Annotated in this window: 107 protein-coding genes and 1 tRNA gene (1 of these 108 cut by a window edge); 54 read left to right on the top strand and 54 right to left on the bottom strand. The window is 70.2% G+C overall.

Features of this window, described 5'->3' with window-relative positions:
* On the top strand, positions 1-506 hold the 3' portion of the coding sequence (locus AB0878_RS23720) for a hypothetical protein (protein WP_366582428.1). It extends 145 nt beyond the left edge of the window; the window shows 506 of its 651 coding nt (coding positions 146-651); its start codon lies off the left edge, out of view; its stop codon occupies positions 504-506.
* 1,573 nt (positions 507-2,079) lie between these two features.
* Here the strand turns inward: AB0878_RS23720 and AB0878_RS23715 are convergent.
* From AB0878_RS23715 to AB0878_RS23680, 8 genes are all read right to left on the bottom strand, one after another.
* Positions 2,080-4,842, bottom strand: coding sequence for a BTAD domain-containing putative transcriptional regulator (locus tag AB0878_RS23715; protein ID WP_366582427.1), 2,763 nt, complete (start codon positions 4,840-4,842; stop codon positions 2,080-2,082).
* 476 nt (positions 4,843-5,318) lie between these two features.
* Positions 5,319-6,221, bottom strand: a complete 903-nt coding sequence (thpD, locus tag AB0878_RS23710) for an ectoine hydroxylase (protein WP_366582426.1) — start codon at positions 6,219-6,221, stop codon at positions 5,319-5,321.
* Positions 6,222-6,287: 66 nt separating this feature from the next.
* Positions 6,288-6,683: an ectoine synthase gene (locus tag AB0878_RS23705; protein WP_364049755.1), complete on the bottom strand. Its 396-nt coding sequence runs from the start codon at positions 6,681-6,683 to the stop codon at positions 6,288-6,290.
* Between the two features lie 27 nt (positions 6,684-6,710).
* Positions 6,711-7,964, bottom strand: coding sequence for a diaminobutyrate--2-oxoglutarate transaminase (gene ectB / locus AB0878_RS23700; RefSeq protein ID WP_366582425.1), 1,254 nt, complete (start codon positions 7,962-7,964; stop codon positions 6,711-6,713).
* A 38-nt stretch (positions 7,965-8,002) separates the two neighbouring features.
* A complete protein-coding gene (ectA, locus tag AB0878_RS23695) occupies positions 8,003-8,506 on the bottom strand; it encodes a diaminobutyrate acetyltransferase (RefSeq protein WP_366582424.1) in 504 nt (167 codons plus the stop codon).
* A 256-nt stretch (positions 8,507-8,762) separates the two neighbouring features.
* Positions 8,763-12,407, bottom strand: coding sequence for a patatin-like protein (locus AB0878_RS23690; RefSeq protein ID WP_366582423.1), 3,645 nt, complete (start codon positions 12,405-12,407; stop codon positions 8,763-8,765).
* A gap of 49 nt (positions 12,408-12,456) precedes the next feature.
* Positions 12,457-13,701, bottom strand: a complete 1,245-nt coding sequence (locus AB0878_RS23685) for a DUF445 domain-containing protein (protein ID WP_366582422.1) — start codon at positions 13,699-13,701, stop codon at positions 12,457-12,459.
* A gap of 1 nt (position 13,702) precedes the next feature.
* Positions 13,703-14,494, bottom strand: a complete 792-nt coding sequence (locus AB0878_RS23680) for an Abi-alpha family protein (RefSeq protein WP_366582421.1) — start codon at positions 14,492-14,494, stop codon at positions 13,703-13,705.
* 76 nt (positions 14,495-14,570) lie between these two features.
* Here AB0878_RS23680 and AB0878_RS23675 point away from each other — a divergent pair, with 76 nt between their 5' ends.
* Entirely contained in the window at positions 14,571-15,419 is an 849-nt protein-coding gene (locus tag AB0878_RS23675) for a maleylpyruvate isomerase family mycothiol-dependent enzyme (RefSeq protein ID WP_366582420.1), read from the top strand.
* A gap of 54 nt (positions 15,420-15,473) precedes the next feature.
* Here the strand turns inward: AB0878_RS23675 and AB0878_RS23670 are convergent, their stop codons facing one another.
* The 4 genes from AB0878_RS23670 to AB0878_RS23655 all read right to left on the bottom strand — a co-directional run bounded on the left by AB0878_RS23670 (position 15,474) and on the right by AB0878_RS23655 (position 18,632).
* Entirely contained in the window at positions 15,474-15,839 is a 366-nt protein-coding gene (locus tag AB0878_RS23670; RefSeq protein WP_366582419.1) for a lipopolysaccharide assembly protein LapA domain-containing protein, read from the bottom strand.
* An 81-nt stretch (positions 15,840-15,920) separates the two neighbouring features.
* A complete protein-coding gene (locus AB0878_RS23665) occupies positions 15,921-17,054 on the bottom strand; it encodes a dipeptidase (RefSeq protein WP_366582418.1) in 1,134 nt (377 codons plus the stop codon).
* Positions 17,055-17,064: 10 nt separating this feature from the next.
* On the bottom strand, positions 17,065-17,670 hold the full coding sequence (locus tag AB0878_RS23660; protein WP_366582417.1) for an alpha/beta hydrolase: 606 nt from the start codon (positions 17,668-17,670) through the stop codon (positions 17,065-17,067).
* Positions 17,667-18,632: a ring-cleaving dioxygenase gene (locus AB0878_RS23655; protein WP_366582416.1), complete on the bottom strand. Its 966-nt coding sequence runs from the start codon at positions 18,630-18,632 to the stop codon at positions 17,667-17,669. The genes AB0878_RS23660 and AB0878_RS23655 overlap by 4 nt, the downstream gene beginning before the upstream one ends.
* Positions 18,633-18,726: 94 nt before the next feature.
* Here AB0878_RS23655 and AB0878_RS23650 point away from each other — a divergent pair, with 94 nt between their 5' ends.
* Together AB0878_RS23650 and AB0878_RS23645 are read left to right on the top strand one after the other, a co-directional pair.
* Complete coding sequence (locus AB0878_RS23650) at positions 18,727-19,179, top strand: MarR family transcriptional regulator (RefSeq protein ID WP_366582415.1); 453 nt, start codon at positions 18,727-18,729, stop codon at positions 19,177-19,179.
* A gap of 47 nt (positions 19,180-19,226) precedes the next feature.
* A complete protein-coding gene (locus tag AB0878_RS23645) occupies positions 19,227-19,607 on the top strand; it encodes a VOC family protein (RefSeq protein ID WP_366582414.1) in 381 nt (126 codons plus the stop codon).
* 14 nt (positions 19,608-19,621) lie between these two features.
* Here AB0878_RS23645 and AB0878_RS23640 read toward each other — a convergent pair whose 3' ends face one another.
* From AB0878_RS23640 to AB0878_RS23600, 9 genes are all read right to left on the bottom strand, one after another.
* Complete coding sequence (locus AB0878_RS23640; protein ID WP_366582413.1) at positions 19,622-20,122, bottom strand: sigma-70 family RNA polymerase sigma factor; 501 nt, start codon at positions 20,120-20,122, stop codon at positions 19,622-19,624.
* A gap of 122 nt (positions 20,123-20,244) precedes the next feature.
* Positions 20,245-21,099 carry an amidohydrolase family protein gene (locus tag AB0878_RS23635; protein WP_366582412.1) on the bottom strand — a complete coding sequence of 285 codons (855 nt, stop codon included), beginning with the start codon at positions 21,097-21,099 and terminating at the stop codon, positions 20,245-20,247.
* Positions 21,100-21,112: 13 nt separating this feature from the next.
* The gene (locus AB0878_RS23630) at positions 21,113-22,675 is read right to left on the bottom strand and encodes a benzoate-CoA ligase family protein (protein ID WP_366582411.1); all 1,563 of its coding nucleotides are present in this window, start codon (positions 22,673-22,675) and stop codon (positions 21,113-21,115) included.
* A 10-nt stretch (positions 22,676-22,685) separates the two neighbouring features.
* Positions 22,686-24,107, bottom strand: a complete 1,422-nt coding sequence (gene boxB / locus AB0878_RS23625; protein ID WP_366582410.1) for a benzoyl-CoA 2,3-epoxidase subunit BoxB — start codon at positions 24,105-24,107, stop codon at positions 22,686-22,688.
* A 4-nt stretch (positions 24,108-24,111) separates the two neighbouring features.
* Positions 24,112-25,767, bottom strand: a complete 1,656-nt coding sequence (boxC, locus tag AB0878_RS23620) for a 2,3-epoxybenzoyl-CoA dihydrolase (protein WP_366582409.1) — start codon at positions 25,765-25,767, stop codon at positions 24,112-24,114.
* A gap of 31 nt (positions 25,768-25,798) precedes the next feature.
* Positions 25,799-26,227: a hypothetical protein gene (locus tag AB0878_RS23615; protein ID WP_366582408.1), complete on the bottom strand. Its 429-nt coding sequence runs from the start codon at positions 26,225-26,227 to the stop codon at positions 25,799-25,801.
* Between the two features lie 65 nt (positions 26,228-26,292).
* On the bottom strand, positions 26,293-27,195 hold the full coding sequence (locus AB0878_RS23610; protein WP_366582407.1) for a GNAT family N-acetyltransferase: 903 nt from the start codon (positions 27,193-27,195) through the stop codon (positions 26,293-26,295).
* 164 nt (positions 27,196-27,359) lie between these two features.
* The gene (locus tag AB0878_RS23605) at positions 27,360-28,244 is read right to left on the bottom strand and encodes an aminoglycoside phosphotransferase family protein (RefSeq protein WP_366582406.1); all 885 of its coding nucleotides are present in this window, start codon (positions 28,242-28,244) and stop codon (positions 27,360-27,362) included.
* Entirely contained in the window at positions 28,241-28,678 is a 438-nt protein-coding gene (locus tag AB0878_RS23600; protein WP_366582405.1) for a MarR family transcriptional regulator, read from the bottom strand. The genes AB0878_RS23605 and AB0878_RS23600 overlap by 4 nt, the downstream gene beginning before the upstream one ends.
* Positions 28,679-28,724: 46 nt before the next feature.
* Here AB0878_RS23600 and AB0878_RS23595 point away from each other — a divergent pair, with 46 nt between their 5' ends.
* Positions 28,725-29,186: a DUF1579 family protein gene (locus AB0878_RS23595; protein ID WP_366582404.1), complete on the top strand. Its 462-nt coding sequence runs from the start codon at positions 28,725-28,727 to the stop codon at positions 29,184-29,186.
* A gap of 112 nt (positions 29,187-29,298) precedes the next feature.
* The gene (locus tag AB0878_RS23590; protein ID WP_366582403.1) at positions 29,299-30,159 is read left to right on the top strand and encodes an alpha/beta hydrolase; all 861 of its coding nucleotides are present in this window, start codon (positions 29,299-29,301) and stop codon (positions 30,157-30,159) included.
* Here the strand turns inward: AB0878_RS23590 and AB0878_RS23585 are convergent.
* Positions 30,149-30,547 (bottom strand): hypothetical protein, encoded by a 399-nt coding sequence (locus tag AB0878_RS23585; RefSeq protein WP_366582402.1) that lies wholly within the window; start codon positions 30,545-30,547, stop codon positions 30,149-30,151. The two genes, AB0878_RS23590 and AB0878_RS23585, sit on opposite strands and share 11 nt — an antisense overlap.
* An 8-nt stretch (positions 30,548-30,555) precedes the next feature.
* Positions 30,556-31,332, bottom strand: a complete 777-nt coding sequence (locus AB0878_RS23580; protein ID WP_366582542.1) for a 2-keto-4-pentenoate hydratase — start codon at positions 31,330-31,332, stop codon at positions 30,556-30,558.
* A gap of 161 nt (positions 31,333-31,493) precedes the next feature.
* Between AB0878_RS23580 and AB0878_RS23575 the strand changes: the two genes are divergently transcribed.
* The 3 genes from AB0878_RS23575 to AB0878_RS23565 all read left to right on the top strand — a co-directional run bounded on the left by AB0878_RS23575 (position 31,494) and on the right by AB0878_RS23565 (position 33,069).
* Positions 31,494-31,997, top strand: a complete 504-nt coding sequence (locus AB0878_RS23575) for a VOC family protein (RefSeq protein WP_366582401.1) — start codon at positions 31,494-31,496, stop codon at positions 31,995-31,997.
* Positions 31,998-32,034: 37 nt separating this feature from the next.
* Complete coding sequence (locus AB0878_RS23570; RefSeq protein WP_220244722.1) at positions 32,035-32,436, top strand: CoA-binding protein; 402 nt, start codon at positions 32,035-32,037, stop codon at positions 32,434-32,436.
* Positions 32,437-32,511: 75 nt separating this feature from the next.
* A complete protein-coding gene (locus tag AB0878_RS23565; protein ID WP_366582400.1) occupies positions 32,512-33,069 on the top strand; it encodes an NUDIX domain-containing protein in 558 nt (185 codons plus the stop codon).
* An 8-nt stretch (positions 33,070-33,077) separates the two neighbouring features.
* Here AB0878_RS23565 and AB0878_RS23560 read toward each other — a convergent pair whose 3' ends face one another.
* The 4 genes from AB0878_RS23560 to AB0878_RS23545 form a co-directional block, all read right to left on the bottom strand.
* Positions 33,078-34,478 (bottom strand): phosphocholine-specific phospholipase C, encoded by a 1,401-nt coding sequence (locus tag AB0878_RS23560; protein ID WP_366582399.1) that lies wholly within the window; start codon positions 34,476-34,478, stop codon positions 33,078-33,080.
* Entirely contained in the window at positions 34,475-35,617 is a 1,143-nt protein-coding gene (locus AB0878_RS23555; protein ID WP_366582398.1) for an NHL repeat-containing protein, read from the bottom strand. Before AB0878_RS23555 ends, AB0878_RS23560 begins: the two co-directional genes overlap by 4 nt.
* 68 nt (positions 35,618-35,685) lie before the next feature.
* A complete protein-coding gene (locus AB0878_RS23550) occupies positions 35,686-36,354 on the bottom strand; it encodes a response regulator transcription factor (RefSeq protein WP_364049809.1) in 669 nt (222 codons plus the stop codon).
* Between the two features lie 2 nt (positions 36,355-36,356).
* Positions 36,357-37,736: a HAMP domain-containing sensor histidine kinase gene (locus AB0878_RS23545; RefSeq protein WP_366582397.1), complete on the bottom strand. Its 1,380-nt coding sequence runs from the start codon at positions 37,734-37,736 to the stop codon at positions 36,357-36,359.
* Between the two features lie 313 nt (positions 37,737-38,049).
* On the opposite strand from AB0878_RS23545, the gene AB0878_RS23540 reads away from it, so the two are divergent.
* The 3 genes from AB0878_RS23540 to AB0878_RS23530 all read left to right on the top strand — a co-directional run bounded on the left by AB0878_RS23540 (position 38,050) and on the right by AB0878_RS23530 (position 41,738).
* A complete protein-coding gene (locus AB0878_RS23540) occupies positions 38,050-38,823 on the top strand; it encodes an IclR family transcriptional regulator (RefSeq protein ID WP_366582396.1) in 774 nt (257 codons plus the stop codon).
* Positions 38,824-39,072: 249 nt separating this feature from the next.
* Entirely contained in the window at positions 39,073-40,758 is a 1,686-nt protein-coding gene (locus tag AB0878_RS23535) for an L-lactate permease (protein WP_366582395.1), read from the top strand.
* 110 nt (positions 40,759-40,868) lie between these two features.
* Complete coding sequence (locus AB0878_RS23530; RefSeq protein ID WP_366582394.1) at positions 40,869-41,738, top strand: nuclease; 870 nt, start codon at positions 40,869-40,871, stop codon at positions 41,736-41,738.
* A gap of 7 nt (positions 41,739-41,745) precedes the next feature.
* Here the strand turns inward: AB0878_RS23530 and AB0878_RS23525 are convergent, their stop codons facing one another.
* Genes AB0878_RS23525 through AB0878_RS23515 form a run of 3 tightly spaced genes read right to left on the bottom strand, consistent with a single transcriptional unit; the run spans position 41,746 to position 43,830 of the window.
* Positions 41,746-43,005 (bottom strand): RNA polymerase sigma factor, encoded by a 1,260-nt coding sequence (locus tag AB0878_RS23525; protein ID WP_366582393.1) that lies wholly within the window; start codon positions 43,003-43,005, stop codon positions 41,746-41,748.
* A gap of 46 nt (positions 43,006-43,051) precedes the next feature.
* A complete protein-coding gene (locus AB0878_RS23520) occupies positions 43,052-43,402 on the bottom strand; it encodes a YciI family protein (protein WP_366582392.1) in 351 nt (116 codons plus the stop codon).
* On the bottom strand, positions 43,402-43,830 hold the full coding sequence (locus AB0878_RS23515) for a YciI family protein (RefSeq protein WP_366582391.1): 429 nt from the start codon (positions 43,828-43,830) through the stop codon (positions 43,402-43,404). Before AB0878_RS23515 ends, AB0878_RS23520 begins: the two co-directional genes overlap by 1 nt.
* Before the next feature lie 136 nt (positions 43,831-43,966).
* Between AB0878_RS23515 and AB0878_RS23510 the strand changes: the two genes are divergently transcribed.
* The 6 genes from AB0878_RS23510 to AB0878_RS23485 all read left to right on the top strand — a co-directional run bounded on the left by AB0878_RS23510 (position 43,967) and on the right by AB0878_RS23485 (position 49,393).
* The gene (locus AB0878_RS23510; protein ID WP_366582390.1) at positions 43,967-45,025 is read left to right on the top strand and encodes a small ribosomal subunit Rsm22 family protein; all 1,059 of its coding nucleotides are present in this window, start codon (positions 43,967-43,969) and stop codon (positions 45,023-45,025) included.
* A gap of 4 nt (positions 45,026-45,029) precedes the next feature.
* Positions 45,030-45,602: a dihydrofolate reductase family protein gene (locus tag AB0878_RS23505; RefSeq protein WP_366582389.1), complete on the top strand. Its 573-nt coding sequence runs from the start codon at positions 45,030-45,032 to the stop codon at positions 45,600-45,602.
* Positions 45,603-45,793: 191 nt separating this feature from the next.
* A complete protein-coding gene (locus AB0878_RS23500) occupies positions 45,794-46,645 on the top strand; it encodes an SDR family NAD(P)-dependent oxidoreductase (protein WP_366582388.1) in 852 nt (283 codons plus the stop codon).
* A gap of 66 nt (positions 46,646-46,711) precedes the next feature.
* On the top strand, positions 46,712-47,470 hold the full coding sequence (locus AB0878_RS23495) for a maleylpyruvate isomerase family mycothiol-dependent enzyme (protein WP_366582387.1): 759 nt from the start codon (positions 46,712-46,714) through the stop codon (positions 47,468-47,470).
* Positions 47,471-47,553: 83 nt separating this feature from the next.
* Positions 47,554-48,714: a histidine kinase gene (locus tag AB0878_RS23490; protein WP_366582386.1), complete on the top strand. Its 1,161-nt coding sequence runs from the start codon at positions 47,554-47,556 to the stop codon at positions 48,712-48,714.
* Between the two features lie 28 nt (positions 48,715-48,742).
* The gene (locus AB0878_RS23485; RefSeq protein ID WP_366582385.1) at positions 48,743-49,393 is read left to right on the top strand and encodes a response regulator transcription factor; all 651 of its coding nucleotides are present in this window, start codon (positions 48,743-48,745) and stop codon (positions 49,391-49,393) included.
* Here the strand turns inward: AB0878_RS23485 and AB0878_RS23480 are convergent.
* Positions 49,274-49,837 (bottom strand): RDD family protein, encoded by a 564-nt coding sequence (locus AB0878_RS23480; RefSeq protein WP_366582384.1) that lies wholly within the window; start codon positions 49,835-49,837, stop codon positions 49,274-49,276. The two genes, AB0878_RS23485 and AB0878_RS23480, sit on opposite strands and share 120 nt — an antisense overlap.
* 156 nt (positions 49,838-49,993) lie before the next feature.
* Here AB0878_RS23480 and AB0878_RS23475 point away from each other — a divergent pair, with 156 nt between their 5' ends.
* Together AB0878_RS23475 and AB0878_RS23470 are read left to right on the top strand one after the other, a co-directional pair.
* Positions 49,994-51,673, top strand: a complete 1,680-nt coding sequence (locus AB0878_RS23475; protein WP_366582383.1) for an alpha/beta fold hydrolase — start codon at positions 49,994-49,996, stop codon at positions 51,671-51,673.
* 2 nt (positions 51,674-51,675) lie between these two features.
* On the top strand, positions 51,676-51,876 hold the full coding sequence (locus AB0878_RS23470; RefSeq protein ID WP_366582382.1) for a hypothetical protein: 201 nt from the start codon (positions 51,676-51,678) through the stop codon (positions 51,874-51,876).
* Between the two features lie 12 nt (positions 51,877-51,888).
* Here AB0878_RS23470 and AB0878_RS23465 read toward each other — a convergent pair whose 3' ends face one another.
* Entirely contained in the window at positions 51,889-53,160 is a 1,272-nt protein-coding gene (locus AB0878_RS23465) for a cytochrome P450 (protein WP_366582381.1), read from the bottom strand.
* 48 nt (positions 53,161-53,208) lie between these two features.
* Here AB0878_RS23465 and AB0878_RS23460 point away from each other — a divergent pair, with 48 nt between their 5' ends.
* Both AB0878_RS23460 and AB0878_RS23455 read left to right on the top strand, forming a co-directional pair.
* Positions 53,209-53,946, top strand: coding sequence for an alpha/beta hydrolase (locus tag AB0878_RS23460; protein ID WP_366582380.1), 738 nt, complete (start codon positions 53,209-53,211; stop codon positions 53,944-53,946).
* A 20-nt stretch (positions 53,947-53,966) separates the two neighbouring features.
* On the top strand, positions 53,967-54,788 hold the full coding sequence (locus tag AB0878_RS23455; protein WP_366582379.1) for an acyl-CoA thioesterase II: 822 nt from the start codon (positions 53,967-53,969) through the stop codon (positions 54,786-54,788).
* Here AB0878_RS23455 and AB0878_RS23450 read toward each other — a convergent pair.
* Complete coding sequence (locus AB0878_RS23450) at positions 54,757-55,308, bottom strand: hypothetical protein (RefSeq protein ID WP_366582378.1); 552 nt, start codon at positions 55,306-55,308, stop codon at positions 54,757-54,759. The genes AB0878_RS23455 and AB0878_RS23450 overlap by 32 nt on opposite strands.
* A gap of 128 nt (positions 55,309-55,436) precedes the next feature.
* Here AB0878_RS23450 and AB0878_RS23445 point away from each other — a divergent pair, with 128 nt between their 5' ends.
* A complete protein-coding gene (locus tag AB0878_RS23445; protein WP_366582377.1) occupies positions 55,437-55,688 on the top strand; it encodes a hypothetical protein in 252 nt (83 codons plus the stop codon).
* Positions 55,689-56,353: 665 nt separating this feature from the next.
* Here the strand turns inward: AB0878_RS23445 and AB0878_RS23440 are convergent.
* A tRNA-Thr gene (locus tag AB0878_RS23440) sits at positions 56,354-56,426 on the bottom strand.
* A 121-nt stretch (positions 56,427-56,547) separates the two neighbouring features.
* Entirely contained in the window at positions 56,548-57,093 is a 546-nt protein-coding gene (locus AB0878_RS23435) for an NlpC/P60 family protein (protein ID WP_366582376.1), read from the bottom strand.
* 525 nt (positions 57,094-57,618) lie between these two features.
* Between AB0878_RS23435 and AB0878_RS23430 the strand changes: the two genes are divergently transcribed.
* The 6 genes from AB0878_RS23430 (at position 57,619) to AB0878_RS23405 (ending at position 65,733) form a co-directional block, all read left to right on the top strand.
* Complete coding sequence (locus tag AB0878_RS23430; protein WP_366582541.1) at positions 57,619-59,124, top strand: threonine/serine exporter family protein; 1,506 nt, start codon at positions 57,619-57,621, stop codon at positions 59,122-59,124.
* A gap of 83 nt (positions 59,125-59,207) precedes the next feature.
* Positions 59,208-60,650, top strand: coding sequence for a trehalose-6-phosphate synthase (locus AB0878_RS23425; protein ID WP_366582375.1), 1,443 nt, complete (start codon positions 59,208-59,210; stop codon positions 60,648-60,650).
* Positions 60,651-60,689: 39 nt separating this feature from the next.
* Positions 60,690-63,224 carry a trehalose-phosphatase gene (otsB, locus tag AB0878_RS23420; protein ID WP_366582374.1) on the top strand — a complete coding sequence of 845 codons (2,535 nt, stop codon included), beginning with the start codon at positions 60,690-60,692 and terminating at the stop codon, positions 63,222-63,224.
* Positions 63,225-63,376: 152 nt separating this feature from the next.
* Positions 63,377-63,907 (top strand): hypothetical protein, encoded by a 531-nt coding sequence (locus AB0878_RS23415; protein ID WP_366582373.1) that lies wholly within the window; start codon positions 63,377-63,379, stop codon positions 63,905-63,907.
* A gap of 60 nt (positions 63,908-63,967) precedes the next feature.
* Complete coding sequence (locus tag AB0878_RS23410; RefSeq protein ID WP_366582372.1) at positions 63,968-64,588, top strand: sigma-70 family RNA polymerase sigma factor; 621 nt, start codon at positions 63,968-63,970, stop codon at positions 64,586-64,588.
* Positions 64,585-65,733: a hypothetical protein gene (locus AB0878_RS23405; protein ID WP_366582371.1), complete on the top strand. Its 1,149-nt coding sequence runs from the start codon at positions 64,585-64,587 to the stop codon at positions 65,731-65,733. Before AB0878_RS23410 ends, AB0878_RS23405 begins: the two co-directional genes overlap by 4 nt.
* Here the strand turns inward: AB0878_RS23405 and radA are convergent, their stop codons facing one another.
* Together radA and AB0878_RS23395 are read right to left on the bottom strand one after the other, a co-directional pair.
* Entirely contained in the window at positions 65,734-67,095 is a 1,362-nt protein-coding gene (radA, locus tag AB0878_RS23400; RefSeq protein ID WP_366582370.1) for a DNA repair protein RadA, read from the bottom strand.
* 34 nt (positions 67,096-67,129) lie between these two features.
* A complete protein-coding gene (locus AB0878_RS23395; protein WP_366582369.1) occupies positions 67,130-67,768 on the bottom strand; it encodes a hypothetical protein in 639 nt (212 codons plus the stop codon).
* A 286-nt stretch (positions 67,769-68,054) separates the two neighbouring features.
* Between AB0878_RS23395 and AB0878_RS23390 the strand changes: the two genes are divergently transcribed.
* The 7 genes from AB0878_RS23390 (at position 68,055) to AB0878_RS23360 (ending at position 75,031) form a co-directional block, all read left to right on the top strand.
* The gene (locus tag AB0878_RS23390) at positions 68,055-68,546 is read left to right on the top strand and encodes a CarD family transcriptional regulator (protein ID WP_033294400.1); all 492 of its coding nucleotides are present in this window, start codon (positions 68,055-68,057) and stop codon (positions 68,544-68,546) included.
* A gap of 75 nt (positions 68,547-68,621) precedes the next feature.
* Complete coding sequence (locus AB0878_RS23385; RefSeq protein ID WP_366582368.1) at positions 68,622-69,281, top strand: 2-C-methyl-D-erythritol 4-phosphate cytidylyltransferase; 660 nt, start codon at positions 68,622-68,624, stop codon at positions 69,279-69,281.
* Positions 69,282-69,286: 5 nt separating this feature from the next.
* The gene (gene ispF / locus AB0878_RS23380) at positions 69,287-69,751 is read left to right on the top strand and encodes a 2-C-methyl-D-erythritol 2,4-cyclodiphosphate synthase (RefSeq protein ID WP_366582540.1); all 465 of its coding nucleotides are present in this window, start codon (positions 69,287-69,289) and stop codon (positions 69,749-69,751) included.
* 549 nt (positions 69,752-70,300) lie between these two features.
* Positions 70,301-70,987, top strand: a complete 687-nt coding sequence (locus AB0878_RS23375) for an HAD family hydrolase (RefSeq protein ID WP_366582367.1) — start codon at positions 70,301-70,303, stop codon at positions 70,985-70,987.
* A 42-nt stretch (positions 70,988-71,029) separates the two neighbouring features.
* A complete protein-coding gene (gene cysS, locus AB0878_RS23370) occupies positions 71,030-72,418 on the top strand; it encodes a cysteine--tRNA ligase (protein ID WP_366582366.1) in 1,389 nt (462 codons plus the stop codon).
* 37 nt (positions 72,419-72,455) lie between these two features.
* Entirely contained in the window at positions 72,456-73,415 is a 960-nt protein-coding gene (gene rlmB, locus AB0878_RS23365; protein ID WP_366582365.1) for a 23S rRNA (guanosine(2251)-2'-O)-methyltransferase RlmB, read from the top strand.
* A gap of 182 nt (positions 73,416-73,597) precedes the next feature.
* Positions 73,598-75,031 carry an MBOAT family protein gene (locus tag AB0878_RS23360; protein WP_366582364.1) on the top strand — a complete coding sequence of 478 codons (1,434 nt, stop codon included), beginning with the start codon at positions 73,598-73,600 and terminating at the stop codon, positions 75,029-75,031.
* A 718-nt stretch (positions 75,032-75,749) separates the two neighbouring features.
* On the opposite strand, the gene AB0878_RS23355 is transcribed toward AB0878_RS23360, so the two are convergent.
* Both AB0878_RS23355 and AB0878_RS23350 read right to left on the bottom strand, forming a co-directional pair.
* Positions 75,750-76,400, bottom strand: a complete 651-nt coding sequence (locus AB0878_RS23355; RefSeq protein WP_366582363.1) for a class II aldolase/adducin family protein — start codon at positions 76,398-76,400, stop codon at positions 75,750-75,752.
* A 121-nt stretch (positions 76,401-76,521) separates the two neighbouring features.
* Positions 76,522-77,667, bottom strand: coding sequence for a hypothetical protein (locus tag AB0878_RS23350; protein ID WP_366582362.1), 1,146 nt, complete (start codon positions 77,665-77,667; stop codon positions 76,522-76,524).
* Positions 77,668-78,051: 384 nt separating this feature from the next.
* Here AB0878_RS23350 and AB0878_RS23345 point away from each other — a divergent pair, with 384 nt between their 5' ends.
* The 4 genes from AB0878_RS23345 to AB0878_RS23330 are packed head-to-tail and all read left to right on the top strand — an operon-like array spanning position 78,052 to position 82,298.
* Positions 78,052-79,227, top strand: coding sequence for a DUF445 family protein (locus tag AB0878_RS23345; protein WP_366582539.1), 1,176 nt, complete (start codon positions 78,052-78,054; stop codon positions 79,225-79,227).
* 42 nt (positions 79,228-79,269) lie between these two features.
* Complete coding sequence (locus tag AB0878_RS23340; protein WP_366582361.1) at positions 79,270-80,493, top strand: DUF445 domain-containing protein; 1,224 nt, start codon at positions 79,270-79,272, stop codon at positions 80,491-80,493.
* Positions 80,494-80,545: 52 nt separating this feature from the next.
* Positions 80,546-81,865 (top strand): hypothetical protein, encoded by a 1,320-nt coding sequence (locus AB0878_RS23335; protein WP_366582360.1) that lies wholly within the window; start codon positions 80,546-80,548, stop codon positions 81,863-81,865.
* A 58-nt stretch (positions 81,866-81,923) separates the two neighbouring features.
* The gene (locus AB0878_RS23330; RefSeq protein ID WP_366582359.1) at positions 81,924-82,298 is read left to right on the top strand and encodes a hypothetical protein; all 375 of its coding nucleotides are present in this window, start codon (positions 81,924-81,926) and stop codon (positions 82,296-82,298) included.
* A 1-nt stretch (position 82,299) separates the two neighbouring features.
* Here the strand turns inward: AB0878_RS23330 and AB0878_RS23325 are convergent, their stop codons facing one another.
* From AB0878_RS23325 to AB0878_RS23315, 3 genes are read right to left on the bottom strand one after another with little or no spacing between them, the layout of a single operon-like run.
* On the bottom strand, positions 82,300-83,193 hold the full coding sequence (locus tag AB0878_RS23325) for a metal ABC transporter permease (RefSeq protein ID WP_366582358.1): 894 nt from the start codon (positions 83,191-83,193) through the stop codon (positions 82,300-82,302).
* Between the two features lie 3 nt (positions 83,194-83,196).
* Positions 83,197-84,033: a metal ABC transporter ATP-binding protein gene (locus AB0878_RS23320; RefSeq protein WP_220244774.1), complete on the bottom strand. Its 837-nt coding sequence runs from the start codon at positions 84,031-84,033 to the stop codon at positions 83,197-83,199.
* Positions 84,033-84,950, bottom strand: a complete 918-nt coding sequence (locus AB0878_RS23315; protein WP_366582538.1) for a zinc ABC transporter substrate-binding protein — start codon at positions 84,948-84,950, stop codon at positions 84,033-84,035. The genes AB0878_RS23320 and AB0878_RS23315 overlap by 1 nt, the downstream gene beginning before the upstream one ends.
* 196 nt (positions 84,951-85,146) lie before the next feature.
* On the opposite strand from AB0878_RS23315, the gene AB0878_RS23310 reads away from it, so the two are divergent.
* From AB0878_RS23310 to AB0878_RS23295, 4 genes are all read left to right on the top strand, one after another.
* Positions 85,147-86,247, top strand: coding sequence for a LacI family DNA-binding transcriptional regulator (locus AB0878_RS23310; RefSeq protein WP_364049900.1), 1,101 nt, complete (start codon positions 85,147-85,149; stop codon positions 86,245-86,247).
* Between the two features lie 132 nt (positions 86,248-86,379).
* Positions 86,380-86,871, top strand: a complete 492-nt coding sequence (locus tag AB0878_RS23305) for a carbonic anhydrase (protein ID WP_364049902.1) — start codon at positions 86,380-86,382, stop codon at positions 86,869-86,871.
* Positions 86,872-86,895: 24 nt separating this feature from the next.
* On the top strand, positions 86,896-87,771 hold the full coding sequence (locus AB0878_RS23300; protein WP_366582357.1) for an A/G-specific adenine glycosylase: 876 nt from the start codon (positions 86,896-86,898) through the stop codon (positions 87,769-87,771).
* A 115-nt stretch (positions 87,772-87,886) separates the two neighbouring features.
* On the top strand, positions 87,887-88,840 hold the full coding sequence (locus AB0878_RS23295) for an N-acetylmuramoyl-L-alanine amidase (RefSeq protein ID WP_366582356.1): 954 nt from the start codon (positions 87,887-87,889) through the stop codon (positions 88,838-88,840).
* Between the two features lie 53 nt (positions 88,841-88,893).
* On the opposite strand, the gene AB0878_RS23290 is transcribed toward AB0878_RS23295, so the two are convergent.
* Entirely contained in the window at positions 88,894-89,634 is a 741-nt protein-coding gene (locus AB0878_RS23290; RefSeq protein ID WP_366582537.1) for an alpha/beta hydrolase, read from the bottom strand.
* A 70-nt stretch (positions 89,635-89,704) separates the two neighbouring features.
* Here AB0878_RS23290 and AB0878_RS23285 point away from each other — a divergent pair, with 70 nt between their 5' ends.
* Positions 89,705-91,123: a M1 family metallopeptidase gene (locus tag AB0878_RS23285; protein ID WP_366582355.1), complete on the top strand. Its 1,419-nt coding sequence runs from the start codon at positions 89,705-89,707 to the stop codon at positions 91,121-91,123.
* Here AB0878_RS23285 and AB0878_RS23280 read toward each other — a convergent pair.
* From AB0878_RS23280 to AB0878_RS23270, 3 genes are read right to left on the bottom strand one after another with little or no spacing between them, the layout of a single operon-like run.
* On the bottom strand, positions 91,099-92,502 hold the full coding sequence (locus tag AB0878_RS23280) for an ATP-binding protein (protein WP_366582354.1): 1,404 nt from the start codon (positions 92,500-92,502) through the stop codon (positions 91,099-91,101). The two genes, AB0878_RS23285 and AB0878_RS23280, sit on opposite strands and share 25 nt — an antisense overlap.
* Before the next feature lie 28 nt (positions 92,503-92,530).
* Positions 92,531-93,109 (bottom strand): hypothetical protein, encoded by a 579-nt coding sequence (locus AB0878_RS23275; RefSeq protein WP_366582353.1) that lies wholly within the window; start codon positions 93,107-93,109, stop codon positions 92,531-92,533.
* The gene (locus AB0878_RS23270; protein WP_366582352.1) at positions 93,057-93,551 is read right to left on the bottom strand and encodes an FAD-dependent monooxygenase; all 495 of its coding nucleotides are present in this window, start codon (positions 93,549-93,551) and stop codon (positions 93,057-93,059) included. The genes AB0878_RS23275 and AB0878_RS23270 overlap by 53 nt, the downstream gene beginning before the upstream one ends.
* A gap of 100 nt (positions 93,552-93,651) precedes the next feature.
* On the opposite strand from AB0878_RS23270, the gene AB0878_RS23265 reads away from it, so the two are divergent.
* A complete protein-coding gene (locus AB0878_RS23265; RefSeq protein ID WP_366582351.1) occupies positions 93,652-93,960 on the top strand; it encodes an antibiotic biosynthesis monooxygenase in 309 nt (102 codons plus the stop codon).
* A complete protein-coding gene (locus AB0878_RS23260; RefSeq protein WP_366582350.1) occupies positions 93,953-94,756 on the top strand; it encodes a Sir2 family NAD-dependent protein deacetylase in 804 nt (267 codons plus the stop codon). The genes AB0878_RS23265 and AB0878_RS23260 overlap by 8 nt, the downstream gene beginning before the upstream one ends.
* Here AB0878_RS23260 and AB0878_RS23255 read toward each other — a convergent pair.
* The gene (locus AB0878_RS23255; protein ID WP_366582349.1) at positions 94,743-95,180 is read right to left on the bottom strand and encodes an acetyltransferase; all 438 of its coding nucleotides are present in this window, start codon (positions 95,178-95,180) and stop codon (positions 94,743-94,745) included. The two genes, AB0878_RS23260 and AB0878_RS23255, sit on opposite strands and share 14 nt — an antisense overlap.
* Positions 95,177-96,139 carry an endonuclease/exonuclease/phosphatase family protein gene (locus tag AB0878_RS23250; protein WP_366582348.1) on the bottom strand — a complete coding sequence of 321 codons (963 nt, stop codon included), beginning with the start codon at positions 96,137-96,139 and terminating at the stop codon, positions 95,177-95,179. Before AB0878_RS23250 ends, AB0878_RS23255 begins: the two co-directional genes overlap by 4 nt.
* Before the next feature lie 182 nt (positions 96,140-96,321).
* Between AB0878_RS23250 and AB0878_RS23245 the strand changes: the two genes are divergently transcribed.
* Positions 96,322-97,299: an ATP-binding cassette domain-containing protein gene (locus AB0878_RS23245; protein ID WP_366582347.1), complete on the top strand. Its 978-nt coding sequence runs from the start codon at positions 96,322-96,324 to the stop codon at positions 97,297-97,299.
* A complete protein-coding gene (locus AB0878_RS23240) occupies positions 97,296-98,093 on the top strand; it encodes an ABC transporter permease (RefSeq protein ID WP_366582346.1) in 798 nt (265 codons plus the stop codon). Before AB0878_RS23245 ends, AB0878_RS23240 begins: the two co-directional genes overlap by 4 nt.
* A gap of 121 nt (positions 98,094-98,214) precedes the next feature.
* On the opposite strand, the gene AB0878_RS23235 is transcribed toward AB0878_RS23240, so the two are convergent.
* Positions 98,215-101,382: a BTAD domain-containing putative transcriptional regulator gene (locus tag AB0878_RS23235; protein ID WP_366582345.1), complete on the bottom strand. Its 3,168-nt coding sequence runs from the start codon at positions 101,380-101,382 to the stop codon at positions 98,215-98,217.
* Between the two features lie 160 nt (positions 101,383-101,542).
* On the opposite strand from AB0878_RS23235, the gene AB0878_RS23230 reads away from it, so the two are divergent.
* Both AB0878_RS23230 and pcp read left to right on the top strand, forming a co-directional pair.
* Positions 101,543-102,985 carry a M1 family metallopeptidase gene (locus AB0878_RS23230; RefSeq protein ID WP_366582344.1) on the top strand — a complete coding sequence of 481 codons (1,443 nt, stop codon included), beginning with the start codon at positions 101,543-101,545 and terminating at the stop codon, positions 102,983-102,985.
* 149 nt (positions 102,986-103,134) lie between these two features.
* Positions 103,135-103,764, top strand: coding sequence for a pyroglutamyl-peptidase I (gene pcp / locus AB0878_RS23225; protein WP_366582343.1), 630 nt, complete (start codon positions 103,135-103,137; stop codon positions 103,762-103,764).
* Here the strand turns inward: pcp and AB0878_RS23220 are convergent.
* Entirely contained in the window at positions 103,757-104,740 is a 984-nt protein-coding gene (locus tag AB0878_RS23220; protein WP_366582342.1) for a serine/threonine-protein kinase, read from the bottom strand. The genes pcp and AB0878_RS23220 overlap by 8 nt on opposite strands.
* A 65-nt stretch (positions 104,741-104,805) precedes the next feature.
* Positions 104,806-107,352, bottom strand: coding sequence for an ATP-dependent Clp protease ATP-binding subunit (locus AB0878_RS23215; RefSeq protein ID WP_366582341.1), 2,547 nt, complete (start codon positions 107,350-107,352; stop codon positions 104,806-104,808).
* A gap of 368 nt (positions 107,353-107,720) precedes the next feature.
* On the opposite strand from AB0878_RS23215, the gene AB0878_RS23210 reads away from it, so the two are divergent.
* Positions 107,721-108,536, top strand: coding sequence for a (2Fe-2S)-binding protein (locus AB0878_RS23210; protein ID WP_366582340.1), 816 nt, complete (start codon positions 107,721-107,723; stop codon positions 108,534-108,536).
* A gap of 7 nt (positions 108,537-108,543) precedes the next feature.
* Here the strand turns inward: AB0878_RS23210 and AB0878_RS23205 are convergent, their stop codons facing one another.
* Positions 108,544-109,116, bottom strand: coding sequence for a TIGR03086 family metal-binding protein (locus AB0878_RS23205; protein WP_366582339.1), 573 nt, complete (start codon positions 109,114-109,116; stop codon positions 108,544-108,546).
* A 102-nt stretch (positions 109,117-109,218) separates the two neighbouring features.
* Here AB0878_RS23205 and AB0878_RS23200 point away from each other — a divergent pair, with 102 nt between their 5' ends.
* Positions 109,219-110,022 carry a helix-turn-helix domain-containing protein gene (locus AB0878_RS23200; RefSeq protein ID WP_366582338.1) on the top strand — a complete coding sequence of 268 codons (804 nt, stop codon included), beginning with the start codon at positions 109,219-109,221 and terminating at the stop codon, positions 110,020-110,022.
* A 96-nt stretch (positions 110,023-110,118) separates the two neighbouring features.
* On the opposite strand, the gene AB0878_RS23195 is transcribed toward AB0878_RS23200, so the two are convergent.
* Both AB0878_RS23195 and lysS read right to left on the bottom strand, forming a co-directional pair.
* On the bottom strand, positions 110,119-110,472 hold the full coding sequence (locus AB0878_RS23195; protein WP_285971935.1) for an Lsr2 family protein: 354 nt from the start codon (positions 110,470-110,472) through the stop codon (positions 110,119-110,121).
* 150 nt (positions 110,473-110,622) lie between these two features.
* Positions 110,623-112,131: a lysine--tRNA ligase gene (gene lysS / locus AB0878_RS23190; RefSeq protein ID WP_366582536.1), complete on the bottom strand. Its 1,509-nt coding sequence runs from the start codon at positions 112,129-112,131 to the stop codon at positions 110,623-110,625.
* 94 nt (positions 112,132-112,225) lie between these two features.
* Between lysS and AB0878_RS23185 the strand changes: the two genes are divergently transcribed.
* A complete protein-coding gene (locus AB0878_RS23185) occupies positions 112,226-112,990 on the top strand; it encodes a class I SAM-dependent methyltransferase (protein WP_366582337.1) in 765 nt (254 codons plus the stop codon).
* Positions 112,991-113,377: the final 387 nt, after the last annotated feature.

Genomic DNA, 113,377 nt, shown 5'->3' with positions numbered 1-113,377 from the left:
TACCGGACTACGGCTTCGTCGCATGGCCGCTCGCCGGCGTCGGGCTGGTGCTGGGGATCGTCGGCACGGTCCAGTCCACACACGGCAAAACGGGCGGCCGGGGCCTCGCGGTGACGGCGGTGATCGTCGCGGTGATCGCGGCCCTGCTGTCGGCCACGGTGGTGCTGTTCCCGTCGGTCCTCGGCACCAGCACCGCCGGCGACCTCCACATCCCGCCCACCCCCGGCGACGAACACAACGTCGACTTCGTCGTCACCTCCGCCGGCGGCGCCACCGTCCGCTACGGCACCCTCAACGACCAGCGCACCGAGTCGGCCCCCGCCAGCACCGACCAGTGGCACGGCCACGGCTCCTTCAGCGGCGGCACCCCGATCCTCACCCTGACCGCCGACACCGCCAACGCGAGCGTCGTGAACCAGATCTCCTGCACGATCCTGGTGGACGGAAAGACCGTCGCCGACAGCAGCGGCTCGACGATCGCGTTGTGCACGGCGAATGTGGGGTGAGGTTGGGGGCTCGCGGTTTCGGTGGTGAGGCTTTCGTCGGCTTGGTGAGTTGGCGGGCTTTGCCGGGCTGAGGTCGGCTGGCTGGGCGGCGTTGTGATGCTTGGCCGCCGAGGCGAGCTTTGCCGACCGCCCGACGCGCGGCCCAGCAACGCTCCGCCGTGATGGCGGCTGGGGGTGGCGGTCGGAGCCCTGCGGGCTTTCGCCGACCCGGTCGCCCGGCTGCGCAGCGATGCTCCGCCAACCCGGCGGCTGGCGCGGCTGCCGGGCAAAGGCCGCTCAGCAGCCCACTGCAACCGGCTTTGGTGGCACCGCGCCAAGCTGTGCCGAACGCCGGTTGCCAGGCCAACACGACGAGACCGCGGGGTCCGAGACCATGGGCAACCTTTGCTGGGCCCCAGATCGACCGGCAGCGGGTTGCGGCGCTATGCCGGGCGGGATTTGGTCGAGGCAGCCACGTCGGCTGGTCTGTGCCAACAGCAGCCCGCCCGATGATCCCTCGAAGGTGCGCTCGTCGCCCCGGGGCCTGGCGGCCGGCCGGCCTACCCCCAAGTCGGCCGGCCAACCGCCACCGAGCCGCTCCTGGCGGCTCTTCCGGACCCGCCGCACGCGACTGCGGACCCGCGGCGCCGACTTCACAGCCTGCCCCTCCCCTAGGGCTCCGCCGACACCGCCTACGACCCTACGCGGCCCACACCCTCGGACGCTAAGAAACCACTAAGTATGCCCAGCCAGGGTATCCCCGACCTGCGCAAACCCGGGTGAACGCTGTGCAAGAAACCTCTTGCGCACCCCTCGCGGACCGATCTTCAACCGATCTCCACGCCCCCCGACCGCCAGCCCCACCGCCCGACAGGCGCCCGGCTCCCCGCCGCACCCCTGAGAGGGCACCCCTCCGGCCCCGGCAGACAGGCCCCCGCCCTCCCGAGGGGGGCGTCCCCGAGTCCATTCTATCGGCGGCTGCCGACAAAAACGCTGGCCAAGCCACCGAGGGGGCGAGTTGTCCACAACTCGGGGATGGGTGTGGACAACTTCGGTGAGAGGTGCGGGCGGTGAGGTGAAGTCGCGCTGTGGAGGTGGTGGATTCCCAGGTCATCGGCAGGTAGGTGGGTGATTGAGAGGTACGACCCAGTTGCCGGGTCTGGCTTGGTGGGTGCGGTATGGCTGGACCGTTCACCGACGGCTCGGCGTGATTTGTCGATCAGACATGAGGTGCCCCGTGAGAAGCGCAGGATCGACCGGGGAAAGAACGAGCCGACGGCCAAAGCGAAACCGGCACCTAGCAGCGAAACCGGACAAAGCCGGGCACTTCTGACCGGCGGTCGAAGCCAAGGACAAGGCCGACGTCCAATCGACCAGACCAGATAAGGCCAGTGAACGGGCGAACGGGCCAGTCAAGCCGGACTCGTCGGGCCGGCGAACCAAACCAACCCACCTGCTGGAACTGCACTCTTCAGAGCCGCACCGTCAAGACTCAGCAAAAACCGGCGAACCGATCGAACCACTCCAACCGGTCGAACCACCCCAAGCCAAGGCCACCTCCAGTCAAGGCAGCTCCAGCCAAGGCCACCCAACCTCACCCCAGCTCAGCGGCCTCCGCCTGTACCTCCGGCACCTGAGCCGGATTCACCCGCCCATACAGCACCGCCGCCAGCGCGTACTGCTCCCCAGCCAGCCCAGCCGTCGCGGGCGACGACCGCAGGATCCGCGCCAAAGTCACCCGGAGGATGGCCTCGTGCAGGTCGAACCCCCGGGCATGCGCGAGATCGATCCCCTCCCACGCATAACGGGAAGCCGTCGCCGAATCGCCGAGTCGTTGGGACAGGTCGGCGAGGTTGTTCAGCGAAACCACCGCGTAGCTGTCGTTGCCGAGCTCGCGGTCGATCGCCAGCGAGGACAGTTCGTGGGCCACCGCCTCCTCGAAGCGGCCGGCGCGTTTCTCCGTCTCGGCGCAGTTGTTGAGGGCCTGGCCGCGCAGTTCGAGGTCGCCGGTGCGTTCGGTTTCGGCGACGGCCTCCTGCAGGCGGGAGATGGCTTCGTCGTGGCGGGAGAGCAGGGACAGCATGCTGCCGAGGTGGATGTTGGCGACGGTGATGGAGCGTTTGTCGCCGAGCTGGACCGCGAGGTCGAGGGCGCGTTCGGCGTCGGCGGGGTGGGTGTGGGGCAGCTCGAACGTCAGGGCGATGGCGCAGCGCGAGATGAGCATCCAGCACTGCCCGAGGATCTCGCCGGACGCCTCGGCGGCGGCCAGGCCCAGGTCGATCAGGCGGGTCCACTCGTCGAGCAGGGGCCAGACCACGCGGTAGGTGTGCGAAACCCGCGCGAGGCGCCAGACGTTGCCGTACAACCCGGCCGAATACGCGGCGTCGAGGATCACGAGGAGGTTGGGCCACTCGGCCTCGAACCAGTCCTGGGCCTCGTCGAACGTATGCAGGGCCGGGAGGGCGTCGGCGGGTAACAAGCCGGTCAGGTCGAGGGGGTCGACGATGCGCAGCATACGGCGGCGGGCCGTGTCGGAGGCGGCCTGGTAGAAGTGCACGGCCCGCACGAGGACGGCGGACAACGCGTCACTGTCCAGTTCGGACTCCGCGAGCTCCCGCAAGTACAGCCGCACCAGGTCGTGGGGGGCGAAGACGTCGCGGGCCGTCTCGGTGAGCAGGTTGTGCGCGGCCAGGGTGCGCAGGGCGCGGCGCGCGCGGTCGACGGGCATGGCCGCCACCGCGGCCGCCAGGTGGGGACCGACGCGGCGGACGGGCAGAACGCCCAGCTGCAGCAGGAGCCGCGCGAGGTCGGAGGGGAGACCGCGGAAGGAGACGTCGAACGCGGCGCGCACACCGTCGTCGGCGCCGTCGACCTCCAGGGCGGCGAGGCGGGTGCGTTCGTTGCCCAGCTCGTCGACGAGGTCCTGCGTGGTCCACTGTGGACTGGCGGACAGGCGCGCGCCGGCGATGCGCAGGGCCAGCGGCAGGTAGCCGCACAACCGCGCCAGGGCGTGGTTCAGGTCGAAGTCCGCGGGACCGGCCAGTTCTTCGATCAGGCGCACCGCGTCGTCGGGTGCCAAAGTGCCCAAAACGCGCAGCCGTGCCGCATTGGACACGGCCAGGCCTTCGAGCTTCGACCGGCTCGTCACCACGGTCATCGACCGCGAACCCGGCGGCAGCAACGGCCGCACCTGCTCGGCGGAGCGCGCGTCGTCGAGCAGCACCAGCATGCGGCGGCCCGCGATGAGCGACCGGTACAGCGCGACGCGTTCGTGCAACTGCTCCGGCACGTCGCCCGTCGCGACGCCCAGGCCGAGCAGGAACTGGGTGAGCAGCTCCGCGGGCTCCAGCGGCGCGTGCCGCGGGTCGAAACCGTGCAGCGACGCGAACAACACGCCGTCCGGGAACCGTGCGGCCGCGCGGTGGGCCCACCACACGACCAGCGCGCTCTTGCCCACGCCGGCCGTCCCCGACACCACGGCGACGGTACTCTCGCCGGTCTCCGCGAGACCGTCCAGCCACGCCAGCTCGGCGTCGCGGCCGGCGAGCGAAGGCACCGCGGCGGGCAGTTGTGAAGGCGCTTTCACCGGCGCCGCGACCTCGGGGACGGCGACGTCCAGGTCGTCGTTGAGCACGCGCTCGTGCAGCCACCGCAGGTCGCCGCCCGGTTCGACGCCGAGCGTGCGCAGCGTGGCCCGCGAGACGGTGCGGTAGAGCTCCAGCGCGTCGCCCCGGCGCCCCGCGTAGTAGAGCGCGCGCATGAGCTGCCCGGCCGTGCGCTCGGCCAGCGGGTCGGCGCGCACGAGGGGGCTGAGCTCCACGATCAGCTCGTTGTGCCGGCCCAGCTCCAGGTCGGCGTCCACCCGCGCGCCGTGGATCGCGAGGCGCAGGTCCTCCAATTCGGGCGCCCGCACCGAATCGGGCACGCCGGACAGCGCGGGTCCCTGCCACAGAGCCAAGGCCGAGCCCAGCAACGCCGACGCCTGCTCCGGCGGCTCCAGCACGGCGCGGTCCAGCAGCGCCCGGGCGCGGTGCACGTCGATGCGCGCCGGATCCACCGCCAGCTGGTAACCGGGCGGGCTCGTGAGGATCTCCGCGACGGAGTCACCACCCAGGTCGCGCAGCACGCGGCGCAAGTGCGAGACGTTGCCGTGCACGATCGTCCGCGCGGTGGCGGGCGGGTCGTGGCCCCACAACGCGTCGATGATCTCCTCGAGCGGCACGACCTTGCCGACCTTCAACGCCAGCAGCGCGAGCAGTCCTTTCACGCCGGGACCGCCGATGGAAACTGCACGTGCACCGTCGAGCAGGGTGACGGGGCCGAGCAGCTGCACGTGCGCGCCCGCATTTTCGGCCATGCTCGCGCGCACCTCCCCGGGTCGGTTCCGGCGTCTCCCCCGCCAGGAGGCACAACCTACCGTGGTGATGAGCGGACAGACACAACTCTTTCGTGAACTCCACACGCCGGACACCTACGTGTAAGTCGCCGTTTCACCGTCTGTGCGCACGGTTTTCCCACCCGAACAGCGGTCGTGGCCCGAATGTCGTAACAGACGCACCCCTGGGCAAAACGAATCCGGCCCCGCACCATCAGTCCCGATCTGATGGTGCGGGGCCGGACTCGGTGACGTCGGCCGGGCCGCCAGGGGCGCGGTCCACCCGACCTCAATGCTGCCCGGGCGGGACGGGTGGGCTCACCCCGAGCGAAGAACCCGGACTGCCTCGGACAGCTCCTCCGCGGCGGACCCACGAGGCCCGTGCGGAGTGGCGACAAAGTAACAGGGCGCACATTCACGGCTACGGGCGACCCGCCGCCGCGCGGGGGTAACCCTCGTCACCGGCGCACCGGGGTGGCGTCGCGGCCGGCGATGAACGACGGCCTCGGGTTGCTGGCCGCGAAGGGTTCCTGCAGCGCGTTCTCGACACTGTTGAACACCAGGAAGATGTTCGAGCGCGGGTACGGGGTGATGTTGTTCGACGACCCGTGCATCACGTTGGAGTCGAACCACAGCGCCGTGCCCGCCGTGCCGGTGAACTGGTCGATGCCGTACTCGGCCGCCATCTTCGTGATGTCGTCCTCGGCCGGAACCCCGACGCGCTGGTCCTTGAGCGAGCTCTTGTAGTTGTCGTCCGGCGTTTCACCCGCGCACTGCACGAACGTGCGGTGCGAGCCCGGCATGACCATGAGCCCGCCGTTGTACGGGTAGTTGTCCGTGAGCGCGATCGAACAGCTCACGGCCCGGGGCGCCGGCATGCCGTCCTCGGCGTGCCACGTCTCGAAGTCCGAGTGCCAGTAGAACCCCGTGCCCTTGAAGCCCGGCATGTAGTTCACGCGGCTCTGGTGGATGTAGACGTCCGAACCCAGCATCTGCCGGGCCCGGTCGAGGACCCGCGGGTCGCGCACGAGCTCCGCGATGAGGTCCGAGATCACGTGGACGTCGAAGATCGACCGGACCTCGCCGGTCTTCGCCTCGGTGATCACCCGCTCGTCGGCGCGCAGCTCCTGGTCGGAGGACAGCCGCACGAGCTCCTGCCAGTACGTCTGGACCTCACCGGGCGAGAGCAGGCCTTCGTCGACGGTGTAGCCCTTGGCCTCGTGGTTGGCCAGGGTCGCGGCGTCGATGGGGCCGTCTGCCTCAGTACCCCACACCGTGGGGTGCACGCGCGGAAGTTGCTCCGGCGTACCGGTGATCCGGGTCGGGTATCCGTCCTCGACCCGGGTGTCCATCAGCGTCACAGTTGCTCGCCTCCTGATTCTCTCTCTGTCGGGGTGTGGTGGTGGCGCGGCAGCAGCCGGGAAGGCTCAGGCGGATTCTTCGGTGATGAGCGGGTACACGCCGTTCTCGTCGTGCACCTCGCGGCCGGTCACCGGCGGGTTGAACACGCACACGCACTTGATCTCGGTCTTGGGCCGGACCTGGTGCTTGTCGGAATCGTTGAGCACGTAGATGGTGCCCGGCGCCAGCGGGAAGACCTCGCCGGTCGCCTTGTTCTCCACCTCGCCCTCGCCGGAGGTGATGAACACGGCCTCGATGTGGTTGGCGTACCAGAAGTCGTTCACCGTGCCCGCGTAGAGCGTGGTCTCGTGCACCGAGAAGCCCAGGCCGTCCTTGGCCAGCATGATGCGCTTGCTGCGCCAGTTGGGCGTCTTGATGTCGGCGTCGGTGTCGGTGACTTCGTCGAGAGTACGGACCAGCAAGGGTCGCTCCTTACCTGTTGTTCGGGACTACTTGTTGAGGACTGCCGCGATGGAGTCGTTGATGATCGACAGGCCCTGCGTGAGCTCGTCGTCGGTCAACGTCAGCGGCGGCAGCAGCTTCATGACCTCACCGTCGGGACCGGAGGTCTCCATCAGCAGGCCGCGCTCGAAGGCTTCCTTGCAGACGGCGCCGGCCAGGTCGCCGTTGGCGAACTCGATGCCGCGCGCGAGACCGCGGCCCTTCGCCAGCAGGTTGGCGTCCGGGTAGGCCTCCACGATGTCCTTGAAGGCGGCGGCGATGCGCTCGCCCTTGGCCTTCGTGGACTTCTCGAGCTCGTCGTCGCTCCAGTAGAGGTTGATCGCCTCGGTGGCGGTCACGAACGCGGGGCTGATGCCGCGGAAGGTGCCGTTGTGCTCACCCGGCTCCCACACGTCGAGCTCCGGCTTGATGAGCGTGAGCGCCATCGGGATGCCGTAGCCGCCGATGGACTTCGACAGGCAGACGATGTCGGGCTTGATGCCCGCGTCCTCGAAGCTGAAAAACGGGCCGGTGCGGCCGCAGCCCATCTGCACGTCGTCGAGGATCAGCAGGATGCCGTGGCTTTCGCACAGGTCCGAGAGGCCCTTGAGCCAGGCGAGGCGCGCGGCGTTGATACCGCCCTCGCCCTGCACGCCCTCCACGATCACGGCGGCGGGCTCGTTCAGGCCGCTGCCGGAGTCTTCGATCAGCTTCTCGAAGTAGAGGAAGTCGGGGATCGTGCCGTCGAAGTAGCGGTCGTACGGCATCGGCGTCGCGTGCACGAGCGGGACACCCGCCCCGCCGCGCTTCATCGAGTTGCCGGTGACCGACAGCGCACCCAGCGTCATGCCGTGGAACGCGTTGGTGAAGTTGATGACCGACTCCTTGCCGGTCACCTTGCGGGCGAGCTTCAGCGCGGCTTCCACCGCGTTGGCGCCACCGGGGCCCGGGAAGACGATCTTGTAGTCCAGCTCGCGCGGCTTGAGGATCTTCTCCTGGAAGGTCTCCAGGAAATCGCGTTTGGCCACGGTGAACATGTCGAGCGCGTGGGTCACGCCGTCGCGCTGGATGTAGTCGATCAGCGCGGCCTTGAGCTTCGGGTTGTTGTGGCCGTAGTTCAGCGCGCCGGCACCCGCGAAGAAATCGAGGTAGGCCTTGCCGTCCTCGTCGTACAGCCAGCTGCCCTGCGCACGGTCGAAGACGACCGGCCACCCCCTGCTGTAACTGCGGACTTCAGATTCGAGCTCTTCGAAGATGCTCATGACGTTTCTCTGCTCCTACTCGCCCCGAAATTGACGGCTTATTGACGGATCAACGGACCGATACGGTAAAGGTTCTCGGGCTGGTGCCCACCTTCCCCATCTTCCGGGAAATCTTCGGCTTCGAACAGCCTGCTGCTCTCCAGCGCGGCGTTCCACCGCTTCGCGAACGACGCGAACAGGCGGATCGAAGCCTCGTTGTCAGGGGTGATCGTGGTTTCGAGGAAACGCACCCCGTCGTCGACCAGGCGGGCGTACAAGGCGTCGAGCAGCTGCCCGGCCAGGCCTTTCCCACGCTGCGAAGAGTCGACCGCGACCTGCCACACGAGCGCGACGTCGGGCTCGGACGGCCTCCGGTAGGCGATGACGAAACCCACCGCCTCGCCGTCGACTCGGGCGACCACCGAACTCTCCGCGAAATCGCGGCACCACAGCAGGTATGCGTACGGAGAGTTGAGATCAAGCTTCTGCGAATCGCGCGCGATTCGCCAGAGGGCGGCGCCATCGGCCTTGGTCGGGGATTCGATCAAGTGCTTTCCGGACATACTCAGGAAACGTAACAGAGAATTTTCACGCCGCCAGCGACGCGCGCCACGTCCACCCCGCTCACCTGCGGCAACGTGAATACCCCGGTGAGGAGCCCCACAAACACGTTTGATCGACCGAGTTCCGGGGCATGCCGTGCTCCTGGGCCACCCACCTCGGTGAGCAGCCTCGTCTCCCCCGACCATGACGCCTCAGGCGTTTCGGCGCAAGACGGACGAACTCAGCACCTGCTCAGGCGGCGCGTCTCGACTGTGGTCAGTCGGCTCCGTTGCGTGGTCCTCGCCTGGTCCGGCGGCGCAAGGCCGCGATCGGGGTCCAGATTGCGGGCAGCACGAGCAGCAGCACCACGAGCAGCCACCACACGGGCGCCTCGCCGCGCCGCCAGCCCGCGACCACCGTACCGAGCCAACCGAACAACGGCTGCGCCAGCGGCGGCAGGAAAGCCGCGAACAGCAACGCCGCCACCACGAGCACGCACAGCAGCGTGAGCACCATGCGCCACGTGCGTTTCACCGTCAGCAGGCTCACCACGAGGAACACGAGCGCGCCCGCGGCCACGGGCGGGCCGACCCACTGCAGCACCTGGCCGCCGTTGCCACCCAGCACGAGGCCGGCCACGGCCGTCACGGCGGCTGCGACGAGGTTCCACGGGCGGCCGAGCTTCGTCGCGCCCTGCGTGACCCACCACGCGCTGCGTCCCGTCGCCTGGGCCACCTTCGCGGCGGGCTGCAGCGACGTCGGCACGCGCGTGGCGCCCGCGGCGGCGTTGATGCCCGTCGCGCCGGCCTTCACGAGCGTTTTGGTGAGCAGCATCGTGCCGCGCTCGCCCTCGAAGCGTTCGGCGGAGACCTGGCAGGCCTGGAACGCGCGTTGCGTCGCGGCGGCGTCAGTCGGCGGCGCGGCCATGACCGCGCGGAAGGCCGCGGACGGCTTGCCGTTGCCTTCGGCCGAGTCTTCGGCCGCCTGCTTCGCGACGACCGGCAGCTCCTCCCGCGCGATCTCCAGCTGACGGCCCCGCGCGAGCACCATCGACGTCACCGGCAGGCTCGTCGGCAGGTCGTCGGTGAACGCCACGTCGGCCAGCTGCGCGTCGAGCCCCAGGAACGCGAGCTCCTCCCCGAGCTGCGCCACCAGCGGCTCGACCTCGGCGGCCGGCACGTTGTCCGCGACGCTCGGCACCTGCCAGCCGACGGCCTGGAACGCCTCGCGCACCTCGGTGCGGAAGGCCTCCGGCCCGACGACGTTGCGCAGCACCCGCAGCCGGTGCGGATCCAGCAGGCACTGCACCAGCCAGCCGACCGCGTCGACACGGCCCCACATCCAGTCGTTCGCGCGCCAGGAGGACTTGTAGAACGCGCCGAAGTAGTCCGCCTGCAGGCCGGTGAGCTTGTCCCAGCCACGCGGGCGGCCCAGGTCCAGCAGCGTCCGCGAATCCGCGCTGACCTGCACCAGATCCACCCGCTGATCCACCGACGGCGGCTGCGCGAGCAAGCCGCGAGTGGCGACGTGGAGGAGGATGAGGCGGGACATGAGGGTGCGCTCGCCGGTGGCGGGCTGGGCTGGGGTCTTGGGCCGCGGCGGGTCTTCCGGCAGCACTGCAACCGCAGGCTGGGCCGAGCCCCCATGCGACGCCGGGTCCACCGGCTGCGGCGCGACCGCAGGCTGGGCCGGGGTTGCGGGCAGCGGCGTGTCCTCCGGCTGCGCCACGACTGCAAGCTGGGCAAGGTTCTGAGGCTGCGCTGCATCCGCAGGCAGGGTCGGGTTCTCGGGCTGCATTGCGGCTGCAGGCTGCTCCAGCCCCTCCGACGGCGCCAAGTCCTCCGGATGCGCTGTGACCGCGGGCAGCGCCGGATCCCCCGGCTGCACGGCAACCACACGCTCGGTCGGGTTCTTGGGCAGCGCCGCGACCTCCGCCCGCACTACAACTGCAGGATGCGCCGAATCCTCCGACGGCGCCAAGTCCTCCGGCCGCGTTGCGACCGCGGGCTGCGCCGAGGCCTCGGGCTGCGCCGGATCCCCCGGCTGCACTGCGACCGCGGACTGGGCCGGAACCTTGGGCAGCGCCGTGTCCTCCGGGTGCGCTGCGACCGTAGTCTCCACCAAGGCCTCCGGATGCGCTGCAACCGCAGGCCCCGCCGGGTTCTGAGGCGGGTTGTCGGCCAGGCCGAACCAGCCGAGCAGCGTCGTGACGGTGTCGACGGCGTCGGCGAGCGCGGTGGTGACGGCGGGGGCCGCGGCGGGTGCGGGCGTGGGTGTCTGGCCGTTCGTCTTCAGCAGTGCGGCGGCGGCCGGCGGGGCGCTCGCCAGCTCGCGCAGCACCGGTGCGGCGTCGCGCAGGGCGGTGGTGACCAGGGGCCACGCGGCGCGCAGTGCGTCCGACTTGCCCAGCTGGGCCCATTCGCGGGCCAGCTGCGCGATCCAGTCGGCGGCCGTCGTGCCCGCGGCGGGTGGGTCGTGCTTCGCCACCCACGGGGAGATGCGGATGCCGCGCGCGGCCTTGCTGCGCGCGGCGTGCAGGCGGGCGCGGACGTCGTTGAGGGTGGCGGCCTGGTGTTCGTCCGGGCAGAGGTGGAAGGCGGCGTTGACGAGTTGCAGGCCCGTGGCGACCGAGTCGTCGAGGGCTGTGGTGCGGAAGGCGGCGAGGTCCTCGACCTGGCAAACGGCTCCGGGGGCCGTCGCCGGCATGCCGTGCCGCAGGCCTTCGGCGGCGACCGAGCGCAGTTCCGTCGACAGGCCCTTGGCCCAGCCCGCATCCTTGCCATCCATAGTGGACAGTGCGTAGTACCGCGTGGCCGTGCGCACCAGCTCGGCCGCGTCCTCGGCGACGCGCCGGTCGAGGTAGGCCGCCATCACGCGGTGGTCCACCAGCCGGCCGCCGCGAAGTCCCAGTGCGGCAAGGGAAACGCGGGTGTCGCGGGTGGCGACCACGGCGTCGTTGTGCGCGGTCAGCTCCTCCAGGTCGGAGCTGATCGTCTGGTTGATCACCGTCGAGACGACCTTCGCCAGCGCCGCGCCCAGCAGCGGCGGGTTCGCCGGATCGACCGGCACCGCGGCAGCCTCGGCCTCCACGGTGGGCACGACGTACAACAGCAGTCGCCGCACATCCGACGAAGACGGCAGCTCGAAGATCTCCCGCAACGCCGGCCGCAGCGGCTTGTTCACGAGCACACCGCCGTCGGTGAGCCAGTGCGACCGCGTGAGCTCGGTGTAGTCCGTCATGTCCGGGTGCTGCCGGTCCGCGACCCGGGGCCCGACCGGCAGCCGCGCCAGCTCGAACGCGCCGGGGAACGACGCGGTGGAGCGCGTCGCGAGCGCGAGCGGCGCCGTGACCTGGTTGTTCCACAGTGGACCCACGAAGCGGAACAGCATGCGGTGCTCGGTGTCGCGCACGAGGTTGCCGAGCGCGTCGTCGTAGCGCACGGTCTCGCCGTCGATCATCGTGCCCGGCAGCAGCAGCGTCATGTCCGGCGGCTCGGCCGGCGGGGTGCCGCCCGAGACGATCGCGCGGAACGCGCCGTCGAGACAGCCCAGGAACTGGTCGCCGTCGAGCAGCGAACGCGGCTGCGCCTCCTTCGGATCGCGGATCAGATTCGCCAGCGACGCGTCGGCCACCAGCGCGTCCCGCAGCGGTGCCGGCGACGACCGGAACGCCTCCGCCAGCCCGAGCCCCGCCGCGCCGACGCCGCCGGCGCTCGTGCCGGTGAGCACGTCGAGCCGCACCGTCGCCCGCAGCAGGTCGAGCAGCTTCCGGTACCCGCCCGGCTCAGCAGAGCGCGACGCCTGCAGCAGCGCCGACGTCTCGGTCGCCACGCCGCTCATCCACACGGCCAGGCTCGCGCCCCCGACCATGGTCATCGCGAGCCGGATCTCCTGCGGCCACGGAGCCGCTCCCTCGCCCATGCCGCACCCCTCGACGTGCCGTCCCGACGGCAGCACCCTAGCGGCGCGCTCAGGACGCGAGGTGCTCCAGCAGCAGAACTTGGCCCTCGCCTACACAAAACCCGAGTACCGCGCCCGTCGCGATGAGGATCCACTCGTCCTGCTGGAACGCCGGGCGCAGCAGCTGCTCGAACTCCTCCGGCGAGAGCTCCTTCATCTTGGTGACCAGCACGTTGCGGATGTCCATCGCGTCGGTGGCGTAGTCCTCGATGTAGCGCATCGTCTCCGGCAGGCGCGCCATGATCTGCTCGGAGATCGCGAACTTCACGTCCTGGTAGCGGCGGCTGCCGATGGCGAACACCAGCAGCGGCTTCGCGACGTTGGCCGCCCGGCCGATCTCCACGTCGAGCTGGCGCTGGATCAACGCCAGCACGCGGTCGGACAGCGGCCCCTGCAGGATCGCCTCGATCACGTTGTGCGGGGTGATGATCTCCTTGGCGATCAGCGCGCCGTACGCCTCGGCCACCTCCGCGCGCCGCTTCAGGAACAGGCCCTGCCACTGGACACCGAAGTACCGCTTGGGCTCCAGCGGGTAGAAGATCATGCGCAGCGCGAGCCAGTCGGTGAACCAGCCCGTGAACAGGCCGAAGATCGGCATGATCGGCGGGAACTTGAACAGCACCCACGCCACCATCTGGATCACGCCGATCAGCCCGCCGAAGAACAGGCCCGAGCGCGCGATGAACTTGAACTCCTGCTCACCCGCCTCCTGGAAGATCCGGTTGAGCAGGCGCTTGTCCTTCACCAGGCTGGTGACGACCATGCCCTTGAGGTCGAACACGCTGTCCACATCGGACTTGATGAGCTCCAGCACGGCCTTGACCATGTGCGGCGACTCGGTCTGCACGCGCTGGATCACCAGCCGCTGCACGCCCACCGGCAGCGATTCCCAGAGACCCGGCTGGTAGTGGCCCGCGACCTCGCGCACGATGTCCTCGACGGCCGCTTCCAGCGGTTTCGCGATCTCCTGCGCGATCCGGTCGGCGTCGAGACGGGCGACGATCTCGGCCGGCTTGATCAGCTGCTCGGTCATCGTGTCGCACGCGATGCTCGCCATGCGCGCCGCGCGTTTCGGCACGATGCCCTGCCAGCCGAGGAACGGTTTGATCCCGAGGAACTCGACAGGCTGGAACATCATGCGGATCGCCACGAGCTTCGTGCCGTACCCGATGAGCGCGGCGACGACGGGGATCGAGACGTAGAGCGGCCAGTGGCGGGCGAAGTCGTCGAGCAGGCCCGACAGGAACGCGCCCACGCTAGCCGAGGCTCGGGTCGCAGGCCTGCCAGAACTGAGCCCCGAGCCGCGAGATGTGCACGGTCCGGCGGATCACCTTCACCCGCTTCACCTGCTTCTCCACCTCGCGCACGGTCTCGTCGGTCAGGAGGATCTCGTACTGCGTCTCCAGCGCCGGAACCTCTTCGTCGAGGTCGACGAGGCCCAGCCCGATCAGCCGCGTGAGGTAACCGGGAACCTGGTCGGGCAGCGACACCCCGGCTGCCTTGCCGACGGTCGAGGCGTTGCGCAGCACGATCCGGCCCGCGCCGCCGAGGTTCGTGCGCTCGGCGACGTCGACGGAGGGGAACGGCGAACCGTCGGACAACGCGGCGAGGATGCGCGCCTCGTCGGGTGTGAGCTGGCGCAGGATGATCGCGTAGAGGTACTCGCGCGCGCGTTCGCGGCCGAAGCCGACGGAGTGGTTGAGCAGCTCGGCCATCGCCGCGCGCAGCGGCTCTTCGTGCTCGCGAGCGGGTACGAGGGTCACCGTGGACTCGACCACCCGGCCGCCTCGGTCGGGGCGGTTCATGGCCGACGCCGCGGTGAGCGCCGCGTGGTACGGGTCGTCGACCTCGTCGAGGCGACGGCGCAGCTCGCTGAGCAGGCTGCGCTCCACCTGCCGGATGCCACGCTCGGCCTGGTCCAGCCCGGGCAGCTTGCGGGTGAGCCCGAAGCCGGCGCGCGCAGCCCAGCCGGCCAGCTGCCCGGCGCGGCGGGCCACGTTGACCACGTCCTCGGCCGAGCCCCGGCCGTTCGGTCGCTGACTGTCCACAGGCGTGCTCCCCTCGTGTTCCGCGCTGATGCTACCTGCGAGTAGGCGATGCGGCAGGCGTGATCACCGGTGTTGGATGACGCGCATGACCGCCACCGCCTGGGGACCCCCGATCGACGTCCTCCCGCTGTTCGCCCGCGAGGAACAAGCCCTGGTCAGCGTGCTCACGGACCTCGACGCCGGCCAGTGGGCCGCGCCCACGGCGTGCCCCGGCTGGACCGTGCACGACGTGGCCGCCCACATCCTGGGCGACAAGCTCGGGCGGCTTTCCCGGGACCGCGACGGCTACCACGCCGAGGAGCCCCGCGAAGGTGAGCCGTTCCCGTCGTTCCTGCACCGGATCAACGACGAGTGGGTGCGCGCGTGCCGCCGGCTCTCGCCCGAGGTGCTGTTCGCGCTGCTCGTGGACAGCACGGCGCAGCTCACGGACATGTGGAAGCGCCACGACCTCGACGAGCTGGGCGGCCCCGTCACGTGGGCGGGCCCGGAGCCGGCGCCGCTCTGGCTCGACGTGGCGCGCGAGTACACGGAGCTGTGGGTGCACCAGCAGCAGATCCGCGAAGCCGTGGGCGCACCACTGCTCGACGACCCCGCCTTCCGCGCGCCGGTGGTCGACACCTTCATGCGCGCGTTGCCCCACACGCTGCGCGACGTCGAAGCCCGCAGCGGCCGTCAGGTCGGCTGCACCGTGACGGGCCCGAGCGGTGGCCAGTGGACCGCTCGCGCGTCGGCGAAGGGCTGGACGCTCGACCGCGGCGCGCCGACCTCACGCAGCCCGCTGGCTTCGGTCACCACGGACGCGGACACGTTCTGGCGCCTGTGCACGCGCACGGTGAAACCCGCCGACGTCGAGGACCGCGTGACGGTGAAAGGAGACGAAAGCGTTTGCGCGACGGTGCTCGAGATGGTTTCAGTCATCGCCTGACGCAGGTCGGCCCCATGGATGTCGCAAGCGCGGCATCCACTACGACCGCCCCGATCAGTTCTGCCGCTGACGCTTGGTCTGCTTCCTCAGCTGCATGATCCGGGCACCGCCGACCAGGCCGATGACCACCATGCCGCCGAGCGCGGACAGGAGCATCGCGATACCCAGCGGCAGGTTGCCGGCCATACCGAGGAAGTGCACCGTGACACTGTCGAGGTTCTGCAGGATGAACACCAGCAGGAACGCCAGCAGCACGATGGCCACGACCGCCGAGATCCAGGCCCCGCTGACCCGGGTGGGCCTGCGTTTCGTGGTCGTGGGAGGTGTGATCGGGTCGGTCCCGGGCACCTCGACACCCGGCACCTGAGGGGTCCCGGGGCTCGTGGCCCCGGTGGGGTTGTCACTTCGCGCGTGGGACATGCCCTGATTGTCCGCCCGCGTTCACCGGAACGCCGGTTCTGAAACCCTAACGGGTGAGTACCGGTCTTTCAGCGCTTGAGGTCAGTGCTTGTCCACGTCACGCAGCACCCGCAGCGAGTTGCGGCCGGCGAGCTTCGCGCAGTCCTCGTCGCTCCAGCCGCGGTCCATCAGCGCGGCGAACAGCACGGGGTACTTCGAGACGTCTTCCATCCCTTCCGGGAGCGTGCCGACGCCGTCGTAGTCGCCGCCGAGACCGATGTGGTCGATGCCCGCGACCTCGCGGGCGTGCTCGACGTGCGCCACGACGTCGGCGACGGTCGCCTTCGGCTTCGGCGGCGCGTCCCACGTCTCGGCGAAGCGCTTGCGCTGCCCGAGGTTGAGGAACTCCTCGCCGGCGGCGGCCATCGCGGCCTTGAGCTGCTCGTCCCAGGCGGCGACGGCCGGGGAGATGAAGGCGGGCACGAAGGTGATCATGGCGACGCCGCCGTTGCCGGGCAGCTGCGCGAGGACGTCGTCGGGGATGTTGCGCGGGTGGTCGTTCACGGCGATGCACGAGGAGTGGCTGAAGATCACCGGCGCGGTGCTGACCTCCAGCGCGGCGCGCATGGTGCTCGGCGCGACGTGCGAGAGGTCGACGAGCATGCCGATCTCGTTCATGGTCCGGACGACCTCGCGGCCGAAGTCGGTGAGGCCGCCGTGGGCCGGTTCGTCGGTTCCGGAATCCGCCCACGGGGTGTTGAAGTTGTGCGTGAGCGTCATGTACCGCACGCCGAGCCGGCGCAGGATCCGCAGCACGCCCAGGGATTCGTTGATGCTGTGGCCGCCTTCGGCGCCGAGGAGCGACGCGATCTTGCCCGCGGCGAACGCGGCTTCGGCTTCGTCGGCCGTGGTGACGAGCTCGAGCCGGTCGGGGTAGCGCTGCGCGAGCTGGTGCACGAGCTCGATCTGCTCCAGCACGGCGGTGACGGCGCTGTCGCCCGCGAGCTGGCACGGCACGTAGACCGACCAGAACTGCATGCTGAGCTTGCCGTCGGCGATCTTGGGGAAATCGGTGTGCAGCGACGGCTGGCGCACGGTCAGGTCGAGCGACCCGGCCGCGGAAACCGGGTCCGGCCCGCCCTGGTGGCGCAGCTCCCAGGGCAGGTCGTTGTGACCGTCGGACAGGATCGTGGTGCTCAGCAGGTTCGTCGCACGTTCGAGTGCCCCGGAAGTCATGACCTCGACCCTAGCGAGCGAGCCACTCCTTGGCCGCGCGGACGCCGTCGAGCGTGATCTGGTGCCCGCCGGGCTGGCGGTGCGTGGTCACGTCGGCGCCGCGCTCCTTGAGCAAGCGGACGTACTCCTCGGTGGAAGCCAAGGGGGCCATCGGGTCCTGCTCGCCGTTGGAGAGGAAGACGCGAGTCCCCGAAAGGTCGTGGTCCGGCGGTTGCGGGACCGGGGACATTCCGGAGAACAGCGCGGCTTCGGTGAGAACTTCCGGACGCAGGAGCGTGACGGCCGCGGCGATGTTGGCGCCGTTGGAGAAGCCGACGGCGACGAGGCGGCGGCCGTTGAGGCCGTACTCGTTCTTGGCTGCCACGACGAAATCGGCGAGGTCATTGGCGCGCCGGACGACGTCCTCGTGGTCGAAGACGCCCTCGGCGAGCCGGCGGAACCACCGTGCGGCACCGAACTCCGACACCGGACCGGCCGGGGCGAGCGTGGCCGAGCCGGGGCTCAGCTCGCGGGCGAGGCCGAGCAGGTCGTCGGGGCCGCCGCCGGTGCCGTGCAGCAGGAGCAGCACGGGCTTGTCCTGCTCACCCTCGGTGTACTTGTGCTCGAACGCGCTCACTTCTGCTCCGGGTTGTTCTCGCTGGGAAGGTTCAGCTTGGGCAGCATGTGCTCGATCTCGTCGCGGCGCGGTTCCAGCCACGGCGGGAGCTTCAGCGCGCGGCCGAGCTCGAGCAGCGGCTCGTCGTAGGTGAAGCCGGGTGCGTCCGTGGCCACTTCGAGCAGCGTGCCGCCGGGCTCGCGGAAGTAGATGGAGCGGAAGTACTGCCGGTCCAAAATGGACGTGACGTTGACGCCCTTGTCCACGAGCTCCTCGCGCCAGGCCGCCTGGGTCGGCTCGTCGGGCGCGCGCCAGGCCACGTGGTGCACGGTGCCGGTGGCGACAAGGCCACGCGGGGTCTCCGGCGTCACGAGCACGTCGACGAGCGCGCCCGGGCCGCCTGCGCCCGCCTCGAAGCGGAAGCGGTTGCCTTCCTGGCTGTGGAAGGAAAGGCCGAGGCCGTCGGTGAACATGCCGGCCGTCGCGTCCTCTTTGGACACCGAAAGCGTGACGGAGTGCAGGCCGCGGATGGCATTCTCCGCCGGGACGAGCTTCGTGTCCCACGGGTCGCGCGGGTCGCCCTGCGGGTGCGCGACGAGGGCGAGCTGCAGGCCGTCGGGGTCGCGGAAGGTGAGGGTTTCCTCGTTGTCGGCGTTGCGGATCTGGCTCGTCTCCACGCCCTGCGTCTTCAGGTGCTGCTGCCACCACCCGAGCGAGGTCTCCGGCACGGAGAACGCCGTGGTCGTCGCCTGGCCGGTGCCCAGCCGGCCGGCGGGCGCGTCGGACCAGGGGAAGAAGGTGATCAGCGAGCCCGGTTTGCCGGACTGGTCGCCGTAGTAGAGGTGGTAGGTGCCCGGGTCGTCGAAGTTGACGGTGGTTTTCACCAGCCGCAGCCCCAGGGTCCGGAGGTAGAAGTCGACGTTGCGCTGGGGGTTGCCGCCGATGGCGGTGACGTGGTGCAACCCGTTCGTTTTGATGGACATCAGGTCTCCTCGGGTGCTGGTGTCTCAAGCTAACCCCAAAAACCTCTCGCGCGCAAGATATATTCCGGTGAGACTGTGCGGTAGCGTGTGCGCCGTGACACCTGATCCGCGTACGGACGACGACGAGATCGTGACCTGGTGGGGCCTCGTGATCGAGGGCTACCTCGCCACGCAGGACAAGCTGATGGGCGAGATCGCCGATCGGTTCGGCCTGGCACCCGCGTCGTTCGACATCCTGCTGAGACTCGTGCGCTCGCCCGACCACCGCATGCCGATGACCCGCCTGGCCACCGAGGCGGCGCTGTCCAGCGGCGGTTTCACCAAGGTGGCGGACCGTCTCGTCGCCGCGGACCTCATCTGCCGCATCCCCAGCCCGGACGACCGCCGCGTCACCTTCGCCTCCCTGACCGAGCACGGCCTGGACGTCGCCCTGAAAGCGCGCTCGGCCTGTGCGGAAATCCTGCGCCGCATCGTCCTGACCCCCCTTGGCGACGACGCGTCCGCCCTCGCCTCCGCCATGCGCACGCTGCGTTCGGCCAACGGCTGAAAAACGCGCCCTACCGACGTTTTGCCTGGTCGGCGCATGCTGCTGACATGCTTACCGACTCGACCATCACCACCATGCTCCCGGTGTCCGACGCCACCCGCGCCGCACACTTCTACGCCGACTCCCTCGGCCTCGCCCCCGTCACCACCGGCGAAGACGGCACCCAGTACTTCGCCGCCGGCGCCGGCACCATCGGCCTGCGGCTCATGCCGGAGGGGACGCAGAGCCCGAACACCGCGTTGAGCTTCGAGGTCGTCGACCTGCCGGCGGAGATGACCCTGTTGGAACGGCGGGGGGTGCAGTTCCAGGACGTCGACGTGGAGGGCCTGAAGACCGTCGACCACGTGGCCCAGGTGGGACACGAGCGGGCTGCGTGGTTCTCGGATTCGGAAGGCAACGTTTTGTGTCTGCACGAGCTCCTGGATTGATGCCGGTTTCGTGCTCACGGATAGGTGTAGCCCTGCGCGGTGAGGCGGTACCTCAGCACCGCGAGACAGCGGCTGCGCACCTTGCCCACGCTGGTCGGCGAGATCCCCAGCTCGGCCGCGACCTCGCGGACCGACAGTTCGGGCCGGTGCGCGAGCAGCCAGACCAGGCGCCGGTGGCGGTCCGGCAGGGTGTCGACCGTGCGCCACAGCGCGGTGGCCACGTCGTGGTCCAGCGCGGCCGCTTCGGGTGACTGCGGGACGCCCGCCGGGGCGGCCGCTGCCTCGACCTGCGCGGACCGCGCCCGCCGGACGACGGCGCGGATGGCGTGCCGCCGGGCGACCGTGGTGAGCCAGGCGCCGGGGCGCGAGGGGTCGTGCACGGTGTGCGGCCGGCCGAGGAAGTCGGCCCACGCCGCCTGGCAGGCGTCCTCCGCGTCGCCGCGCAGGCCGGCGTCGGCGGCGACCACGCGTACGACCCGCTCCGAAATCCGGCGCAACTCCCCGTCCTCGGCCATGCCCACGTCCTTTCGTCCGCAAACGCAGACGACGTGACCACCCCCGCCGGCTCCCGATCACCGGAACGACCGCCGAATCGGGCGACTCCGCGTATCCGCAGGTCACCCCAGTGCACGAGGTGCTACTTCAACCCCGGCATCAGCCTCAGCGCGTTGCCCGCCAGCACGTCGGCCAGCGTTTCCTCCGGCAGGCCCAGCCCGGCGATCGACCGGACGTTCACGGCGGTGCCCGGGACGCCCGGCCAGTCCGTGCCGAAGATCCACTTGCGGGCCAGGCGGGGCAGGTCGAAGCGGGCGTAGTAGTCCGGCAGTTTCTTGGGTGGCAGGCCGGCGAGGTCGAGCCAGACGTTGGGGCGCGACTGGGCCATGAAGGCCGCCGTGTCGTACCACCAGCCGCGGCCGCCGTGGGCGAAGACGAAGTTCACGGTGGGGAAGTCTTCGACCACGTCGGACAGCAGAGCAGGGTCGCCGAAGCTCGCGCGGGAGCCCGGGAAAACCGAGAGGCCTGAGTGCAACACGACGGGCACACCGAGGGACGCGCACAGCTCATACACGGGGTAGAGCTCCTTGTCCGCGGGCGAGAAACCGCCGTGGACGGGGTGGAGCTTCAGCGCGACCGCGCCCAGGTCGAGCTGGCGGGCGACCTCGTCGCGCAGCGGGTGGTGCAGGTGGGGATTCACGTTGGCCACCAACCGGAACCGCGAAGGGTTGTGCGCCACCAGAGGCAGGTTGTCCTCGATCGGCTGGATGCCGGTGGCGCGCGGGCTGTACTCGCAGAACAGCAGCACGCGGTCGACGCCCTCGGCGTCCATCAGCTCGTCCATCGCGGCGGGGATCACGGAACCCGCGTCGTCGTAGACCGTGCGCCACGGGTGGGCGCCGGCGAAGTCGCGGGCCCACTCCATCCAGGCCGGCTTGAGCGTGGGCAGCCGGGGGGTGTGGACGTGGGCATCGACCACGAAGCGACCGTCGATCATGCCGGCCAGTCGATCACGGTTTGGCGGGAACCACGAGCAGCGACTCGCGCACCCGGTCGCGGATCACATTGCGGCGGATCTTGCCCGTCGCCGTCTTCGGCAGCTCCGGCAGCTCCACCACACCTCGGGGCCGTTTGAACGCCGCCAACCCCGCGCGGCAGAACTCGATCAGCTCATCCGGGTCCACGGCGAAGCCCGGCGCCGCGACGACGCACGCCACCGGCTTGTCGAGGCCGTCCGCGTCCGGCGCGGCCACCACGGCCACCTCGGCGACGGACGGGTGCTGCAGCAGCCGGTCCTCCACTTCGGACGGTGACACCCAGATCCCGCCCGCCTTCAGCATGTCGCCGAAACGGCCCAGGCAGGTCAACGTGCCGTCCTCATTGCGGACGTAGCTGTCACCCGTGCGCAGCCATTCGCCCTGGAACACGCGTTTCGTGGTCTCGTACCGCGCCCAGTAGCCCATTGCCGTCGACGGGCCCGACACGAACAGCTCACCCGGCTGACCGGGGCCCTCAATGAGCCCGCCGTCCTCGTCGCGGATCTCCACGGCGTAGCCCGGCACGGCGGTCCCCGTGCTGCCCGGCCGGATCGAGCCCGGCCGGTTGGACAGGAAGATGTGCAACGCTTCCGTGGAGCCGATCCCGTCGAGGATCTCGACGCCGAAGCGGTCGCGGAACCGCGTGAAAATGGCGGCGGGCAACGGTTCTCCGGCCGACACGGCGTAGCGCACGGAGGCGAACGAGTCGTCCGGGACGTCGCTGGCCAGCACGCCGGCGAAGAACGTCGGAACGCCGAAGAACAACGTCGGCTTGTCGGCGCGAGCGCGGGCGGCGAACAACGCCGGCGTCGGCCGCGCGGGTTCCAGCAGCGTCGTGCCGCCGGCCGCGAGCGGGAAGAACGCCGAATTCCCCAAGCCGTAGGCGAAAAACAGCTTCGGCACGGACAGGAACCGGTCGGCCGGCGTCGTCGCCAGGATGGAGTGCGCGTAGGTCTCGCACACCGCGCGGATGCTCGCGTGCCGGTGCATCGCGCCCTTCGGCTGGCCCGTCGTGCCCGACGTGTACAGCCACAACGCGGGCGAATCCTCCCACGTGCGAGCGGGTTCCAGGTCCAGATCGTCCACAGTGGTCAGTTCGGCCCACGTGTGCGTGGCCACGCCCGCGGGGAACTCCGCCGCCTCCGCGCGGTCCAGCAGCACGTCGGTGACCTCGGGCGCGGCCGCCAGCGCACCGACGGCCTGCGCCGCGAACTCCCCGGACACGCACAGCACGCGCGCCCGCGAGTCGGCCAGGACCTTGCCCAGCTCGAGGCCCGTGACCATCGTGGACACCGGCACCGCGACGGCGCCGGCCAGCATCGTGCCGAGGATGCCCGTGAGCAGCTCGACGTCGTCGACCATGCAGAACATCACGCGCTCTTCCGGGCGCACGCCCAGGGAACGCAGGCCCGACGCGACCCGGTGGGCCTCGTCGGTCAGCTCGGCGTAGCTCAGGGTCCGCCGCGCGGAAACCACGGCGGGTGCGTCGGGACGCCCCTGGGACAACAGGTATTCGGCTGCGTTGAACCCGCCCATGGGGCCCCCTCTAGGTGAGGTGCACGTACTCGTAGTCGAACGGTTTGCCGTTGATGCCCTGCCTCGGCGGTGCGACCCAGCTGGCGATCTTCCCGCGCTCGTACACCGGGTGCATGAGCGAGCGGACGAACGTCAGGTCCTCGGCCGTCGGCAGCCAGCGGTGCCGGCTCGCCTCCCACGTGGCCTCGTCGACGATGTTGCCGTCGGGAGTGATGTGGTGGCCGGAGTTTATGCCGACCTCGCGGTTGAAACCAGGGTGCGGGAGCTTGAAGCGGAAGTCGATGTCCGCGTCCGCGAGGATCTTGTTCCAGCGGTTGACGCCGGTCTGGCAGTCGGCCGTGTACTCGCCGCGCAGGTCGAGGTTGAGCAGCAGGATGGCCTGCAGCTCGTCGGAGGTCCACGTGCCGTCGCCGTTGGGGCGGTCGAGGTCGCGGCTGTCGTCGGTGAGCTTGTGGTCGTCCTTGCGCCGCGTCTCCTGCCAGCGGCCCTTGAGGCCCGCGGTGTAGTAGTTCGCGGCGTTCGTGGAGGTCTCGCTGCCGAAGAGGTCGAGCGAGACGGTGTAGTGGAAGTTCAGGTACCGCTGGATGATGTCGAGCGGGATGCCGCCGTGCGAGGCGATGTCGAGCGTGTCGTGCTCCCGGATGAGGTCGGCCGAGCGCTGCACCACACGGTCGACACCCGTGGTGCCGACGAACATGTGGTGCGCCTCTTCCTTCAGCATGAACTCGCACGTGCGCGACAGCGGGTCGAAGGAGGACTCCTTCAACGTCCCGAGCTGGTACTTGCCGTCGCGGTCGGTGAAGTAGGTGAACATGAAGAAGGCCAGCCAGTCGGCCGTTTCCTCGTTGAACGCGCCGAGGATGCGCGGCGCGTCGGGGCTGCCGGAGTTGCGCAGCAGCAGGCCTTCCGCCTCGTCCCGGCCTTCGCGGCCGAAGTAGGCGTGCAGCAGGTAGACCATCGCCCACAGGTGCCGGCCCTCTTCGACGTTGACCTGGAAGAGGTTGCGCAGGTCGTACAGGCTCGGCGCGGTCAGGCCCAGCAGCCGCTGCTGCTCGACCGACGCCGGCTCGGTGTCGCCCTGGATCACGATCAGGCGCTGCAGGTCGGCGCGGTACTCACCGGGCACCTGCTGCCACACGGGCTCTCCGGCGTGCTCCCCGAACGCGATGCGCCGGTCGGGGTCGCGCTCGGCGAGGAAGATGCCCCAGCGGTAGTCGGGCACGTTCACGTGGTCGAAGTGCGCCCAGCCCTCACGCCCGACGCTCACGGCTGTGCGCAGGTAGACGCCGTGCGTCTGCAGGGTGGGGCCCATCTCGCCCCACCAGTTCATGAACTTCGGCTGCCAGCCTTCCAGCGCCCGCTGCAACCTCCGGTCGTCGGCGAGGTTGACGTTGTTGGGGATCTTGGCGTCGTAGTCGATCCGCTCGGGCATCGCTTCAGACCCGCTTCCTGTCGAAGATCGCCTTCTGGCCCGTACCGTAGCGGCGCAGCGCGCCTTCCGGACCAGAAGCGTTAGGTCGGGTGAAGATCCAGTTCTGCCACGCGGTGAGGCGGCCGAAGATCTTCGTTTCGATCGTTTCCGGGCCGACGAACCGGTGGTTCGCCTCCATCCCGGTGAGCGCGTCGGGGCTCAGCGAGGCGCGGCCCTCCAGCGCGATGCGGATCTCGTCCTCCCAGTCGAGATCGTCCGGCGCGTCGGTGACCAGGCCCAGCTCCACGGTCTCGGCCGGCGTCAGCGCGTGGTCGCGCTCGCGAACCAGCCAGGAGAGGTGGTCGTCGTCGCCGTAGAAGCGCGACTGCAGGCGGGTGAGTCCGTTGCCCATGGGGAACGGGCCGAAGTTGGCTTCCGACAAGGTGATCGACGCGCGTTCTTCCGAATCCTCGTCGTCGATCGGCGGACCGTCCAGGATGTACTGACGGTCGGCGGCGAGCGCGAGCTCCAGCAGCACCCCGGCGAAGCAGCTGCCCGGTTCGATGAGCGCGACGAGCGTGCGGCTGGTGACGTCGAGGCGCTTCAGCGTGCGCTTGTAGTAGTGCAGGATTTCGGTGCTCAGCCAGTCTTTCGCGCCGAGCACCTGCTGCTCGTGAGCGAGGACCTTCGCCTGGTCGCCTTCGGTGCGCAGGACCCACGTGCCGAGCTCGGTTTCGTTGGCGCGCAAGCGGAGGATCGCGTCGTCGAGCTCGCGGGTGAGGCGCAGCAGCCAGCCGTCGGCGCCCTCGGCGTGCAAGTCACCGGGTTCGCCCTCGGGGCCGCGGACGGTGATCGTCGCGAGCGAGGCGGGACGGTCGTAGGTGATGTCGACAAAGCGGTACTTGATGCCGTCGTCGGTGACCTCGGGATCCAACGGCGTGAGCGGCACGCCCTTCTCGCCCGGCAGGCGCTCGGACTCGGCGGCCAGCTCCTGCGCCCGCGCCAGTACGGACTCGCGGAACCCCACGCGGGGCACGAGCTCGTCGACCAGCCGCCAGTCGACGGCCGTCTTGCCCTTCACACCGTCCGAGCGCGTGGCGAACACGTCGGCGAGGTCGCGGCGCACCCGGCGCTTGTCGACCACGCGCGTGAGGCCTCCAGTGCCGGGTAGCACGCCGAGCAGTGGCACCTCGGGCAGCGCGACCGTCGACGAGTTGTCGTCCACGAGCAGGATCTTCTCGCACGCGAGCGCGATCTCGTAGCCGCCACCCGCGCAGCTCCCGTTGACCGCCGCGACGTACCGCTGACCGGAGAACTCGGTGGCGTCCTCGATGCCGTTGCGGGTTTCGTTGGTGAACTTGCAGAAGTTCACCTTCCACTCGTGCGGCGACGACGCGAGCATCCGGATGTTGGCGCCCGCGCAGAACACCTTGTCCTTGGCGCTCGTCACGATCACGGCCTTGACCTCGGGGTGCTCGAACCGCAGGCGCTGCGTGGCGTCGTAGAACTCGATGTCCACGCCGAGGTCGTAGGAGTTCAGCTTCAGCTCGTAGCCGGGTACGAGGCCGCCTTGCTCGTCGACGTCCATCTCGAGCCAGGCGACCTCGCCGTCGACGCTGAGCTTCCAGTGCCGGTAGGTGTCCGGATGGCGCTCGAACGTCACAGTCGTGGTGGTGGTCACTCCCTGATTGTCTACATATTAGTGACTAGCGTCAATGTTGTGTAGACGCTTGATCTCCGACACTCACCCGGTTGAGCCGCGCCGCCGCCCAGGACACGAAGAGCCACAACGCTATCGCGGCCGCCGTGTCGGTGAAGATCGTCGCGAACCAGAACGCCGGGATCTGCGGCACGCCCACCAGGAAGTGGCCCGCGCCGACCAGGCCACCCAAGGAGCAGACCAGCAGGAATCCCAGCGCCCGCCAGTACCGGCCCTTCACATAGAGCCGATAGCCGGCCAACCCGAACGCCGTGAACAACACCCACCCGAACGCGACCACGATCTGCGCCGCGAGCACGGGGATCCCCGGGATCTGCGGGTAGTCCTGCGCGCGGATGACGTTGTGCGCGTAGTGGAAGGTGGTCGTGAGCAGCGTGAACGCCAGGATCACGCGGAGTGCGGCAAGACCTTTCTCCGGCATCGTCGTTCGCCCCCTCGTGCGATTTGATAGATCGCTCTAGCGAGAGAGTAACGCCTGGTCGGCACTCACACCAGGTCGATGCGGTGGTAGCTCACGGGATAACCGGCTTTCGCGAAAGCCGCCGCCATGGGTCCGTTCGTGACGTCCGTGGCGGCGACGATCTTCTCCGCGCCGTACCCGACGAGCTCGTGGGTGGCCTCGACGAGCAGGTCGTAGGCGTATCCGTGCCCACGGTGCTCCGGCACCACACCGACGTACGCGACGATCGGCGCGCTCGGGTTCCGCGCGGGGATGGTGAGGCCGACGAGGTCGCCGTGTGGGGTGTACGCGAGCCGCCACCAGTCGCGCGGGCTGGGGAGCCAGCGCAGGAGGTCGAGGTCTTCTCGCGCCGCCGCGTCGAGCCCGTGCTGCGCGGTGGTGCGGCGGACGTGCGCGTCGAGGCTGCTCTGGTGGACGCGTCGGAAGACTTCGAGGAGCTTGTCGTCGTCGGGTTCCGCGCGGAACTCGAGACGGCCGGGTTTCCCGGGGAGCCCGTTCGCGGTGGTCCAGGTGTAGCGGTACCGCTCGACGAGCACCTCCATCCCGGCGGCGGTGGCGGCTTGGATGCGGTTTTCGACCTCGGGTTTTACGGCCGGGTCTTCGCGCCAGCCCGGCGGGACGGTGAGGGAGTACTCGGTGCGGAACGGCGCTCGGCGGAGGACTTCGATGCCGGCTTCGAGGTCGGTGAAATCGAACCAGTCGAGGGCCAGGGGTGCTTCGTCTTTTTCGCTCGCCCACCAGGCCGCGCGGGCCACGGGCTCGCCGTTTCGCGTCGCGACCCAGGTCCACTCGGGACGGTATTCGCGGCGTTTCGCCATTTTTTCGTAGTCCCGCCCGAGCAGGGCACTGCCGATGCCCTGGGTGGCGGGCAGGTCGGTGAACAGACGCTCCTCACCCGCGACGAGCGGGCGCACGACCAGGTCGGTCATGTGTTTCCTTCCGGGAGTTCCGCGCTCCCGTCAGGCCCTCGGCACCCTCAGCCGGAGGTGGGAACGCGCGACCGAGTAGCCGAACATGGCGTCCACCTCCTGTCCTGTGTGGTGAGGGTGCTGGGCGGTACTCAACCTGGTTGCCGCGGGGGCGGTCAACTGGTTTAGACGAGCAGGGCGGCCAGGGTGTCGACGACGGCGGTGACGGCGGCCGGTTCGCGCAGGTGCCTTGACCACAGGGCCGACTCGGCCGCGCGGGCCTGCGTCCAACGACGCACCCGTTCACGGTCGACCTCGGCTGCCGCGGCGAACTCCGCGATCCGCCGGTTTACGGCCTGGCGCAAGCTGACTTCCGCCGTGACCGCGGGCCAGTCGCCGCGTAATACGGGGAGCAGCTCGAACTCCGGGTCGCCGGCCAGCCCGTCGGGATCGATGACCCGCGGTTCGTCGTGGCTGCGCATGATGTTGCCGAAGTGCAGGTCACCGTGGAGCAGCGTCGTCTGGCACTCGGCCGCGAGGTCGCGGACGCCGGCCACCGCGGCGTCGATGATTCGTGCCGGCAACGGAGATCCGAGCCGCTTGGCGTGCCCGGGCAAGTTCCAGCCGAGCGCTTTGTCCGCCAACGACGGCAAGCCGGGCGGGGCGGGGATGGCCAACCGCCGGGCGAGGCGGCCGACCGTGGTGAACGGGGCCGGGTCCGGCTTTGCCAGGGGCTGCAGCCGTTCGAGCAGCATCGCGAATCGGTTGTCGTCGCGTTCCAGGAGGCGAGCCGCGCCGTTGCCCTGCCACGCGGCCAGTGCCACTGGCTCGGCGGTGTTCACCGGTGACGGGAACCCCAGCTTGAGCGCGACCTCGGTGCCATCCGCGCGGACGGCGGGGACCACCAGGCCGACAAAGCCGTGCAACACCGGCCCCGACACGGGGCACGACCAGCGCTCCAGGAACTCCGCCGCCAAGTCCGGCAGCGACTTCACCCAGCGCCTGCCCGCGTCGCCCTCGCGGGCGGCCGTTGCCGCGGCGAAGGGCGGTGGCACGGTCAGGCGGGTCACGTCGGCTCGGTGAGGCGGGCCCGCAACGCCGCGAGCGTCCGAAGCGTCACCTCCACGTCCTCGGGTGACAGCCCCGAAGCCACATCGTCCGCCCACCGCGCCTGACGGGCGCCGAGGTCGCGGAGGGCCGACCGAGCCACGGGCGTCAGCTCCAGAAGCGGCGCGCGCGCATCGGCGGGGTTCGGGGCGCGCGTGAGCATTCCGTTGCGCAGCAGGCGGTTCACCGTCTCCTGGACGCTCTGGCGACGTAGGCCGCGGCGGCGGGCCAGGTCGGCGGCCGTGGTGGGGCCGTCTTCGAGGAAGCCGAGGACCAGCCACTGGGCGGCGGTGAGGCCGTCCGGCGCGGTGAGGGCGTCGCCCGTCGCAAGGAGGGTGCCGTTGGTGAGGAAGACGTCGTTGACGAGCTGGGTGAGGCGCTCGGCGCGGCGGGTCATCGTGCTAGCGTGCCATATTGACAGGTACCTGTCGAAAGGAGAAGTCATGGAGATGCCCGAAATCACCCCAGCGCACGAGGAACTCAAGGCTCTGATCGGGGACTGGGCCGGCGTGGAGGAGCTCGCGGCCTCGGCCTGGGCACCGACGGCCACCGCGAAGGCGACTGCCACCTACCGAGGCGCGCTGGACGGGTTCGCGGTGGTGGAGGAGTACACCCAGACGCGCGAGGACGGCAGCACCTTCCTGGGCCACAACGTTTTCACCGTCGACCCGGCCACCCAGGAGACGCTCTGGTACGGCTTCGACAGCTACGGCTTCCCGCCCGAGCCCGGGCGCGGCGAGTGGCGCGAGGGAACCCTGCACCTCGAAAAGCGCACCCCGCGTGGCGTAGCGCGGCACCGGCTGACCCCGGACAACGACGTCCTCACCCACGAGATCGACGTGAAGATGGGCGACGCCGCGGAGTTCGGCCCGTTCCTGCGCGCCCGGTACACGCGCACGCACTGAACTGTGCCGTTGCTTACCAACCCGACCACAGTCACGGCGGGAATGGTTGCCAGGCGCGGTAACGTGCGGCCGGGCGCCCGCCTACTTCTGGTCGGATTGGTAAGAAGAGACCATGACCGAGTCGACCACCCAGGCCAACGGCATCACCCTCTGCCACGAGGAGTTCGGCGCCGCGACGGCACCGCCGCTGGTGCTGATCATGGGGCTCGCCGCGCCGATGACCTGGTGGGACGACGATTTCTGCGAGCAGCTCGCCGCGCGCGGGTTTCGCGTGGTGCGCTTCGACAACCGCGACGCCGGGCGCTCGCAGCGCATGTCCGGGCGCGCCGACGTCGTGCGGGCCTACCTGCTGCGCGCGGCGCCGTACTCGGTGGCCGACATGGCCGACGACACCGCCGGCCTGCTCGACGCCCTCGGCATCGAGCGCGCCCACGTCGTCGGCGCGTCGATGGGCGGCATGATCGCGCAGACGCTCGCCATCCGGCACCCGGGGCGCGTCCGGTCGCTGACGTCGATCATGTCCACCACCGGCAGCCGCCTGATCGGCCACCCGAGCCCGCGCGCGGCCGCGTCGATGCTCGCGCCGCAGCCGCGCAGCCGGGCGGAGTACGTCGAGCTGCTGGTCAAGACCTTCCGTCTCATCGGCTCCCCCGGCTACCCCTTCGACGAGCAGCGCATGCGCGAACGCGCCGAACGCACCTTCGACCGCGGCGTCAACCCGGGCGGTGCCGCGCGCCAGCTCGCTGCGATCCTCTCGACCCGCGACCGCACCGCCGCCCTGCGCCGCCTCACGCTTCCGTCGCTCGTCGTCCACGGCGCGCGCGACCCGCTCGTCCACGTCTCCGGCGGCCGCGCCACGGCCCGCGCCCTGCGCGCCGACCTCGACGTCGTCCCGGGCATGGGCCACGACCTGCCGGAACCCATCTGGTCCCGGGTGCTCGACGGCATCGCGCGGGTGGCGGCTAAAGCGTGACGACACCGAGGTGCGTGAAGTGCGCCGCCACGCGGGAACCCACGGCGACGGGCCCGGTCAAGCCTTCCGTGGCCACGAGAAGGCCCTCCTCGGCGGCAACGCCCTCGATCGCCTGATATCCCACCGCCGCGCCCGTGGCCGTGTCGACGATCTGCCCGTCGACTTCGAGCAGCACCGCTTCCATCGTGAGGTCGAACCCCTCGGGCGAAACCCCCACCGGACCGAGCCGGACGGCCACCAGGACATCCTCCTCAAGCAGCGCGATACCGCCGTACACGCGCGAAACAGCCTCAAGTGCAACCACGCCTGGCCCTGCCAAGCCCCGACGCAGGCGGAAAACCAGCACCGGCCGCGCCCGCATCCTGGCGGCGACGGGAGCCGTGAGCATCTCGTCCGTTACGAACACGGGTCCTCCTCCGCCGCGAACACCGCGGTCACGCTGCCCAGCCCCGCCATCGTCGCGACGACCGTGTCGCCCGGCGCCACCGGAAACGCGCGGGTCATGGACCCCGGCAGCACCACGTGGCCCGGCTCCAGCGTCACGCCGAGCGGGCCGACGGTGTTGGCCAGCCACACCAGCGCGTTCACCGGCGAGCCCAGCACGGCCCCGCCGGCGCCGGTCGCGGCGAGCGTGCCGTTCAGGTGCAGGGTGCAGCCGGTGAGCCGCAGGTCCACGTCACCCAGGGCGGTCGGGCGGCTGCCGAGCAGGACACCACCGGAAGACGCGTTGTCGGCGATCGTGTCGAACAGCGAGATGCGCCAGTCGCGGATGCGCGAGTCGACGATCTCCAGCGCCGGCAGCACGAAGTCGACAGCGCGCACGGCGTCGGCCACCGTCACGCCCGGTCCACGCAGGGGCGCGCCGAGCACGAACGCGATCTCCGGCTCGATCCGCGGCTGCAGGAACAAGCCTGCCGGGATGGGCTGGTGTTCGAGGTGGAACATCGACGCGGTGAGGTGGCCGTAGTCGGGCTGGTCCACGCCCATCTGCCGCTGCATCGCGGCCGACGCGAGCCCCACCTTGTGGCCGCGCACGACGTCGCCGGCCTCGACCCAGCGCCGCACGAGCGCGAGCTGGACCCGGTAGGCGTCCTCGGCCGTGCCACCCGCGAACGGCTCGACGGGCTCCCGCCGTTCGTGGGCCCGGGCCAGGCTGTCGACGACTTCGTGCAGGTGCTCCACGCCGACGGACTCTCCCGGACGAGCCGGCCCCGGCCAAGGCGTTCGTTCCACTGAACGGCACGATGCAATCTCTCGCGTAGAAACTTCTTGCGCGCGAGACATATGAGGAGTAGCTTTTGAAGCACCAACCCCCTGAGAGGACGTGACCGGAGATGGCACCCACCGAGACCGAAGTCGCGAAGCTCGCCGAAGCCCGTGACCAGCTGCGGGACAAGCACCTCCACCCGGCCGCCGTCCGGCCCACGACCGCGGGCCGCGGCATCCACCACACCGCCCTGCTCTCCAGCGACGTCGAGCGGACGATCAGGTTCTACCAGGACGTGCTCGGCTTCCCGCTCACCGAACTGATCGAGAACCGGGACTACCCGGGTTCCAGCCACTTCTTCTTCGACGTCGGCAACGGCAACGCGGTCGCGTTCTTCGACCTGCCGGGCCTCGACCTCGGCCCGTACGCGGAGGTCCTCGGCGGCCTGCACCACCTCGCGCTGTCGCTGACGCCGGAGAACTGGGCCGCCGCGCGCACCCGTCTCGACAAGGCCGGCGTGAAGTACCTCGAAGAGAGCGGCACGTCCATCTACCTCACCGACCCGGACGGCGCGCGCATCGAGCTCATCGCCGACGACCTGGGTGAGATGTACGGCTCGAAGATCGGCTGACGCGGAATCCCTTGTTCGCCAACAACGTTCCCCCATCATGCAACCTGAAGAAATCCTCGCGAACGCCACGACGATCGCGGTGGTCGGCCTGAGCCGCGATCCGGCGAAGGCCGCGCACGGGGTGCCCGCCACGCTGCAGGCGCACGGTTTCCGCATCATCCCCGTGCACCCGTCGGCCACGGAGCTGCTCGGCGAGAAGGTCTACCGGTCCCTCAAGGACATCCCGGAGCCGGTGGACCTCGTCGACGTCTTCCGCCCGGCCGCCGAGGCCCCGGGCATCGCTGCCGACGCCGTCGCCATCGGCGCGAAGGCGCTGTGGCTGCAGCAGGGCATCGTCTCCGCCGAGGCGAAGCGCATCGCGGAGGAGGGCGGGCTCGAGTACGTGGAGAACCGCTGCACCGCGGTGGTCCGCGCGGTCGCCGCGATCTCGAAGAACTGACCGCGGCGGGCTAGGGCATCATCGACGCGTAGCAGCGTCCGCCGGCCGAGGCGCGCTCCTGGCCGGCGAGGCACCGTGACCGACGAACAGCCCCACCACCGCGGCGACCCGGCCGTTTTCGCTGCCGACCTGCAGGCCGACGGCGAGCCGGAGGCCGAGTTCAACCCCGGTATCGCCGGGCGGCTGCCCCGCAAGAACGTCGCCGCCGGCGCGCTCGTGCGCGACGGGGAGGGTCGGCTGCTGTTCGTCGACCCGACGTACAAGCCGTTCCTGGAGATCCCCGGCGGCATGGTCGAGGACGACGAGTCCCCGCTCGCGGCCTGCCACCGCGAGGTCCGCGAGGAGCTCGGCCTCGACCTCGCGCTGGGGCGGCTGCTGCTCGTCGACTGGATGCCGACCCACGGCGTCTGGCGCGACAGCCTGCAGCTGATCTTCGACGGCGGCACCCTCAGCCCCGCGCAGGTGCACGCGATCGAACCGGCCGGCGACGAGCTCGGCGGCTTCGAGTTCCTGGACCTCGCCGCGGCGGAACCACGGCTTCGGCCGTCCAAAGCCAGGCGGGTGGCGCTCGCGTACCAAGCCCTGCTCGCGGGCGAGACTTTCTACGGCGAGTTCGGCCGCTCCGCGCAGTAGCGCCGGGCTCAGCTCGGCATCGACTGCGGCCCGGTCGGCACCGACGGCGCCGGATTGTCCCGAACCTGCACCTGCGCCTGCAGCAGATCCGCCGTCGTCGCCGGGTAGTGCAACGCGCGGTTGTCCCGCGGGTACCGCGCCGGCTGCCGATCGAAGCGGAACGCCGACGTCAGGTCACCGACGGTCCGGCGGCGCCAGGCACTGATGTGCGGCTCCCGCACCCCGAACCGCGCCTCCAGCAGCCGGATCAACGACGTGTGGTCGAACGTCTCCGAGCTCACGTACCCACCGGCCGTCCACGGCGACACCACCACGGTCGGCACGCGAAAACCGAGGCCGATCGGCACGCCGCCGACGAACTCGTCCGGGGTGCCGGCGGGCGGGGTCGGCGGGGCGACGTGGTCGAAGTACCCGTCGTTCTCGTCGTAGGTGAGGATGAACGCCGTCTTGGCCCACACGTCGGGGTTGGCGGCGATCGCGTCGAGCTTCGACGCGATGTACTGCGCGCCGGCGGCGGGCATCCAGTTCGGGTGCTCGGTCTGCGCCGAGGGCGCCACCAGCCACGAAACGGCGGGCAGGTTGTCGTTGCGGGCGTCGTGCTCGAACCAGCCCGCCGACTTCTTCACCATCGCGTTCTTGTACAGCGGCGACGACTTCGGCGCGTCCGCGAACTGGCGGAGCCAGGCCAGCGCGTTGTCGTCGTAGTTGTCCTCCTCCTGGTAGATCCGCCAGGAGACGCCGGCCTCGGTGAGCCGCTCCGGGTAGGTCTTCCAGGACAGCGCCGGGTTGTCCGACGACATGAAGTTGGTGTTCGCGGGTCCGCCGGCCGTGCCGTGCGGGTCGATCCACCCGGTCCACAGGTAGAGCCGGTTGGGGTTCGTCGGGCCGATCACCGAGCAGTGGTAGTGGTCGCAGACCGTGAACGCCTCGGCGAGCGCGAAGTGGAACGGGATGTCGTCGCGGTCGTAGTAGGCCATGGTCTTCGCGCCCTTGGCCTCGATCCAGCGGTCCAGCTTCCCGTTGTTCCACGCGGTGTGCTGGTCGGTCCAGTCGTGCGGGAGACCCGGCGTGGCCTGCGCGCTCGTCGTGCGCGTGTTGTAGCGGAACGGCAGCAGGTAACCGTCGGGGTGGCCGCTGTAGGGCTGCTGGAAGACGGAGTTCCCGCTCGGCAGCTTCATCGCGTGCGGGTCGGCGAAGCCGCGGACGCCGTCCATGGTGCCGAAGTAGTGGTCGAACGAGCGGTTCTCCTGCATGAGGATCACGATGTGCTCGATGTCCTCGAGCCGTCCCTTCCGGCGCGCGGGCTCGGCCAGCGCCTTGCGGACGTTCTCCGGCAGCGCGAGCGATCCGGCCGCGGCCGCGGCCGCCGCGGCGGCACCGAGGACCCGGCGCCGGGTGAACTCGCTCACGCTCTCGCTCCAAAGTGGACGATACGATCGTTTCCGGTGTCCGCCACGAAGATGCGGCCCTGCGCGTCGACGGCCACGCCGAGCGGGAAGCTCAAGGCGCCGGGCCCGTCGGTGCCGAACTCCGCGCGGTACGGGCCGGTGGTGCGGAACTGCGCGACCCAGCCGTAGTCGGGGACGGTCACGTACGCGTCGCCCTGGGTGTTGAGCGCGACGCCCGCGGGGTTGGACAGACCGCCGAACTCGCTGTTCTGGCCGCCGCCGATGGAGCCGATCGCCTTTCCGTCGCCCGAGTAGTGCACCACGGCGACGCTGCCGCTGGCGGCGCGGCCGTTCTGCACGATCCACGCGCCGCCGGCGCCGTCGCTGACGATGCCCTGCGGCGAGCTGACCTTCTCGGTGATGTCGGTGAGCGCCTTGCCGGTGAGGGTGTCGAAGCGGGCCACGCGCTGGTGGCCGGTGTCCGAGACCAGCAGCCGGCCCGCGGTGTCGATGGCGACGCCACGCGGGTTGTCCAGCTGCCCGGCGCCGTCCTCGCGCACGAAGCCGCCCCACCAGGAGTACTGGACCACGCGGTTGTTGCCGGTGTCGGCGACGTAGACGTTGCCGGCGTGGTCCACGGCCACGGCCTGCGGCGCCTTGAACCGGCCGGCGAGGACCCGCACCAGGCGGCCGTCGCGGGTGAAGGCCTGCACGCGGTCGTTGCCGGTGTCGGCGACCCAGATCTGGCCCCGCGGGTCGACGGTGAGGCCGGCCGGGCTGCTGAACTGCGCCGGCCCGCGCCCGCTGCGGCCGAACGCGCCCTGGTACACGGGCGGTGGTGTCTGTGGCGTCGGGCGCACGACGAAGCGCACAGGTTCGGCGAGCCAGGCGTAGCCGTCGTTCGCGAGGTAGAACGCGACGTAGTTCCCGGGGCCGAGCGAGCCGGTGGAGAACGAGACGGTGCCGCTCGCCGGCGGGGTGTACTCCCGCAGCGTCGACGGGCCGACGTAGGACTGGTCGACGGGGCCGTCGCCCGGGTCGGAGTAGAGCCCGACCCAGTTCTTCGGGGTCACCGACGACTGGGGCGTCGTGTACGTGAAGGTGATCAGCTCGCCCTGCTCCACGGAGGGCGCACTGCTGACCAGGGTGCCGGTAGCCACGGGCACAGCATCCACTGGCACGCCCGTACCAGGAAAGCCGGGCTGGTGGGTGTTCAGGAAGAGTTCGCTCAGGTGACGAGCCGGTAGCCGACCCCTCGGACGGTCTCGATGGTGTGGGTGCCGAACGGCGCGTCGATCTTGCGGCGGAGGTACCCCACGTAGACCTCGACGACGTTCTCGTCGCCCTCGTAGTGCGCGTCCCAGACGTGGCCGAGAATCTCGTTCTTCGTGAGCGCCGCGCCCTGGCGGCGGAGCAGGAACTCGAGCAGGCCGAACTCGCGCGCGGTCAGGTCGATGCGCTGCTCTCCCCTGTGGACGGTGCGCGCGGCGGGGTCGAGTTTGAGGTCGCCGGCCGCGAGCACGGCGGGGCGGGCGGGGGCGCCTCTCCTGAGCAATGCCCGCAGCCGCGCGACGAGGACGACGAAGGAGAACGGCTTGGACAGGTAGTCGTCGGCACCGAGGTCGAACGCGTCGGCCTCGTCGTACTCGCCGTCCTTGGCGGTCAGCATGAGAACCGGAGTCCAGTTCTCCTTGGCGCGCAGGCGTTTGAGCACTTCGTAGCCGGAGAGCTCGGGGAGCATGATGTCGAGCACGACGGTGTCGTAGTCGTGCTCGGTGGCCGACCACAGGCCGTCGGGTCCGGTGTGGACGACGTCGACGGTGAAGCCCTCCGCGACGAGTCCCCGCCGCAGGGTTTCGGCGAGCTCGCGCTCGTCCTCGACGATCAGCAGCCGCACGGTCAGTCCTCCTCGAGGCGGGGCAGTTCGATCCGGAAGTGGGCGCCCGGGTAGCTGGGGTCGGTGACGTCCACGTAGGACGCCTGGCCGCCGTGGCGCGCGGCGATGCCCGCGACGATCGGGAGGCCGAGGCCGGTGCCGCCGTGGCCGCGCTGGCGCGAAGCGTCGAGCCGGACGAACCGTTCGAAGACGCGCTCGCGATCCTCCGGGGCGACACCGGGGCCGTCGTCGCTGACCTCGACCACGGCGGTGGTTTCGTGGACCCAGCTGGCGATGCGGACGCGTTCGCGGGCATGACCGCGGGCGTTGTCGACGAGGTTGCGCACGGCCCGTCTCAGCTGAGCTTCGCTGCCCCGGACCTTGGCCGGCCCGGCGCGGACCTCGATCTTGATGGGACCTTCGGCGCGGATGCGGTGGGCCTCGGCGCGGACGATGTCGTCGAGGTCCACTTCGGTCGTCGCGGGGCGCTCGGTGGTGTCGTCGGTGCGGGCGAGCATGAGGAGGTCGTCGACGAGTTCGCGCAGGCGCGCGGTTTCCCGGGTGATGACGGGGACGAGCTCACCGGTCGTCTCGGGGTGGCGGCCGGAGACGTCGAGGGCGGTGCTGATCGTCGAGAGTGGACTGCGCAGCTCGTGGCTGGCATCGGCGACAAACCGGCGTTGCGCGGCTTGGGCGGAGTGCAGGCGGTTGAGCATCTCGTTGAGGGTCACGGCGAGGCGGTGGACCTCGTCGTTGCCGGGCGGCAACGGAACTCTCGCGGTGAGGTCTCTTGTGGACACTTCGGCGACGGTGCGGCGCATGCGTTCCACCGGCCGCAGGGCCGCGCCGACGGAGCGGTAGACGGCGAACCCGGCGATGGCGAGCAGCGGCAGGGAAATCAGGGCCAGGAGGAGAGTGAGCCGGGTCGACGCTTCGGTGACGGGTTCGAGGGATCTCGCCGAGATGACGGTGTAGGGCCCGCCCGGCCCCCGGACGCCTTGGGAGACGACGCGGTAGTCGGCGCCGTCGCCGTTGAGGTCCAGCGGCAGGGTCTCGACGGTTTCCTGGCCGGGCGCGGGCCGGTCCCCGGTCAGCGGCGGGTGGCCGGTGATGGCGGGGTCGCCCGCGATGGGCCGGCCGGTCCTGTCGAGCACCTGCGTGACGGCCTCGGTGTCGCCGGTGCTGGCGACGTCGCTCGCGGACAGGTCGCGCGAGCCTTCGCGGACGAGCTGGATGGCGACCTGGCGGCCGGTGCTGCGCGCACTCTCCGTCACGCTGCGGTCGAGCGACTCTTCGAGCAGCACGACGACGACCACGCACGCCACCGCGATGGCCAGCGCCAGCACCACCACCGCGACGGCCGTGGTCCGCATCCGGATACCGATCACCGCTCGCACCCTCACGTACGCAGGGTAACGATTTCCGGTTCGGGTCCGGTGTTCGCTCCTCGTTTCGCTCACCCCGGATCGTCTGTCCTGTTCGGACTGTTTACCCGGGCGGCGCTGTGGTTTTGCTGAGAAGGCGATTGTTGTTGCGTGGAATGCTTTGTTAGTCGTCCTAACGATCGGAGGTTGAACCATTCAGGGCAACCTTGACCTGCCACAATACGAAAGTAGGTCAAGATCTTCCGTCCATACATCGGAGCTGTTAGCGTCCAACCCCGCTTAGCGGAAACACGTGCCGGTGAGCGGGAATTTGGGCGAAGGGGCGATCGACGTGACGGAACGAGGGCTGGACCAGAGCGGCACGCTGGAGCGCGGGCTCGCGGTGCTGGAGCACGTGGGGCAGCACCAGGAGATTTCCACCAACGCGATCGCGAGGCAACTGGGGCTCTCGCGCAGCGCGGCGTACCGCATCGTGGGCACCCTCAAGCGGCTCGAATACCTCGAAGCGGACACCGTGACCGGTCGCGTGCGCCTCGGCACCCGCCTCGTCGAGCTCGGCGCCCGCGCGATGGCCGCGACCGACCTGCACCGCTGCGCGCCGCGCTACCTGGCGTCGCTGGCCGAACGCTCGGGCGAGACGACGTACCTCGCCGTGCCCGACAACGACACCATGGTCTACGTCGCCACCGAACGCAGCGCCAGCGCCGTCACGCTCGCCTGCCGCCTCGGCACGCGCCGCCCGCAGCACGCGACGTCGCTGGGCAAGGCCTGGCTCGCGGCGTTGCCCGAGATCGACCGGGTTGAGCGCGTCCGCCGGATGAAGCTCGACAGCCTCACGCTCAAGACCATCATCGACCCCGGCCGCCTCCTCGACGACCTCGCCCGCACCAGCCGCCGCGGCTGGGCCATCGACGACGTCGAGAACGAGCCCGACGTCGGCTGCGTCGCCGCCGCCGTCCGCGACCACTCGGGCCGCCCCATCGCGGCCATCAGCGTGGCCGGCCCGGCCCCGCGCGTGCTGCGCCGCGTGGAGGAACTGGGCGCGACCGTGGCGGGGACTGCCGCGGCGCTGTCGCTCCGGCTGGGGTACGTCCGGAGCCGGTAGGCCATCGGCCGGACATCCGACGAAGCGCACAACCCGAAGCATCGAGCCCGCTGTCACCGCACCCGGCTCGACCCCTCAGCTGGCACGCGCCGCGGTCGACTCCGCACCGCAGTCCGCAACGACCTGACACCCGCCGCCAGCGTAGGCCGGCTCGGCGTCCGCCGTGGCCGGGAAGGAAACGAAAGACCCTGGGTCTCCCGGAACCGCCGCCGTCGGGAGGGCCGGGCGGATCAGCGAAGGGGCTGACGCGTGACCTGGATCCAGGATTACCAACCGGCGGGCGGGCTGTGGGTGTCCGCGCTGCTCGCCGCGCTGCCGATCATCGTGTTGCTGGTGGCGTTGGGTGTCGTGAAGCTGTCGGCGCACCTGTCGGCGGCGTTGGCGCTCGTCACGGCGCTCGGGGTGGCGCTGCTGCTCTACCGGATGCCGGTGGGGCTCGCGCTCGACTCCGCCGTGATGGGCGTGGTCTTCGGGGTGTGGTCGGTGGCGTGGATCGCGTTCCACGCCGTGTACTTCCACAACGTCACGGTGACCACGGGCCGCTTCGACAGCATCAAGCGCGTGCTCGCCGGGTTCAGTGAGGACCGGCGGCTGCAGGCGTTGCTGATCGCGTTCAGCTTCGGGGCGTTGCTGGAGGGCGTCGCGGGTGGTGGGTCGCCGATCGCGATCACGGCGGCGATGATGGCGGCGCTCGGGTTCCCGCCGGTGAAGGCCGTGGTGCTGGCCCTGCTGGCGAACACGGCGCCGGTGGCGTTCGGCGGGCTCGGGAACCCGTTGATCGTGCTCGGCCGCCTCACCGGGCCGATCATGCACCTCAAGCCGGAAGACGCGACGGCGGCGTTCTCGTCGATGGTCGGGCGGCAGGTGCCGTTCCTGGCCGTGATCATCCCGGCGTTCCTGATCGTCGTGCTGGCCGGCTGGAAGAAGATGCTGGAGGTCTGGCCCGCCGTCGTCACGGCCGGGCTGGCGTTCGCGTTCATGCAGTTCGCGGCGTCGAACTACATCAGCGCGAGCCTCGTCGACGTGCTCGCCGCCCTCGCCGCGATGGCCGCGCTCTACGTGCTCACGCGGTTCTGGCAGCCGAAAACCGTGTGGCGCTTCGAGGGCGAAGAACCGGTGAAAACGTCGGCGAGCCTGGGCGCGGCGAAGGCCGAACGCGGAGCGCTCTACGCGTGGACTCCGTACGTGATCCTGATCCTCGCGATCTTCCTGTCGCGCATCGGCACGATCTTCGCGCACCTGCCCGTGTGGTTGGACCTCACGAAGCTGCTGCACAAGGCCGACTGGGTGTTCGCGTGGCCGGGGCTGCACAACCACGTGATCCAGCACGCGCCCATCACGCCGAAGGACACGCCGTACGCGGCGACGTTCACCGTCGACTTCCTCTTCTCCCCCGGCACGGTCGCCCTCATCGCCGCGGTGATCGCCGGCTTCGCGATGGGCGCACGGCCGAAGCAACTGGTGCGGACGTACCGCGCCACGTTGCACCAGATGCGCTGGGCGCTCGCGACGATCTTCATGATCCTCGCCATCGCGTTCGTGATGAACTACTCCGGCGCCACGCAGACGCTGGGCCTCGCGCTGGCCACGACCGGCGTGCTGTTCCCGATCTTCTCCGCCTACATCGGCTGGCTCGGCGTGTTCCTGACCGGCTCCGACGCGTCGACCAACAGCCTTTTCGGTCCCATGCAAGTGATCTCCGCCCAGCAGCTGCACCTCAACCCCGTGCTGGCCGGCGCGACGAACACGTCCGGCGGCGTGATGGGCAAGATGATCTCGCCGCAGAACCTGTCGATCGGCGCGACGGCGATCGGGCAGAGCGGCAAGGAAGGATCACTGCTGCGCCAGACGTTCCTGTGGTCACTCGCGCTCACCGCCGTGGTCGGCGTGATCTCACTGCTGCAGGCGACCGTGCTCGGTTTCATGATCCCCTGACGGGAATTGCTCTTTTCGGGGCAACCAGTCACCGTCCACTGTGGGCGGTGACTGGGCTGTCCGGATGAAAACCGGACACACCCGGCTCCGCGCGACCTACCGTGGTGCACATGCCACTGACGCTGATCAAAGGCACGTTCCAGCTCCTCGGTGCCGCACCGGACGGCGACTCCGTGCGGTTCTACCCCGACGACCCGGCCGCGACGAAGAAGGCCGGCCTGCGCGTCCGCCTCAACTCCCGCGGCGGCATGCAGCTGCGCCTCGACGCCATCGACGCGCTCGAAACCCACTACCGGCCGCGCGGCGGCGAGATGCTGCACCAGCCGGCTTCCCTCGGCGCCGCCGCGGCCGACCGGCTCGTGTCGCTGCTCGGCTTCACCTCCGTCACGCGCGGCGAAGACGGCATCGTCACGGCCGCGAAGCCGGAGAAGGTCTCGGGCCACATCCTCACGCGCTTCGCCGACAAGTACGGGCGGGCGGTCGCGTTCTCCTTCCCGGGCCAGCGGCCCGGCCGTTCCGTGGACGGCAGTGAGGTGTTCCTCGACACGAAGACGTTGAAGAACTCGGTGAACTTCCAGCTCGTCTCCGAGGGTCTCACGTATCCGACGTTCTATTCGCTGTTGTACGTGGATCTGCGCCAGACTCTCGCGGACGCTGCGGTGTCGGCCCGCGCGTCGGGCAGCGGCGTGTGGGCTTCGGACGTGACCACTTCGGGTTTCCGGCTCCGTTCTCGGGCCCAGTTGCAGGATGAGCTCGTACTGCTGCCCAAGCTGTTCCGCCGGCTGGCGGATTACCTCGCCCTGGACGAGACGGGCGGGGTCTCGCTCGCCGGCTTCGCCCACTTCCTCGACACACGCGACGACCGGCTGTTCACCGTCCCGGATGGACAGTCGACGGAGCTCGCCACGCTGGTGGAGGTGAAGCGGCAGACGGTGAAACTTCTCGTGCCGCCGGAGCGGATCGTGTTCGTGGAGGCTTGACGAACGTTCAGCAAGCCGCCGCTCGGTCCAACAACAGCGTGCGTTCGCGGGCATTCCCCGTCATGTCCGCCGCCCGCTCGAACTCCGCCTTCGCTTCGGCCAGCCGGCCCAGCTTCACCAGGAAATCCCCCCGAACGCTCGGCAGGAGGTGGTAGTTCTTCAACGCCGGCTCGTCCTTCAGCTTGTCCACGAGCTCAAGACCGGCTTCCGGCCCCTCGGCCATCGACACCGCGACCGCCCGGTTCAGCTCGATCACCGGCGAAGGTGTCAGCTGCGCGAGCCCGGTGTACAGCGCGGCGATCCGCGTCCAGTCCGTCTCCTCCGGCACGCGCGCCCGCGCGTGACACGCCGCGATCGCCGCCTGCGCCGAATAAGGCCCGTACGCGCCCTCGGCCAGTTCCTCCGAACGCGCCAGCGCCGCGAGCCCACGCCGGATCAGCAACTGGTCCCACCGGCCCCGGTCCTGTTCCAGCAGCAACACCGGCTCCCCGGACGGACCCGTCCGCGCGGCCGAGCGCGAAGCCTGGATCTCCAGCAGCGCCGCCAAGCCGTGGACCTCGGGCTCCGTCGGCATGAGTCCCGTGAGCACGCGGGCCAGCCGTAGGGCGTCCTCGCACAGGCCGGGGCGCAGCCAGTCGTCGCCGCGGGTGGCGGAGTAGCCCTCGTTGAAGATCAGGTAGATGACCTCCAGCACGGACGACAGGCGGGCCATGCGCTCTTCGCCGACGGGGACCTCGAAGGGCACCTTCGCGTCGGCCAGCGCCTTCTTCGCGCGCACGATCCGTTGCGCCACAGTGGATTCCTTGACGAGGAACGCGCGGGCGATCTCGTCGGTGGTGAGCCCGCCGAGCATGCGCAGCGTGAGGGCGACGCGCGCCTGGGTGGGCAGCACCGGGTGGCAGGCGGTGAAGACCAGCCGGAGGATGTCGTCCTCGATGTGTTCCTCGTCGAGGACCGCGTCGAAGTCGGCGAGGTCCGGCTCGAAGGCCTGCTGCTCGCGGCCGAGTTCGTCGAGCTTGCGGCCGAACGTCTCGTTGCGGCGGAACTGGTCGATCGCGCGGCGCTTGGCCGTGGTCATCAGCCACGCGCCGGGGTTGCGCGGCACGCCGGTCTCCGGCCACTGCTCCAGCGCCGCGACCAGCGCGTCCTGCGCGAGCTCCTCCGCGAGCCCGACGTCGCGCACCATCCGCGCGAGTCCCGCGATCACCCGCGACGACTCGATCCGCCAGACCGCCTCCACGGCACCGTGCGTCTCCACGGAGCCCATCAGACAGGCTGGCCCGCCCGAGGGCAAGCCTCGGGCGGGCGCGGCGTCACGGAACGAGCGGCCTGATCTCCACGACCCCCGCCTGCAGGTCGGGGTTCGGCGCGCGCTTGAGCAGCTCGACGATCTCCGCCACCGACTCCCCCTGCAGGATCCACAGCCCGGCCACGAGCTCCTTCGTCTCCGCGAACGGCCCGTCGACCACCCGCGGCTGCGGCTCGCCGTCGAAGTAGACCAGCCGCGCGCCCTGCGAACTCGGCGCGAGGCCCTCGGCCTGCACGAGGTGCCCCGACGCCGCCAGCTCGTCGTTGAACTTCGACATCTGCGCCATCAGTTCGGCGCTCGGCATGACGCCGGCCTCGGAGTCGGCGTTGGCCTTGACCATCACGAGGAAGCGCATCAGGCGTTCTTCGCCGCTTCCGCGCGCAGCTTCTCCTCGGCCTCACGCAGCTCAGGCGTCAGGTTGTCGCCGAAGTCCTCGGCCTCGGCGATGCGCCGGATCTCGATCTCGTGGTGCGCGCCGTCCGTGTTGGGCACGCGCTTCACCCACTCGATGACCTCTTCCTTCGACTTCACCTGCAGGATCCAGAAGCCCGCCACGAGCTCCTTGCTCTCGGCGAACGGGCCGTCGATCACGGTCGGCTCGGCGTTGCCCGCGAAGCGCACGCGCGCCCCTTCGGCGCTCGACGTGAGGCCCTCACCGGCGAGCATCACGCCCGCCCGCACGAGCTCCTCGTTGAACTTCCCCATCTCGGCGAGCATCTCGGTGGTCGGCAGCTGGTTGGCCTCGGACTCTTCGCTCGCCTTCATGATCACCATGAACCGCATTTGGGAGATCCTCTCTCTTCGGTTTTGCCGTCACCCCTGCGTCGAACGGGCGGCCGCTGGATCGACAAGGCGCCCGAACTTTTTTCCCGCGGCCGAAACTAGCAGGTCAGGCAGCTGCTTGGGGGACAAATCGGGCGTGGGAGAATTCTCGGTCGTGGCGCACCTCCCCGAAGACCTGCGAACCGCCCTCGACGACGAGCTCGGCCGCTTCCCCGAATCCCGGCTCGCCCAGGCGGTCGACAAGCTCAGCTCGCGCTACCGCTCCGGCGAAGCCGCGACGGCGCCGATCCTCACCTCGGAGCTCGACGTCGCCGCCTACGCGGGCTACCGCATGCCGGCGACGTACGCGGCCGTCAGCTCCGCGCTCGGCGAAGTGGCCGCGGCCGCCCCCGGGTTCGCGCCGCGCACACAGCTCGACATCGGCGGCGGCACGGGCGCAGCCATCTGGGCCGCGGCCCGCGCGTGGCCGACGCTGGAGAAGTGCACCGTCGTCGAGCAGGTCGCCGGCGCGCTCACCCTGGGCCGCAAGCTCGCGGCGAGCGCCGAAGACGCGGCGGTCCGCGGGGCGACGTGGCAGCGCGGGCTGATCGACCCGGCGTCACCGCTGCCGGCGGCCGACCTGGTGACTCTGTCGTACGTCCTGGGCGAGCTGCCGGAACGCACGCGCGACGAGGTGGTGCGCTGGCTCGCCGCGTCGGGTGGCGCGGTGGCGCTGGTCGAACCCGGCACGCCCGCCGGGTTCGACCGCATCCGCGCGGCTCGCGACGTGCTGCGCGGCCTCGGCCACACGGTGCTCGCGCCCTGCCCGCACGACGGCGAGTGCCCCATCAAACCCGGCGAGGACTGGTGCCACTTCGCCGCGCGCCTGCCGCGAAGTGGCGTGCACCGGCGCATCAAAGCGGGCACGCTGGGGTTCGAGGACGAGAAGTTCTCCTACGTCGTCGCGGCGCCGGCGGGCGTCACAGCCGACCGCGCCGACGCGCGGATCCTGCGGCACCCGCGCAAGCACAAAGGCTTCGTGCAGCTCGACCTGTGTACGGTGGATGGCCTCGCTTCCGGCGTCACCGTGTCCAAACGCCACGGTCCCCGCTACCGCGCCGCGCGCGATGCGGAATGGGGCGACGCTTGGATTACCGCTGCGAATACCGGAGCCACGAACACCGGGACCACGAACACCGGGACCACAAAGGAGTAGTCCGATGGGGAAGGTCGTCGCGGAGATCAGCATGTCGCTCGACGGGGTCGTCGCCGGCCCGGGCACGGACACCGACAACCGCCTCGGCCGCGACGGCGAGCTGCTGCACACGTGGATGGCGCACGGCAACGAGACCGACCACGACGTGATGGCCGAGTTTTTCACCGACACCGGCGCGTTCGTGCTCGGGCGCACCACGTTCGACATGGGCATCGACGTCTGGGGCCCGGACGGCGCCTTCGAGCGACCGGCGTTCGTCCTCACCCACCGCGCGGCCGAACCGCTGGAGCGCGGGAAGACCACGTTCACCTTCGTCACCGACGGCCCGGAAGCCGCGCTGGCCCAAGCGCGCGAGGCCGCGGGCGACCGCGACGTCGTGGTCATGAGCGGCTCGGCGATCGACCAGTACCTGCGCCTCGGACTCGTCGACGAGCTGCGCCTGCACCTCGTGCCCCTGCTGTTCGGCGAGGGCGTGCGCCTGTTCGACGACCTCGCCGACCACCGCGTGACGCTGGAGCGCACCGACGTCGTCACCACCCCGACGATGACGCACCTGACCTACCGGGTCACTTCCTGAGACCGCACGGCGTAGCTGTCGAAGTGAGTAGCACAGTCGCGCACTTCCGGGGCCCGCGAAGGAAACGCGGTGGCCCGACGGACACAACGTGTTCCCGAAAGCCTCGGTCACCACACCGCCGGTGCCACCGCGGACCAGCTCCTCCTAGCCTCGCGCTCGACTTCCCCCACCGCGCGAGTTACTGGAGGCAGATGAGTGCTGTCCGTCGCTGGTTCGTCACCGGCGCCTCCCGAGGCTTGGGCCGGGCGCTGACCGAGGTCGTGCTGGATCGCGGTGACCGGGTCGTCGCCGCGGTCCGGCGGCGCGAGAGCATGGCCGACCTCGCGCAGAAGTACGGCTCGCAGATCGAGGTCGAGCAGCTCGACGTCGGCGACCTCGCGGCGATCGACGACGTCGTCGGCCGGGTGCTGGCCCGCGGACCGCTCGACGTGGTCGTGAACAACGCCGGCTTCGGCGTGATCGGCGCACTCGAGGACCAGAGCCCCGAGCTCGTACAGAGCCAGCTCACCACAATGCTGCACGCACCGATCGCGATCACGCGCGCCGTGCTGCCCGCGCTGCGCGAGCACGGCGGCGGGCACATCTTCCAGATCTCCAGCATGGGCGGCCAGATGGCCTTCCCGGGCAACACCGTCTACAACGCGGTCAAGTGGGGCCTGGAGGGCTTCAGCGAGTCGCTCGCCCAGGACGTGGCCCAGTTCGGCATCCGCGTCACCATCGTCGAGCCGGGCGCCATCCGCACCGACTTCCACCACTCGGCGAGCTTCCCCGAGGGCAACCCGGCCTACCAGGAGGGCGCGGTCGCGGCCGTGCGCGGCTACTTCCGCACCGCGGGCCTGGACCTCTACCAGGGCGACCCCGGCAAGGTCGCCGGCGCGATCCACGACCTGTCCACCCGGGAGAACCCGCCGCTGCGCGTCCCGCTGTGCAGCGACGCCTTCGACGCGTTGACCGCCACGCTGCAAGGCCGCCTCGACGCCCTCGCGCCACTGGAGTCGCTCGCGCGGTCCGTCGCGATCGATCCGGCCCCGGAAGAAGCCTGACCCACCGTGTCCGGTCGGCGGCCCCGGCTCCGACTCCATGGTGAACCGAACCGGAAGGACGCCACCATGGACTTCGAACGCCGGGCCGCCGAGATCGTGGCGCAGACCGAGCTGCTGCGGACCACCGCAACCGGCGCTGACCTCGCAACACGAATCGCCGCGTGCCCGGACTGGAGCCTGGGCCAGCTGCTCAACCACGTCGGGGCGGGGCACCGGTACGCCGAGGGAATCGTGCGCACGCGTGCCTCCGAGGCCCCCGCCGACGACTACCTGCGCAATCCGGGCCACGAAGTCCGGCCGGGCAGCTGGCTCACCGACGGCGCCGAGGCCCTGGCGACGACCTTGCGCGAAGCCGGGCCCGACGCCGAGGTCTGGACCCCCGTCCCCGCCGGAGCGCCGCGGGCCGCGTTCTACGCCCGCCGCTTCCTGCACGAGACGGCCATGCACCGCGCCGACGTGACGCTCGCCCTCGGGCAGCGCTTCGAGCTCGACGGCGACCTCGCCCACGACACCCTCGACGAGTGGCTCGAACTCGGCTGCCTGCCGGTGATGTTCGATTACTTCCCGGAGCGCCGCGCGCTGCAGGGACCCGGCCACACCGTCCACCTCGCGCCGACGGACCACGCGGCGTCGTGGACCGTCGACCTCACCGGCGACCTGCCCACGTGGCACCGCGGCGCCGTCGAGAACCCGGCCGTGACGGTCGAGGCGCCGCTGACCGACCTGCTGCTGATCGCCTACGGCCGCGTGCCGGCCACCACCGCGAAGCGCACGGGCGACACGGCGTTCCTCGACACCTGGCTCTCGCTGGTGAGTTTCGGCTGAATCCCCCGGCTCAGCCTCACGGCCGAGGCACTTCGCACCCGCGCAGGAGGCGAAGCGCGCCCCGGCACGAGACGATCAGGACCATGACCACCCAGCGCGTGGGCCCGCGCATCGCCCTGGTCGCCGAGATCGCGGCGCTCGTGGTGCTCGTGGTGCTCGACGCCGTGGTGTTCACGCGCTCCGGCTCGGCGCAGGGCACGCTCGCGCTGATCGCCGTGGACTTCGCGCCCGGGCTCGGGCCGGTGGTGGCCGTGCTCGCCGTGCTGCGCCGCCGGTTCCCGGACCACGTCGCGCTCGTGGCGACGGCGGTGTCGTGCCTGTCGCTGCTCGGCACGGCCGTCACGGCGGGCGTCGCGGCGCTCGGGCAGCGGCTACCGGTGCAGCCCAGCGGGGCCGAGTCACTCGCGATCGCGCTGGTCGTCGGCGCGTGCTGCCACCGGCTGCAACGGCCGCCCGCGGCGACGTTGTCCATCCTCGGTGGGATCGCGGCCGTGGCGGCGCCGGTGTTCCGCTACGGCATCGGCTCGCCCGCGGCGCTGCTCTCGGCCGCCGCGGCCGTCGCGTGGGGCGCGGCGCTCGCGATCGGCCTGCTGTTGCGCGACGCCGACGCGCGGGCCCGGGCCGAAGCCGTCGAGGTTCGCGCGGCGGAGCGGCTGAACCTCGCGCGCGAGCTGCACGACCTGGTCGCACACCAGATCACCGGCATCGTCGTGCGGGTGCAGGCCGCGCACCGCGTGACCGAACGCCAAGGCGGTGACACCAGTGCGTTCGCCGAGATCGAGCAGGCGGGCGCGGAGGCGCTGGCGTCGATGCGCCGGCTCGTCGGCACGCTGCGCACCGACGGCGAGAACTTGTTCAGCCCACCGTCCGGGCTCGCTGCGGCCGTGGACCGCGCGGTGCCCGACGACGGCACCGTCACCCTCGACGTGCCCGGCGACCTCGGCGGTCTCAACGCGACGCCGGAGGTCGTGACCACTGTCCACCGGCTGATCACCGAGGCCCTCACCAATGTCCGCCGCCACGCGCCGCGCGCCACCGACGTGCGGGTGAGCGTGCGCCGCGACCAGCGCGACCTCGTGGTGGAGGTCGGCAACGACGGTGCGGCCAAGCCCGCGCGGCCCGGCGGCTACGGCTTGATCGGCATGACCGAACGCGTCACCGCCGTCGGCGGTACGGTTTCCGCGGGCCCGGCGGCCGGGCACCGCTGGCTGGTGGCCGCGCGGCTGCCGCTCGAAACAGCCTGAGCAGAACAGCCTGAGCAGGAGGATCCCCGTGCCGGTGACCGTGTTGATCGCCGACGACCAGGCGATGGTCCGGACCGGCTTCCGGCTGATCCTCGAAGGCGAGCCGGACATCGAGGTGGTCGGCGAGGCCGCCGACGGTCAGGACGCCGTGCGCCTCGCGCGGCAGCTGCGCCCGGACGTCACGCTGATGGACATCCGCATGCCCGGTATCGACGGGCTGCAGGCCACGAAACTCCTGGCCGGCCCGGACGTCGCCGATCCGCTGCACGTCGTGATGGTCACGACCTTCGGGCTCGACGAGAACGTCCACGCGGCCCTGCGCGCCGGCGCGTGCGGCTTCCTGTTGAAGGACGCGGGCGCGACGCTGCTGATCGAGGCCGTGCACGCGGCCGCGCACGGCGAGGCGCTCGTCTCCCCGGCCATCACCACGCGTTTGCTCGCCCACTTCGTCGGCAGTGCGAGCAAGGAACGGTCCGAACCGGACAGTCCGCTCACCAACCGCGAGCTCGACGTGGTGAAAGCCGTGGCGGGCGGCCAGACCAACGCCGAGATCTGCGAGTCACTCGTCCTGTCGCTCTCCACCGTGAAGACTCACCTCGCGGCCGCCCAGCGCAAGCTGCGGGCTCGCAACCGCACCGAGATCGCCATCTGGGCCTGGGAGACCGGGCTCGTCCGCTGAAGCTGCGACGCGCACGACCATGGTCCCCGCGACCAGGTCACCGAGGCGTTGCCGGCGGGGGCTGACCAGCATGATCACCACCCCCGCGAGGCCCCAGCAGAACCCGTCGACCACCATCAGCACCGCGCGGATCACGTAGGCGCGCAACGGAGGCCGGCCGCCGTCGGGCAGCACCACGCGGATCCGCAGCCAGCGCATCGCCGGCGTCTGGCCGCGGTGGCGGTGCGGCCACCAGATCTCGAGGTACAGACTCGCGAGCACCCAGATCCCGAACGTCGTGAACGCCACGACCTCGATGAACGTGAGCAGCGAGCCGGGCGGGGGCACGTAGAGCACGACGAGTACCGCGACCACCGCCACGGGCACGGTGGCGAGCAGCTGGTCGAGCACGCGCTGCACGACCCGTCGGCCCACCACGCCGGGGCCGGGCGCGGGAATGGTCATGTCCTCAGTTTCCCCGCTGTGGCAGCCTCGCGCGCGTTGGCCCGCCTCGTTCGCACGGCCGAGGCGGCACCGGAAGTTCGTCCGCAAGGCTGATCGCCGGCGTCCGCGCGCGCACGAGACTCGACGGCAAGCGGATCACGGACGAAAGGACTCCCGGTGCGAACTCCCAGAGCAGTACTGGTCTCGGCGGTGGTCGCGGCCGCCACCGCGGCCTTGGTCCCGGCGACGGCGAGCGCGGCCGAAGACCCTTACACGAGCCAGAAAATCACGTGGGGCGACTGCGCGTTCAAACCGGCCACCGGGGCGAAACCAGCACAATGCGCCGAAATCACCGTGCCGCGCGACTGGGCGAACCCGGCCGCCGGCGTCGACCTCAAGGTGTCGATCAGCCGCGTCGCCGCGACCGGCGACCGCGCCGGCGCGATCCTCGTGAACCCCGGCGGCCCGGGCGGGCAGGGCACCTCGCTGGCCGGCTCGCTCGCGGGACTGGAGCCGTCCGTGAGCGCGAGCTACGACTTCATCGGCATGGACCCGCGCGGCACCGGCCAGGAAGGCAGCAGCGACAAGGGTTTGCAGTGCGAGGTGCCCACCGGCGGGCTGCCCACCACGGCCCTCGACGCCCGGGACCGCTCCGCTGCCAGCATCGCGGCGCACCAGGCGACGCCGCGGGCCATCGCCGAGGCCTGCCAGAGCGACGCGCTCACGCCGTACATCACGACGTGGCAGACCACGCACGACATGGACCTGATCCGCACGCTGCTGGGCGACCAGCAGCTCAACTACCTCGGGTATTCCTACGGCACCTGGCTCGGCGCGAAGTACGCGTCGATGTTCCCCGGCCACGCGGGCAAGATCGTGCTCGACTCCAGTGTGAACTTCGAGGGCCGGCTGCAGGCCGACTTCGAGGCGTTCCCCGAGGTCGACCAGCGGCAGTTCGACGACGTGTACGTGCCGTGGCTTTCGCGCCAGTTCCCTGACCAGCTCGGGAAAACGCCCGAGGCCGTGAAGCAGAAGTACGAGCAAGTGCGCGCGTACTACGCGTCGAAGGGCATGTCCCCCGACAACTTCGACCACATCTTCGTCGGCAACGGCAGCAAACTGCAGTGGCTGCTGGGCGCGCTGGTCTTCACCCAGGGTGCGGCCGCGCTGGACGGCACCGCACCGGCGCCGCCGAAGAACCTCGCGGCCGACCTCGACGCCGAGTCGCGCAGCGCGTTCGGCGTGCCGGCCACGGACCTCACCGTGGCGAAAGTCGTCGCCGCGACGCCCGACTACACACCGGTGGCCGGCACCCGCTACGCCGTGGCCTGCGGTGACCAGCCGACGCGGTCGGCGGCCTGGTACAAGAACCTCAGCGACCGGCAGGGTCCCGTCGACCCGCTCTACGGCTGGTCCTACGGGCTCAGCGAGCCGTGCGGCTACTGGTCGGAAGCGCCGCAGCACGAGCTGCCGAACCTGCCGGCGTCCGTGAAGAGCCACGTTCTCGTGGTGCAGGGCGAGTTCGACCCGCAGACCGGCTACGAGCAGGGCCGCGCCGGTGCTCGCGCGGCCGGCGTGCCGCTGATCTCGGTGGACGACGCGCCCTTCCACGGCGAGTACGCGATCAACGGCAACCCGTGCGTCGACGGGCTCGTGAACACCTTCCTCACCAAGAACTCGCGGCCCGCCTCGACCACGTGCCCCGGGGTGCCGCTGCCCGGCGAGGACGAGGTGCACCCGGTGACCGGGCCGGTCGACCACCACGCCGGCGGCGTCGCGACCGAGGTGCGCGACACGCTGTCACACCTGCGCCAGACCGTGCAGGACCTGATCCGCAACCTCAACTCCAGGAGGTAGACATGGGACTTCGGTGGCTGCCCCGCACACGGGCCACGGCTTGGGCGTACCTCGTGATCGGTTTGCTGATGCTGGGACTGCTGATCGCGGAGCTGTCCACGGGATTCGCCGGGGATTCCCTGGTGCAGTACGGAATCCTGGCGTTCATCTTCCTCGGGTTCACCTCGACCGGCGTCGCCAAGCTCATCGTGACGCGGGACTAGCAGTCTTGACGATCAGCCCCACTGGATGGGCAGGCTCTTGAGGCCGTTCTGGAAGTTCGAGCGCAGCCGCCGTGGTTCGCCCGCGAGGCGGACTTCGCCGAGCTGGTCCAGGACGGCCTCGAAGAGCGCCCGCATCTGCACGCACGCCAGGTGCGAGCCGAGGCAGAAGTGCGGGCCGTGGCCGAAGGTCAGGTGCTCGCTGGGCGCGCGCGTGACGTCGAACGCGTCGGGGTCGGCGAACACGGTCTCGTCGCGGTTGGCCGAGGAGAACCAGACCACGACCTTGTCGCCGGCCTTGATGTCCACATCGGACAGCCGGGTGTCCTCGGTGGCCGTGCGGCGGAAGTGCATGACCGGCGTCCACCAGCGCAGCATCTCCTCGACGGCACCGGGCAGCAGCGACCGGTCGTCGAGGAGCTTGCGGTACTGCTCCGGGTGCCGCAGCAGCGCGGCGAGCCCGCCGGGCAGGCCGTTGCGCAGGGTTTCGTTGCCCGCCACGGAAAACAGCCAGAACAGGTTCTCGAACTCCGCGATCGAGACGCGCCCGCCCTCGTCGTCGACGTGCTGCATGAGGTTGCTCATCACGTCGTCGCCGGGGTGGCTGCGCTTGTATTCGCCCAGGGCGTTGGCGTACGCGTAAAGGTCCGGCATCCCGGCGCGTGTACGCGGGTCGGGCATCGCGCCGTCCGGCCCTGGCTCGGGCCGCACGGCGAGCGCGGCGCGGGCGAGGTCCGTCACGTCGTCCGGCCGGACGGTGGCGCTCACCGCGTATTCGGCGTCCTGGAAGCCGATCACGCGGTTGCTCCAGTCGAACATCAGCCGCCGGTCCTGCTCCGGCACGCCGAACACCTCGGCGAGCGTGAGCAGCGGCAGGTCGGCGGCGACGTCCTTGGCGAAATCGCACTCGCCCCGGTCCGCGACGGCCGCGACCAGGTCGTGGGCCCAGCCCTCGATGCGCTCGGTGAGCCGGCCGATCGCCCGCGGCGTGAACGCCTTGCTCAGCAGCCCGCGCAGCCGGCCGTGCTCGGGCGGATCCATGTTCAGCATCATGCGCCGCACGTAGCCGAGGTCCTCGGGCGTCGCGGGGTCGCGGATCTGCGTGCCGCCGAGCTGCGACGAGAACGTGGCGGGGTTGCGCAGCACGTCGCGTACGTCGGAGTGGCGCAGCACGGCCCAGAAGTCGCCGACGCGCGTCACCGGCGTTTCGCGGCGCAGCTTCGCGAGGACGTCGTAGGGCACGCCTTCGACGTAGGTGTCCGGGTCGGCGATCAGGGCACTCGACACGGTCCCGACCCTAGCCCCGGAACCCCGGCCTGGGGAAAGATCCGAGTGGTGGAAACGCTGAAGCTGCGCACCGACGGGTGCGGCGAGCCGGCCGTGCTGCTGCTCCACGGACTGGGCGCGACCGGCACGGTGTGGGACGGGCTGACCGAGCTGCTGGACCGGCGGGTGCTCGTGCCCGACCTGCCCGGGCACGGTGGTTCGGCGCCGTTGCCGGCCTACTCGTTCCCGGCGCTGGCGGCTGAGGTGGCCGCGGGCCTCGACGAGGCCGGGCCGGTGGTCGTCGTGGGCCATTCCCTGGGTGGGGTGGTGGCGCTGGAGCTGGCTTCCGGGCGGCACGGCCTGGAGGTCGCCGGGGTGCTGGCGCTGGGCGTCAAAGTGGAGTGGAGCGCCGAGGACCTGGAGCGCGCCGCCGCGATGGCCGCGCGTCCACCGCGGTTGTTCGCCTCGCGGGAAGACGCCGCGGTCGCGTACCTGAAGGTCGCCGGGCTCACCGGCTTGGCGCCCGCGGATCCCGGTGGTGTGGTGGCGACCGCCGACGGCTGGCGCCTGGCTCTGGACTCCGCCGCGTTCGGCGTGGGTGCGCCGGACATGCCGCGGCTGCTGGCCGAAGCGACGTGCCCCGTCGTGCTCGCGGCGGGCGCCGACGACCCGATGTCGCGGCCCGAGCAGCTGCGGGCGCTGGCGGCCGGCTCCGTCACGTTGGCGGGCCTCGGGCACAACGCCCACGTGGAGGACCCGGCCGCGCTGCTGCCGTTGTTGACGCAGCTCACCCCGCGTGAGGAGTGAGCGGTCCTTAGGATGACGGGGTGATCACCGACCCCGTGCACCCCGGCATCGACCAGCTCCTCAAGCTGGAACCGCTCGAGCGCAACCTGTTCCGCGGCACCAGCCACGAGGGTTCGCCGCAACGGGCGTTCGGCGGCCAGGTGGCGGCACAGGCGCTCACGGCGGCGGGCGCGACCGTGCCCGAGGACCGGCACGTGCACTCGCTGCACGGCTACTTCATCCGCGGCGGGCGCACGGACCTGCCGATCGTCTACGAGGTGGAGCGCACGCGCGACGGCGGCTCGTTCACCACCCGGCGCGTGGCGGCGATCCAGAACGGCGAGACGATCTTCAGCCTCTCGGCGTCGTTCCAGAAACCCGCCACCAGCAGCGAACACCAGGCGCGCATGCCCGAGGTGCCGGCGCCGGACGACGTCGAGGTCCGCGACGAGGACGAGCTGCCGATCATGCTTTCGGTGATCGAAGCGCGGTTCATCAGCGACCCGGCGGCGGGACTGCCGGACGTCGGCAGCGGGCCGCGCCAGCGCATCTGGGTGCGCGCGAAGGGCCGCCTGCCGGACAACCCGCTGGCGCACGTGTGCGCGCTCACCTACATCTCCGACATCCGCCTGGCCGGGACGGCCGCGCTGCCCCACCGCGACGAGCCGGGCCGCGCGCAGCTGACCTCACTCGACCACGCCGTGTGGTTCCACCGCCCGTTCCGCGCCGACGAGTGGCTGCTGTTCGACATGGAGAGCCGCAGCTTCACCAACGAGCGCGGCCTCACCCACGGCGAGTTCTACACCACCGACGGCCGGCTGGTGGCCTCCGTCACGCAGGAAGTCCTGCTGCGGCGGCGGTGAGCTCACCGTCCTTGGTGGACACTCCATTGAGGACCTTGGTCAGGCTTCGCGCTTCGAGCCCCGCGAGCACCGTGTTGGCCACGGCCAGCACGAGGTACACGCCCGCCTGCAGCGAGAGCGTGAACGGGTGCAGCCCCGACGCGCCCGCCAGCAGCACGAAGTGACACACCGCGACCACGACCAGCGACGCGGCGGAGAGCACACCCAGCGCGAACAGCAGGCCGCGCAGCACGCGCGTACGGCGCCAGCGCAGCCGGCCGGTCTTCACGAGGTCGGGCGTGCTCACCATCACGAGGCCGCAGCCGTAGCCGCAGAAGCCCCCGAGCACGCCGCCGCCGGCGACCAGGGCCGTGGTGGTGTGGTACGACACAGGCACGCGATACGCGGCCAGGATCGCGGCAACGCAGACCAGCAGGCCGAGCGGCAGGTGCGGCCACCCGAACCAGGGCAGCCTCCGCTCCATGCGGACGATCGTCGGCAGGTCGACATCACGGTACGACCCGGAGTCAAGCAGGGGCATCTCGCCAGTCCTGTTCTTCCGGTGATCGGCGCAGCCTAGGCCAGCGCGCGCCCGGCCGCAAAAACGCGGGTCAGGCGCTCGTCCACGGTGGACGGTTTTTTGTCGGTGGTCGTCGCTAGGGTTCCCCTATGAGTTCAGAGGAAAACTCCGCTCTGGAAACCGCCACTTGGGGGAACGCCGTGGACGAGGTCGCCGCCGAAGATCTGACGCAGGGCCAGTGGTTCTGGCACGTCCCCGTCCCGGGCCTGACGGGCTGGCCCCTGCAGGTCGCCACTGCCGAACTCCTGGACGACGCCGTGCGCATCATCACGACCGACGAGGTGCGCGAACTGGTCTCCTACGCCCGCGACCGCCGCGTCCGCCTGGCCACCGCTTCCTGACGCTCGCGGATCGAACGGGTTCGAACCGGCTCGAAAGCCTTTCCTGCCAGCCGGTTCGATCAAGCCCAGCCCGCTCCGGCCCACCGCGATGCGGCACACCGTCACCCGGGCAAGTACGAGCCCGACGCCGGCCGCACCAGCTCAGGGCTGCAGTGCCCGTCGCGCCGTCGCACCATCGGCGCGACGCGGGTGCTTCACCGCGTGCGGGACTGATGTGCGGGTGCTCGCCGATCTCATGACGGCTCCCGCCCGGCCTCTCCCGGGCACGATCTCCCGGCCACTGAACGCAGGCGGCCCAACGTGAGCCACGCGCCCGGCCTTGCGGCAGCTCACTCGCGATCCGAGGTTCGCACCAGCTGCCGGTCGCGGGCGCTCTCACGCAGAATGCCGGGCACGCGCCCGGCTGGTGTCTTGTTCGTCGGGCAACCGCCGCGATGGCCTTCGTGACCAGCATCGCGTTCGCGAAGGCCGGTCGAGAATGCCGACGGCCCGACCGCACTTGCTCGCCGTCGGTGGTCGCGGTGGTCAGGGGCCACGCCGAACCGCACCACCACTTCATCGCGGCGACCGCAGCCGTTCCCCGCTGGGACCCGGACCGTTCCTCGCGGGGACACCCGCCGTCAGTCCACTGAGGACTGGGGCGGGCCCGGAGACGAGAGGATCGGAGCCGGCAAGGGGGCTCGAACCCCTGACCTTCTGTTTACAAGACAGATGCTCTACCAGCTGAGCTATACCGGCCGACGCCCCGCGCAGCAGGCCAGGGCGAGAGAAGTATATCGGCCTGCCGCCGCTCGGCGGCACCCGGAAGGTGGCTGCGGGGGAACAGCCGCGCGACCGGGTGCCGGCGCCGGGGGACGCGTCAGATGCGGCGCGCGTTGTGGAACGGCATCGAGGACAGCGGCGACAGCTTCACCGGCACTCCGGGTCGGCTGGCGTGCAGGACCATGCCGCCACCGGCGTAGATGCCGACGTGGCTCACGGGCGTGTAGAAGAACACCAGGTCACCGGGCTGAAGCGCGGCCTTGGAGACGGCCACGCCCGCCGTGGACTGCAGGCGCGAGCTGTGCGGCAGGGCCACGCCGACCTGCTTGAACGCCCACACGACGAGGCCGGAGCAGTCGTAGGCGTTCGGGCCGGCCGCGCCCCAGACGTAGGGCTTGCCCTGCTGGGTGAGGGCGCGGCTGAGCGCCGAGGCGCCAACGCGAGCGGTGGCCGACGCGGAGGCGGCGGGGGCCGCGGAGGCGGCGGGGGCCGCGGTCGCGGCGGACGCGGTGCTCGCGAGGACCGGGCCGGCCGTGGCCGACATCGCGGCGGCCAGCGCGGTCGCCGTCAGGGCGGCGCGAACGAAGCGCCGCTTGCGTGACGGCGCAGCATCGGATCGGGGTTCGAATCGGTGGAGTGCCATTTCGGGGTAGAGCTCCTTCGGGGGGAGGAGAGCGAATCGCGGGTAACCGCGAGAACACGGGCACATTACGAAACGAAATACGAGAACGCACTAAAGAGTGATAAGCGGCACAGATCAACAATTCCAAGCCCCCTGGTCAGCGCAAATACCAAGTGGTACCAACCACAATTTACCGACGGTCAAAACTGTCCTCACCTGCACTGATGTCTCCGGAAACCACCTCAAGACATTCACTCAGCGGAATTCCGGAAAACAGTTTTCGAAACCGGTTTCACCAGGGAATTCCGTACCCGGGAACGCACCGACCCGATACAGCCGGACCCACCCGGCCCACCCTGCCCAGACCACTTCGAACCCCCGGTTCAACCCTCGAACCGAGCGCCCCGCACGACCCTGCGAGACGATCTACCGCGGACGTGGTGCACACCACTTCCGGATCAGTGCAACGGTCGGGACGCGTCGGCCGATGGTCCCCGGGAACGTCGAGGAGAACGACGCCGGATGGACGAGGAGGTGGGATCGATCATGAAGATCAACGAACGTGCCGACCAGGGGATTCACCGCAGACGGTGGCCGATCCTGGAGCCTCCCCGGCCGCGTTCGAACCAGCGGCACCGGCCGAACCTCCTGCGGCGCCGCGCGTGGCACATCCTCGAGGCGCCGACGGCGGAACAGCCGGCCGTCGAAAGCGAAGAGGTGCTGGGCCCGCAGCCGCCCGACGACGCGACCGTCAACTTCGTCCTCGACCTGACGCTGCGCATCGGCGAGGTGCAGATGGCCAGCGGCGCCGGCGCGTCCGACGTCACCGCCACGATCCTCGCGCTCACCGCCGCGCTCGGGCTGCCCCACTGCGAGGTCGACGTGATCTTCACGTCGATCACCGTCACCTGCCACCGCGGCACGGACCTCGCGCCGGTCACCGCGTTGCGAGTGGTCCGGTCGCGCAGCCTCGACTACACGCGGCTCACGCAGGCCGAGATCCTCGTGCGCAAGATCGTCCGCGGCAACATGGGGGCCGAGGAGGCGCACACGGAGCTGGAGCGCATCACGGCGGCGCCGCACCCCTACCCGCGCTGGGTCGCCACCATCGCGTGGGGCGGGCTGGCCGCGTTCATCACCCTGCTGCTCAACGGCGGTCCCGACGTGGCCGTGGTGGCGTTCGTGATCTCCTCGGTGGTCGACCGGCTCGGCCGGCTGCTCAACCGCTACCACCTGCCGTTCTTCTTCCAGCAGGTCGTCGGCGGGCTCGTCGCGACGCTGTCGGCGATCGTGATCGTGAACAGCAACATCCTCACCACCGACCAGCCGACGCTCGTGGTCGCCGCGGCCGTCACGGTGCTGCTGTCCGGGCTGTCCACCGTCTCGGCGGTGCAGGACGCGATCACCGGCTACAACGTCACCGCGGCCGGCCGGACGATGGAGACGGCGCTCATGTCGGCCGGCCTGATCACCGGTGTGGTGCTGGCGCTGAAGGTCGCCCTGATGCTCCGCCTGCCGAGCCGGCCGTTGCCGGACGTCATCAACTCCACCCCGCAGCAGCTGCCCATCGTGGTCATCACGGGCGCCGGCGCGGCCGCGTGCTTCGCTCTGGCCTCCTACTCGACGCTGCGCGCGCTGCTCGTCGCCGCGGCGGCGGGGGCCATCGGCGCGCTCGTGTACGGCTCGCTGATGCTCACGCAGTTCGACGCGGTGAGCTCGTCGGCCATCGCGGCCACGCTCGTCGGCTTCTGCGGCGGCCTGTTGGCCCGCCGGCTGCGCGTCACGCCGCTCGTGGTGGCCGTGTCCGGGATCACTCCCCTGCTTCCCGGTCTCTCCACGTATCGTGGTCTATACCAATTAGCGGTGGAGCCCGGCGGCGACATCCGGACGCTGATGACCGCCGTCGCCATCGGGCTCGCGCTCGCGGCGGGCGTTGTCCTGGGTGAATACCTCGCGCAACCCGTCCGGATGCGGCTCGGGCGGCTCGAACGCAAGCTCGCCGGACCGCGCATGGCGGGACCGCTGGAGCCGCCGGAGCGCCGGCTGGAGTAAGCGGTTGATCACCGGCTGGCCACCTGGCGCGCGCTAGGGTTTCACTGGGGCCGCGACCCGCGGATGACGAGGGAGCAGCTGTAGTGACTGACGAGCACAAGACCGCACCGTCCGCCGATTTCGTCGTGGTGGCCAACCGGCTGCCCGTCGACCTGGAGCGCACTTCGGACGGCGGCCAGCGCTGGACGGCGAGCCCCGGCGGGCTCGTCTCGGCGCTCGAACCGTTCCTGCGCTCGCGCAAGGGGGCCTGGGTCGGCTGGCCCGGCGTCCCCGACGTCGACGTCGAGGAGTTCGACGACGACGGCCTGGTCCTGCACCCCGTCACCCTCACCTCCGCCGAGGTCCGCGACTACTACGAGGGCTTCTCCAACGCCACGCTGTGGCCGCTCTACCACGACGTCGTCGCGCCGCCGGTGTTCGACCGCGCGTGGTGGGACAGCTACGTGAAGGTCAACCGCCGCTTCGCCGAGGCCAGCGCCCAGGTCGCGGCCCACGGCGCGACGGTGTGGATCCAGGACTACCAGCTGCAGCTCGTGCCCACGATGCTGCGCGAGCTGCGCCCCGACCTGCGCATCGGCTTCTTCCTGCACATCCCGTTCCCGCCGGTCGAGCTGTTCATGCAGCTGCCGTGGCGGGCCGAGATCGTGCGCGGCCTCATCGGCGCCGACCTCATCGGCTTCCACCGCCCCGGCGGCGCGCAGAACTTCCTGTGGCTGGCCCGCCAGCTCGTCGGCCTCGAGCCGACGCGCGGCGCCGTCGGCGTGCGGTCGCGGCCCGGCATGGTGCAGGTCGGCGACCGCACCGTGCGCGTCGGCGCGTTCCCGATCTCGATCGACGCCGCCGGCCTCGACACCCTCGCGCGCAGCAAGGGCGTGATCGAGCGCGCCAAGCAGATCCGCCGTGACCTCGGCAACCCGAAGGCGGTGATGCTCGGCGTCGACCGCCTCGACTACACCAAGGGCATCGACCTGCGGCTGCAGGCGCTGCACGAGCTGCTGCACGAGGAGCGCATGCAGCCCGAGGACGTCGCCTTCGTGCAGCTCGCCACGCCGAGCCGCGAACGCGTGGAGCACTACCAGCGCATGCGCGGCGAGATCGAGCAGATGGTCGGGCGCATCAACGGCGAGTTCGCGCGAGTCGGTCACCCGGTCGTGCACTACCTGCACCAGTCCGTGAACCGCACCGAGCTGGCCGCTTTCTTCTCCGCCGCCGACGTGATGGTGGTGACACCGCTGCGCGACGGGATGAACCTCGTGTGCAAGGAGTACGTCGCTTGCCGCCACGATCTCGGTGGCGCGCTCGTGCTCAGCGAGTTCGCCGGCGCGGCCTCCGAACTGACCAGCGCATTCCTGGTCAACCCGCATGATCTGGACGGGGTGAAGAACGCGTTGGTGGCTGCTATTACGCTCGACCCCGCCGAGGGCCGACGCAGGATGCGCGCCATGCGTCGACAGGTCCTCACCCACGACGTCGACCGGTGGGCGCGCTCGTTCCTGCAGGCGCTGGGTGCGGAGCCGGTCGACTGACCTCCCCCCGTACCGCGCTGGACCTCCTGAGGAGGAGTGTTGACCGCCGAGGCGTTGCCTGCGGAGCTACGGCGCGCGATCGTGCAGATCGCCCGTACCCCGCGCCTGCTGGTCGCCTGCGACTACGACGGCACGTTGGCCCCCATCACCGCCAACCCCGACGAGGCCCGGCCGCTGCCGGAGTCCGTCGGCGCACTCAGATCTCTGGCCGGCCTGCACGAGACCACCACAGCCGTCATCTCGGGCCGCGCGCTGCGTGACCTGGCGACGCTGTCGCGCCTGCCCGCCGAGGTGAACCTGGTGGGCAGCCATGGCTCCGAGTTCGACATCGGGTTCATCCACGCTCTCGACGACAAGGCGCGTGCCCTGCACCGCCGGCTCGAGGCGGAGCTGGAGAACCTGGTGCTCGACGTGCCGGGCGTGTCGCTCGAGGTCAAGCCCGCGAGCATCGCGGTGCACGTGCGCCGGGCCGAGCACGAGGCCGGTCGCCGCGTGCTCGCCGACGTGCACGAAGGCCCGTCGACCTGGGAAGGCGTGTCGACCACCGACGGCAAGGAGGTGGTGGAGCTCGCGGTCGTCCAGACGGACAAGGGCCGCGCGCTCGACACCCTGCGCCACCAGGTGGGCGCCACCGCCGCCATCTTCCTGGGCGACGACGTGACCGACGAGAAGGCGTTCGCCCGCCTGTCGGGCCCGGACCTGGGCATCAAGGTGGGCGAGGGCGAGACGCTCGCGACCTTCCGCGTGCCGGACACCGTCGACGTCGCGCTGGTTCTCGGGTTCCTCCTGGAGGAACGGCGGAACTGGCTCTACGGCGAGTCGGCCCCGCCCATCGAGCGGCTGTCGATGCTGGCCAACGAGCGCTCCGTCGCGCTCGTGACGCCGGACGCGAAGCTCACGTGGCTGTGCCACCCGGGCCCCGACGCGCCGGCCGTGTTCGCCGACCTGCTCGGCGGGCCGGGCGCGGGCGCCTTCTCGATCAAGCCGCACCGCAACGGCCTGCCGCTGGGCCAGCGGTACCTGCCGAACACGATGACGGTCGAGACGCGCTGGTCGCGCCTGCTCGTGACCGACTACCTCGAGCCGGAAAGCCCTTCGCACCGCACGGACATCGTGCGCGTGATCTCGGGCGAGGCGGCGGCGGACGTGCTGTTCGCGCCGCGGCCGGAGTTCGGCGGCGTGCCCGTGAAGCTGGTCGCCGAGGGCGACGGGCTGCGGGTGCTGGGCACGTCGGAGCCCTTCGTGCTCCGCTCGCCGGGCGTGGAGTGGACCATCACGTCCGACGGCCTGCACGACACCGCCACCGCACTCGTGCAGCCGACGCCGGAGAACCCGGTGGTGCTCGAACTCCGTTGCGGCACCACGGATCTCGGCGCCCACGAACTGTCCGAAATAGACCGTCGCGACCGCGCGGGCCGCTACTGGAGCGACTGGGCGGCCAAGCTCAAGCTGCCGACGGTGCAGGCCGAGCTGGTGCGCCGCTCCGCGCTCACGCTGCGCGGGCTGGTCAACACCGACACCGGCGGCGTGCTGGCGGCGGCGACGTCGTCGCTGCCCGAGGAGATCGGCGGCGTCCGCAACTGGGACTACCGCTACTGCTGGATCCGCGACGCTTCCATGACCGTGCGCGAGCTGGTGCACCTCGGGTCCAACGAGGAGGCCGAGGGCTACCTGCAGTGGCTCCACGGCGTGCTGTCCACTTTGGCCGGTCCGGAGCGGCTGCACCCGCTGTACACGCTGGCCGGCAGCGTGATCGGCGCCGAGGCCGTGATCGAGTCGCTGCCCGGGTACGCCGGTTCGAGGCCCGTGCGCGTCGGCAACCTGGCCAACCACCAGGTGCAGCTCGACGTGTTCGGCCCGGTCGTGGAGCTCGTGGTCACCCTGGCCGAGGCGCGCGGCGAGCTGCGCGACGAGGACTGGCAGATGGTGCGCGCGATGGCCGAGGCCGTCACGAGGCGCTGGAACGAGCCGGACCACGGCATCTGGGAAGAGCGGCACGTGCCGCGCCACCGGGTGTACTCACGGGTGATGTGCTGGGTCACGATCGACCGCGCGGTGAAGCTCGGCCACGAGTACGGCCGCGACGTGCCGGGGGCCTGGCCGGAGCTGCGCGAGCGCATCAAGGCCGACGTGCTGGAGCACGGCTGGAACGACGAGGTCCAGGCGTTCACCACGGCCTACGACGGCACCGACCTCGACGCCGCCTCGCTGTTCGTGGGCCTCACCGGCCTCATCGACCCGGCCGACGAGCGCTTCCAGCGCACGGTGACCGCGATCGAGGCCGAGCTGCGCAGCGGTTCCACGGTGTACCGCTACCGCCGCGACGACGGCCTGCCCGGCGGCGAAGGCGGGTTCCACATCTGCGCCGCGTGGCTGATCGAGGCGTACCTCATCACCGGCCGCCGCAACGAGGCCGAGGAGCTGTTCACGCAGATCGTCGCCTCGGCGGGCCCCACGGGCCTGCTGCCGGAGCAGTATGACCCGATCGCCGAGCGTTCGCTGGGCAACCACCCGCAGGCGTACTCGCACATCGGCCTCATCCGGTGCGCGAACCTGCTCGCCGAGAAGCTGTGAACACCTGTCACCGGCCTAACCGCGTTAGCACAGGTCGGTGACAAGTGCCGTGAAGGTCACCTTGAGAGACCTACCGTCCCTTAAGGTGACCTTCACGAGCATTTGCACGTTCATTCGGCGCTCGGACGCAGGTCGGTGCAGGAGGTGACGGGATGAAGCAGTACTACGGCGAAGCCACGGACTACGCCCCGCTGCCCCCGCTCTTCGCCCGCCGCGTGCGCAGCGGCTCCGTGGCCACCGGCACCGCCCTGCTGGTCGGCACGGCATTCGTGTTCGGCCTCACCGCGTTCGTGAACCGCCCGCTGCACGGGCACAGCCTCCCCGACGCGCCCGTCGGCGTCATCGGCCTGCTGCTGCCGACGCTCGCGGTGGTGATGACGGCCCTCGTCGTCTTCGCCTGCCGCAGCTGCCTGCAGGGCGATTACCTCGTGGTTGCCCGCGCCCGAGCGGCGCGCACAGCGCTGGTCGCCTGTTTCACCGCCACGGTCGTCACCTGCCTGCTGGCCCTCACCGCGTCGGCGCTGGTCGACCTGTGGAGCGACCACGACCGCTTCGGCGCGACGGACCTGCTGGCCACGTTCGCCAACTTCGCCCTCGGTGTGCTCGGCTACGCGGCCGGCCTGTTCTACGTCCGCCCGTCCGTCACGACGCTGGAGAAGTTCAGCGACCACCCGATCTGGTGAGTCCGGTCACTCCGTGAGCGCTGCCGTGAACGCTGCGGAGAGCTGCGGGCATCACGGGGCATGCAGGTGATCCACGACGGTCCGGAGGCGGCGTTGCCGGATTCGTTCGACCGTCCCGACCTGGGCGTTCCCGATCCGGCGCCCGTGTTCGGACGGCTCTTCGACGCACACTCGCGCCAGTTGCACCGCTACCTCGCGCGCCGCGTCGGCGACGACGCCGCCCACGACCTCGTGGCCGAGACGTTCCTCGTCGCGCTGCGGCGGCGCGAGTCGTACCGGCCGGACCTGGGCACGGCGCGCTCATGGCTGTACGGGATCGCGACCAACCTGCTGCGCCACCACATCCGCAGCGAGACGCGGGCCCTGCGGGCCACCGCGCGACTGGCGGCGGCCGGCGAGCACACCACGGCGGGGCACGACGGCCGCGTCGCCGAGCAGGTGGACGCGCAGACCCGCGCGGCCCAGCTCGCCGGCGCGCTGGCGAAGCTCAACGCCGCCGACCGCGACACGCTGCTGCTGGTGTCGTGGGCCGGGCTCGAGCCGAGCGAGGTCGCCGAAGCGCTGGGCGTGCCGCCTGGCACGATCCGCTCGCGGCTGCACCGCATCCGGCGCTGGCTCCGGGCCAACGCCGCGACCGTCGGGAGCACCATCGAGACCGCCGAGGAGGCGAAGGAACTGTGAACGACGACAACGTGCGCCACCTGTGGTCCGACGCCGAGCTCGACGAAGCCCTCGACGCCCTCCACCCCCACGTCCGCACCGACCCCGCCGAGCTGGACCGCGCCCGCGCGACGCTGCTGCGGGCCGCGGCCGCCGAAACCGGCCACGCCCCGACGGCGCCGCCACGGAAAAGGCGGCCGGGGGCCTGGCGCTGGATCGCCGTGGCCGCCGCGGTGGCCGTGGTGACGGGCGGGGTGGTCGTGGCCCGCGAGATCGTCGAGCGGCCCGCCACGGTGGCGCCGGCGGCCACGGCGACCGCCGACGTGCAGCCCGGTCCCGGTCAGTACACCCACGTGACCAACGCCTACACGGACATCGAGTGGGTGGCCGACCGCAGTGCGTTCGCCGTGCAGCAGAAGGTCGAGTTCTGGATTCCCGCGGACCGGTCGGACCTGTGGATGCGCAGGTGGACCCGCGAGGGCGACCCGGTGGTCATCACGGGCCAGAAGTACGACCAGTCGAGCCTGCCCGGCCCGGACTCCGTCACGCAGATCGCCACGGGCGGCGACTTCAAAGAGCAGTTCCCCCACCCCGGCGGCTGGAACGCGGACGTGGCCCCCGGCTGGTACCGGCCGACTCCCGAGTTCGTCGCGAACCTGCCGACGGACCGCTCGGTGCTGCTGACCCAGGCCGGGTCCGCGGCCTCGCCCACGCTGCCCCGGAGGGCCTCGGACGAGTACACGGAGATCCTCCCGGGGATGCAGTCCTTCCCCGGCCTCTTCCAGGCGCCGACCGGCGAGACGACCACGGAGAAGGTGCCACTGCCGCCCACCGCCGGGTCCGCGGCCGCGGCCTACGCGGGACCCGGCGAAGTGCAGATGCGCCTGCTGACCGTGCTCGCGTCCGGGCTCGCGCCGCGCCCGGTACGCGCGGCGATCATCGACGTGCTGCGCGACCAGGCCACCACGTGGAAAGCGAACGGCGAGACCGAGACCTACGCGGTCAGCTACGGCAACCACCAGCTGGTGGTCCACGTCAACACCGCGACTTCCGAGCTGCTCAGCGCGAAGAACGTCACGAACCAGAACTTCTACGGGATCCAACCGGGCGAGACGCTCAGCGCCGCGAGCTTCAGCTACGAGGTCACCAGCCAGTTCGGGTCGTGATCACTTCGCGTGGTTGGCGGCGTTGAGCGCACTGGCGACGTCGCCGACCTCGAGGGCGCGGATGCCGTCGGGCAGCTTGCCGGAGTCGGGTGGCACGAGGGCGTGGGTGTAGCCGAGGCGCGCGGCCTCGGCGAGGCGGCGTGCGACGTTGGGCACCCGGCGCACCTCGCCGGCCAGCCCGACCTCGCCGACGGCGACCAGGCGCTGGGACAACGCCACGTCGTGCATCGACGACGTCAGTGCCAGGACCAGTGCCAGGTCGATCGAAGGTTCGGTGATCTTCATCCCACCGACCGTGGCGACGTAGACGTCCTTGTCGCCCAGCTTCAGCCGGCCGCGTTTCTCCAGCACCGCGAGGACCATCGCCACGCGCGAGGAGTCGAGGCCGCTGACCGCCCGCCTGGGCTGCGGCATGCTCGTGCTCGACACCAGCGCCTGCACCTCGCCCAGCAGCGGCCGTTTGCCCTCCATGGCGACCGTGATGGCCGTGCCCGGCACCGGTTCGGCGGTGCGGCTCATGAACAGCCCGGACGGGTCCGGCACGCCGACGATGCCGCCCTCGGTGAGCTCGAAGCAGCCGATCTCGTCGGCCGCGCCGAAGCGGTTCTTGATGCCCCGCACCATGCGCAGCGTCGAGTGTTTGTCGCCCTCGAACTGCAGCACGACGTCGACGAGGTGCTCCAGCACGCGCGGGCCGGCGACCGAGCCGTCCTTCGTCACGTGGCCCACCAGCACCACGGGCAACCCGCGCTCCTTGGCGAGCGCCACGAGCCCCGCCGCGACGGCGCGCACCTGGGTGACCCCGCCCGGCGAGCCTTCCACCAGCGGTGATGCCATCGTCTGCACCGAGTCGACGATCAGCACACCCGGCTTCACGGCGTCGACGTGACCCAGGACCGCCGACAGGTCGCTCTCGGCCGCGAGGAACATCTCGCCGTGGACGTTGCCCGTGCGCTCGGCGCGCAGCCGGACCTGCCCGGCCGACTCCTCACCCGTGACGTACAGGGAGCGCCCGGCCGTCTTGGCCCACTGGAACGCGACTTCGAGCAGCAGGGTCGACTTGCCGACACCGGGTTCGCCGGCCAGCAGCACCACGGCGCCGGGCACGAGCCCGCCACCGAGCACGCGGTCGAGTTCGGAGACGCCGGTCGCCTTGGCTCGGGCCGTCTCGACGTCGACCTCACCGATGGGCCGCGCGGGCGCACTCGGCGCGCCCGCGGCCACCCGCGTGATCGCCGGATTGGCCCCGCCCCGCTCTTCGAGGGAGCCCCAGGCCTGGCATTCCGGGCAGCGGCCGACCCACTTCGCGGCTTCGTACCCGCACTCCGCGCACCGGTAGACGGTGCTGGTTTTCTTCACCACGCGCCGAGGTTATCGGCGCGCACCGACAAAACCGTCAGGGCTCGACGTGTGCCGGCGCGGCGACCGGCATCGCGACGGTGATCGGGCCCGCGTTGCGGAAGGTGAAGGTGACGTTGATCGTCATGCCCGGCCACAGCGGCTGAGTGAGGTCCTGCAGCACGACCGTGCCCTGGCCCAGCTTCGTGGCCGCGCCGCCGTCGCCCGGGGACGCGCTGCTCGTGGCGGTCGGAGCGCCCGAGGAGGTGCTGCTGGGCGGCGTGGAAGCCGAGCTCGACGTGGTGGGCGCGGCCTGCTCGTTGGTCGACTCGACGGCGTCGTCCGGGCCGATGACCAGCGTGTGCCCGGCGACGATGTCGGTGGCGCCGCTGATCTGCGCCGGCGACTTCGTGCCCTCCGAGCTGACCGAGACGAGCTGGTCGTCCTGGGGGCCCTGGTTGACGATCGTGAGCGTGAGCGGCGCGGGCTGGCCGGCCGAGTAGGCGGCGCCCTGCGCGGGGTACTGGACGGCGGCGTCGCGCAGCACCAGCGTCTTCACCTGCGCGTACGTACCGTTGACCGCCGGCTGCTGAGTGTCGGTCTGGGTGATCTGACCGGCCCCGCACCCGGCGAGCACCAGCGCGGCACCGAGCGCCGACACACCTGCGCCGAGCACACGACGTTTCTGCAGCCTCACGTCGGAGTCCTTCCATCTCACGGCCTCGTCACGACGAAGACTAGCCGGGCGCCGTCGCGCGCGCGGAACCGGTGGGCCCCAACGGGTGTACCGGGACCCAAGATCAACCGTCCAATTAGGATTTCGGACCTGCTGATCAACGCCTTCCCCATCACCTGCATGAGCACGGGCGATTCAGGTTTGTCAACCCCCGCCAAGCCGCTGACCTGCGACGACGATCCCGGGCCGCTAGGTGGCCATCTGAAGACCGTGCTAAGATGGAATCAGCGAAAGGGGCAGAGGACACATGGTTTTCAAGGTCGGAGAGACCGTCGTCTACCCGCACCACGGTGCCGCACTCATCGAAGCCATCGAGACCCGCGTGATCAAGGGCGAGGAGAAGAAGTACCTCGTCCTCAAAGTCGCGCAAGGGGATCTTACGGTTCGCGTGCCTGCTGACAACGCCGAGATCGTCGGTGTGCGTGATGTCGTCGGGCAAGAAGGACTGGACAAGGTTTTCGACGTACTGCGTGCTCCCCACACCGAAGAGCCCACGAACTGGTCTCGTCGGTACAAGGCCAACCTGGAGAAGCTCGCCTCCGGCGATGTGAACAAGGTGGCCGAAGTGGTGCGCGACCTCTGGCGGCGAGAGAAGGACCGCGGACTTTCAGCCGGCGAGAAGCGCATGCTGGCGAAGGCGCGGCAAATTCTGGTCAGCGAGCTCGCGCTCGCGGAAGGCACCGACGAGGACAAGGCGGAAACACTCCTCGACGAAGTTCTGGAAACCGCGACGGTCTGACCCCCGGGTCATCCGGCTCCCGGCGGAGGCACCGGGCAGCCACTTCTCTACGATCACGACCCGATGAACCAGCAGGTGCAGAGCGTCGCGTTCGTGACTGTCGCACACCACACCGCCGATGAAGAGCGTGCTCTCACGGCGGTGAACGGTGAAGTTCTTCTCAAGCACACCGTGCAGGGGCTGCTCGGCACACCGGAGCTCGATCTGGTGGTCGTGTCAGCCCCTTCTCGGTGTGCTGAGTCGTTTTCGGACGCTCTCGCGGACATTGTTTCCGAGCTGTCCGATCGCTGCCGGTTCGTCCCCGGCGCGTCGCTCCGGCAGGTTTTCCCCGCCTTCGAGCCTTCGCTTTCGCCTGATGCAGTGGTTCTCGTCCACGACGCGCTGCGCGCCTTCACTCCACAACGGACTGTCCGTGATGTACTGAACACGGTCCGTGCAGGTGCGTCTGTCGTAGTCCCGGTGCTCCCGATGGCGGACACCGTGAAGGCGACCGACGCCGGCCTCATCACCGCCACCGTCGACCGCGACGGCCTGCGCACCGCCCAGACCCCCGTCGGCTTCTCGCTCGACGCGTTCCGCGCGGCGCTGGCTTTGAGCCCCGACCCGGGCCTCGACTCCGTGGCCGGCGCCACCACCGTCCCCGGCGATCCCGACGCCATGCGCGTCGCGAGCGCCTTCGAACTCAGCCTCGCCGAAGCCCTCGTGGCCGGCGGCGACCAGGAGGCCCCACTGTGACCGACCTGCGCGTGGGCAACGGCGTCGACGTCCACCCCATCGAACCCGGCCGCGACTGCTGGATGGCCGGCCTGCTCTGGCCCGGCGTCGACGGCTGCGCCGGCCACTCCGACGGCGACGTCGCCTCCCACGCCCTCTGCGACGCCCTGCTGTCCGCCGCCGGCCTCGGCGACCTCGGCGCCGTCTTCGGCACGGGCGACCCCCGCATGGACGGCGCGCACGGCACCCACATGCTCGCCGAAGTCCGCACCCTGCTCGAAGCCGAAGGCTGGCGCGTCGCCAACGCCACCGTCCAGGTCATCGGCAACCACCCCCGCATCGGCAAACGCCGCACCGAATCCCAAGCCGCCCTCGGCACCGCCCTCGGCGCCCCCGTCAGCGTCGCCGGCACCACCACCGACGGCCTGGGCCTCACCGGCCGCGGCGAAGGCATCGCCGCCATCGCCACCGCCCTGCTGACCCGCAACTGACCTCGCCTCTTCGCCCCCCGCCCCAACGCGGCATCGGGCGCACCCACCGCCACATTCGCCCCACCCGGCGCCCCAATGCGTCATTCGCTCCACCCAACGCACCCAATGCGGCATTGGTTGCGCTCAACGCACCCAACGCCACATTGGGGCGCTTTGGCCACCCACCCAACCGCCACCCGCCCACCCAACCCACGCCCCACCCAGGCCGCGCAAACCCCACCAACCGCCGCCCACCCACGCGACGAAACCTGCACCCAGCCCCGCCCCGGCACCCCGATCCGAAGCCTCCTTGCGGCCGGCGAGCCGTTGTCAAGGCACGCTTTCCCGCCTTGACAACGGCTCACCGGCCGTCAACACAATCCAGCTTCGGGGTGCACGCCCAACGCAACACGCCCCCGCGCAGGACCGAGAACCCACAACCCACGCAACACGCCCCTGCGAGGACCAAGACCCCCGAGAACCCCAAGACCCCCGAGAACCCCAAGACCCAACAACCCGACCCCATCGGACCACCTCCCCCAACCCCCAGACCTAGCTACTCTGACCCCCGTGGCCATCAACTCAGTCCTCTTCGACTTCTCCGGCACCCTCTTCCGCCTAGAGCAGGACTCCTCCTGGCTCACCGACGTCATCGACGACCACGGCCAATCCCTCGACCTCGAAGCCCAGACCGAGCTCATGCGCCGCATGACCGCCCCCGTCGGCCAAGTCGTCGAACTCGACCCCGAATACCAGCAAGCCTGGAACGACCGCGACCTGGACCCGGCCCTCCACCGCAAGGTCTACCTCGAAGTCCTCTCCCGCTCCGGCGTCCCCCACCGCGAGCAGGCCGAGGCGCTCTACAACCGCCTCATCACCCCCAGCGAGTGGACGCCCTACCCCGACACCGAGGCCGCCCTCAAACTCGGCGCCTCAGCCGGCCGCAAGGTCGGGGTCCTCAGCAACATCGCCTTCGACATCCGCCCCGCCTTCACCCAGCGCGGCTGGGACGCGCACGTCGCGGGATTCGTCCTGTCGTTCGAGGTCGGAGCCGTCAAACCACAACCCGAGATCTTCAAGGCGGCCCTCGACCAGCTGGGCGTCCGCGCCGAAGAAACCCTCATGATCGGCGACAGCAAGGAAGCCGACGGCGGCGCGCGGGCTCTGGGCTGCGCGTTCGAGCTCGTGGACCCGCTGCCGACCGCCGAACGACCGGATGCACTTCTCGGCGCCCTGCGCAAGCACGACGTCTTTTGACGCCTTGCGACATCGACCACACCGACCCCGTACCCTTTATGGGTGGCCCTACACCTGTTCGACACCGCGACCCGTGCCCCTCGGGAGTTCGTTCCCGTCCGCAGCGGAACGGCGTCCATCTACCTGTGTGGCGCCACCGTGCAGGGCGTGCCCCACATCGGGCACGTGCGGGGAGTGCTGAACTACGACGTCCTGCGGCGCTGGCTGCTCCACAGTGGACTCGACGTGCTCCTGGTCCGCAACGTCACCGACATCGACGACAAGATCCTCACCAAGGCCGCCGAAGCGGGCCGGCCATGGTGGGAGTGGGCGACCACGCACGAGCGCGCGTTCGAGAAGGCGTACGACGACCTGGGCTGCCTCCCGCCGTCGGTCAACCCGCGCGCGACCGGGCACATCACGCAGATGATCACGCTCATGCAGCGCTTGATCGACAGCGGGCACGCCTACGCGGCCGACGGTGACGTCTACTTCTCCGTGAAGTCGTTCGACGGCTACGGCAAGCTGTCGGGCCAGCAGCTCGACGAGGTGCAGCAGGGCGAGACCCCGACCCGCGGCAAGCGCGACTCGCGGGACTTCACGCTGTGGAAGAGCGCGAAGCCGGGCGAGCCGTCGTGGCCGACGCCGTGGGGCGACGGGCGGCCGGGCTGGCACCTGGAGTGCTCGGCGATGTCGACCAACTACCTCGGCCCGGAGTTCGACATCCACGGCGGCGGCGTCGACCTGGTCTTCCCGCACCACGAGAACGAGCGCGCGCAGTCGAACGCCGTCGGCGACCCGTTCGCGCGGTACTGGCTGCACAACGCGTGGGTGACGATGTCCGGCGAGAAGATGTCGAAGTCGCTGGGCAACACCGTGTCGATCCCGGCGATGCTGGAGCGCTATCGCGCGCCCGAGCTGCGCTACTACCTCGTGCAGCCGCACTACCGCTCCACCGTCGAGTACTCCGACGGCGCGGTCGCGGAGGCGGCGCAGGGTTACCGGCGCATCGAAGCGTTCCTGCGGCGCGCGGCGGCCGCCGGCGAGGTGCTCGCGGGCGCCGTGCAGCCGGACTTCGCCACCGCGATGGACGACGACCTGGCCACGCCGGCCGCGTTCGCCGTGGTACACAACACGGTGCGTGACGGTAATGCCGCGCTCGACGCGGGCGATACTCCCAAGGCTCTCGAACTCGCTTCGTCGGTGCGCGCGATGACGGACGTGCTCGGCATCGACCCGCTGTCGGACCGCTGGGCCGACGGCGGCGGCAGCGAGACCCCCGTCCGCGAAGCGCTCGACGAGCTCGTACAAGGCTTGCTGGCCGAGCGCCAGGAGGCGCGCGCCGCGAAGGACTTCGCGCGCGCGGACGCCGCCCGTGACCGCCTCACCGAGGCGGGCATCGTGGTTGAGGACACCCCGAACGGTCCGCAGTGGACGGTCAGGAACTCCTGATCCGTTCCACTGCGGTGGATTAAGGACTCGGTTACACATGGCAGGCAACTCACGGCGTCAGGGCGCCGTCCGCAAGACCGGCACCAAGAAGGGCCAGGTCGTCGGCTCCGGCGGGCAGCGGCGCAAGGCGCTCGAGGGCAAGGGCCCCACGCCGAAGGCCGAGGACCGGCCCGGGCACAAGGCGTACCGCGCCGCCAACGCCGCGAAGACGCGGGAGCAGGCGCGGCAGAAGAAGGCCGACCGCCCGGAGCTCATCGCCGGCCGCAACCCGGTCGTCGAGGCCCTGCGCGCCGACGTCCCGGGCACCGCGCTGTACGTCGCGGTGAACATCGAGATCGACGACCGCGTGAACGAGGCTGTCCGGCTGGCGGCCGACAAGGGCATCTCCATCCTGGAGATCCCGCGCGAGGAGCTCGACCGCAAGACCAACCGCGCCATGCACCAGGGCCTCGGCCTGCAGGTGCCGCCGTTCGAGTACGCCCACCCGGACGACCTCATGGAAGCCGCGCGCGACTCCGGCAGCACCCCGCTGTTCGTCGCGCTGGACGGCGTCACGGACCCGCGCAACCTCGGCGCGGTGATCCGGTCGGCCGCCGCGTTCGGCGCCCAGGGCGTGCTCCTGCCCGAACGCCGCAGCGCCGGCATGACGGCCGTCGCGTGGCGCACCAGCGCCGGCACGGCCGCCAAGCTCCCCATCGCCGTCGCGACGAACCTCACGCGGCAGTTGAAGGCGTGGGCGTCGGAGGGCCTGATGATCGTGGGCCTCGACGCGGACGGCACCGTGGACATCGACGCCCTGGAGCTCGCAGCCGACCCGCTGGTCATCGTCCTGGGCTCCGAGGGCCGCGGCCTGTCGCGCCTGGTCCGCGAAACCTGCGACGCCACCGTCTCCATCCCCATGGCGGCGGGCGTCGAGTCCCTGAACGCCTCGGTGGCCGCCGGCGTGCTGCTGGCCGAGGTCGCCCGCCGTCGGCGTGCCGCGGGCCGGCTGAGCTGACGTTTCCGTTCGACCGCTGCCGGGCTGCCTGTTTCAGGGTGGCCCGGCAGTGGTCTGAACCGGTCCATTTGCCCCTTTCGCCACCACCCTCAGTGATTCGCGTCCGGATCCGCCGGGCTTCGCTCCACGGCGCCACCCGCTCGGGCTAAGGTCAGCTCCGGAACCGAGGGGGTCCGTCACCGATGTCGTTCGTTTCGCCGCTGTTCTTGTGGTACTTCATGCCTGCGGTGCTGGTCGCCGTGCTGGTGTGCCCGCGCAGCTGGCGCAACGGCATCGTCGCGGTGGCGAGCCTGCTGTTCTACACGATCGGCGCCGGGCCGTACCTGTTCCTGCTGCTCGGCTGCATGGCCGTCAACTTCCTCGCCGGGCCGGCGCTCGAGCCCAGCCCCTGGGACGTCCGCGGCACGCGGCGCAAGCGGATCCTCATCGGCGTCGTCACGCTCGACGTGCTGGTGCTCGTCATCTGGAAGTACGCGGGCTTCGCGACGCAGCAGATCGCGGCCGTCGCGCACTGGTTCGGCGGTGACGTCGGCGTCGCGAGCATCGTGGTGCCGATCGGCATCTCGTTCTACACGTTCCACCACATTTCGTACACCGTGGACATTTACCGCGGTGAACGTCGTGCGCTTCGCAACCCCGTGTCGTTCGCGGCGTACATCGCGATGTTCCCGCAGCTCATCGCCGGTCCCATCGTGCGTTACCGCGAGATCGCGGACCAGCTGCCGCAGCACCGGTCCCACCGCCTCGACGACATCGCCGCCGGCTTCCCGCGGTTCGCACTGGGGCTGTGCAAGAAGTCCATCGTCGCCGACTCGCTCAGCCCGATGGTCGAAGCGTGCTTCTCCACGCCCCCCGACCAGATGACGTTCGCGACGGCGTGGCTCGGCGCCATCGGCTACACGCTGCAGCTGTTCTTCGACTTCTCGGGCTACTCGGACATGGCCATCGGCCTCGGCCGCATGCTGGGCTTCCGCCTCCCGGAGAACTTCGCGCGGCCGTACTCGTCGGTCACCATCACGGAATTCTGGCGCCGCTGGCACATGTCCCTGTCCCGCTGGTTCCGCGACTACGTCTACATCCCCCTCGGCGGCAACCGCTCGGGCGCCGGCAAGACCTACCGCAACCTCTGCATCGTCTTCGTCCTCACCGGCTTCTGGCACGGCGCCCAATGGACCTTCCTGGTCTGGGGCTGCTACCACGGCGCCCTGCTCGTCATCGAACGCCGCTTCAACCTCGGCGACACCCCCACCGGCCGCGCCGCCCGCATCGGCCGCCGGGTGCTGACCCTGGTCCTCGTCGTGTTCGGCTGGGTGTTCTTCCGCTCCGCCGACCTGCCGCACGCATTGAGCATGATCGGCCACATGCTCCTGCCCGACTTCGGCGGCCTGGGCGACGTGGTTTCGAGCGCACTGACGAACCAGCGGCTGGTGATCCTGATCCTGGCCTTGGCCGTGTTCGTACTCCCGGCGCACCCGGTTACGGGCCCACTGCTGGAGTCGTCACGGACCCGTCCGGCCACGGCTCTGCGCGTGGGCGTGATGACGGCGGGGCTGGTGTACGCCGCGATTCTGGTGGCTACGGGGACGTTCAGCCCGTTTTTGTACTACCAGTTCTAGCCGTTCGGAAGACCACCGATCAGCGACGTAGTTCGGTGGCCTGACTCCGGATTCGACCGCCAAGGGCGTGAATCTTTTCGTTCACCGCACTGATCTGGTCGGAATCGACGCTTCCAAGCACGCGACAAGAGCATCGACGCCGTCGATGAGCTTTGCGACGGAAGCATCGGGCACTCACCGAGCATGGCACAGTGGGTGGTCCGTCGATGCAACAGTTGACGACCGAGGGGCGAACGTGACAGTCGATCAGCAGCGGTTCCGCGACCAGCGGCTGACCGCGTGGCATTTTGCCGCCGGTGAGGTGCTGGTGCGGTGTCCGCGGTGCGGCGAATGCGCCAGGGTGGTTGTCGTGCCAGGGGCGGCCGGGGAGTTGCGGGAGACCCGGCGGCTGGTCTGTGGGCGGTGCGGGCAGGTGCGGGACCAGACCGGTCAGACGTGCTCCGGGCCGGCGCCGACCGGGACTGTGCGGGATCCCTATCTGCGCGAGCCGCTGTGGTTGCAAGGTGATTGCGGTGGGAATGTGCTGTGGGCGTACAACGAAGCGCACCTTGACTACCTCGAGGCCTTTGTTGGTGCGAAGCTTCGGGAGAAGGTCGTCGTCGGCGAGGGTGAGTGGCAGCGGAGGATGACGATGGTCGCCAAGTTGCCCGGGTGGTTGAAAGCGGCGAAGAATCGCGACCGGGTGCTGCGCGGCATTCATGCGGCTGCGGGCAACGCTTTAACCCTGCCCATAACCGCGCAGTTTTTCCACCACGCGCCCAATCTCATCGGCCGGCAACAAAGCCGGCGTGCCGGCCGAGCGGGCCAGGAGCCACACCTGGCAGAGCCACTCAAGCTGGCGCGCCCGGTCGTACGCCGCAGCCAAAGTGGCGCCGTAGGTGATGGTGCCGTGGTTGGCCAGCAGGCAGCCGCGGCGAGTGTCCAGCGCCGTGAGCATGTGGGTGGCCAAAGCATCAGTGCCGTAGGTCGCGTAGGGGGCGACGCGGACGGACGGGCCGAGGGTGGCCACGAGGTAGTGGATGGGCGGTAGCTCGTCGACCAGGGTGGACACGGCGGTGGCGTGGGGGGAGTGCGTGTGGACGACCGCGTTCACCGGGGAGCCGTCGGGGTCCCGAGCCTGGTTGTAGATGGCCAGGTGCATGGGGAGTTCGCTGGTGGGGCGGAGACGGCCGTCGACCGCCTCGCCGTCCAGGCCGACGACGGGGATGTCCGAAGGCGCCAAAGTCGAGTAGTCCACGCCGGTGGGGGTGACGGCGACGAGGGCGCCGTCGCGGATGGAGAGGTTGCCGGAGGTGGCAACGGCCAGGCCGTCCGGAGACAGGCGGCGGGCGTGGGAGCAGATGGCTGCGCGTTCGTCTTCGAGGATCAAAGGACTGGGCCTCCGGCTCTGGTCGATAGCGACATTCTCACCGCGGACATCGGTGGCGAGCGAGGCGAAGCCGAAAAAAAGCGGGCCCACCGGTGTGGTGGGCCCGCAAACGACCGGGGAATCAGCGAGCGGTGACGTCCTCGGATTCCGACGAATCGGCAGCGTCCTCAACGGACTCCGGCTCCGTGGCTGCCTGGTCCGCCGGATTCAGCAGGCGCAGGGCTTCCTGAACGGCGACGTTGGTGGCAGCCAACCGGTCCGCCACCTTCGCCCGCAGGTCGAGCGCCAGGGTGCGGGCTTCGGTGGCCACGGTCTGCTTCTGGAGGGCGTCGGCGAGGGCGCTGTCCGTCTGAGCGCGCTTGCTGGCGATCTCCTCGGACGCGACGCGGTCGGCTTCGGCGCGGGCGGCCGCGGAGGCGGCTTCGGCGGCGGCGTCGGCCTCGACGCGGGCGCGGGTGGCCGACTCGTCGGCTTCGGCGCGGGCTTGGGCGGCGGCTTCGTCGGCTTCCGCGCGGGCGCGGTCGGCCGCGGCGGTCCGGGTCGCGATGTCCTCGTTCGCAGCGGCCGTGCGGGTCGCGATGTCCTCGTCCGCGGCGGCGGTGCGCGTGGCGATGTCTTCGTTGGCGGCAGCCGTGCGCGTGGCGATGTCCTCGTCCGCCGCGGCCGTACGGGTCGCGATGTCCTCATTCGCCGCCGCCGTGCGTGAAGCGATCTCCTCGTCCGCGGCCCGGGTCCGGCGCTCGATGTCCGCGTCCGCAGCCGCCGTGCGCTCGTCGATGTCGGCCTCGGCCGAAGCGATGCGCGACGCGATGTCCGCCTGCGCCTCCGACAGCAGCCGCTCGCGCTCGGCTTCCGCTTCCTTGCCCAGGCGCTCGACGGTGCGCTGCGACTCGTGCGCGTACTTGTCCGCCTCGGCGCGGGTGGCGGTGGCGTCGGCTTCGGCGGCCGCGCGAAGGTCGGCGATCTCCTCCTCCGCGAGCTGCATCATCATGCGCACGCGCTCGGCCATGGCGCCGGCGCCGGACGGGCTCGAGCTCAGCCGCACGAGAGCGGCCTTCGTCTCGGACAGCTCGTTCTGCGTGGTGGTGAGGGCCTTCGACAGCTCGCCGGCCGTCGCGATGGCCTCGTCGCGGCTGTGGGACGTCTCCCGCAGCTCGCGCGAGAGCGCCGTGAGCCGCTCGTCGACCTGGCGCTGGTTATAACCCCTGACGGCGACGGCGAACGGGACGCTCTTCGGGGTGGCTTCGGACTTCTCAGGCGCGACCATCGGGCCACCTTAGTGAGAGCAGGTCCGTGTTTACGTACCGCCAAACGGCTGCATTACAAAACGCACAACCCTCGGTCACGCATGGCATCGCAGACAAGGAGGGACAGCCGGGAGAACAACGAGGAAACTACAGGAGACCGGAATGGACGGTCCGAAACAACGCACCGGATCGGTCTTGGGCCCGACCGGCACGAACCCGGCCAATACGCGGCCCCGCCGAGCCACCACCGTCGATCCGCAGCCGGGCAGCCCGGAAGCCGGCCAAGCCCGAACCGGTGAACGCCCGACGCGGCTCCCCGATTCACCGCCCGCCGCCCGCTACCGTGCGCGTGAGCGCGACACGGGGAGGCAAGCCCGGTGCACCACTGGCAGGTCTACGCGACGATGCCGTTCATCGCCGCGCTGATCGGCTACGTCACCAAACGCGTGGCCATCGAGATGATGTTCCGGCCCGTCGAGTTCGCCGGAATCAAACCGTTCCTCGGGTGGCAGGGCGTGCTGCCCGCGAACGCCGAACGCATGGCGACGACCGCGACGGAAATGCTCACCACGAACCTCGTCGACCCAAAGGAGATTTTCGCCCGGCTCGACCCCGCGCAGGTCGCCAAGGAAATCGAAGAACCACTGCTCGAAGTCGTCGAAGACGTCACCCGCGAGGTGATGGAGACCTACCAGCCGCGGCTGTGGGAGGTGCTGCCGACGGCCGCGCAGCAGTTGCTGCTCAAGCGGGTGCAGGCCGAAGCGCCACGCGCGATCACGAAGATCATGCGCGAAATCGCGGCCAACATCGAAGATGTGCTCGACCTCAACCACATGGTCGTGGCCAACCTCGTGCGCGACAAGGCGCTCCTCAACCGCCTGATCCGTGACATCTCGAAACCCGAAATGCAGTTCATCGCACGCTCCGGAATCGTGTTCGGCTTCATTCTCGGCTGCGTTCAGCTGCTCGTGTGGACGGTCGCGAAATCGCCCATCGTGCTGCCGCTGTTCGGGCTCGGCATCGGCTGGTTCACCGACTGGCTCGCGCTGAAGATGATCTTCCTGCCCCGCGAGCCGAAACGGTTCTTCGGCCTCTACTCGTGGCAGGGCGTGTTCCAGAAACGCCGCGACCAGGTCGCCGCCGACTACGGCGACATGATCGCCCGCGAGATCATCACCGTGCCCAACCTGCTGGAAGCCGTGTTGCGCGGCCCGAAGTCCGACCGGCTGTTCACCATGATCACGCGCGAAGTGCAGAAGACGATCGACGCGCAGGCGAGCGTGGTGAAACCGTTCGTCGCGATCGCCGTCGGCACGAAGCGCTTTCAGGAAATGAAGCAGACGGCCGCCGCGATCGCCGCGCACCGCGTGCCCGAGACGATCCGCCACGCCGAGGACTACGCCGTGAACGCGCTCGACGTGCGCAACACGATCGTCGACCGGATGCGCAAGCTCACCCCGCTGGAATTCGAACAACTGCTGCGCCCGGCGTTCCGGCAGGACGAATGGAAGCTGATCGCCGTCGGCGCGGTCATCGGCGGACTGGTCGGCGAGCTCCAGGCGCTGGTCCTGCTGCACTGACAACTGCGATACGGTTTCTCCGGCGAGCGGAGGGAGGCCGGTTTGGACGCAGTCCTCGACGACCTCGCGCGGCACTGGCCGGTCTACGCCACGATGCCGTTCATCGCCGCGCTCATCGGCTACGTCACCAAGCGCGTGGCGATCGAGATGATGTTCCGCCCGCTGGAGTTCGTCGGGATCAAACCGTTCCTCGGGTGGCAGGGCGTGGTGCCCAAGCACGGCGGCCGGATGGCGGCCATCGCCACCGACCTGCTGACCACGAACCTGCTCGACCTCAAGGAGATCTTCGAGAAGATCGACCCGGTCATCGTCACGCGCGAGCTGGAGCAGCCGCTGCTGCGGGCCGTCGACGCGATCGCGCGCGACGTGCTGGAGGAGCACCACCCCAGGCTGTGGGAAGTGCTGCCGACGCTCGCGCAGGAGCTGCTGATCAAGCAGGTCCAGGCCAACGCGCCGCGGCTCGTGCGCGAGTTCCTGGAGGACGTGCGCGACAACCTCGACGAAGTGCTCGACGTGCGGCACATGACCGTCGAAAGCCTCACCCGCGACAAGGCCCTGCTCGTGCGGCTGATCCGCGAGACCTCGCGCCCGGAGATGGCGTTCATCGCCCGCGCCGGCATCTTCTTCGGCTTCGGCCTGGGTGTCGTGCAGGCGGTCGTGTGGGCGTTGACGCGCCAGCCGCTCGTGCTGCCGATCTTCGGCGGCTGCATCGGCCTGTTCACCGACTGGCTCGCGATCAAGATGATCTTCCTGCCGCGCGAGCCCGTGCGCGTGGGCCGCGTGATCCTGCAGGGCAAGTTCCAGCGCCGCCGCGCCGAGGTCGCCCGGCAGTACGGCGAGCTGATCGCCAACGAAGTCCTGACCACGGCGAACCTGCTCGAAGCGCTGCTGCGCGGCCCGAAGTCCGACCGGCTCGTGGCGATGGTCGAACGCGCGGTGGGCCACGCCGTCGACGAGCAGGCCAGCCTCGCGAAGCCCGTGCTCACCCTGGCCGTCGGCGGGCGCCGGCTGCAGGAGATGAAGCACGAAGCCGCGCGGCGGGCGTTGGCGGAGCTGCCGCAGACCGTCCGCTACGCCGAGGGCTACCTCACGCAGGCCATGGACGTCGCCAAGGTCATCGAGCAGCGCATGCTCGCGATGACGCCGGTGGAGTTCGAGGGGCTGCTGCGGCCGGCGTTCCGCCAGGACGAGTGGAAGCTGATCGCGGTGGGTGGTGTGATCGGGTTCATCGTCGGTGAGCTGCAGGTCCTGCTCATGCTCGGCTGACTTTTCGGTGGTTGCCCACACCTCGTTCACCCGAAGTGGCTACCGTGATCGAGTGGCGTCCCAACCCCCTCAGCTGCCAGCCGTCCACGAGGCGTACCTGCCCCGCGAGCACGCGCTGCATCGTCCGCGGCACGGCAAGCGGCAGCTCACGGCGCTGATCTGCGCGCTGCTGTTCTTCACCACGCCCACGCTGCTGTGGGTGTTCGGGGTCCGCCCGACCGAGATCGAGAACCACAAGCTCGCGGGGTTCCCCAGCATCACCGACGGCTTCGGCTTCTTCACCGGCCTGCCGACGTGGGCCGTCGACCAGCTGTCCTTCCGCGCGAGCGCCATCAACGCGGCCGACGGCATCAGCCGCGGGGTCTTCGGTGAGGACGCGCCGCTGGACCAGGGTTCGTCGTCGGACTCGGGCCCCATCCCGGCGCCGCCGCTGCAACAGCCGGGCGCGCCCAACCAGGGTCCGGCCACGCCGAGCCTGCCGGGCAGCAACCAGGCCGGCTACCGCAAGGTCGTACAGGGCCTCGACGGCTGGCTGTACTACGGCTACGACGCCGAGGCGAAGTGCACGCCCACACAGGACATCGACACCACGCTCAAGAAGGTCAACGAGCTGCGCACCGCCGTCGAGGCGTCCGGGCGCAAGTTCATCTTCGTCGTGACGCCGGACAAGACGACGATGGTGCCCCAGTTCCTGCCCGACAGCTACCCGGGCAAGGAGTGCTCGCAGGCCGCCGCGCCGAACGACTGGTACAAGATGACCACCGTCGGCCACTCCCTGGATCTGCGCCCGGCTCTGGCCGCGTCCGCCGCCCATGTGGGCCACCCGATCTACGCCCCGAACGACACGCACTGGCGCGACGAAGGCGGCGTCGTCCTCGCCCGGGCCCTCGCCGAGGCTGCGCAGCCCGGGGTCACCCAGAGCTGGCAGTCCACTCCGGACGGCGTGTACGACGGCGTTGCCGACCTGCCGCTGCTGATCGGCAAGACAGGCACCAAGTCGAACACGCAGTACACCCTCGAGCCCGACGGCGTCACCGACCGCGCGGCCGGCTTCATCTCCAACATCGACACTCCGGTGCATCGCACCTCGGTGCCCCTGCCCGGCACGATCGCCGAGCCCACGCTGGTCTACGGAGACTCGTTCAGCCTCGCGTCCTCGCGCTACCTCTCCGCGGCCTTCACGAACCTGACCTACCTCGCCTACTCCACCGACAAGACGCCCCAGGCGGCCGCGGTCAGCGAATTGGTGAACTCGCGGGTGGTCGTGCTGCAGGCCGTGGAACGCAACGTCGTCGGCGGCCTCGTGCCGTTCACGAACGACGGCTTCATCGCGGCGGTGAAGACGGCGATGGCGGCGCACCCGGTGGGCTGATCACCCGATCCAGGCAAAGCGCTCACACCGGCACCTTCGCGATGTCATGATCAACTACATGAAGAAGCCGAGCACGATCGCAGCCACGCTCGCCATCGCCGGTGCCTTCCTCGGCGCCGCCGCTCTCGCCGCGCCCGGTGCTTCCGCGTTGCAGGGCTGCAGCGACCACGGCGGTTACCGCAACTGCCGCACCGACGCGAACGGCGGTTTCGTGAGCGTCACCGCGTACCCCGGGATCGTCAAAGCCGCCAAGAGCCAGCCGGCTGACGTGTGGATCGACAGCAACCAGGCGAACCACCTGGCCGTCGGCCAGGGCTACACGGAGTACCGCCCGCCCAACGGCGGCCTGCGCTACCGGGCGTGCGCGTGGTTCCAGAACCCGATCACGTACAACCAGGAAGTCGTCTGCACGGCCTGGGTGCAGGGCTACTGACTCAGCCCACCGCCACCGGAGGCGCCGGTTGCCGAGCCGCCGGTGTTGTGCGGACGCCGGTGCGGCGGTCGCGCGCCCAGGAGATGGCGCGGCAGACCAGGTAGATCAGGAACGAGATGGCCGTGACGAAGGCGCTCACTGGTTTGCCCGGAGCCAGCGACAGGATGATGCCGCCCAGGGCCGCGACCTCGGCGAAGATCACCGAAAGCACGGTGGCGCGCAACGGGCTCGCCGTGACGCGGGCGGCGGCCGCGGCGGGGGTCACCATCAGGGCGACCACCAGCAGCGAGCCGACGATCTGCACGCTCAGCGCCGTGGCGACACCGACGAGCAGGGAGAACACCACCGTCAGCGTCTTCACCGGCACGCCGCGCGCGACGGCGACGTTGCGGTCCACGCTGGCGAACAGCAGCGGCCGGTAGACGCACGCCAGCACGGCCAGCACGGCGATGGCCGAGACCACCAGTGACGTCAGGTTCGTCGAGTCCACGGTGATGATCTGGCCCGTGAGAATGCCGAACTTGTTGGCCGACCGTCCCTTGTAGAACGACAGCAGCAGCACGCCCATGCCGAGGCCGAACGAAAGGATCACGCCGATCACGGAGTCGCGGTCGGCGTCGCGGGTGCCGAGGATGCCCAGCAGCAGCGCGGCGGCCACGGCACCGAGCAGTGCGCCGTACTCGACGCCGACGCCGATCAGCAGCGCGCCCGCCGCGCCGGTGAAGGCCAGCTCCGACGTGCCGTGCACCGCGAAGGACATGCGGCGCATCACGATCAGCGGGCCGAGGATGCCGGCGAGCAGCCCGAGCACGGCGGCCGCGATGAGGGCCGTCTGGACGCCGGGCAGCTCGGTGATCAGCTCCCACGTCTTGGCGAAGTCGAACATGCCGTCCAAGGCTCAGCCCACTGCTTCCTGCTCGTGGTGGTGCGGTTGGTCTTCGCACAGGGAGCTCTGCGAACCCGCGATGTGGATCTGCCCGCCGACGCGCAGCACCTCGACGCGCGTGCCGTACAGCTCGGACAGCGTCTCGGAGTTCATCACCTCGTCGGGCTTGCCGACGCGGAACGAGCCGTTGACCAGGTACAACACGCGGTCGACGAACTGCAGCACCGGGTTGATCTCGTGTGTCACGAACAGCACGGCCGTGTCCGCCGTACGCCGGCGCCGGTCGATCAGCTCGCTGACCGCGCGCTGGTGCGCGAGGTCGAGCGAGAGGAGCGGTTCGTCGCACAGCAATACGGATGGGTCACCGACCAGCGACTGCGCCACCCGGAGGCGTTGCTGCTCACCGCCGGAAAGCCGCCCGATCGGCTGCTTCGCGTACGCCGTGCCACCGACCGCCTCGATCGCCTCGGCGACGCGACGCCGTCGGTCTCGCATGCCGAACACGCCGGTCCCCCAGCGGTGCCCGTCGAGGCCGAGGCCCACGAGGTCGACGCCGCGCAGGGTCAGGCCGTCGTCGATCGCGCGCTGCTGCGGGATGTAGCCGACCTTGCGGTTGGCGCCGCCCGGGCGGCCGCCGGCGATCTCGACGCTGCCGGCCGAGAGGCTCTGCATGCCGAGCAACGCCTTGAGCAGGCTGCTCTTGCCGGATCCGTTGGGGCCGAGGATCGCGAGGAACTCGCCCTGCTCGACATCGAGGTCGAGCCCGGACCAGAGGGTGCGGCTGCCGAAGGCCAGGCCCGCCCCGCGGACGCGAACCGCGGGGCGAACCGTCGAGAGCGCGGCGGACATCAGCTGTTCAGAGCCCCGGACAGCGAGTCCACTTCCTTGGTCATCCAGTCAATGTAACCCGTGACGTCGGCGGGCAGCGTCTCGGCCACGTCGACCACGGCGACGTTCGACGCCTTCGCGTCCGACACCACCTGCTGGGTCAGCGGGGTGACCGTCTGGACGTTGTTGATCAGGGCCTTGACCTGCTTGTTCTTGATGAGCTGGGTGAAGTCGTTGACGGCCGTGGCGGGCACGTCGGTCTCGTTCTCGACCGCGTCGGAGAAGGCCTTCGGGGTCGCGTCGGTGATCTTCGCGGTCTCGAGCAGGTAGTGGGCGACGGGCTCGGTCACCACGACCTTGGTGCCCGGGTGCGCGGCGCCGAGCGCTTCGGTCTTCTTGACCAGCGCGTCAACCTGGCCCTTGAACTTCGCGGCGTTGTCGTCGAAGGTCTGCTTCGACGACGGCTGGATCGCGCTGAGCGCCGAGGCGACCTGGTCGGCCACCTTCTCCACACCGGGCAGGTCGAACCAGACGTGCTCGTTCTCGTCGCCGGTCGCGGCGATGTCGTAGGCCACGAGCTTCTTCGCGCCCGACGCCTGGTCCGCCAGCTTGCCGAAGAAGTCGTCGTAGCCGCCGCCGTTGGCGAGCGTGAGCTGCGCGTTCTTCGCCGCCAGCGCGTCGTCGGCGGTGGACTCGTACGAGTGCGGGTCGGCCGTCGGGTCGTGGATGATCGATTTGACTGCCACCTTGTCACCGCCGACGGCCGTGACAACGCTGCCCCACACGTCCGTGGCCGCAACGACGTTGATCTGCCCCGAGGTCGAGGAACCGGAACCGGCGCCGGTTGCACCCGAATCGGTGCTGGAGCACGCGCTGAGCGCGAACACGGTCAGAGCCGAAGCGGCGGCGAGCACGCCGCGGGCGCGGCGGGTACTCAGGCGGGAACTCATCGAAGACTCTCCTGGGTCGAACCGATCAGCTAATGGAAATCGTTGTCAGATTCACTTTACCCCATCCGCATGACAAGGCCCGCTCCACCGGGTGGCAGAAGGCCCGTCCGTCACTCAGCGGATCGAGACACTCACCACAGGGGTGTCGCTTCTGGAAAACGATCTGAACCGTTACGGTTTGCGGATGGGCCGTCCTATTCGCACCCGGAGGCAGGCGACACTGGCGTCGCTGGCGGCGGAGCTCGGGGTGTCCAGGACCACCGTGTCCAACGCTTACAACCGCCCCGACCAGCTGTCTCCCGAACTGCGGCGGCGCATCCTCGAGACCGCACGCCGCCTCGGTTACCCCGGCCCGGACCCGGTCGCCCGCTCGTTGCGCACCCGCAAGGCGGGCGCCGTCGGGCTGCTGCTCACCGAGAACCTGTCGTACGCGTTCCGTGACCCGGCCGCGGTCGGTGTGCTCGAAGGCCTCGCCCTCGCCTGCGAGGACGCCGGGGTCGGATTGCACCTGGTGCCCGCGAGCCCCGGCCGCGAAGACGTCGCCGCCGTGCACCGCGCCGGCGTCGACGGTTTTGTCGTTTACTCCGTGCCCGACGACGACCCGCACCTGGCCGCGGTGCTGGAGCGGCCCGTCCCCACGGTGATCATCGACCAGCCGCGCATCGAAGGCGTGGACCGCGTCGGCCCGGACGACGCGGCGGCCGTCACGCGCCTGGCCGAGCACCTCGTCTCGCTCGGCCACCGGCAGGTCGGCGTGCTGTGCATGCGCCTGGCGCGCGAGCGCAACGACGACTTCGTGACCGCGCAGCGCCAGAGCAGCGCCCACTTCCACGTGCAGCGCATCCGCCTCGAAGCCCTGGCCACGGCGTTCTCCGCGGCCGGTGTCGACTGGGCCACCGTGCCCGTGGTCGAGCGTTTCGACCACACCGTCGACGACGGTGCTTCGGGCGCGCGCCAGTTGCTCGACGCGTACCCGCAGGTCACGGCCGTGATCTGCACGTCGGACATCCTCGCGCTCGGCGCGCTGGCCGAAGCCGAACGCCGCGGCCTGCGCGTGCCGCTCGACCTCACCGTGACCGGCTTCGACGGCATCGCCGAGGCCGAGCGCCTGGGGCTCACCACCGTGCACCAGCCCGTGCTCGAGAAGGGCAAGGTCGCGGGGCGGCTGCTGCTCGGCTCGGCCGAGCGCGTGGGCCCGAAGGTGATCACGCTGCCCACCGAGCTGCGGATCGGGCGCACGTCGGCGCCGCCGCGGACCGTCGAGGAGCCGTGGTTCGGGGGCTGATCCCCGGCAGCGGCGGGGGAATGCCCCTGTTTTCCCGTGACTTCGGACCTATCCCGTTGTAACGGACGCCTCGGGCGGGTTCCATGGGAGGGACCGCCCGCGTAGTCGGGGAAGCGTGGCCGAAAGGTGACCATGACCTCCATCGACGTTCTTCTCAAGCGCAACGAGGAACTCGGCAACGTCGTGCCGGGTGACCGCTCGTCGCCCAAGCCCTCGTTGCACGTGGCCATCCTGACCTGCATGGACGCGCGCGTGCGCGTGTTCGAGATCTTCGGGCTCATCCAAGGTGAGTCCCACGTGCTGCGCAACGCCGGCGGCGTGGTCACCGACGACATGATCCGGTCCCTCGCCCTCAGCCAGCGCAAGCTCGGCACCCGCGAGGTCCTGATCGTGCAGCACACCGAGTGCGGCCTGTCGATGGTGACCGAGGACGACTTCAAGGACGAGCTCGAACAGGCCACCGGCCTGCGGCCGACCTGGTCGGTGGAGGCGTTCCGCAACGTCGAGGACAGCGTGCGCGTGTCGATGGAGCGGGTGCGCCGCAGCGACTTCCTCCCGCACACCGACAACGTGCGCGGATTCGTCTACGACGTGAAGACCGGGAGCCTGACCGAGGTCGTCTGAGCCGCGTCGGTTTCAATGGTCGGCGTGGCTGTGAACGCGGACGTTCTGATCGACTGGTTCGACACGCACGGGCGAGACCTGCCGTGGCGGGAGCCGGAGTGCTCCGCGTGGGGCGTGCTGGTGAGCGAGATCATGCTGCAGCAGACGCCGGTCGTGCGTGTGCAGCCGATCTGGCTCGAGTGGATGGCGCGCTGGCCCGTGCCCTCGGCGCTGGCCGCGGAGACGACCGGCGAGGTCGTGCGCGCGTGGGGCAAGCTCGGTTATCCGCGCCGCGCCCTGCGGCTGCACGCGGCGGCCACGGTGATCGCGGCCGAGCACGGCGACGTCGTGCCGTCCGATGTGGACACCCTGCTCGCGCTGCCCGGCATCGGCGCGTACACCGCGCGGGCCGTGGCGGCCTTCGCCTACGGCAAGCGGGCGCCGGTCGTCGACACGAACGTGCGGCGCGTGGTCGCGCGGGCCGTGCACGGCGCCGGCGACGCGGGTCCGGCGTCGAACACGCGCGACATGGCCGACGTCGAAGCGCTGCTGCCGGCCGAAGACGCGCCCGCGGCCAAGCTGTCGGCGGCGTTGATGGAGCTGGGCGCGCTGATCTGCACCGCGCGGGCGCCGCGCTGTGCCGACTGCCCGGTGTTCGACACCTGCGCGTGGCAGCACAACGGCCGGCCGGAGTACGCGGGGCCGGCCAAGCCCGTGCAGAAGTTCGCGGGCACCGACCGGCAGGTGCGTGGCCTGCTGCTCGATGTGCTGCGCGGCAGCGAGGGACCCGTGGAGAAGGCACGGCTGGACATCGTGTGGCACGAGGCCGGGCAGCGCGACCGGTGCCTCGACTCGCTGCTGGTCGACGGGTTGCTGGAGCAGACGGACAGCGGGCTGTTCGCGCTGCCGGGTGAGCACTGACGGGCTGGTTCTCACGGGGTACGACGAAAGTCGGCAAAAAGTTGTCATGATCTCCCTGGCGGGTTAGCTTTCCCCCGACGCTGTTCCGGCACCGTTTCCGGCGAGGGGGATTCGCATGGGGGAAGCCACTCGCCGTGCCGTGCTCAAGGGCGGGCTCACGGTCACCGCGGCGAGCGCGTTCGGCCTGGTCACGGCGCGATCCGCTGCGGCGGTCACCGCGCCGAAGATCCACCCGACGTCCGAGTGGAACGCGCGACCCGCGACGGGCGCGATCGTGGTGGAGAACCACAAGCCGACGTACATCGTGGTGCACCACACCGTCGACCCGGGCAACAACACCGACTATTCGCTGGCCCATGCGTTGCAGATCTCGCGCGACATCCAGAACTTCCACATGGACACCCGCGGCTGGATCGACACGGGCCAGCAGTTCACGAACAGCCGCGGCGGCTACGTGACGGAAGGCCGGCACCGCAGCCTGGAAATCCTGCGCGGCGGCACGCAGCACGTGCAGGGCGCGAACGTCGGCAACCACAACAGCGAATGCCTCGGGATCGAGAACGAGGGCCTGTACAGCACGGTCGACGTGCCGGTGGCGCTGTGGAATTCGCTGGTGTCACTGGTCGCCTACATCGCCGACCAGTACGGGATTTCGCCGAGTTTCATCAAGGGCCACCGGGATTTCAATTCCACGGAGTGCTGCGGTCAGGTGCTGTACGACCGGCTTCCGGAGCTGCGGACAGCCGTTTCGCGAGTGCTCGGCGTCGCGGCTTCGCGGGCAGAGGTGCCCGAATGGCCGTTGCTGAAGCCGGGCGACGTGGGGCCCAGGGTGCTTACGGCGCAACGGTTCTTGCGCGCCGCGGGTTACGGCGTGCCGACCGATGGCGTGTTCGGACAGTCCACAACGGACGCGGTGGCTGCACTGGCGTCTGCCCATGGGCTGTCCCGCGACAGCTGCACGGCGGCGCGGGCCGCGGACGAGTCGGGATTCCTCGGCTCGGACGTGTGGCCGCTGATCGTGCCGTCGGGCAAGTCCGCCGCCGCGTGGCGGGTCGAACTCGCCCAGTGACCCCGGCGGGTCACGCGTGCCGGCGAGGGCGGTACGCGTGATCCGCCGGTTTCTCAGAGACCGGCGAGGAACGCTTCGACGGCGCCGCGGTAGATCTCGGGTGCCTCGGCGTGGGGCAGGTGCGCCGAGCCGGGGACGACGACGTGTTTCGCGCCCGGCACCCGTTCGGCCACTTGGGCTTGCTGGCCGGCCGGCATGGCCGTGTGTTCGCCCTCGACGAGGAGCAGGGGGCAGCTCAACGAGTCCACAATGGACCAGTAGTCGCGGCGGCCCCATTCGGCGGCGATCTCGTAGAGGTTCTCCAGGTTGGCGATCAGGTGGTAGCCGTCTTCGCGTTCCTCGACGCATTCGGTGAAGTAGTCGCCCGCGGTGCCGAAGAATTCGCGGACGTGGGCGAGGGATTCGAACGGCACCGGCCAGCTGTCGAAGTAGCCGCGCCAGGTCTCGACGGTGCGGCCGCGCTGGTCGGGCGCGAAGTCCTCGCTGACGACCCCGCGGACCAGTTCCGGGTACTTGGCCGCCGTCGCCCACGCGTGGAGGCCGCCCATGGAGTGGCCGATCAGCACGGAGGGGCCGATCTCACCCAGCACCCCGGCGATGTCCTCGGCGAACTGTTCGGTGGTCCACGGGCCGGTGTGCGGCGCGCGGCCGTGCCCGCGAGCGTCGAGGGCGTGGACGGAGCCGTAGCGCTTGAGCCACTGGGCGACCGGCCACCAGGTGCGGGCGCGGCCCATCAAGCCGTGCAGCAGGAGCGCCGACACGCCCGTGGTGTCGGCGCCGCCGAAGTGGATCAGCCCAGGTCGCACCGTGCCTCCCGCTGTTTCGTCCGGTAGCCAATCACACCCGAGCCCTTAGGGTGAAACGATGCGCCGCCACCGGACCGCCGTCTTCGCCCTCGCCGGTGTGCTCGCGCTGTCCGCGTGCAGTGCGGACAATCCGGACACCGCACCGCTGCATCCGTCCGCGGGAGCGGCCGGCGCCGGCGATCCCTATTACCCTGAAGACGGCAACGGCGGTTACGACGCGCTCGACTACCACGTCGACGTCGGCTACGACCCCGCGAGCGGCCACCTCGACGGCGACACGACCGTCACCGCGAAGGCCACGCAGGACCTCAGCCGGTTCAACCTGGACCTGCGGGGGCTTGACGTCGCGTCGGTCGAGGTCGACGGGAAACCGGCGAAGTTCAGCCGCGAGAAGGATTTCGAGCTGGTGATCACGCCGTCGCAGCCGTTGCGGGCGGGCTCGACTTATCGCACGCGCGTGCGGTACTCCGGCGATCCGACGAAGACCGAGCACGACGGCGGCAGCGAGACCGGCTGGAGCCGCTCGGCCGACGGCGGCGCGTTCATGGTGGGCGAGCCGCATTCGGCGGCGTTCTGGTACCCGGTGAACGAAACCCCGCGGGACAAGGCGACGTTCAGCGTGACCGCGCACGTACCGGACGGCTGGACCGTGATTTCCAACGGTCGTGAACAGAGCAGTTCCTCGGCCGGCGGCAAGACCACCACCACGTGGACCGAGCCGAACCCCATCGCCAGCTACCTCACGACGATCGCCATCGACAAATTCACCGTGAAGCGCTCTTCGCTGCCCGACGGCACGCCCGTGGTGTCGGCGTACGCGCCGGGCGCCGAGCCGCTCGAGGCCAGCGGCGACCGGCTGCCGGACATCCTGGCGTTCCTGAGCAGCAAGTTCGGCCCGTACCCGCAGAGCGCCGCCGGCGGCATCTACCTCGCGGAGGACATCCACTTCTCGCTGGAGACGCAGACGCGCCCGACGTACGCGAAGTGGGCCGACATCCTCACCCTGGTGCACGAGAACGCCCACCAGTGGTTCGGCGACTCGGTGTCCCTCGACTCGTGGTCGGACGTCTGCCTCAACGAGTGCTTCGCGTCGTACGCGCAGTGGCTCTGGTCCGAACGCGAAGGCCAGAACCTCGACGACCGCTACCGCGCGGCCCTCGAGATCACCCACGCCAGCACCGACTTCTGGAACCGCAAACTCGTCGACCCGGGCCCCGGCCACGAGTTCGAAGCCGTGTACGACAAGGGCATCCTCGCCCTGCACGCCCTCCGCCGCCGCATGGGCGACGGCCCGTTCTCCACCCTGCTGCGCGACTGGCCCACCGAGCACCGCCACGCCAACGCCACCTGGGCCGACTTCACGAAACTCGTGAACCGCCTGGCGGGCCAGAACCTCGACCCGTTCCTGGACGACTGGTTCCGCACCGCGAAACTCCCGTCGGACGCGGACCTCTACCCGGGCACACTCCGCCGCTGAGCCGAGGCGCCGAGCAGCGACCTGGTGAGCGCATTGCGCGCGTCCGCCATCTCCGCCAAGGCGCCGCCCAGTTCGGCGTCTCCGACCACGACCTCGGCGTCGGGGTTGGCGGCGAGGCTGCGCAGGGTCGCGCGGCGGAGGAGTTCCTTCACGAAGGACGCCGTGACGCCTTCGGTGGCGTCGACGATCGGGGCGAGGTCGGCCGTGACCTTGAGGCCGCGGGAGTACAGCTCCAGCAGCGCGGCGCGGCCGGCGGCGTCGGGCAGCGGGATCTCGACCGCGAGGTCCACGCGGCCCGGCCGGTCGGCCAGGGCTTTCTCCAGGTCACCGGCGCGGTTGGTGGTGAGGAGGAAGGTGACGTCGGCGTCTCCGCCGACGCCGTCCATGGCGTCGAGCAGGCTGAACAGCAGGGGTGTGCCACCGCGGGAGTGGTCGCGGTCCTCGGCGATGAGGTCGACGTCCTCCAGCACGACGACGCTCGGCTGCAGGCGGCGCGCGAGCGTGGCGGCCTTGGAGACGAACCGCATCGCCGAGCCGGTGAGGATGACGACCGTGCTGCCGGCCAGCCGGCCCATGAGGTAGCGCACGGTGTGCGTCTTGCCGGTGCCGGGCGGGCCGTGCAGCAGCACCCCGCGCTTGAGGTGCTGGCCGGCCGCCAGCAGGCGTTCGCCGTGTTCCGCGATGCCGAGCGTGTGGCGTTCGACCGCGTCGAGCACTCCGTCGGGCAGCACCACCTCTTCCGGCTCGATCGCGGGCCGCGGCAGGAAGGTGAGCAGCTCGTTGCCGCGGTGCTCGCTCACGCCGAACGCCAGCACGTGGCCGCGCAACACGTCGTGCTCCGCGATCAGCTGCTCGATGCGGTCGCGCGTGGCCGTCGCCGCGGCGCGCTCCCCGGCGATCACCTCCAGGCGGCAGTACATCTGCCCGTACTGCCGGTTCGTCCCCCGCACGCCGACGATCACCGGTGTCCCATCGGGCGCGGCCGTCCCCACCAGCCCCAGCTGCACGACCTCCGCCGCCGCGTCCGGCCCGACCGTCGCGGTCGTGTAGTCGACCGCCCCCAGCTCGTACAACTGGTGATTCCGCGCGGCGAACAGCATGCCCACCAGGTCCTCGTGACCGCGCTGCCCGCCCGCGATCCCGAACCAGTCCGTGCCCACGCCGTGCTCGGCCAGGTACGCGTCGACGCCCGCCTGGATGTTGGCGTGCTCCCAGTCCTCGTAGTTGCGCGTCACCACCAACGCCTGCGTCAGCGGCACCTCCAGATGCCCGGTGACGCGCTCGACCAGCTCGTTGGCCTGCCGCGAGCCGACCGCGTCGGCGGTGACTTTGATGATGCGCTGAAGGTCGCGTGCGAGTGCTTCGTGATCTTCCCCCATGGACCCCAGAGTGGCATGAAACGCCCAGTCAGGCCACTGCCGTCAGGTACCGCGAGTAGTCCGGCAACTCGAAGCCGTTCAGCACCGCCAGCATCGAGGCGAACAGCAGGCGTTGCGGCAGGTGCGGCAGCAACCGCATGCCGAGCTGCTGCAGGCGAACACCGAACGCACTCGACGGTGAACTGGCACGAGCGTTGGTCCGGCCCATCTTCTGGTTGGCCAACACCCACGGCCGGAGACGGCTTTCGTACGCAGCCAAGTCGAAGTAGAAGTCGCGAGCGTCGTCGATCTGCGACACCAGTTCCGCGGTCTCCCAGCCGAGACCCGACAGCCGCGAGCGCACCAAGGATTTCTGCCAACCGATGTCGCGGTGGTCGTGGTGCAAGTCGTCGGCGTGGAACGACGCGAAGGCCATGAAGGCCTGGTTCGAGTTGATCGTGCGGACGCCGATGCTGCGCCCCGGCGCGTTGTGCACCAGCGACCAGTTCTCCAGGCCCAGGTGGTTGCGCGCGGTCCAGAACGCCAGGTAGCGGCCCAGGTGCTGCAGCGGCACGTCACCGAACAGCAGGGACCGGACGCCGGAGTGGAGGCCGTCGGCGCCGATCACGGCGTCGAAGACCCGGGGGCGAACCGGACTCGAAGGTGACGTGGACGCCGTCGGACTGCTCGTTCAGCGCGACGATCCGGTCGCCGTAGCGGTATTCGCAATCCGTCGCTTCCCGAAGAACCCGCGCGATGTCCCCGCGGAGGATTTCGATTTCCGCGATCGGGCCGTCGCCGTCGAACTGGTCGACGGTGAGGGTGGCGCGGCGCCGTCCGCCCGCGTCGACGAGGGACAGGCCGCGCGTGTCGGTGCAGGCGGCGCAGATCTGGTCCAGCAGGCCCATCCGTTCCGCGGCGATTTTCCCCACGCCGCGCAGGTCCACGGCCTGCCCGCCCGGTCGTGGCGCGGGTGCGCGTTCGACCACCGTCGCCTCGATGCCGTAGCGGTGCAGCCAGAACGCCAGCGCCGGGCCCGCGATGCTCGCCCCCGAGATCAGAACCCGCATGGTGTGCCCCCCGTTCACGAACCTGCCCCAACATGATAGCCACAACTATTTGACAGTTACTACCACTTTCTTCCGGGGAAGACGGAAGTAGGCTGGAGCCATGGCAGTGGTGAAGATCAACGCGATCGAAGTCCCCGAAGGTGCCGGCCCCGAGCTGGAGAAGCGGTTCGCCGCGCGGCTGCACGCCGTCGACAGCCAGGCCGGGTTCCTCGGCTTCGAGCTCCTCCGCCCGATTTCCGGCGAGACGCGCTACTTCGTCTACACGAAGTGGGAGTCGGAGGAGCACTACCAGGCGTGGGCGGCCGGCCCCGCGCGCGAGGCCCACGCGGGCGAGCGCGCGAAGCCGGTGTCGTCGGGCGCGAGCCTGCTCGAGTTCGAGGTCGTCCAGGCTTCGAAGCCGGGTGAGTGACGAACTCGCCCGCGCGGCCGAACTGATCCACGGTGCCGGCGCGCTGCTCGTGTGCGCCGGCGCCGGGATGGGCGTCGACTCCGGCCTGCCCGATTTCCGCGGCAACGAGGGCTTCTGGCGCGCGTACCCGCCGTACGCCGGGCTCGGCCTCAGCTTCGAGGAGCTGGCCGACCCGCGCCACTTCGCCGACGACCCCGAGCTGGCCTGGGGCTTCTACGGCCACCGGCTCGACCTGTACCGGAAAACCGTGCCGCACCGGGGTTTCGAACTGCTGCTCGAATGGGGCGAGCGGAAACCCGGCGGCGTCCGTGTCTTCACGTCCAATGTGGACGGCCAGTTCCAGGTCGCGGGCTTCGGCCACGTCGCCGAGGCCCACGGCTCCATCCACCACCTGCAGTGCCTCGAGGGCTGCGCGGACGACATCTGGCCGGCCACCGACGTCCACGTCGACCTCGACGAAACGACCATGCGCGCCCGGCCGCCCCTGCCGAGCTGCCCGCGCTGCGGCGGCCTCGCCCGGCCCAACATCCTGATGTTCGGCGACTTCGAGTGGGTCCCGACGCGCAGCCAGGCCCAGCTCGACGAGCTCACCGCGTGGCGCCGCGACCAGCGCGACCTCACCGTGGTCGAGCTCGGCGCGGGCCAGGCCGTGCCCACCGTCCGCCGCTACGCGGAGCTGGCCAGCGCCGCGACGGGCGCGCTCGTGCGCATCAACCCGCGCGAGCCGCACATCCGTCACGGCCGCGGCGTGTCGATCGCGGCCGGCGCGGCGGAGACGTTGGTCAAGCTCGCCTGAGGTGCAGCAACGGGAACGGCCGGCCCTCGGAGTCCGTCGCCGAGCGGCCGGCGATCACGAACCCGTGGTGCAGGTAGAACCCGAGCGCCTGTGGGTTCTGCTCGTTGACGTCCAGTGTCAGCGACGGAAACTCCGCCAAAGCGGCCTGCAAAAGCACGGACCCGACCCCCGAACCACGGTGGTCGGCGTGCACGAACAGCATTTCCAAACTCCCGGCAGCAATTCCGCAAAACCCCGCGGCGGCACCGTCCACAGTGGCCACCGTCAGGTCCACCTGCGCGAAGTACCCAGGCACCCGCGAAGCGTAGAACGAGACGTCCTCGGCCGTCAGGAAATCGTGCGTCGCCTCGACCGCACTGCGCCAGATCGCCAGCAGCTCCGGGTATTCGTCCGGGCCCGAGACCGGACGCAGCGAGATCGTCACGGCAACCGCACCTCCGCGTACACGGCGCGGTGGTCGGTGCCGGGCACGTCGAACACCCGGTAGTCCTCGACGGCCGCGCGCTTGTCCACCAGCACGTGGTCCAGCGTAACGAGCGGCGTGGCATCAGCGGGCCACGTGGGCTGCAGGCCGTCTCCGCGTTCGTCGGCGGCGTCGTGGTAGCCGCGTGACAGCACGGTGGCGAGGGCCGCGTGGTCGAGGGTCGCGTTGAAGTCACCGGCCAGGATGCGCAGGCCGTGCTCACCGGCGGCGCGCGAAAGGTCCTTCGTCTCCCGTTCCCATTGGTCCACGCCCGTGTCCGGCGACTGCGGGTGCACGGCGACGAGCTCCACCACCGTGCCGCCGCCGAGGTCGGCTTCCGCGCTGGGCTGCTTCGCGGTGGAGTCGCCCGTGTAGTTCTCCTCCGTGAGCGGGTAGCGCGACACGATGCCCGACCCGTCCGCGCCCGGCGCCGCGTGCAGCACCCGGTACGGCAGCAGCCCGAACAGCCCCGCCTTGTCCAAAGCGGACACTTCGGCCGAGGTCATCTCGACGAGGTTCAGCACGTCGACCCGGTTGTCCCGCACCAGCTTCACGACCGTGGCGGCGTCGGCCCGGCCGAGGTACAGGTTCGCCGACATCACCCGCAGCGATTTCCCGGACACGGCCGGTTGCTCGTCGGCCATCACGCGCGGCGCCACGAACACGGCCAGCAGGATCGCCAGCGCCAGCGCGATTCCGCCGGTCCACCAGCGCCGCAGCACCAGCGAAGCACCGCCCAGCAGCGCTCCGTATACGACCGCGTACGGAGTGAGCGCGAGCAGCACCAGCGTGTACCAGCCGCCGTCGTACCCGATCGTGCGCAGCGCCGCGATGGCCAGCAAGGGCACGCCGAACAGCAACAAAACGCCCGTGACCAGCCGGTTCCGCGGCCGCGTCCGCACCTGGTCGTTGATCACCATGGGCCGAGTATGCCGACTCTCCCCGGGTGAGCGCGCCCCGGACACCGCACCTCCACAACACCTCCGCAACTCCTGACAGCGCGGGACAGGTCCGCGACAGGCGCTGTCAGCGTGCTGTGCGCACTCTGACAGGTCGGCCGTCCACTGTGTTGCTCGGAGGGCGACAGCAGGAGGAGACCGACATGTCGTTTGCGATCAAGGCCGAGGGCCTGGTCAAGCAGTTCGGGGAGACGAAGGCGCTGGACGGGGTGGACCTGGAGGTCCCGTTCGGCAAGGTGGTGGGGGTGCTCGGGCCCAACGGCGCGGGCAAGACCACGGCGGTGCGCATTCTGGCCACACTCATCAAGCCCGACGCCGGGCACGCCACCGTCGGGGGTTTCGACGTGGTGCAGGACCCGGTGCGGGTGCGGTCGCTGATCGGGCTCACGGGCCAGTACGCGTCCGTCGACGAGGACCTCAACGGCACCGAGAACCTGGTGCTGATCGGCCGGCTGCTCGACCTGTCGCGCGCCGACGCGAAGGCCCGGGCGAAGGAGCTGCTGGAGCGCTTCGAGCTGTCCGATGCCGCCAAGCGCCCGATCCGCACCTACTCCGGGGGCATGCGCCGGCGGATCGACCTCGCGGCAAGCCTCGTCGGGCGGCCCGAGGTGCTCTACCTCGACGAGCCCACCACCGGGCTCGACCCGCACGCCCGCAACGAGGTGTGGGCCGTGGTCCGCGGCCTCGTCGCCGACGGCGCGACGGTGCTGCTCACCACGCAGTACCTCGAGGAAGCCGACCAGCTGGCCGACAAGATCACCGTGTTCGACCACGGCCACGTGGTCGCCGACGGCCGTGCCGACGAGCTCAAGCGCCGCGTCGGCGGCCAGACGCTGCAGGTGCGCCCGACGTCGCTCGCCGACCTCGACGCCGTTGCCCGCATCCTGGGCGAGCTCACCGGCGTCCGGCCGACGCGCGACAACGACACGGGCCTGCTCACCGCACCGGTGTCCGACCCGGTGCTGCTGTCCACGCTCGTGCGCAAGCTCGACGAGGCCGGCATCACCTCCGACGAGCTCGCGCTGCGGCTGCCGAGCCTCGACGAGGTGTTCCTGGCCCTGACCGGCCACTCCGCCGAACCGACCACTGCCGACGCCCAGCTCGAAGGGAGCCTCGCGTGACCACGCTCGCGCTCGATCCGCCCCGCCGCATCAGCCCGGTGAAAGGCACGCAGCACGCGCTTTCCCTGGCCTGGCGCGGAATCCTGAAGATCCGCAAGAACCCGGAGCAGCTGGCCGATGTGACGCTGATGCCGATCATCTTCCTGCTGATGTTCACGTACCTGTTCGGCAACGCGCTGGGCGGGTCGATCTCGAACTACCTGCAGAGCCTGGTGCCCGGCCTGGTCGTGATGAACATCCTGCAGGCCAGCCTGACCGTGGGCGTGCAGCTGAACACCGACGTCACCAAGGGTGTGTTCGACCGGTTCCGCAGCATGCCGATCGCGCGGTCGGCGCCGTTGGTGGGCGCAGTGCTGGCGGACCTCGTGCGTTACGTCGTGTGCCTGGTCGTGCTGATGGTCGTCGCGATGGTGATGGGCTACCGCATCGAGACCGGCCCGATGCAGTTCCTGGCCGCGATCCTGCTGGTGCTGGCGTTCGGGTTGTGCTTCTGTTGGGGCTCGGTGTTCGTCGGGATGCTGATGAAGTCGCCGGGTGCCGCGCAGGGCCTGATGTTCGTGTTCATCATGCCGCTCACCTTCGGCAGCAACGTGTTCGTGTCCACCGCGACGATGCCGGGGTGGCTGCGGGCCTGGGCGGACATCAGCCCGGTGAGCCTGATGGCCAACGCATTGCGGGGCCTGATGAACGGCGGCGCGGTCGCGGGGCCGCTCGGTGGGGCGCTGGCGTGGATGGTCGGGGCCGTGGTGGTGTTCTTCCCGCTCGCGACCTGGGCCTACCGCCGCCGCGTCTGAGCGGCTGTCGCAAAAGGACCACAACGAAAAATGGGGGCACTCGGTCCCCTTCACCGCGGGGGTGGTGGAGGGGACCGAGCTCGTCAGTGCCTATTTCAGGCACCGATTTCAGGCGGCTGTTTCAGTCGTTGATTTCCCCGGTGAGCCACGCGATTCCCGCGTCCCGGTCCATCGCGCGCATCTCGGCGACGAGCTCCGTGTACCGGTCCGCGCCCAGTTTCTCCTCCAGCCCCGCGATCAGCCCGATCACCTCGGGGCTGCCGAGGTCGAACTCGCCGCGGATCAACGCGCTCAGCGCCAGAATGCGCGCCGCCGTCTCGAACCGGCCCTGCGCGTGGCGGATCTCCGCGACGACCTCGACGATCCGCGCCAGGTCTGGCATGTCCCGGCGGTCGGTCACGGAGCGAATGGCGGCCGCGGCGTGCGGCATCGCGTCGTCCGGCTTTCCCTCCGTCAACGCGATCCTGGCGTGGACCATGCCGAACCACTCGTCCTCGAAATTGCCCGGGTAGGGCCAGTCGTCGCGGCTGTCCGAGATGGCCTTGCCGACCGCGCGCGCTTCGTCGAGCCGGCCCTCGCGGATGAGCAGTTCGAGCCGGCCGAACGACAGGATCATGCTCAGCTCCGGGCTCGCGCTGCCCGCGTAGCGTTCGGCCGCCGCCAGCTCACGCCAGGCGCCCTCGTGGTCACCTCCGCGCGAACGCTCCACGGCGAGGCGCCACCACTGCTGGATCACGTCGTCCTGCGAACGCAGCTCCATCGCCAGCCGCAGGCCCTCGGTGTACGCCGCGATCGCCCCGGCGTGGTCGCCGCGCTGCGACAAGCTCGTGGCGCGAAAGCTCAACGTCATCGCCAGGCCCCAGCGGTCGCCGATCTCGAGGAACCCGGCGTGGGCCTCCTCGCGGGCGCGGGCGGACCCCTCCAGATCACCCTCGTCGGCGAGCAGGAAGCTTTCGGCCCAGCGCGCGGCGGCCCGGCTCCACGGGTCGGCGCTGCGGGAGGAGCGCTCTATCTCGCGCCGGGCCAGCTTGCGGTGGCCGCTGAGGAACGCGACCATCGGCACCGCGAGCGCGAGCCACGGGTTGCCGTTCACCGCGTCCGTGCGCAGGCACTCCTCGATCACCTCCTCTGCGCTCGCCAGCGCCTGCGGGCCGGTCATCATGTGCATCATCAGCTGGCTCAGGCGCAGGCTGGCCGCGACGTCGGGCGCCAGCCGGTCGCCGAAGGCGAGCACGTCGGCCACGAACCGCTCCGCGCGTTCGCTCTGGCCGAGGATCGACAGGTACCAGAACATCCCGTAGAGCAGGCGCGCGGAGGAGCCGACGTCCTCGGACTCGATGGCGGAGCGCAGTGCCGCGGTGAGGTTGTCGTTGTCGTTTTCGAGGACCTCGATGGCGGCGAGCTGCTCGCGGGTGCGCAGCAGCGGCTCGGTGCGTTCGACGAGATCGACGAAGTAGCCCACCATGGCCACGCGCAACCGCTCGGTCTCCCCCGACGCGGTGAGCCGTTCGGTGGCGTACACCCGCAGCGTCTCCAGCATGCGGTACCGGCCGCCGACGGTGTCCACAATGGATTTCTCGACGAGGGACCCCAGCACGTACACCACGTCTTCGGCGGGCAGGAGGTCGTCGTCCGCGCAGACGGCGGTCACGGCGTCCTCGTCGAATGTCGCGGCGAACACGGCCAGCCGCCGGGCCAGGGCGAGCTCCGCGTCGGTGAGCAGGTCCCAGCTCCACTCGACGACGGCCCTCAGCGTCCGTTGTCGGGGCAGGGCCGTGCGGCTGCCGGAAGTGAGCAGGCGGAAGCGGTCGCCGAGGCGTTCGGCGATGCTCGTGACGGGCATCGAACGCAGGCGCGCCGCCGCCAGCTCCAGCGCCAGCGGCATGCCGTCGAGCCGGCGGCAGATCTGCGTCACGGCGTCCACTGTGGACTCGTCGAGCCTGAAGTCCGGCCGCACGGCGATGGCGCGGTCGAGGAACAGGCGCGCGGAGTCGAGCGCGCCCACCTCACCCGCCGGCGTGGACTCGGCCGGCACGGGCAGCGGGCCGAGCTGGCACAGCGCCTCACCCGTGATGGCGAGTGGTTCGCGACTGGTGGCCAGGATGCGCAGGGCCGGCACGCGGCGCAGCAGGTCGTCGGCCAGCTGCGCGGCGACGTCGATCACGTGCTCGCAGTTGTCCAGCACCAGCAGGGTTTCGCTGCCGCTCAAGGCCTCGACGGCGTGCTCGAACAGGTCGATCGGCTTGCGCCGCACCTCGGTGTCGGTGGCGCGCACGTCGCGGATCTCCAACGCGGTGAGCAATGCGCCCAGCACGTCGTCGGCGTCGCGGACGCCGGCGAGCGGGACGAACCACACGCGCCCGGGCCCGTGCGCCGGGTGGCGCGCCGCGGCCTCGGTCGCCAGGCGCGTCTTGCCTGCACCACCCGGTCCGACGAGCGTGACGAGCCGGGAGCCGTCCAGCAGCTCGGACAGCTGCTTCAGCTCGTCGCCGCGGCCGACGAAGCTCGTGAGGCGCACCGGCAGCCGGTCGGTGACCGGCGCGGCGGGCGCGAGCTCACCGCGCAGGGCCTGCAGGTGGATCTCCTGCAGCTCGGCCGACGGGTCCACGCCCAGCTCGTCGGCCAGCGTCGCGCGGATCGTGCCGTACGCGGCGAGCGCGTCGGCCTGCCGTCCGGCCGAGCACAGCGCGCGGATGCGCAGGCCGGCGAGCCGCTCACGCAGCGGGTGGGCCTCGGCGGCCGCGGTGAGGTCGGCGAGCACGTCGGCGTGGCGGCCCAGACGCAGCTCCGCGTCGAAACGATCCTCGGCGGCTTCCGTGCGCAGCTCCTCCAGCCGCGCCGCGGGGGCGGCGGCGAACGGCGCGTCGAGCACGTCCGCCAGCGCGGCGCCGTGCCAGAGGTCCAGAGCAGTGCGCAGCAGCTCGGCCGCGCGCGAGTCGCGGCCCGCCGAAAGCTCCCGGCGACCCTCCGCCGCGAGCCGCTCGAACCGGTGCGCATCGACCGCGTCCGCGGGCAGTGCGAGCCGGTAGCCGCCGGCGCCGGACTCCAGCTCGGCCGCGGCCGGCCGCAGCGCGCGACGCAGCCGCGAGACCAGCGACTGCAACGCGTTGGCGGCATCGGCCGGCGGTTCGGTGCCCCACAGGCCGTCGATCAGCACCTCGGCCGGCACCGCACGGCCGGCGTCGAGCGCGAGCCGGGCCAAGAGCATGCGAAGACGCGCACCGCCGATCTCCACCGGGGTGCCGTCGTCGCAGGCCGCCCGCAGCGGACCCAGGAGCGCCACGCGCATGCCACCAGCTTTCCAGACGGATGCTGAGGACGGGTCCGAACGGCCGCAGGGGAACCGACGTAAGTGTGGACTTTCAGGACAAAAGCCCTTCAGGTGCCGTCAACGGCCCTTCGCGGCGATACGTTGCAAACGGTTTCCCGAGCAGCAGACAGGAGCGTTCATGAGACTGCAGCACCGCTGGCGCCGCCCGGCAGTGACGGTCGTCGCCACGCTGGCCGCGCTGAGCCTGGGCGGCGGCATCGCGTCCGCGGGACAGGACGGGTACGGCTGGGGCACCCCGGGTGCCGACGGAGCCGGCGACAGCTACTACCCACAGGACGGCAACGGCGGCTATGACATCGGCGACTACAACCTCGCCGTCACCTACGCACCGGACAGCCACCAGCTCACCGGCGTGCACACGATCAGCGCGCGAGCCACCCAGACGTTGAGCTCGTTCAACCTCGACCTCAACGGCCTCACCGTCGACTCGGTGAAGGTCAACGGCCTCAAGGCCAAGTTCACCCGCAGCGGCGACCACGAGCTCACCATCACGCCGCTGCTCCCGCTGCTGCGCGGCCTGCCGTTCCGCACCGTGATCAACTACCACGGCGTGCCCGCCCCGATCAGCGACCCGTTGCTGGGCAACAACGGCTGGCAGTACGCCAAGACCGGCGGTGCGTTCGTCGCCGGCGAGCCGAAGTCGGCCAGCACCTGGTACCCGGTGAACGACACCCCGCTCGACAAGGCCACGTTCCACCTGGCCATCACCGTCCCGGACGAGTGGGGCGTGATCGCGAACGGCCGCGAGCAGGCCACGCACAAGACGGCGAAGGGCACCACGCACGTGTGGGCCGAGACCACGCCCGCCGTGCCGTACATGACCACGGTCGCCATCGACAAGTGGACGTTCGACAAGCGCAAGCGCAAGGACGGCACGCCGATCGTCAGCGCGTTCGCGCCCGGCACGCCCGACTCGACCAAGCAGGCCGACGCGCGGCTGCCCGAGATCCTCGACTTCCTGGAGTCGAAGTTCGGCAAGTACCCCGTGGACGCCGCCGGCGGCATCTACCTCGCCGAGCCCATCGGGTTCTCGCTGGAGACCCTGAGCCGGCCGATCTACTCGGGCCGCGCGGGCAACGTCGACACGATCGTGCACGAGAACGCCCACCAGTGGTACGGCGACACCGTGGCCGTGGACCACTGGAAGGACGTCTGCCTCAACGAGTGCTTCGCCTCCTACGCCGAATGGCTGTGGGACGAAGCCAAGAACGGCGTGAACCTCGACGACCAGTACCGGCAGCAGGTCGCCACCGCGTCCGACCGGTTCTGGAACGGCAAGCTCTACGACATGGGCGCCGGCAACGAGTTCACCTACGTGTACTCGAAGGGCCCGGTCGCGCTGCACGCCCTGAGCAAGTACATGGGCGAGGCCGCGTTCGACAAGGTGCTCAAGACGTGGAACTCGTTGCACCGCAACGGAAACGCCAGCATGCAGGAGTTCCAGAAGTACTGCGAATCGGTGTCGCACAAGAACCTGCAGGGCTTCTTCGACGCCTGGATCTACGGCTCCGGCAAGCCGTCGGACCAGTACCTCTACCCGGGTGACCTCAAAACTCCGTGATCTGCGTCGGCTCCGCCGACGCGTGCGAGATCGCCTTTGAGCCGGCTTCTTCCCACCCGACACGGTCGGCCCGGGGGGCCACCCACATCGGGTGGGAAGAAACCGGCGCGATCTCGCCGCGTGGTTCAGGTTCATGATTGTCTTGCGGCATGACTGTCTTACTTACGGGGTTCGCGCCGTTCGGCGGATCGAGCACGAACCCGTCGTGGCAGGCGGCTTCGCTGGTCGCCGCCCGGCGGGACGACGTGGTCGCGGTGGAGCTGCCGGTGGAGTTCGGCGCGTCGCTGCCGGCCTTGCGGGCGGCGATCGAGCAGCACCGGCCGAGCCTGGTGGTGTGCGTGGGGGAAGCGGGTGGCCGCAGTGCGGTCACGCCGGAGCGGGTGGCGATCAACCTGATCGACGCGCGGATTCCCGACAACGCCGGCGACCAGCCCGTCGACGAGCCGGTGATCGCGGACGGACCGGCGGCCTACTTCACGGCGTTGCCGGTCAAGGCGGCCGTGGCGGCGATCCAGGCGAAGGGCGTGCCCGCCGCCGTGTCGCACACGGCGGGCACTTACGTCTGCAACCAGGTGTTCTACGGCATCATGCACCTCATCGCCACGGACTTCCCCGGCCTGCGGGGCGGGTTCGTGCACGTGCCGTCGGCACCGGCGCAGAGCGGGCGCGGCGGACCGGCGCTGGCGGTGGAGCAGTCGGCCGACGCGGTCGAAGCCGTGATCGACACTGCCCTGACCACCCGCGAGGACCTGAAAGAGTCGGCCGGCACGCTCAACTAGGCAACTTCGGAAACGGCGCCTCGTGGTCCTCTCGCAGCCGGTCGTAGAAGTCGGTGAACACCACGGCCCTCTTCACGTGCCGCGCGACCACCGACGCCACGGGTTCCGGCAGCGGCAGGTCGCCCGCGGCCGCGCGACGCATGGCCGCCATCCGCGCGGCCCGGTCCCAGGTTCCGCAGACCTCCGTGACCAGCCACTGCGTCGCGTACATCGCCAGGTAGGCCTCGTCGTGCTCGACGTTCGCCGCGGCGAACGCGCGCTCCTCGGCGGTGAGGTCGAAGCGGGTCGCGAACGCCAGGCCGAAGTCGGTCAGGTAGATCCGCGAGCCGTCGGTGAGGTAGTTGCCGAAGTGGGTGTCGAAGTGCAGAACGCCTTGCGCCCGAAGGAAAGCGGCCGTCTCGAACAGCTGCTGCTCGACGCGTTCCGACTCGTCGAGGTGCGTGGGCAGCCACTCGTGCAGCGTCGTCGGGAAGTACTCGCACAACAGCACCACGCTCGACTCGGCGGTTTCGAGCTCCTCCAGCCGCCGGCGCACGGCGCTGGAGCCACCCCAGTACTCGACGTCCTCTTCGAGCGGACGATCGGGAACCCGGCCGGCCCGCAGCGGCAGCACGCGCCAGTGGTGCAGCAGCGGGAAGTACTCGCACTCGCCGCCGAGGACCCAGCCGGTGGCCATGGTGTGCAGCGCCAGCTCGCGCCACGCCGAGCCCTCGGGCGAGCCGCCGAAGCTGTAGTGGCAGAACAGCGGCAGGTCGTAGAGGTTGGCGGTGGAGTGCGGGTGCTGCCGTTCGAGCTCGGTGAGCGGCAGGTGCTTCGCAAACACCGGGATGCCGTCGATGTCGAGCCGCGCACCCGTGCCGCCGATGCCACGGGAGACGACTTCGGCCGTCTTGAGGCGTTCGGTGAGCTGCCGGTCGCTCAGCAATGACAGCGACGTTGCCACGCGCAGGTGGTCCGTGAGCCGTGAGTCCCCCATGGACTCGACAATACGGAGAAGGGCGGCTCCCCGTGGGGAACCGCCCTTCTCAGCTCGTCAAGCGATCAGTCGTTCTCGGTGTCGTGCTCCGAGGCGCCGATGCTGACCGGCGGCGCGTCCGGAACCGAGGACGGGCGCTTCTCACCGCGGAAGGTGAAGTGCGCTTCGTCGTCGCGGTCCTCGGGGTTGCCGCTCCAGCCCTCGACGTCGACCAGGATGATCTGGCCGGGCTCGACCTCGCCGAACAGGATCTTCTCCGACAGCTGGTCCTCGATCTCGCGCTGGATCGTGCGACGCAGCGGCCGGGCGCCGAGCACGGGGTCGAAGCCACGCTTGGCCAGCAGAGCCTTGGCCTTCGCGGTGAGCTCGAGCTCCATGTCCTTCGCCTTGAGCTGCGTCTCCACGCGCCCGATCATCAGGTCGACCATCTGGATGATCTGTTCCTGCGTGAGCTGGTGGAAGACGATGATGTCGTCGATGCGGTTCAGGAACTCGGGCCGGAAATGCTTCTTCATTTCCTCGTTGACCTTCTGCTTCATCTTCTCGTAGCGGTTCGTGACGTCCGCTCCGGAGGAGAAGCCGAGGCTCACGGACTTGGAGATGTCCGAGGTGCCCAGGTTCGAGGTGAAGATCAGGACCGTGTTCTTGAAGTCGACCGTGCGACCCTGGCCGTCGGTGAGGCGACCGTCTTCGAGCACCTGCAGGAGCGTGTTGTAGATCTCCTGGTGCGCCTTCTCGATCTCGTCGAAGAGCACCACCGAGAACGGCTTGCGCCGCACCTTCTCGGTCAGCTGCCCGCCCTCTTCGTAGCCGACGTAGCCCGGAGGGGCACCGAAGAGCCGCGAAGCGGTGTAGCGGTCGTGGAACTCACCCATGTCGATCTGGATGAGCGCGTCGTCCTCGCCGAACAGGAAGGCCGCCAGCGCCTTGGACAGCTCGGTCTTACCGACACCGGACGGGCCGGCGAAGATGAACGAGCCCGACGGGCGCTTCGGGTCCTTCAGACCGGCACGCGTACGACGGATCGCCTGGGAGACGGCCTTGACCGCGTCCTCCTGGCCGATGATGCGCTTGTGGAGCTCTTCCTCCATGCGCAGCAGCCGGGTGGTCTCCTCCTCGGTGAGCTTGAACACCGGGATGCCGGTCCAGTTGGCCAGCACCTCCGCGATCTGCTCGTCGTCCACCTCGGCGACGACGTCGAGGTCGCCGTCCTTCCACTGCTTCTCGCGCTCGCCCTTCTGGCCGAGGAGGGTCTTCTCCTCGTCACGCAGGCGGGCGGCCCGCTCGAAGTCCTGCGCGTCGATCGCGGACTCCTTGTCGCGGCGGACGTCGGCGATCTTCTCGTCGAACTCGCGCAGGTCCGGCGGCGCGGTCATGCGGCGGATGCGCATGCGGGCGCCGGCCTCGTCGATGAGGTCGATGGCCTTGTCCGGCAGGAACCGGTCGTTGATGTAGCGGTCGGCCAGCGTGGCGGCCGCGACCAGCGCCGAGTCGGTGATCGAGACGCGGTGGTGCGCCTCGTACCGGTCGCGCAGGCCCTTGAGGATCTCGATGGTGTGCTCGAGCGACGGCTCGCCGACCTGGATCGGCTGGAAGCGGCGCTCCAGCGCGGCGTCCTTCTCGATGTACTTGCGGTACTCCTCGAGCGTGGTCGCACCGATCGTCTGCAGCTCACCGCGGGCCAGCATCGGCTTCAGGATCGAAGCCGCGTCGATGGCGCCCTCGGCGGCACCCGCGCCGACGAGCGTGTGCAGCTCGTCGATGAACAGGATGATGTCGCCGCGGGTCTTGATCTCCTTGAGCACCTTCTTCAGGCGCTCTTCGAAGTCACCGCGGTAGCGGGAGCCGGCGACCAGGGAGCCCAGGTCCAGCGTGTAGAGCTGCTTGTCCTTGAGCGTCTCGGGCACCTCGCCCTTGACGATGCTCTGGGCCAGGCCCTCGACGACGGCGGTCTTGCCGACGCCGGGCTCGCCGATGAGCACCGGGTTGTTCTTGGTGCGGCGGGACAGCACCTGCATGACCCGCTCGATCTCCTTGCCGCGCCCGATGACCGGGTCGAGCTTGCCCTCGCGGGCGAGCACGGTCATGTTGCGGCCGAACTGGTCGAGCACCAGCGACGACGACGGGGTGCCCTCGCCACGGCCGGAGCCGCTCTCGGTGGACTTCTCGCCGGTCTGGTAACCCGACAGAAGCTGCAACACCTGCTGGCGCACCCGGTTGAGGTCCGCGCCGAGCTTGACGAGCACCTGTGCGGCGACGCCCTCACCCTCGCGGATCAGGCCGAGCAGGATGTGCTCGGTTCCGATGTAGTTGTGGCCGAGCTGAAGCGCTTCGCGCAGCGACAGCTCAAGCACCTTCTTGGCCCGAGGCGTGAACGGGATGTGCCCGCTCGGCGCCTGCTGACCCTGGCCGATGATCTCTTCGACCTGCTGGCGCACTCCCTCGAGGGCAATGCCCAGCGACTCGAGCGCCTTGGCGGCGACACCCTCACCCTCGTGGATCAGACCCAGGAGGATGTGCTCGGTGCCGATGTAGTTGTGGTTGAGCATCCGGGCCTCTTCTTGGGCCAGGACGACCACCCGCCTCGCGCGGTCGGTGAACCTCTCAAACATGCGCACTCCCTCGACTGCTGCGTCGGCGGCCCGTTCCCGCCACGGATTTCACCCGCGACGGACAGCACCGTGAGACCACTGTAGTAGCCAAGCGGTCGCGCTTGCGTACCACTACGGCTTGCGGTGGCCTTTTGGCACCCGGCCGGTGACCGCTCCGGTCACCATCCAACATCCGGTTGCCCTGCACTTTTACCTCTTGTCGAACGTACGGGCCCGCGTTCGGATTCCGCCCGCACCCCCCTGTCCGCTCAGCGCGAACACATCCGCGAGCTGCCCGTTTCCACCAGGTGGGCACCCGATTGGCGCAACGGCGAAACGTCTGTAAGGTTAGGCACGCCTAATCAGTTCGACCGGTTGAGGAGGGCCGCGTGAACCAGCAGCGGTCTTCCCGTGACGTCGGCGACGGTCTCGCCAGTTCGCTCCTGCGGGTCGGGGGGCTTCAGGAGCGCGGTGAGCTGCGGCGAGACGTCCCGACCGGGTGGTTCCACTGCGCCGAGCTGCTCGAACACCCCGAGCTTTTCACCGAATGGCGTGAACGGCTGGAAAAGTGGCTTCTCCACAACCACGGCGCCGCGCCCGAGCGCACGGCCGCGAGCTACGTCATGTCGTGGTACCTGCACGTGCCCGCCTACGTCGGTGCGCTGCTGCTGCACCACGAACGCCGGGTGCCCTCGCTCAAACCCGAGCAGCTCGCCTTCGGCCTCGGCGACGACCGTCCCCACCCGGACGGCATGGCCGTGCTGGGCGACAGCTTCTACTGCCTGCCCACCGACCCCGGCTCCGCTCGCCCGGAAGCCACGGTCGTGGCCGACGAACGCGCACTCGCCGCCGTGCTGCGCGCCCAGTTCGTGGCGCACGCCACACGCTTCGTTCGCGCGTACGCGCCGAGCAGCCGGCTGGGCCGCCGCATGCTGTGGGCCGCGGCCACCGACGCGCTGGACAACTCGCTGTGGTGGGCGGGCCGCCAGGGCGGGACGCCGGACGCGGAAGGCGCCGGAGTCGCCGACGCCGCATTGGTGCTGGACGACCGCTACCGGCCGCTGACCTCCGCGTCGACGCTGCGCATGGCCGTGGACGCCGAAGGGCACCGCGCCTGGGAACGCCGGCGGGAGAGCTGCTGCTTCTCCTACCTCCTGCCGGGCGAGGCCGAGTGCGAGGAATGCCCGCGGGTCTGCTCGCGGTGAGCGCAGGTCACACCGTCCAGGCCGGGTCACGGCCGCATGCGCCCAGCGCGCGGTCGAGGGCCGGAGCGCCGGCCGCAACCGGTACCTCGGGGCCGTAGACGCCCATCGCGCGCGCCTGCTCGCCCATGGCGACGGCGGACGCGCGCACGGCTTCCGCGGCTTCTTCGGAGCAGTTCAGCGTCACGCCGACAGCGCGGGCGAGGTCCCAGCCGTGGATCACGAACTCGCCGAGCACCATGTCGCCGACGATCGCCGCGGGCATCGTGGCCGAGCCGAGCGTCGCCAGGCCGTCCCACGCGGCTGCGGACGCGAAGGCGTCGACGAGGTCTTGGGTCTGCTTCTCCAGCGTCGCGAGCCAGCCTTCGCCGACGAGGTCCGCATCGGCTTCGGTGCCGGTCGCCTGGTACGTCTCGCGCCGGCCGGCGGCGGCGAGCCAGGGGCCCCAGTAGAGCAGGTGGTTGAGCAGGCCGCGCACGTCGTAGCCGGTGCACGGGGTGGGCGCCGCGAGCGGTTGCGCGGCCGCCGCCACGCGCAAGAACTCGGCCGCGGCCGGGCGCAGCAGGGCGGAGTGATCGGTCATGCGCGAAGCCAAGCAGCCGCGCGAGACACGCGTCTTGAACGAACGCGACGCATTAGCGTGAAGCGCATGCGCCGGATCCCTCGCGGCATCGTCGACGAGCACGTGGCCCGCACGAAGTTCACGCTCGCCCGCCACGCCCCGGCGCCCGCGCTCGCGGAGTTCGTCGACTACCACTGGGTGCTGCACTGGGACCTCGACGGTTTCCACGACCAGCACGTGCTGCCCAACGTCGCCGTGCACGTGACCTTCTTCCCCGGCGCGTGCGGCGTCTACGGCCCGGGCCACACACTGTTCACGCACCGGCTCGAGGGCCGCGCGCACGGGCTGGGCGTGCGGTTCCGGCCCGGGTGCTTCCGCCCGTTTCTCGGCGCCCCCGTGCGGCTCCTCGCGGACCGATCCGTGCCGTTGGAGGACGTCTTCGGCGGCGGCGGGGCGGAAGCGGCCGAATCGGTGCGAAATGCGAGTGGCGATCAGGAAATGATCGCTGCAGTCGACAACTTGCTGATCGCAAAGCAGTCGGCTCTTGCACCCGCCGCGCGGACGGCCGCCGCGGCGGTGGAAACAATCGCGGAGGATCCGGAAATCACGCGCGTCGATCAACTCGCCGCGAGGGCCGGCTTGTCCGCACGAGCACTTCAGCGGCTCTTCGCGGAACACGTCGGCTGCACGCCCAAGTGGGCGATCCGGATATACCGCCTGAACGACGCCGCACGATCGCTCGCCGACGCCGGCAGTCCCGATTTCGCGGACCTCGCCGCCCGGCTCGGCTATAGCGATCAACCGCACTTCACCCGCGATTTCCGAGCGGTGACCGGATGCTCGCCCGGCGAGTTCGCCCGTTCGGCCCGCCGCGCCGTCTCGGCCGAGCCGATCGAACACAAGCCGATCGCACACAAGCCGCGCTGAACGCAAGCCGACCCAGCACAAGCGACCGGACAGAAACCGGACAGCAAAACGGCCGCCGGAAAATATCCCCGGCGGCCGCCTCCTCGTTGTTGCCCCTCAGTTCTTCTGGTGGTAGGCCTCCACGACCTCCGACGGGATCCGGCCCCGGTCGGAAACCGCGAAACCGTTCTTGCGAGCCCAGGCGCGAATGGCCTGGTTCTGCTCGCGGTCGACCGTCGCCGGGCGGGCCGAGGCCTTCGCACCCGCGACCGGACGCAGCGCGGCGCGCTTGCGGCCACCGGCGCGGCGGGCGTGCTCCACGTACTGGGCCAGTGCGTCGCGCAGCTCCTCGGCGTTTTCCGAGGACAGGTCGATCTGGTAGGTCACACCGTCCAAACCGAACTCGACGGTCTCTTCGGCCTCACTGCCGTCGAGGTCGTCGACCAGGGAGACGAGCACCTTCTGTGCCATCTGATTCCTCCTGCGGGGCTTACGCGAATGATCTGGTTACGGGGCGAGCCCCGGGACAGAAGTCTTTGTCACTCACATTAATACCCGCTCATCCGGCCGCGTGCAAATCTCGTTTGAGATAAACCCGGCCGGTTCCTACCGACGGGTGGGTTATTCCGGCCGTACGAGGGGGAAGAGGATCGTCTCCCGGATACCGAGACCGGTCAGCGCCATGAGCAGCCGGTCGACTCCCATTCCGACACCGCCGCTGGGTGGCATTCCGTACTCCAGGGCACGAAGGAAATCCTCGTCGAGACGCATGGCCTCGCTATCACCCTGTGCCGCCAGGAGGGACTGTTCGGTGAGGCGCTGCCGCTCCACGACCGGATCCACCAGCTCGGAGTAACCCGTGGCGAGTTCGAAACCGCGCACGTAGAGGTCCCACTTCTCCGCGACCCCGGCCCGGCTGCGATGCTGCCTGGTCAGCGGGGATGTCTCGAGCGGAAAATCACGCACAAATGTGGGAGCGGAGAGATCGTCGCCCACGAGGTGTTCCCACAGTTCTTCGACCAGTTTGCCGTGGCCGAGCTTCGGGTCCACCTCGATCTCGCGCGCCTCGGCGATCTTGTGCAACCGCTCGGCGGGAGTCTCGGGTGACACTTCTTCACCCAATGCCTCCGACAGCGACTCGTACATGCCGAGCGTCGTCCATTCGCCGGAAAGGTCGTACTCCGTTCCGTCGACGAGGGTGACGACCTGGGTGCCGAGCACGTTCTCCGCGGCCTCCTGGATGAGTTCGCGGGTCATCACGGCATTCGTGTCGTACGTGGCGTAGGCCTCGTAGTACTCCAGCATCGCGAACTCGGGTGAGTGCGAGGAGTCGCTGCCCTCGTTGCGGAAGTTGCGGTTGATCTCGAAAACCTTCTCGATCCCGCCGACCACGCAGCGCTTGAGGTAGAGCTCCGGCGCGATGCGCAGGTACAGCTCGAGGTCGAACGCATTCGAATGCGTGACGAATGGCCGGGCCGCGGCGCCGCCGTGCAGCGTCTGCAGCATCGGCGTCTCGACCTCGGTGAATCCGCGGCGGTGGAACGACTCACGCAGCGAGCGCACCACGCCGGCGCGAGTGCGCACCACATCGCGGGCCCGATCGCGCAGAATCAAGTCGACATAACGCTGCCGGATTCGCGTTTCCTCGGCGAGGTCGGAGTGCGTGTTGGGCAACGGCCGCAGCGCCTTCGACGTGAGCTGCCACTTGTCGGCCATCACGGAAAGCTCACCGCGCTTGGAAGTGATCACCTCGCCGGAGACGAATACGTGGTCACCGAGATCGACATCACTCTTCCACGACGCGAGCGACTCCGCACCGACCTTCGCGAGGCTGAGCATCGCCTGCAGTTCCGTGCCGTCACCCTCACGAAGAGTGGCGAAACACAGTTTGCCCGTATTGCGCAGAAACATCACCCGGCCGGTGACGCCGACCGTCTGACCAGTGGCGGTGTCGGGTTCGAGATCTGTGTGCGCGGCCCGAACCTCGGCGAGCGAGTGGGTACGGGGAACCTCTACGGGGTAAGGATCGACACCCTCCGCGATTATCCGGTCGCGCTTGTCCCGGCGCACCCGCATCTGTTCGGGCAGGTCGTCTTCGGGCAGCGCGTCGGGCGCGGGGAATTCGGTCATGGCCCATAGCGTACGAACCCGCTGGTCGGCTACGCCAACCGGATTACCCTTCGCGGCACCGGCACTGCCTTTTCCCGTATTAGTCTCGGTTCTCGTGACCGATCCCACGTATGACCAGGAACTCCACGCCCGCCGCGCCTCGTCGTTCGGCGGCCACGCCGCCGCCTACGCCGAGCACCGGCCCGACTACCCGCAGGCCGCCGTCGAATGGGGGCTCGCCGGCGCCGCGCACGACGCGCGCGAGGTGCTCGACCTCGCGGCCGGCACTGGAAAGCTCACGCAGGGGCTGGTGGACCTCGGCCTCACCGTGACCGCGGTGGAGCCCGACGAGGGCATGCTCGCCCAGCTGTCCCAGCTCCTGCCGGACACGAGGGCGCTCACCGGCAAGGCCGAGGACATCCCGCTGGCCGACGAGTCCGTCGACGCCGTGTTCGTCGGGCAGGCGCTGCACTGGTTCGATCTGGAGCCGGCGTTCGCGGAGATCCACCGCGTGCTGCGCCCGGGTGGGGTCGTCGTCGCGCTGTGGAACCACGACGACTTGACGGTGAAGTGGGTCGTCGAGTTCGCGAAGATCGTGCGCACGGGCGTGAGCCGCGTGTTCCGCGACGAGAACGAGGGCCTGTCGGCGGCCGGCTTCGAGCCGTTCGAAGACAGCGAGTTCCCGCACACGCACCGCCGCACGATCGACACGCTGCTCGCCACCGTCGGCACGCACTCCAACTTCCTGGTCGCCGAACCGGCCGAACGCGACGCCGCCCTGGCCGCCGCGCGCGAGTACCTCCTGGCGGTGCCGGAAGCGGGCGCGGGCGAGTTCGACTACCCGCTGGTGACGACTGTGTTCCGGGGTCGCAAGAGCTGAGGTTCCCTGGCGACGAAGATCTGTGTCTTTGGCCCCGGCTCCGCCGGGGCGCGCGAGATCGCTTTGAGCCGGTTTCTTCCCTCCCGATGTGCCCGGCCCGAGGGGCCGAGCACATCGCTCAGTCCAGAAACCGGCGCGATCTCGCGACGTGGTCGAGTTCCCTACCGCAGCTACAGGCGTAGCGCAGCCCCTAGCACAGGTCAAAGGCCGACAGCGATGGGCTCCACTCACACCGCCGGTGGCCTTCCCACTCCACGGCTCGCGAGATCGCGTCGGCTTCTGGACTGAGCGGGCGGGTCCTTGGACACGCGCGGGTCGGTGAGCAGCTGTTTCAACACCGCGGGGCTCGTGACCGCCCACGCCCGCACGCCGCCCGGCAGCTCGACC

The organism is Amycolatopsis sp. NPDC047767, from assembly GCF_040704195.1.
Classification (GTDB): domain Bacteria; phylum Actinomycetota; class Actinomycetes; order Mycobacteriales; family Pseudonocardiaceae; genus Amycolatopsis.
This window is presented reverse-complemented; position numbering and strand designations above follow the sequence as displayed.

Excerpts from the sequence above, each read along its gene's own strand:
- AB0878_RS23715 (WP_366582427.1), bottom strand. The coding sequence starts at position 4,842 with ATGGCCGAAAATGCGGGCGCGCACGTGCAGCTGCTCGGCCCCGTCACC.
- ectB (WP_366582425.1), bottom strand. The coding sequence starts at position 7,964 with ATGAGCATCTTCGAAGAGCTCGAATCTGAAGTCCGCAGTTACAGCAGG.
- ectA (WP_366582424.1), bottom strand. The coding sequence starts at position 8,506 with ATGTCCGGAAAGCACTTGATCGAATCCCCGACCAAGGCCGATGGCGCC.
- AB0878_RS23690 (WP_366582423.1), bottom strand. The coding sequence starts at position 12,407 with ATGGGCGAGGGAGCGGCTCCGTGGCCGCAGGAGATCCGGCTCGCGATG.
- AB0878_RS23675 (WP_366582420.1), top strand. The coding sequence starts at position 14,571 with ATGACGCGCATGACCGCCACCGCCTGGGGACCCCCGATCGACGTCCTC.
- AB0878_RS23670 (WP_366582419.1), bottom strand. The coding sequence starts at position 15,839 with ATGTCCCACGCGCGAAGTGACAACCCCACCGGGGCCACGAGCCCCGGG.
- AB0878_RS23665 (WP_366582418.1), bottom strand. The coding sequence starts at position 17,054 with ATGACTTCCGGGGCACTCGAACGTGCGACGAACCTGCTGAGCACCACG.
- AB0878_RS23655 (WP_366582416.1), bottom strand. The coding sequence starts at position 18,632 with ATGTCCATCAAAACGAACGGGTTGCACCACGTCACCGCCATCGGCGGC.
- AB0878_RS23645 (WP_366582414.1), top strand. The coding sequence starts at position 19,227 with ATGCTTACCGACTCGACCATCACCACCATGCTCCCGGTGTCCGACGCC.
- AB0878_RS23640 (WP_366582413.1), bottom strand. The coding sequence starts at position 20,122 with ATGGCCGAGGACGGGGAGTTGCGCCGGATTTCGGAGCGGGTCGTACGC.
- AB0878_RS23635 (WP_366582412.1), bottom strand. The coding sequence starts at position 21,099 with ATGATCGACGGTCGCTTCGTGGTCGATGCCCACGTCCACACCCCCCGG.
- AB0878_RS23630 (WP_366582411.1), bottom strand. The coding sequence starts at position 22,675 with ATGGGCGGGTTCAACGCAGCCGAATACCTGTTGTCCCAGGGGCGTCCC.
- boxB (WP_366582410.1), bottom strand. The coding sequence starts at position 24,107 with ATGCCCGAGCGGATCGACTACGACGCCAAGATCCCCAACAACGTCAAC.
- AB0878_RS23615 (WP_366582408.1), bottom strand. The coding sequence starts at position 26,227 with ATGCCGGAGAAAGGTCTTGCCGCACTCCGCGTGATCCTGGCGTTCACG.
- AB0878_RS23610 (WP_366582407.1), bottom strand. The coding sequence starts at position 27,195 with ATGACCGACCTGGTCGTGCGCCCGCTCGTCGCGGGTGAGGAGCGTCTG.
- AB0878_RS23600 (WP_366582405.1), bottom strand. The coding sequence starts at position 28,678 with ATGACCCGCCGCGCCGAGCGCCTCACCCAGCTCGTCAACGACGTCTTC.
- AB0878_RS23595 (WP_366582404.1), top strand. The coding sequence starts at position 28,725 with ATGGAGATGCCCGAAATCACCCCAGCGCACGAGGAACTCAAGGCTCTG.
- AB0878_RS23590 (WP_366582403.1), top strand. The coding sequence starts at position 29,299 with ATGACCGAGTCGACCACCCAGGCCAACGGCATCACCCTCTGCCACGAG.
- AB0878_RS23585 (WP_366582402.1), bottom strand. The coding sequence starts at position 30,547 with ATGCTCACGGCTCCCGTCGCCGCCAGGATGCGGGCGCGGCCGGTGCTG.
- AB0878_RS23575 (WP_366582401.1), top strand. The coding sequence starts at position 31,494 with ATGGCACCCACCGAGACCGAAGTCGCGAAGCTCGCCGAAGCCCGTGAC.
- AB0878_RS23570 (WP_220244722.1), top strand. The coding sequence starts at position 32,035 with ATGCAACCTGAAGAAATCCTCGCGAACGCCACGACGATCGCGGTGGTC.
- AB0878_RS23530 (WP_366582394.1), top strand. The coding sequence starts at position 40,869 with ATGCCACTGACGCTGATCAAAGGCACGTTCCAGCTCCTCGGTGCCGCA.
- AB0878_RS23525 (WP_366582393.1), bottom strand. The coding sequence starts at position 43,005 with ATGGGCTCCGTGGAGACGCACGGTGCCGTGGAGGCGGTCTGGCGGATC.
- AB0878_RS23520 (WP_366582392.1), bottom strand. The coding sequence starts at position 43,402 with ATGCGCTTCCTCGTGATGGTCAAGGCCAACGCCGACTCCGAGGCCGGC.
- AB0878_RS23515 (WP_366582391.1), bottom strand. The coding sequence starts at position 43,830 with ATGCGGTTCATGGTGATCATGAAGGCGAGCGAAGAGTCCGAGGCCAAC.
- AB0878_RS23505 (WP_366582389.1), top strand. The coding sequence starts at position 45,030 with ATGGGGAAGGTCGTCGCGGAGATCAGCATGTCGCTCGACGGGGTCGTC.
- AB0878_RS23500 (WP_366582388.1), top strand. The coding sequence starts at position 45,794 with ATGAGTGCTGTCCGTCGCTGGTTCGTCACCGGCGCCTCCCGAGGCTTG.
- AB0878_RS23495 (WP_366582387.1), top strand. The coding sequence starts at position 46,712 with ATGGACTTCGAACGCCGGGCCGCCGAGATCGTGGCGCAGACCGAGCTG.
- AB0878_RS23490 (WP_366582386.1), top strand. The coding sequence starts at position 47,554 with ATGACCACCCAGCGCGTGGGCCCGCGCATCGCCCTGGTCGCCGAGATC.
- AB0878_RS23480 (WP_366582384.1), bottom strand. The coding sequence starts at position 49,837 with ATGACCATTCCCGCGCCCGGCCCCGGCGTGGTGGGCCGACGGGTCGTG.
- AB0878_RS23470 (WP_366582382.1), top strand. The coding sequence starts at position 51,676 with ATGGGACTTCGGTGGCTGCCCCGCACACGGGCCACGGCTTGGGCGTAC.
- AB0878_RS23450 (WP_366582378.1), bottom strand. The coding sequence starts at position 55,308 with ATGCCCCTGCTTGACTCCGGGTCGTACCGTGATGTCGACCTGCCGACG.
- AB0878_RS23445 (WP_366582377.1), top strand. The coding sequence starts at position 55,437 with ATGAGTTCAGAGGAAAACTCCGCTCTGGAAACCGCCACTTGGGGGAAC.
- AB0878_RS23435 (WP_366582376.1), bottom strand. The coding sequence starts at position 57,093 with ATGGCACTCCACCGATTCGAACCCCGATCCGATGCTGCGCCGTCACGC.
- AB0878_RS23430 (WP_366582541.1), top strand. The coding sequence starts at position 57,619 with ATGAAGATCAACGAACGTGCCGACCAGGGGATTCACCGCAGACGGTGG.
- AB0878_RS23415 (WP_366582373.1), top strand. The coding sequence starts at position 63,377 with ATGAAGCAGTACTACGGCGAAGCCACGGACTACGCCCCGCTGCCCCCG.
- AB0878_RS23410 (WP_366582372.1), top strand. The coding sequence starts at position 63,968 with ATGCAGGTGATCCACGACGGTCCGGAGGCGGCGTTGCCGGATTCGTTC.
- AB0878_RS23390 (WP_033294400.1), top strand. The coding sequence starts at position 68,055 with ATGGTTTTCAAGGTCGGAGAGACCGTCGTCTACCCGCACCACGGTGCC.
- rlmB (WP_366582365.1), top strand. The coding sequence starts at position 72,456 with ATGGCAGGCAACTCACGGCGTCAGGGCGCCGTCCGCAAGACCGGCACC.
- AB0878_RS23360 (WP_366582364.1), top strand. The coding sequence starts at position 73,598 with ATGTCGTTCGTTTCGCCGCTGTTCTTGTGGTACTTCATGCCTGCGGTG.
- AB0878_RS23350 (WP_366582362.1), bottom strand. The coding sequence starts at position 77,667 with ATGGTCGCGCCTGAGAAGTCCGAAGCCACCCCGAAGAGCGTCCCGTTC.
- AB0878_RS23345 (WP_366582539.1), top strand. The coding sequence starts at position 78,052 with ATGCCGTTCATCGCCGCGCTGATCGGCTACGTCACCAAACGCGTGGCC.
- AB0878_RS23330 (WP_366582359.1), top strand. The coding sequence starts at position 81,924 with ATGAAGAAGCCGAGCACGATCGCAGCCACGCTCGCCATCGCCGGTGCC.
- AB0878_RS23320 (WP_220244774.1), bottom strand. The coding sequence starts at position 84,033 with ATGTCCGCCGCGCTCTCGACGGTTCGCCCCGCGGTTCGCGTCCGCGGG.
- AB0878_RS23310 (WP_364049900.1), top strand. The coding sequence starts at position 85,147 with ATGGGCCGTCCTATTCGCACCCGGAGGCAGGCGACACTGGCGTCGCTG.
- AB0878_RS23305 (WP_364049902.1), top strand. The coding sequence starts at position 86,380 with ATGACCTCCATCGACGTTCTTCTCAAGCGCAACGAGGAACTCGGCAAC.
- AB0878_RS23295 (WP_366582356.1), top strand. The coding sequence starts at position 87,887 with ATGGGGGAAGCCACTCGCCGTGCCGTGCTCAAGGGCGGGCTCACGGTC.
- AB0878_RS23285 (WP_366582355.1), top strand. The coding sequence starts at position 89,705 with ATGCGCCGCCACCGGACCGCCGTCTTCGCCCTCGCCGGTGTGCTCGCG.
- AB0878_RS23280 (WP_366582354.1), bottom strand. The coding sequence starts at position 92,502 with ATGGGGGAAGATCACGAAGCACTCGCACGCGACCTTCAGCGCATCATC.
- AB0878_RS23270 (WP_366582352.1), bottom strand. The coding sequence starts at position 93,551 with ATGCGGGTTCTGATCTCGGGGGCGAGCATCGCGGGCCCGGCGCTGGCG.
- AB0878_RS23265 (WP_366582351.1), top strand. The coding sequence starts at position 93,652 with ATGGCAGTGGTGAAGATCAACGCGATCGAAGTCCCCGAAGGTGCCGGC.
- AB0878_RS23250 (WP_366582348.1), bottom strand. The coding sequence starts at position 96,139 with ATGGTGATCAACGACCAGGTGCGGACGCGGCCGCGGAACCGGCTGGTC.
- AB0878_RS23245 (WP_366582347.1), top strand. The coding sequence starts at position 96,322 with ATGTCGTTTGCGATCAAGGCCGAGGGCCTGGTCAAGCAGTTCGGGGAG.
- AB0878_RS23235 (WP_366582345.1), bottom strand. The coding sequence starts at position 101,382 with ATGCGCGTGGCGCTCCTGGGTCCGCTGCGGGCGGCCTGCGACGACGGC.
- AB0878_RS23230 (WP_366582344.1), top strand. The coding sequence starts at position 101,543 with ATGAGACTGCAGCACCGCTGGCGCCGCCCGGCAGTGACGGTCGTCGCC.
- pcp (WP_366582343.1), top strand. The coding sequence starts at position 103,135 with ATGACTGTCTTACTTACGGGGTTCGCGCCGTTCGGCGGATCGAGCACG.
- AB0878_RS23220 (WP_366582342.1), bottom strand. The coding sequence starts at position 104,740 with ATGGGGGACTCACGGCTCACGGACCACCTGCGCGTGGCAACGTCGCTG.
- AB0878_RS23215 (WP_366582341.1), bottom strand. The coding sequence starts at position 107,352 with ATGTTTGAGAGGTTCACCGACCGCGCGAGGCGGGTGGTCGTCCTGGCC.
- AB0878_RS23205 (WP_366582339.1), bottom strand. The coding sequence starts at position 109,116 with ATGACCGATCACTCCGCCCTGCTGCGCCCGGCCGCGGCCGAGTTCTTG.
- AB0878_RS23195 (WP_285971935.1), bottom strand. The coding sequence starts at position 110,472 with ATGGCACAGAAGGTGCTCGTCTCCCTGGTCGACGACCTCGACGGCAGT.
- lysS (WP_366582536.1), bottom strand. The coding sequence starts at position 112,131 with ATGACCGAATTCCCCGCGCCCGACGCGCTGCCCGAAGACGACCTGCCC.